This is a genomic window from Ottowia sp. oral taxon 894, assembly GCF_001262075.1.
Lineage (GTDB): Bacteria > Pseudomonadota > Gammaproteobacteria > Burkholderiales > Burkholderiaceae_C > Ottowia > Ottowia massiliensis.
Genome location: NZ_CP012073.1, coordinates 281703 through 395997, shown reverse-complemented (window position 1 = coordinate 395997; position 114295 = coordinate 281703). Strand labels below are relative to the sequence as shown.

The 114295-nt window shown below is 64.0% G+C and carries 97 protein-coding genes, 4 tRNA genes, 3 pseudogenes and 1 riboswitch (2 of these 105 only partly in view); of the genes and pseudogenes, 51 read left to right on the top strand and 53 right to left on the bottom strand.

Annotated elements, in window-relative coordinates; translation table 11 throughout:
• The 8 genes from rpsB to ADJ79_RS13790 form a co-directional block, all read left to right on the top strand.
• On the top strand, positions 1-411 hold the 3' portion of the coding sequence (gene rpsB / locus ADJ79_RS01645; protein ID WP_050714504.1) for a 30S ribosomal protein S2. 342 nt of this gene lie to the left of the window's left edge; only the last 411 of its 753 coding nucleotides appear in the window; its start codon lies off the left edge, out of view; its stop codon occupies positions 409-411.
• Between the two features lie 117 nt (positions 412-528).
• Positions 529-1419 carry a translation elongation factor Ts gene (gene tsf, locus ADJ79_RS01640; RefSeq protein ID WP_050714503.1) on the top strand — a complete coding sequence of 297 codons (891 nt, stop codon included), beginning with the start codon at positions 529-531 and terminating at the stop codon, positions 1417-1419.
• Positions 1420-1526: 107 nt separating this feature from the next.
• A complete protein-coding gene (pyrH, locus tag ADJ79_RS01635; protein ID WP_050714502.1) occupies positions 1527-2249 on the top strand; it encodes a UMP kinase in 723 nt (240 codons plus the stop codon).
• 11 nt (positions 2250-2260) lie between these two features.
• Positions 2261-2821, top strand: a complete 561-nt coding sequence (gene frr, locus ADJ79_RS01630; protein WP_050714501.1) for a ribosome recycling factor — start codon at positions 2261-2263, stop codon at positions 2819-2821.
• A gap of 117 nt (positions 2822-2938) precedes the next feature.
• Positions 2939-3676 carry a polyprenyl diphosphate synthase gene (gene uppS / locus ADJ79_RS01625; protein ID WP_050714500.1) on the top strand — a complete coding sequence of 246 codons (738 nt, stop codon included), beginning with the start codon at positions 2939-2941 and terminating at the stop codon, positions 3674-3676.
• Positions 3670-4515, top strand: coding sequence for a phosphatidate cytidylyltransferase (locus ADJ79_RS01620; protein WP_050714499.1), 846 nt, complete (start codon positions 3670-3672; stop codon positions 4513-4515). Before uppS ends, ADJ79_RS01620 begins: the two co-directional genes overlap by 7 nt.
• Positions 4516-4521: 6 nt before the next feature.
• Complete coding sequence (locus tag ADJ79_RS01615; protein ID WP_050714498.1) at positions 4522-5712, top strand: 1-deoxy-D-xylulose-5-phosphate reductoisomerase; 1191 nt, start codon at positions 4522-4524, stop codon at positions 5710-5712.
• Between the two features lie 204 nt (positions 5713-5916).
• The gene (locus tag ADJ79_RS13790; RefSeq protein WP_156303954.1) at positions 5917-6213 is read left to right on the top strand and encodes a hypothetical protein; all 297 of its coding nucleotides are present in this window, start codon (positions 5917-5919) and stop codon (positions 6211-6213) included.
• On the opposite strand, the gene ADJ79_RS14910 is transcribed toward ADJ79_RS13790, so the two are convergent.
• On the bottom strand, positions 6204-6362 hold the full coding sequence (locus ADJ79_RS14910; RefSeq protein ID WP_172674002.1) for a hypothetical protein: 159 nt from the start codon (positions 6360-6362) through the stop codon (positions 6204-6206). The genes ADJ79_RS13790 and ADJ79_RS14910 overlap by 10 nt on opposite strands.
• A gap of 50 nt (positions 6363-6412) precedes the next feature.
• Entirely contained in the window at positions 6413-6667 is a 255-nt protein-coding gene (locus ADJ79_RS01605; protein WP_233199920.1) for a GlsB/YeaQ/YmgE family stress response membrane protein, read from the bottom strand.
• Positions 6668-7055: 388 nt separating this feature from the next.
• Between ADJ79_RS01605 and ADJ79_RS01600 the strand changes: the two genes are divergently transcribed.
• The 8 genes from ADJ79_RS01600 to ADJ79_RS01570 all read left to right on the top strand — a co-directional run bounded on the left by ADJ79_RS01600 (position 7056) and on the right by ADJ79_RS01570 (position 17368).
• The gene (locus ADJ79_RS01600) at positions 7056-9092 is read left to right on the top strand and encodes a M3 family metallopeptidase (protein ID WP_050714496.1); all 2037 of its coding nucleotides are present in this window, start codon (positions 7056-7058) and stop codon (positions 9090-9092) included.
• 61 nt (positions 9093-9153) lie between these two features.
• A complete protein-coding gene (locus ADJ79_RS01595) occupies positions 9154-9777 on the top strand; it encodes a DUF4124 domain-containing protein (protein WP_253273845.1) in 624 nt (207 codons plus the stop codon).
• A 381-nt stretch (positions 9778-10158) separates the two neighbouring features.
• Positions 10159-10386: an SWIB/MDM2 domain-containing protein gene (locus tag ADJ79_RS01590; RefSeq protein WP_233199922.1), complete on the top strand. Its 228-nt coding sequence runs from the start codon at positions 10159-10161 to the stop codon at positions 10384-10386.
• Between the two features lie 148 nt (positions 10387-10534).
• Positions 10535-11983, top strand: coding sequence for a sodium:solute symporter family protein (locus ADJ79_RS01585; protein WP_050714493.1), 1449 nt, complete (start codon positions 10535-10537; stop codon positions 11981-11983).
• 310 nt (positions 11984-12293) lie between these two features.
• Entirely contained in the window at positions 12294-13469 is a 1176-nt protein-coding gene (locus tag ADJ79_RS01580) for an efflux RND transporter periplasmic adaptor subunit (RefSeq protein ID WP_050714492.1), read from the top strand.
• A gap of 372 nt (positions 13470-13841) precedes the next feature.
• Entirely contained in the window at positions 13842-13991 is a 150-nt protein-coding gene (locus tag ADJ79_RS13785) for a hypothetical protein (RefSeq protein ID WP_172674001.1), read from the top strand.
• Positions 13978-17217, top strand: coding sequence for an efflux RND transporter permease subunit (locus ADJ79_RS01575; RefSeq protein ID WP_050714491.1), 3240 nt, complete (start codon positions 13978-13980; stop codon positions 17215-17217). The genes ADJ79_RS13785 and ADJ79_RS01575 overlap by 14 nt, the downstream gene beginning before the upstream one ends.
• Before the next feature lie 64 nt (positions 17218-17281).
• A tRNA-Leu gene (locus tag ADJ79_RS01570) sits at positions 17282-17368 on the top strand.
• 169 nt (positions 17369-17537) lie between these two features.
• Here ADJ79_RS01570 and ADJ79_RS01565 read toward each other — a convergent pair.
• The 3 genes from ADJ79_RS01565 to ADJ79_RS01560 form a co-directional block, all read right to left on the bottom strand.
• Positions 17538-20024 carry an adenosylcobalamin-dependent ribonucleoside-diphosphate reductase gene (locus ADJ79_RS01565; protein ID WP_050714490.1) on the bottom strand — a complete coding sequence of 829 codons (2487 nt, stop codon included), beginning with the start codon at positions 20022-20024 and terminating at the stop codon, positions 17538-17540.
• The gene (locus ADJ79_RS13780) at positions 20021-20563 is read right to left on the bottom strand and encodes a hypothetical protein (RefSeq protein WP_172674000.1); all 543 of its coding nucleotides are present in this window, start codon (positions 20561-20563) and stop codon (positions 20021-20023) included. Before ADJ79_RS13780 ends, ADJ79_RS01565 begins: the two co-directional genes overlap by 4 nt.
• A gap of 314 nt (positions 20564-20877) precedes the next feature.
• Positions 20878-21651, bottom strand: a complete 774-nt coding sequence (locus ADJ79_RS01560; protein WP_050714489.1) for a ferredoxin--NADP reductase — start codon at positions 21649-21651, stop codon at positions 20878-20880.
• A 247-nt stretch (positions 21652-21898) separates the two neighbouring features.
• Between ADJ79_RS01560 and ADJ79_RS01555 the strand changes: the two genes are divergently transcribed.
• A complete protein-coding gene (locus tag ADJ79_RS01555; RefSeq protein WP_050714488.1) occupies positions 21899-22330 on the top strand; it encodes a hypothetical protein in 432 nt (143 codons plus the stop codon).
• 9 nt (positions 22331-22339) lie between these two features.
• Here ADJ79_RS01555 and ADJ79_RS01550 read toward each other — a convergent pair whose 3' ends face one another.
• From ADJ79_RS01550 to ADJ79_RS01530, 5 genes are all read right to left on the bottom strand, one after another.
• Entirely contained in the window at positions 22340-23236 is an 897-nt protein-coding gene (locus ADJ79_RS01550; RefSeq protein ID WP_082202800.1) for a restriction endonuclease, read from the bottom strand.
• Positions 23237-23289: 53 nt separating this feature from the next.
• Positions 23290-23365 (bottom strand) — tRNA-Lys (locus ADJ79_RS01545).
• An 87-nt stretch (positions 23366-23452) separates the two neighbouring features.
• Positions 23453-24253 (bottom strand): DUF4198 domain-containing protein, encoded by an 801-nt coding sequence (locus ADJ79_RS01540; RefSeq protein WP_050714486.1) that lies wholly within the window; start codon positions 24251-24253, stop codon positions 23453-23455.
• A gap of 150 nt (positions 24254-24403) precedes the next feature.
• Complete coding sequence (locus tag ADJ79_RS01535; RefSeq protein WP_371256881.1) at positions 24404-24940, bottom strand: DUF2271 domain-containing protein; 537 nt, start codon at positions 24938-24940, stop codon at positions 24404-24406.
• 114 nt (positions 24941-25054) lie between these two features.
• Positions 25055-25711: a PepSY-associated TM helix domain-containing protein gene (locus ADJ79_RS01530; RefSeq protein ID WP_050714484.1), complete on the bottom strand. Its 657-nt coding sequence runs from the start codon at positions 25709-25711 to the stop codon at positions 25055-25057.
• Positions 25712-26130: 419 nt separating this feature from the next.
• Here ADJ79_RS01530 and ADJ79_RS01525 point away from each other — a divergent pair, with 419 nt between their 5' ends.
• On the top strand, positions 26131-26952 hold the full coding sequence (locus ADJ79_RS01525; RefSeq protein WP_050714483.1) for a pyruvate, water dikinase regulatory protein: 822 nt from the start codon (positions 26131-26133) through the stop codon (positions 26950-26952).
• Positions 26953-27187: 235 nt separating this feature from the next.
• On the opposite strand, the gene ADJ79_RS01520 is transcribed toward ADJ79_RS01525, so the two are convergent.
• From ADJ79_RS01520 to ADJ79_RS01480, 10 genes are all read right to left on the bottom strand, one after another.
• Positions 27188-28303, bottom strand: coding sequence for a ribonucleotide-diphosphate reductase subunit beta (locus tag ADJ79_RS01520; RefSeq protein ID WP_050714482.1), 1116 nt, complete (start codon positions 28301-28303; stop codon positions 27188-27190).
• A 136-nt stretch (positions 28304-28439) separates the two neighbouring features.
• Entirely contained in the window at positions 28440-30797 is a 2358-nt protein-coding gene (locus ADJ79_RS01515) for a ribonucleoside-diphosphate reductase subunit alpha (RefSeq protein ID WP_172673999.1), read from the bottom strand.
• Between the two features lie 416 nt (positions 30798-31213).
• Positions 31214-31408: riboswitch (cobalamin riboswitch) on the bottom strand.
• Between the two features lie 65 nt (positions 31409-31473).
• Positions 31474-32265 (bottom strand): acyl-ACP--UDP-N-acetylglucosamine O-acyltransferase, encoded by a 792-nt coding sequence (gene lpxA / locus ADJ79_RS01510; RefSeq protein WP_050716332.1) that lies wholly within the window; start codon positions 32263-32265, stop codon positions 31474-31476.
• A gap of 44 nt (positions 32266-32309) precedes the next feature.
• Positions 32310-32753: a 3-hydroxyacyl-ACP dehydratase FabZ gene (gene fabZ / locus ADJ79_RS01505; protein WP_050714481.1), complete on the bottom strand. Its 444-nt coding sequence runs from the start codon at positions 32751-32753 to the stop codon at positions 32310-32312.
• A gap of 59 nt (positions 32754-32812) precedes the next feature.
• The gene (gene lpxD, locus ADJ79_RS01500) at positions 32813-33817 is read right to left on the bottom strand and encodes a UDP-3-O-(3-hydroxymyristoyl)glucosamine N-acyltransferase (protein WP_050714480.1); all 1005 of its coding nucleotides are present in this window, start codon (positions 33815-33817) and stop codon (positions 32813-32815) included.
• Between the two features lie 35 nt (positions 33818-33852).
• A complete protein-coding gene (locus ADJ79_RS01495) occupies positions 33853-34380 on the bottom strand; it encodes an OmpH family outer membrane protein (RefSeq protein WP_050714479.1) in 528 nt (175 codons plus the stop codon).
• 33 nt (positions 34381-34413) lie between these two features.
• Positions 34414-36711: an outer membrane protein assembly factor BamA gene (gene bamA, locus ADJ79_RS01490; protein ID WP_050714478.1), complete on the bottom strand. Its 2298-nt coding sequence runs from the start codon at positions 36709-36711 to the stop codon at positions 34414-34416.
• A gap of 16 nt (positions 36712-36727) precedes the next feature.
• On the bottom strand, positions 36728-38113 hold the full coding sequence (gene rseP / locus ADJ79_RS01485; RefSeq protein ID WP_050714477.1) for an RIP metalloprotease RseP: 1386 nt from the start codon (positions 38111-38113) through the stop codon (positions 36728-36730).
• A gap of 33 nt (positions 38114-38146) precedes the next feature.
• Positions 38147-38296 carry a hypothetical protein gene (locus ADJ79_RS13775; protein ID WP_156303951.1) on the bottom strand — a complete coding sequence of 50 codons (150 nt, stop codon included), beginning with the start codon at positions 38294-38296 and terminating at the stop codon, positions 38147-38149.
• 782 nt (positions 38297-39078) lie between these two features.
• On the bottom strand, positions 39079-39393 hold the full coding sequence (locus ADJ79_RS01480) for a helix-turn-helix domain-containing protein (RefSeq protein WP_082202797.1): 315 nt from the start codon (positions 39391-39393) through the stop codon (positions 39079-39081).
• A gap of 117 nt (positions 39394-39510) precedes the next feature.
• Between ADJ79_RS01480 and ADJ79_RS01475 the strand changes: the two genes are divergently transcribed.
• Genes ADJ79_RS01475 through ADJ79_RS01465 form a run of 4 tightly spaced genes read left to right on the top strand, consistent with a single transcriptional unit; the run spans position 39511 to position 41692 of the window.
• The gene (locus ADJ79_RS01475; protein WP_050714475.1) at positions 39511-40629 is read left to right on the top strand and encodes a YafY family protein; all 1119 of its coding nucleotides are present in this window, start codon (positions 39511-39513) and stop codon (positions 40627-40629) included.
• A complete protein-coding gene (locus ADJ79_RS13770; protein ID WP_156303950.1) occupies positions 40626-40784 on the top strand; it encodes a hypothetical protein in 159 nt (52 codons plus the stop codon). Before ADJ79_RS01475 ends, ADJ79_RS13770 begins: the two co-directional genes overlap by 4 nt.
• Positions 40785-40800: 16 nt before the next feature.
• Complete coding sequence (locus ADJ79_RS01470; protein WP_050714474.1) at positions 40801-40992, top strand: hypothetical protein; 192 nt, start codon at positions 40801-40803, stop codon at positions 40990-40992.
• 55 nt (positions 40993-41047) lie between these two features.
• Positions 41048-41692, top strand: coding sequence for a hypothetical protein (locus tag ADJ79_RS01465; protein ID WP_050714473.1), 645 nt, complete (start codon positions 41048-41050; stop codon positions 41690-41692).
• 158 nt (positions 41693-41850) lie between these two features.
• Here ADJ79_RS01465 and ADJ79_RS01460 read toward each other — a convergent pair whose 3' ends face one another.
• The 4 genes from ADJ79_RS01460 to ADJ79_RS01445 form a co-directional block, all read right to left on the bottom strand.
• A complete protein-coding gene (locus tag ADJ79_RS01460; protein ID WP_050714472.1) occupies positions 41851-42567 on the bottom strand; it encodes a TIGR02117 family protein in 717 nt (238 codons plus the stop codon).
• A gap of 187 nt (positions 42568-42754) precedes the next feature.
• Entirely contained in the window at positions 42755-43936 is a 1182-nt protein-coding gene (gene dapE, locus ADJ79_RS01455) for a succinyl-diaminopimelate desuccinylase (RefSeq protein WP_050716331.1), read from the bottom strand.
• 385 nt (positions 43937-44321) lie between these two features.
• Positions 44322-46961 carry a DNA translocase FtsK gene (locus ADJ79_RS15610; protein WP_050714471.1) on the bottom strand — a complete coding sequence of 880 codons (2640 nt, stop codon included), beginning with the start codon at positions 46959-46961 and terminating at the stop codon, positions 44322-44324.
• A 172-nt stretch (positions 46962-47133) separates the two neighbouring features.
• Positions 47134-47598 carry a lysozyme inhibitor LprI family protein gene (locus ADJ79_RS01445; RefSeq protein ID WP_050714470.1) on the bottom strand — a complete coding sequence of 155 codons (465 nt, stop codon included), beginning with the start codon at positions 47596-47598 and terminating at the stop codon, positions 47134-47136.
• Here ADJ79_RS01445 and ADJ79_RS13765 point away from each other — a divergent pair.
• From ADJ79_RS13765 to ADJ79_RS01435, 3 genes are all read left to right on the top strand, one after another.
• Complete coding sequence (locus ADJ79_RS13765) at positions 47590-47970, top strand: hypothetical protein (RefSeq protein ID WP_172673998.1); 381 nt, start codon at positions 47590-47592, stop codon at positions 47968-47970. The genes ADJ79_RS01445 and ADJ79_RS13765 overlap by 9 nt on opposite strands.
• Before the next feature lie 207 nt (positions 47971-48177).
• Positions 48178-52233, top strand: coding sequence for a phosphoribosylformylglycinamidine synthase (purL, locus tag ADJ79_RS01440; protein ID WP_050714469.1), 4056 nt, complete (start codon positions 48178-48180; stop codon positions 52231-52233).
• Positions 52234-52292: 59 nt separating this feature from the next.
• Positions 52293-53657, top strand: a complete 1365-nt coding sequence (locus ADJ79_RS01435; RefSeq protein WP_050714468.1) for a sodium-dependent transporter — start codon at positions 52293-52295, stop codon at positions 53655-53657.
• A 203-nt stretch (positions 53658-53860) separates the two neighbouring features.
• Here the strand turns inward: ADJ79_RS01435 and ADJ79_RS01430 are convergent, their stop codons facing one another.
• Entirely contained in the window at positions 53861-54196 is a 336-nt protein-coding gene (locus ADJ79_RS01430) for a hypothetical protein (protein ID WP_156303948.1), read from the bottom strand.
• Between the two features lie 380 nt (positions 54197-54576).
• Here ADJ79_RS01430 and poxB point away from each other — a divergent pair, with 380 nt between their 5' ends.
• Positions 54577-56298, top strand: a complete 1722-nt coding sequence (gene poxB, locus ADJ79_RS01425; protein ID WP_050714466.1) for a ubiquinone-dependent pyruvate dehydrogenase — start codon at positions 54577-54579, stop codon at positions 56296-56298.
• 386 nt (positions 56299-56684) lie between these two features.
• On the opposite strand, the gene ADJ79_RS01420 is transcribed toward poxB, so the two are convergent.
• Together ADJ79_RS01420 and ADJ79_RS01415 are read right to left on the bottom strand one after the other, a co-directional pair.
• Complete coding sequence (locus ADJ79_RS01420; RefSeq protein ID WP_050714465.1) at positions 56685-57377, bottom strand: hypothetical protein; 693 nt, start codon at positions 57375-57377, stop codon at positions 56685-56687.
• On the bottom strand, positions 57374-58633 hold the full coding sequence (locus tag ADJ79_RS01415) for a pesticin C-terminus-like muramidase (protein WP_050714464.1): 1260 nt from the start codon (positions 58631-58633) through the stop codon (positions 57374-57376). Before ADJ79_RS01415 ends, ADJ79_RS01420 begins: the two co-directional genes overlap by 4 nt.
• Positions 58634-58964: 331 nt before the next feature.
• Between ADJ79_RS01415 and ubiD the strand changes: the two genes are divergently transcribed.
• From ubiD to ADJ79_RS01390, 5 genes are all read left to right on the top strand, one after another.
• Positions 58965-60461, top strand: a complete 1497-nt coding sequence (ubiD, locus tag ADJ79_RS01410; protein WP_050714463.1) for a 4-hydroxy-3-polyprenylbenzoate decarboxylase — start codon at positions 58965-58967, stop codon at positions 60459-60461.
• Positions 60462-60731: 270 nt separating this feature from the next.
• Entirely contained in the window at positions 60732-63857 is a 3126-nt protein-coding gene (locus tag ADJ79_RS01405) for a DUF2339 domain-containing protein (RefSeq protein ID WP_082202792.1), read from the top strand.
• A gap of 104 nt (positions 63858-63961) precedes the next feature.
• Entirely contained in the window at positions 63962-64834 is an 873-nt protein-coding gene (locus ADJ79_RS01400) for a helix-turn-helix transcriptional regulator (RefSeq protein WP_050714461.1), read from the top strand.
• Between the two features lie 278 nt (positions 64835-65112).
• Entirely contained in the window at positions 65113-67347 is a 2235-nt protein-coding gene (locus tag ADJ79_RS01395; RefSeq protein ID WP_050714460.1) for a TonB-dependent siderophore receptor, read from the top strand.
• A gap of 5 nt (positions 67348-67352) precedes the next feature.
• On the top strand, positions 67353-67829 hold the full coding sequence (locus tag ADJ79_RS01390) for a hypothetical protein (RefSeq protein ID WP_156303947.1): 477 nt from the start codon (positions 67353-67355) through the stop codon (positions 67827-67829).
• A 453-nt stretch (positions 67830-68282) separates the two neighbouring features.
• Here the strand turns inward: ADJ79_RS01390 and ADJ79_RS01385 are convergent, their stop codons facing one another.
• The 5 genes from ADJ79_RS01385 to ADJ79_RS01355 form a co-directional block, all read right to left on the bottom strand.
• Complete coding sequence (locus tag ADJ79_RS01385; protein ID WP_082202791.1) at positions 68283-69026, bottom strand: ankyrin repeat domain-containing protein; 744 nt, start codon at positions 69024-69026, stop codon at positions 68283-68285.
• Between the two features lie 231 nt (positions 69027-69257).
• Positions 69258-70850: an Mbeg1-like protein gene (locus ADJ79_RS12905; RefSeq protein WP_082202789.1), complete on the bottom strand. Its 1593-nt coding sequence runs from the start codon at positions 70848-70850 to the stop codon at positions 69258-69260.
• Positions 70851-71104: 254 nt separating this feature from the next.
• Positions 71105-71395 carry a transposase gene (locus ADJ79_RS01365; protein ID WP_050714454.1) on the bottom strand — a complete coding sequence of 97 codons (291 nt, stop codon included), beginning with the start codon at positions 71393-71395 and terminating at the stop codon, positions 71105-71107.
• A gap of 17 nt (positions 71396-71412) precedes the next feature.
• Entirely contained in the window at positions 71413-71760 is a 348-nt protein-coding gene (locus ADJ79_RS01360) for an IS5 family transposase (protein ID WP_050714453.1), read from the bottom strand.
• A gap of 262 nt (positions 71761-72022) precedes the next feature.
• Entirely contained in the window at positions 72023-72688 is a 666-nt protein-coding gene (locus ADJ79_RS01355; RefSeq protein WP_050714452.1) for a Crp/Fnr family transcriptional regulator, read from the bottom strand.
• Positions 72689-73017: 329 nt separating this feature from the next.
• Between ADJ79_RS01355 and trxB the strand changes: the two genes are divergently transcribed.
• The 4 genes from trxB (at position 73018) to ADJ79_RS01335 (ending at position 74701) form a co-directional block, all read left to right on the top strand.
• Positions 73018-73968: a thioredoxin-disulfide reductase gene (gene trxB / locus ADJ79_RS01350; RefSeq protein ID WP_050716330.1), complete on the top strand. Its 951-nt coding sequence runs from the start codon at positions 73018-73020 to the stop codon at positions 73966-73968.
• A gap of 189 nt (positions 73969-74157) precedes the next feature.
• A complete protein-coding gene (rpmB, locus tag ADJ79_RS01345; protein ID WP_050714451.1) occupies positions 74158-74391 on the top strand; it encodes a 50S ribosomal protein L28 in 234 nt (77 codons plus the stop codon).
• A 31-nt stretch (positions 74392-74422) separates the two neighbouring features.
• Positions 74423-74593: a 50S ribosomal protein L33 gene (gene rpmG / locus ADJ79_RS01340; RefSeq protein ID WP_050714450.1), complete on the top strand. Its 171-nt coding sequence runs from the start codon at positions 74423-74425 to the stop codon at positions 74591-74593.
• Positions 74594-74613: 20 nt separating this feature from the next.
• Positions 74614-74701: transfer RNA gene (locus ADJ79_RS01335), tRNA-Ser, on the top strand.
• 227 nt (positions 74702-74928) lie between these two features.
• Here the strand turns inward: ADJ79_RS01335 and ADJ79_RS01330 are convergent.
• A tRNA-Ala gene (locus ADJ79_RS01330) sits at positions 74929-75004 on the bottom strand.
• A gap of 117 nt (positions 75005-75121) precedes the next feature.
• Here ADJ79_RS01330 and ADJ79_RS01325 point away from each other — a divergent pair.
• The gene (locus ADJ79_RS01325; RefSeq protein WP_050714449.1) at positions 75122-75652 is read left to right on the top strand and encodes a MaoC/PaaZ C-terminal domain-containing protein; all 531 of its coding nucleotides are present in this window, start codon (positions 75122-75124) and stop codon (positions 75650-75652) included.
• A gap of 130 nt (positions 75653-75782) precedes the next feature.
• On the opposite strand, the gene ADJ79_RS15340 is transcribed toward ADJ79_RS01325, so the two are convergent.
• Both ADJ79_RS15340 and ADJ79_RS01315 read right to left on the bottom strand, forming a co-directional pair.
• On the bottom strand, positions 75783-76034 hold the full coding sequence (locus ADJ79_RS15340; RefSeq protein ID WP_050714448.1) for a LysR substrate-binding domain-containing protein: 252 nt from the start codon (positions 76032-76034) through the stop codon (positions 75783-75785).
• On the bottom strand, positions 76031-76735 hold the full coding sequence (locus ADJ79_RS01315; protein ID WP_050714447.1) for a LysR family transcriptional regulator: 705 nt from the start codon (positions 76733-76735) through the stop codon (positions 76031-76033). The genes ADJ79_RS15340 and ADJ79_RS01315 overlap by 4 nt, the downstream gene beginning before the upstream one ends.
• Positions 76736-77003: 268 nt before the next feature.
• On the opposite strand from ADJ79_RS01315, the pseudogene ADJ79_RS01310 reads away from it, so the two are divergent.
• A pseudogene (locus ADJ79_RS01310) lies at positions 77004-78085 on the top strand (alkene reductase).
• Between the two features lie 63 nt (positions 78086-78148).
• Positions 78149-78379: a hypothetical protein gene (locus ADJ79_RS13760; RefSeq protein WP_156303945.1), complete on the top strand. Its 231-nt coding sequence runs from the start codon at positions 78149-78151 to the stop codon at positions 78377-78379.
• A gap of 38 nt (positions 78380-78417) precedes the next feature.
• Here the strand turns inward: ADJ79_RS13760 and ADJ79_RS01305 are convergent, their stop codons facing one another.
• Complete coding sequence (locus ADJ79_RS01305; protein ID WP_050714446.1) at positions 78418-78723, bottom strand: hypothetical protein; 306 nt, start codon at positions 78721-78723, stop codon at positions 78418-78420.
• 65 nt (positions 78724-78788) lie between these two features.
• Between ADJ79_RS01305 and ADJ79_RS01300 the strand changes: the two genes are divergently transcribed.
• The 7 genes and pseudogenes from ADJ79_RS01300 to ADJ79_RS12900 form a co-directional block, all read left to right on the top strand.
• Positions 78789-79595 carry an ABC transporter ATP-binding protein gene (locus tag ADJ79_RS01300; protein WP_050716329.1) on the top strand — a complete coding sequence of 269 codons (807 nt, stop codon included), beginning with the start codon at positions 78789-78791 and terminating at the stop codon, positions 79593-79595.
• On the top strand, positions 79592-80317 hold the full coding sequence (locus ADJ79_RS01295; protein ID WP_050714445.1) for an ABC transporter ATP-binding protein: 726 nt from the start codon (positions 79592-79594) through the stop codon (positions 80315-80317). Before ADJ79_RS01300 ends, ADJ79_RS01295 begins: the two co-directional genes overlap by 4 nt.
• Entirely contained in the window at positions 80314-80514 is a 201-nt protein-coding gene (locus ADJ79_RS01290) for a hypothetical protein (RefSeq protein WP_050714444.1), read from the top strand. The genes ADJ79_RS01295 and ADJ79_RS01290 overlap by 4 nt, the downstream gene beginning before the upstream one ends.
• Positions 80515-80586: 72 nt before the next feature.
• Positions 80587-81702 carry an ABC transporter substrate-binding protein gene (locus tag ADJ79_RS01285; protein WP_050714443.1) on the top strand — a complete coding sequence of 372 codons (1116 nt, stop codon included), beginning with the start codon at positions 80587-80589 and terminating at the stop codon, positions 81700-81702.
• A 364-nt stretch (positions 81703-82066) separates the two neighbouring features.
• On the top strand, positions 82067-83335 hold the full coding sequence (locus tag ADJ79_RS01280) for a tetratricopeptide repeat protein (RefSeq protein ID WP_050714442.1): 1269 nt from the start codon (positions 82067-82069) through the stop codon (positions 83333-83335).
• Between the two features lie 20 nt (positions 83336-83355).
• Positions 83356-85116 (top strand): single-stranded-DNA-specific exonuclease RecJ, encoded by a 1761-nt coding sequence (gene recJ / locus ADJ79_RS01275; RefSeq protein ID WP_050716328.1) that lies wholly within the window; start codon positions 83356-83358, stop codon positions 85114-85116.
• A 224-nt stretch (positions 85117-85340) separates the two neighbouring features.
• Positions 85341-85739: pseudogene (locus ADJ79_RS12900) on the top strand (transposase); the annotation flags it as partial.
• An 11-nt stretch (positions 85740-85750) separates the two neighbouring features.
• Here the strand turns inward: ADJ79_RS12900 and ADJ79_RS01265 are convergent.
• From ADJ79_RS01265 to ADJ79_RS13755, 4 genes are all read right to left on the bottom strand, one after another.
• A complete protein-coding gene (locus ADJ79_RS01265; RefSeq protein ID WP_050714440.1) occupies positions 85751-86266 on the bottom strand; it encodes a hypothetical protein in 516 nt (171 codons plus the stop codon).
• A complete protein-coding gene (locus tag ADJ79_RS01260; RefSeq protein ID WP_050714439.1) occupies positions 86263-86691 on the bottom strand; it encodes a hypothetical protein in 429 nt (142 codons plus the stop codon). The genes ADJ79_RS01265 and ADJ79_RS01260 overlap by 4 nt, the downstream gene beginning before the upstream one ends.
• A gap of 187 nt (positions 86692-86878) precedes the next feature.
• Positions 86879-88360, bottom strand: a complete 1482-nt coding sequence (gene safA / locus ADJ79_RS12895) for a SafA/ExsA family spore coat assembly protein (RefSeq protein ID WP_082202769.1) — start codon at positions 88358-88360, stop codon at positions 86879-86881.
• Between the two features lie 863 nt (positions 88361-89223).
• The gene (locus ADJ79_RS13755) at positions 89224-89385 is read right to left on the bottom strand and encodes a hypothetical protein (RefSeq protein WP_156303944.1); all 162 of its coding nucleotides are present in this window, start codon (positions 89383-89385) and stop codon (positions 89224-89226) included.
• A 110-nt stretch (positions 89386-89495) separates the two neighbouring features.
• Between ADJ79_RS13755 and orn the strand changes: the two genes are divergently transcribed.
• A complete protein-coding gene (gene orn, locus ADJ79_RS01250; protein ID WP_050714438.1) occupies positions 89496-90077 on the top strand; it encodes an oligoribonuclease in 582 nt (193 codons plus the stop codon).
• A gap of 646 nt (positions 90078-90723) precedes the next feature.
• Positions 90724-91012, top strand: a pseudogene (locus tag ADJ79_RS15655) (IS5/IS1182 family transposase); the annotation flags it as partial.
• 137 nt (positions 91013-91149) lie between these two features.
• Here ADJ79_RS15655 and ADJ79_RS01240 read toward each other — a convergent pair.
• The 7 genes from ADJ79_RS01240 to ptsP all read right to left on the bottom strand — a co-directional run bounded on the left by ADJ79_RS01240 (position 91150) and on the right by ptsP (position 99400).
• A complete protein-coding gene (locus ADJ79_RS01240; RefSeq protein WP_050714436.1) occupies positions 91150-91464 on the bottom strand; it encodes a hypothetical protein in 315 nt (104 codons plus the stop codon).
• A gap of 192 nt (positions 91465-91656) precedes the next feature.
• Positions 91657-93456, bottom strand: coding sequence for a fructose-specific PTS transporter subunit EIIC (locus tag ADJ79_RS01235; RefSeq protein ID WP_050714435.1), 1800 nt, complete (start codon positions 93454-93456; stop codon positions 91657-91659).
• Positions 93457-93479: 23 nt separating this feature from the next.
• Positions 93480-93938, bottom strand: a complete 459-nt coding sequence (locus tag ADJ79_RS01230; protein WP_050714434.1) for an SMI1/KNR4 family protein — start codon at positions 93936-93938, stop codon at positions 93480-93482.
• Between the two features lie 207 nt (positions 93939-94145).
• Positions 94146-95141, bottom strand: coding sequence for a 1-phosphofructokinase (pfkB, locus tag ADJ79_RS01225; protein WP_253273844.1), 996 nt, complete (start codon positions 95139-95141; stop codon positions 94146-94148).
• Between the two features lie 7 nt (positions 95142-95148).
• Positions 95149-95325 (bottom strand): hypothetical protein, encoded by a 177-nt coding sequence (locus ADJ79_RS13745; protein ID WP_156303941.1) that lies wholly within the window; start codon positions 95323-95325, stop codon positions 95149-95151.
• Positions 95326-95351: 26 nt separating this feature from the next.
• A complete protein-coding gene (locus ADJ79_RS01220; RefSeq protein ID WP_050714433.1) occupies positions 95352-96782 on the bottom strand; it encodes a phospholipid carrier-dependent glycosyltransferase in 1431 nt (476 codons plus the stop codon).
• 56 nt (positions 96783-96838) lie between these two features.
• Positions 96839-99400 (bottom strand): phosphoenolpyruvate--protein phosphotransferase, encoded by a 2562-nt coding sequence (gene ptsP / locus ADJ79_RS01215; protein WP_050714432.1) that lies wholly within the window; start codon positions 99398-99400, stop codon positions 96839-96841.
• A 386-nt stretch (positions 99401-99786) separates the two neighbouring features.
• On the opposite strand from ptsP, the gene ADJ79_RS01210 reads away from it, so the two are divergent.
• From ADJ79_RS01210 to purH, 4 genes are all read left to right on the top strand, one after another.
• Positions 99787-105789, top strand: a complete 6003-nt coding sequence (locus ADJ79_RS01210; RefSeq protein ID WP_050714431.1) for an alpha-2-macroglobulin — start codon at positions 99787-99789, stop codon at positions 105787-105789.
• A gap of 783 nt (positions 105790-106572) precedes the next feature.
• A complete protein-coding gene (gene dusB / locus ADJ79_RS01200) occupies positions 106573-107598 on the top strand; it encodes a tRNA dihydrouridine synthase DusB (protein WP_050714429.1) in 1026 nt (341 codons plus the stop codon).
• A gap of 74 nt (positions 107599-107672) precedes the next feature.
• Positions 107673-107906 carry a helix-turn-helix domain-containing protein gene (locus ADJ79_RS01195; RefSeq protein WP_050714428.1) on the top strand — a complete coding sequence of 78 codons (234 nt, stop codon included), beginning with the start codon at positions 107673-107675 and terminating at the stop codon, positions 107904-107906.
• A 255-nt stretch (positions 107907-108161) separates the two neighbouring features.
• Positions 108162-109799, top strand: a complete 1638-nt coding sequence (gene purH, locus ADJ79_RS01190) for a bifunctional phosphoribosylaminoimidazolecarboxamide formyltransferase/IMP cyclohydrolase (protein WP_050714427.1) — start codon at positions 108162-108164, stop codon at positions 109797-109799.
• Between the two features lie 478 nt (positions 109800-110277).
• On the opposite strand, the gene ADJ79_RS01185 is transcribed toward purH, so the two are convergent.
• The 6 genes from ADJ79_RS01185 to ADJ79_RS01160 form a co-directional block, all read right to left on the bottom strand.
• A complete protein-coding gene (locus tag ADJ79_RS01185) occupies positions 110278-111054 on the bottom strand; it encodes an arginyltransferase (RefSeq protein ID WP_050714426.1) in 777 nt (258 codons plus the stop codon).
• Positions 111042-111860: a leucyl/phenylalanyl-tRNA--protein transferase gene (aat, locus tag ADJ79_RS01180; RefSeq protein WP_050714425.1), complete on the bottom strand. Its 819-nt coding sequence runs from the start codon at positions 111858-111860 to the stop codon at positions 111042-111044. The genes ADJ79_RS01185 and aat overlap by 13 nt, the downstream gene beginning before the upstream one ends.
• A complete protein-coding gene (locus ADJ79_RS01175; protein WP_253273843.1) occupies positions 111857-112438 on the bottom strand; it encodes an NUDIX domain-containing protein in 582 nt (193 codons plus the stop codon). Before ADJ79_RS01175 ends, aat begins: the two co-directional genes overlap by 4 nt.
• Positions 112439-112602: 164 nt before the next feature.
• Positions 112603-113421, bottom strand: a complete 819-nt coding sequence (locus ADJ79_RS01170) for a ScpA family protein (RefSeq protein ID WP_050716326.1) — start codon at positions 113419-113421, stop codon at positions 112603-112605.
• A gap of 170 nt (positions 113422-113591) precedes the next feature.
• Entirely contained in the window at positions 113592-113828 is a 237-nt protein-coding gene (locus tag ADJ79_RS01165) for a DUF3460 family protein (RefSeq protein ID WP_050714423.1), read from the bottom strand.
• Between the two features lie 35 nt (positions 113829-113863).
• Positions 113864-114295, bottom strand: the 3' portion of a protein-coding gene (locus ADJ79_RS01160; RefSeq protein WP_050716325.1) for an RnfABCDGE type electron transport complex subunit B. Its footprint extends 267 nt past the window's final position; only the last 432 of its 699 coding nucleotides appear in the window; its start codon lies off the right edge, out of view; the stop codon is at positions 113864-113866.

The window sequence follows — 114295 nt, the reverse complement described above, 5'->3', positions numbered from 1 at the left end:
GACATGCAGGCGCAGCAGGAAGCGGGGCTGGACAACATGAGCAAGAAAGAGCAGCTCCTGTTCGCCCGCGAGCTGGAAAAGCTGGAGCGCGACATTGGCGGCATTCAGGACATGACCGCGCTGCCTGACGCCATCTTCGTGATTGACGTGGGCTACCACAAGATTGCCGTGGCCGAAGCGCGCAAGCTGGGCATTCCGCTCATTGGCGTGGTGGACTCCAACCACAGCCCGGAAGGCATCGATTACGTCATCCCCGGCAACGACGACTCGGCCAAGGCCGTGACGCTGTACGCGCGCGGCATCGCCGACGCCATTCTGGAAGGCAAGGCCAACGCCGTGGACGAAGTGCTGAAAGCCGTGGCTGACAACGGCGACGAATTCGTTGAAGTGAAAGACGAAGCCGCTGCCTGATGAAGCCGCGCCCGCCTGCGCTTTTGCGTGACGCGAAGCGCCTGGGCGCTTGCAAAGGGGCTTGGCAGCCCCTTTTTTGTGAATTGAATCTGAACGAATCAACGGAGAAATCAAGAAATGGCTGCAATTACCGCAAAAATGGTGGCTGACCTGCGCGCCAAGACCGACGCGCCCATGATGGAATGCAAGAAGGCGCTGACCGAAGCGGACGGCGACATGGCCAAAGCCGAAGAGCTGCTGCGCGTCAAGCTCGGCACCAAGGCTGGCAAGGCGGCCAGCCGCATCACGGCGGAAGGCGTGGTGGCCGCTTTCATCGGAAACGGCGTGGGCGCGATGGTCGAAGTCAATTGCGAAACCGATTTCGTGACCAAGAACGACAGCTTTGCGGCCATGGCTAACGCCGCTGCCCGGCTGACTGCCGAGAAAAACCCCGCTGACGTGGCCGCGCTGGGTGCGCTGCCCTATGAGCAAGACGGCTTTGGTCCCACGCTGGAAGATGTGCGCGTGGGCCTGATCGGCAAGATTGGCGAAAACATGAGCTTCCGCCGCCTGGTGCGCAAGGCGGGCGGCAAAGTCACCAGCTACGTGCACGGCACGCGCATTGGCGTGCTGGTGGAATACGAAGGCGACGAAGTGGCCGCGCGCGACGTGGCCATGCACGTGGCCGCCATGAAGCCCGTGGCGCTGACCAGCGCCGACGTGCCCGCCGAACTGATCGAGCGCGAGCGCAGCGTGGCCCTGGCCAAGGCGCAGGAATCGGGCAAGCCTGCCGACATCGCCGCCAAGATGGTGGAAGGCTCGGTGCAGAAGTACCTCAAGGAAGTGGCGCTGTTCAGCCAGCCTTTCGTCAAGAACGACAAGCAGACGGTCGAGCAGATGCTCAAAGAGAAAAACACCAAGGTGACGGGTTTCACCCTGTATGTGGTGGGCGAAGGCATCGAGAAAAAGCAAGACGACTTCGCCGCCGAAGTGGCCGCGCAAGTGGCTGCTGCGCAAGGCAAGAGCTGAGCCGGCCTGGCCGGGTGGCTGCCTTGGCAGGCGGGCCGCCCGGGCCTGAACACACTGCCTGCCGCCCATGCGTTCCGCCCACAACAAGCACACGAGAGAGCCTCTTCATGCCACACGACACCCCTGCCCACAAGCGCATTCTGATCAAGCTTTCCGGCGAGGCGCTGATGGGAGACGACGCCTTTGGCATCAACCAGGCCGTCATCGGGCGCATCGTGGGAGAGATTGCCGAAGTCGCGCGCATGGGCGTGCAAGTGGCGGTGGTGATTGGCGGCGGCAACATCTTTCGCGGCATGGCTGGCGGCGCCGTGGGCATGGATCGCGCCACGGCCGATTACATGGGCATGCTGGCCACCGTGATGAACGCGCTGGCGCTGGCCGACGCCATGAACAAAACCGGGCTGACGGCGCGCGTGATGAGCGCCATCAGCATTGATCAGGTGGTGGAGCCTTACGTGCGCCCCAAGGCGCTCCAGTATCTGGAAGAAGGCAAGGCCGTGGTGTTCGCCGCTGGCACGGGCAATCCCTTTTTCACCACTGACACGGCGGCGGCCCTGCGCGGCGCCGAAATCGGCGCGGAGCTGGTGCTCAAGGCCACCAAGGTGGATGGCGTTTATTCCGCCGATCCCCGCAAAGATGCCCAGGCCACGCGCTACGCGCGCCTGAGCTTTGACGAGGCCATGACGAAAAACCTGGGCATCATGGATGCCACGGCTTTCGCCTTGTGCCGCGACCAGAAACTGCCGATCAAGGTGTTTTCCATCTTCAAGCCGGGCGCCCTCAAGGCCGTGGTCATGGGCGCGGATGAAGGAACCCTCGTTCACGTCTGAAGGAGCCGAACATGACGATTGCAGACATCAAGAAAAACCTCCAGGCCAAGATGGACCAGTCCATCGCCGCCTTCAAGAACAACCTCACGAAAATCCGCACGGGCCGCGCCAATCCGGCCTTGCTGGACACCATTCATGTGGAGTACTACGGCAGCCACGTGCCCTTGTCGCAGGTGGCCAACGTCTCGCTGCTGGACTCGCGCACCATCAGCGTGCAGCCGTGGGAAAAGAACATGGCCGCAAAAATCGAAAAGGCCATCCGCGAAAGCGACCTGGGCCTGAACCCCGCCAGCATGGGCGATCTGATCCGCGTGCCCATGCCGCCCATGAGCGAAGAGCGCCGCAAGGAAATGACCAAGCTGGTGCGCCATGAAGGCGAAAGCGCCAAGATCGCCATCCGCAACCTCCGGCGCGATGCCAATGAAGCCGTGAAAAAGCTCGTCAAGGACAAGGAAGCCTCCGAAGACGACCAAAAGCGCGCCGAGGCCGACATCCAGAAGCTCACCGACAAGCACATTGCCGAGATTGACGCGCTGGTGGCCGAAAAGGAAAAAGACGTGATGGCTGTTTGAGCGGGCTGGGCAGGCTTTGCGCGCCTGCTCTTTCCCGTCTGGCCCCGTTTCCGTCATCTCTCGACGCTTATTGCCGCTTGCCAGCGCGCTGCCCGCCCGTTTGGCTTTCCGCCACCCATGCCTTTCTTGCCGCCTTCCGCCCATCCGCTGCCCAGGCACATTGCCATCATCATGGACGGCAATGGCCGCTGGGCGCGGCAGCGCCTGTTGCCGCGCATCATGGGGCATCGCCAGGGCGTCGCTTCGCTGCGCCGCTGCGTGCAGGCGTGCGCGGCGCGCGGCGTGCAGGCGCTGACGGTGTTTGCGTTTTCTTCTGAAAACTGGCGCCGCCCGCCCGATGAAGTCAGCGGCCTGATGGGCCTGATGGGCAAGTCGCTCGCCAGCGAAGTGCCCGCCTTGCAGGAAGCGGGCGTGCGGCTGCGCTTTATCGGGCAGCTGAACGCGCTGGCCGAGGGCCTGCAAGCCGCGCTGGCGCAGGCCGAGGCGCAAACCGCCAGCGGCCAGCGCATGGCACTCAATGTGTGCCTGAACTACGGCGGCCGCTGGGACATCGTGCAGGCCGCAGCCCGGCTGGCCGCGCGCGGCGAAACCATCACCGAAGAAGCGCTGGGGCAGGCGCTCTCGCTGGCCTGCTCGTCTGACCCCGACTTGCTCATCCGCACCGGCGGCGAGCAGCGCATCAGCAACTTCCTGCTCTGGCAGTGCGCCTACAGCGAGCTTTTCTTCAGCGACCGGCTCTGGCCGGACTTTGACGAAGCCGCGCTGGACGAGGCCCTGGCCGCCTACGCCGCGCGCGAGCGGCGCTTTGGCAAAACCTCCGAGCAAGTGCAGCCACAGGACGGGCAGGCATGCTGAAGCAGCGCGTCATCACCGCCTTGGTGCTGCTGGCCGTATTTCTGCCCGCCCTTTTCGCGCCCGTGGCCGCGCCTTTTCTGGCGCTGACGCTGGCGCTGATTGCCGCTGCGGCCTGGGAATGGGCGCGGCTCAACGGCCTGGCTGGCGCGCCGGCCCTTGCCACGGGGCTGCTGTGCGCGGCGCTTTGCGCCGGGCTGTGGCTGGGCGGCGCGGTGGCGCGCCCCCTTCCCGCCTTGTGGCTGGGCGTGGGCGCGCTGTGGATCGCCGGCGGCGCGTGGCTGCTGCGCCGTGGCGTGGCGGGCTGGCCGCGCGTGCCGCTGATTGCGCGCTGGTGCGCAGGGCTGGCAGTGCTGACGGCCGCCTGGCTGGCCATGGCGCAAGCGCACGGCATGGGCGTGAACTTTCTGCTTTCCGTGCTGGCGCTCGTTTGGACGGCCGATATTGGCGCCTATTTCGCTGGCCGCGCCTTGAGCGGGCGCCTCACGCACGGCGCGAAGCTGGCCCGCAACATCAGCCCCGGCAAAAGCTGGGAAGGCGTGTGGGGCGGCATGGCGGGCGTGCTGCTGCTGGCCGCTGGCTGGGCGTGGCTGGATGACGCGGCCCGCCCCAGCCTGTTTGCCCGCCTGCACCAGGCCGGGCCGCTGTGGCTGGCGCTGGGTGTGCTGCTGCTGGCGGGCATGAGCGTGGTGGGCGATCTGGCCGAGTCCCTGGTCAAGCGCAGCGCCGGCATGAAAGACTCCAGCGGCCTGCTGCCCGGCCACGGCGGCGTGCTCGACCGCATAGACGCCCTGCTGCCCACGCTGCCCCTGGCGCTGGCGCTGGCCGGGCTGATGGACTGACATCCCATGAAAAAACAACGCCTGGCCGTGCTTGGCTCCACAGGCTCCATTGGCGCCAGCACGCTGGATGTGGCCGCGCGCCACCCTGACCGCATTGAAGTCGTCGCGCTCACGGCCGCCACGCAGGTGGACAAGCTGCTGGCGCAGTGCGAGCGCTTCCGCCCCCGCGTGGCAGCCATGGCCAGCGCCCCCCATGCCGCGCAACTGGCCGAAAAAATCAGGCAAAAAGGGCTTGAAACCCGCGTGGATACCGCACCGGCAGCCATTGAAAACATCGCGTCCAGCGCAGAGGTGGACACCGTCATGGCCGCCATCGTCGGCGCGGCGGGCCTGGCGCCCTGCCTGGCCGCCGCCCGCGCGGGCAAGCGCCTGCTGCTGGCCAACAAAGAGGCGCTGGTCGTCGGCGGCAGCCTGTTCATGCGCGCCGTGCGCGAAGGCGGCGCCACGCTGCTGCCCATCGACAGCGAGCACTCCGCCATCTTCCAGTCCTTGCCCGAAGACCCCGCCACCTGGGGCCAGCGTGTCGAGCGCATCATCCTCACCGCTTCAGGCGGCCCCTTTCGCACCTGGGAACCGGCCCGGCTGCGCAGCGTCACGCCCGAACAGGCTTGCGCCCATCCCAACTGGCGCATGGGCCGCAAAATTTCCGTGGACTCGGCCACCATGGTGAACAAGGCGCTGGAAATCATCGAAGCGCACTGGCTCTTTGGCATGCCGCCTGAAAAACTTTCCGCCCTCATTCACCCGCAAAGCGTCATCCACTCCATGGTTCAGTATCTGGACGGCTCCATCGTCGCCCAGCTGGGCACGCCCGACATGCGCGTGCCCATCGCCTACGGCCTGGCCTGGCCGCAGCGCATGGCATCCGGCTCGCCCGCGCTGGACTTTGGCGCCTTGCAGGGCCTGACCTTTGAAGACATGCAAAGCCACGGCCACCCCGCGCGCTTTCCGTCCCTGGCCCTTGTCTGGCAAGTGCTGCGCGCGCCTGAAGGCGCCTGCGCCATCTTCAACGCCGCCAATGAAGTGGCCGTTGAAGCCTTCTTGCAAGGCCGCATCCGCTTTGACCAGATTCACGCCGTCATCCAGTCCACGCTGGAAGCCGCCGCTTGCCACCCCGCGCCCGATCTGCCCGCCCTGCTCGCGCTGGACGCCAGCGCGCGCCGCACGGCGCAGGAAGCGGCGCGCAAGCTGGCCTGAAAGCCTGTCAGCTCTTCGTCCGCCCGATGGGCAGGCGCCGAAGCGGCTACATCGAAACACAGGGCGGCTGGCGGGCGAAGGGGGCTTCTGGTTCATCTTTCGCTTGCCAGGGACTAACAAAAACAGGAGCGAATTCAAGGGGGTCAAAATACCGACTGGCGCATTTTTGACTAGGACATCATGCTATGAATTAAGGAGCTAAAAATGCCGTCCAATCAGCATAGTTTTATCGTTCATGCCGCGCTCATTTTTCAACCAACCCAATTCGTTTTTTGCCGTTTGCAGCCAAGCCATGAGCAGCTGATGGAGCAGGAAACGGCAGCACCAGTCCAAGGGCAAACGGGCATGCAGCCTGGGCGCGGATTGGGTTTGCCGCGATTCAGACAAGGCAGGCAGGCTTTTCCAAGGCAGGCAGGCTTTTCGTCAAAGCGGCATGACCATGAAAAAAGCGCCTTCAATGAGGCGCTTTTTTCATGGCTGGCAAAAGCCGTTCAACCTTGATGCGGGCGCTTGCCAGCGTTTTTCTTGCTGCGCGTGTGAGCGCCGCGCTCCAGGCTTTTGCGCTGGCCGCCGCCCAAGCGGGGCGCAGGCGCGCCAGGCAACGGCTTGGTGGCTTTGCGATCGGCTTCGGTAACGAGTTTGTTGCCCATGATGTGAAGTTCCTTTCAAGTAACGGCGGGATTGGAAAAACCGGATATTGTCACTGCTTTTTGGCTATTTGGTTATAGATGAACAAGGCGATGAGCGCGCCAATGATGGAAGCGCCCCAGCCCATGCGCGAGCCTGCCGGGTACAGCCCCAGCGCACCGCCGCCATAGCTGGCCAGTACAGACCCGGCCATGCCCAGCAGCGCCGTCGCGAAAAAACCCATGCTCTGATTGCCCGGCATGAGCGCCCGCGCTATCAGCCCCACGATAAAACCCACGATTACGGCAACGATGAGATCCCACAGCATCCGGCTTGTCCTTTGCAAACGATGGAAAGGACTGACTGTAGCGGCGAATCTGCCGCAAATCCGGCGCGCTTGCACAAACCCGGCCGCCGCAGGCGCATGGCTGGCATGCCATGAAGGGATATTTCCGGCCAGCGGTGTTTTCAGGTCTTTCATATTCATACAAGCTCATGCAGGCGAATATCATGACCGCCCAGGCCTGTATGGCGTTCGCAGGAGCCGGGCGGCTTTTGTTTCCATGCCGTTCAGTGCACGCTTTTTCTGAATGCACGTCTGGATATACGCTCAGTCACAGCCTGGCGGCAGATTGGATTGATTCACGTCCTTTCCACCCATTGCCTTGTTTGCCGCCGCTTGATTTTTTTATTCCCTCGCCCCATTTGCCCGCGCCATGACTGCTGAAAACCCCCTGTTCAATCTTTCCCCTCTTCCACGCTTTGATTTGATTCGTCCCGAGCATGTGGCCCCGGCCATTGACGCGCTGCTGGCCAAGGCGCGCGCTGCGCTGGAGGAGGTGACGGCGCCTGGCTTTGCCGCCAGCTGGCAGGCGCTTTCGGCCACGCTGGATGTGGCGACCGAGCGGCTGTCTCTGGCCTGGGGCGTGGTCAGCCACCTGAACGCCGTGGCTGACACGCCCCAGCTGCGCGCCGCCTATAACGCGGCTTTGCCCAAAATTGCCGAGTTCTACACGCGCCTGGGCTGCGACGAGCGCCTGTATGCCAAATACAAGGCTATCGACGCCAGCGCGCTCAATGACGAGCAACGCCAGGCGCTGAAAAATGCCTTGCGCGGTTTTGTGCTGGGCGGCGCGGAGTTGCACGGCGAGGCCAAGAAGCGCTTTGCTGAAATTCAGGAGCGCAGCGCCGAGCTGACGCAGAAATTCAGCGAAAACGCGCTGGACGCCACCGACGCTTTCGCGTATTACGCCAGCGCCGAAGAAATGGCCGGTGTGCCTGACGATGTGAAAGCCGCCACGCGCGCCGCCGCCGAAGCCGAGGGGCAAAGCGGCTACAAGCTCACACTCAAGCTGCCCTGCTATCTGCCGGTGATGCAGTTTGCTGTCAGCTCCGCACTGCGCGAGCGCCTGTATCGCGCCTATGCCACGCGCGCTTCCGACCAGGCCGAGGGCGATGCCCGCCGTTTTGACAACACGGCCATCATGCAGGAGATATTGGCGCTGCGGCATGAAGAAGCGCAGCTGCTGGGCTACCCGGACTTTGGCGCTGTCTCGCTGGTGCCCAAGATGGCTGAATCGCCCGAAGAAGTGGTGCGTTTTTTGCGCGAGCTGGCAGCCAAGGCGCGCCCCTACGCCGAACGCGATGTGCAGGACTTGCGCGACTACGCCCGCAAGGAGCTGGGGCTGGACGATCCGCAACCCTGGGACTGGACTTACCTGAGCGAGCGCCTGCGCGAGGCGCGTTACGCCTTCAGTGAGCAGCAAGTCAAGTCTTATTTCACGCTGCCCAAGGTGCTGGCGGGGCTGTTTCGCATTGCCGAGACGCTGTTTGAAATCAGCATCCGCCCCGATCAGGCGCCCGTGTGGCACAGCGGCGTGAGTTTCTACCGCATCGAGCGCAATGGTCAATTGCTGGGCCAGTTCTATCTGGACCCTGCCGCGCGCCCCGGCAAGCGCGGCGGCGCGTGGATGGATGACGCGCGCTCGCGCTGGCTGCGCCCCGACACCGGCCGGCTGCAAACGCCCGTGGCCTATCTTGTGTGCAACTTCGCCGAAGGCGTGGACGGCAAGCCCGCCTTGCTCACGCATGATGACGCGACCACGCTCTTTCACGAATTCGGTCACGGCCTGCACCACATGCTCACGCAGGTGGACGAGCGCGATGTTTCCGGCATCAGCGGCGTGGAGTGGGACGCGGTGGAGCTGCCCAGCCAGTTCATGGAGAACTTCTGCTGGGAATGGAACGTGCTGCAACACATGACCGCCCACGTGGACACGGGCGAGCCGCTGCCGCGCGAGCTGTTCGACAAGATGCTGGCCGCGCGCAACTTCCAAAGCGGCATGCAAACCCTGAGGCAAATCGAATTCGCCCTGTTCGACATGCTGCTGCACACCGCCAGGGAGCCGGTGAAAGACGTGCAGGCCCTTTTGCTGGCCGTGCGGCAGGAAGTGGCCGTGCTGCACCCGCCGGCCTGGGGCCGCATGGCGCACACCTTCAGCCACATCTTCGCGGGCGGCTACGCGGCCGGTTACTACAGCTACAAGTGGGCTGAAGTGCTGGCCGCCGACGCATACGCTGCTTTTGAGGAAACCGTCACGCCTGACGGCCAGCACAGCCTGGAAACCGGACGAAAATACCGCCAGGCCATTCTGGAGGCTGGCGGCAGCCGCCCCGCCATGGAGTCATTCAAAGCTTTCCGGGGCCGTGAACCCAGCCTGGATGCGCTCCTGCGCCACCAAGGCATGGCCTAAAGTGTGCCACTCACTAGGAGAAAACAGACCAATGAAATCCGCTCGCTCACTGCTTCTGCCCGTGGCTGCCCTGACTCTGCTTGCAGGCGCCGCGCAAGCGCAGGTTTATCGCGTGGTCGGCCCTGATGGGCGCGTCACCTTTTCAGACAAACCACCCGTCAATGCCAGCCAGCCCGTTACGGCCCAGCGCAGCGGCGGCAGCCCCGTGCCCGCCACAGCTCCCAACGGTCTGCCATACGAGCTGAACCAGGTGGCGCAGAAATACCCTGTCACTCTCTACACAAGCACAGACTGCGCTCCTTGCGACGAGGGCCGCAGCTACCTGAACCAGCGCGGCATTCCCTACGCCGAAAAAACCATCGCCACCAACAACGACATTGCTGCGCTGAAAAAGCTCACGGGCGGCGATACGACTTTGCCCGCCCTCACCATTGGCGGCCAGCGCCTGGCGGGCTATTCAGATGTGCAGTGGGGCCAGTATCTGGACGCGGCTGGCTACCCCAAAACCTCCCAGCTGCCATCCAGCTACAAGCGCCCTGCACCGGCCGCGCTGTCACCCATCAAGATCGCGCCCGCAACGCCTCAAAAAACGGAAGACAGCGCACCAGATGCCAGCGGCTACCAGCCGCCCAGCGTCACTCCTCCTGGCCCATCGGCTGACAATCCGGCGGGCATTCGTTTCTGAGAACCTGTTCAGAGCGCCCGAGACCCCGTTTGAAGCCGCCTCCGGGCGGCTTTTTCTTGTGCTTTTGCCTGCAATTGGCGGCTCCAAATCCTGAAACGACTGTTGCGGCGTGAATGAAAAGGGGAACGCAAAGTCAATACAGGCGTGCCAGTTTGTAAGAAAACGGGGTACGGAAGCTCGAAAAGGCGTTTCACGCGCTTGCGCAGCTCTGCTTATCCAGTAGCATCGCGGCCAGCCGCCTTGGGGCGCTGCGCATCAGGGCTGCTTTTTTTTGTTCTGGACATTTATTTCCAAGGATCAACCATCATGGCAACTGCAAAAAAAGCAACTGCTAAGGCCCCTGCGGCCGCCAAGAAGGCTCCCGCCGCCAACAGCGGCTTCATGAAGCCCCTGACCCCCAGCCCGCAGCTGGCCGCCATCATCGGCAGCAAGCCCATGCCCCGCACCGAGGTGACGAAAAAAGTGTGGGAATACATCAAGGCGCACAAGCTGCAAGACGCCGCCAACAAGCGCAACATCAACGCGGATGCCAAGCTCAAGGAAATCTTCAAGAAGCCCCAGGTTTCCATGTTCGAGATGACCAAGCTCATCAGTGGCCACCTGTCTTGACTGACCGGCTTCAACGGTCACTGTCAGACCGGCCTGCGGGCCGGTTTTTTCTTGCCTGTTTTTTCATTTGCGAACCTCTGAAAAAAGACGGGGTTCACTGGTAATAATCGCGCCTTTTTTCAACCACCTGACCCTGAAAGGCTGCACGATGCTCGTGGGCTTTATCGTCCTGTATTTACTGGCTTCAATTGGCGTGGGGCTGTATGCGGCGCGGCGCGTGCACAACACGGCCGATTACGCGGTGGCCGGGCGCAGCCTGCCCATAGCCGTGGTCATCGCCACGACTTTTGCGACCTGGTTCGGCTCCGAAACCGTCATGGGCGCGCCCGCGCAGTTCATGGCCAACGGGCTGGGCGGCGTGGTGGAAGAGCCTATTGGCTCCAGCCTGTGCCTGGTGCTGGTGGGCCTGTTTTTCGCGCGCAAGCTGTATGAGCTGAACATCATCACCATTGGCGACTACTACCGCCAGCGCTACGGGCGCGTGGTGGAGGTGGTGTGCTCGCTGATGGTCATCTTCAGCTACCTGGGCTGGGTGGGCGCGCAGATCACGGCGTTGGGGCTGGTGTTCAACATGCTCAGCCACGGCTCGATTTCACTGACCTGGGGCATGGCGCTGGGCACGGCGGTGGTGCTGCTGTACACGCTGTACGGCGGCATGTGGTCGGTGGCGCTGACGGACTTTGTGCAGATGATCGTCATCGTGCTGGGCCTGATGGCCATTGCCTGGTACGCCGCCGGCCTGGCAGGCGGCGCGCAGCGCGTGCTCGAGTTCACGGCCAGCGAGGGCAAATTCCGTTTCTTCCCCACGGGCGGCGCCAAGGAGTGGCTGTTTTTCGTGGCAGCGGCCATCACGATGATGCTCGGCTCCATTCCGCAGCAGGACGTGTTCCAGCGCGTGATGTCATCCAACAGCGTGCAGACGGCGCGGCGCGGCCCCATCGCGGGCGGCCTTCTGTATCTCGTGTTCGCCTTCGTGCCCATGTTCATCGTGATGGCGGGCCTGCTGGTGGTGCCCAACGCCGCCCAGGTGCTGGCCGACGATCCGCAAAAGCTGCTGCCCACGCTGGTGATGAGCCACATGCCCATCACTTTGCAAGTGGCCTTTTTCGGCGCGCTGCTGTCGGCCATCATGTCCACGGCCTCGGCCACGCTGCTGGCGCCTTCCACCACCTTTGTGGAAAACATCTTGCGCAACCTGCGCCCCGGCATGAGCGACGCGCACACGCTCAAGGCCATGCGCGCCAGCGTGCTGATCTTCACCATCTGCGTGCTCACCTACGCCATCACGATGGAAGGCTCGTCCATCTATGACCTGGTTTCGGGCGCCTACCAGATTCCGCTGGTGGGCGCGTTCGTGCCGCTGGTGTTTGGCATCTACTGGCGGCGCGCTTCCACGCAAGGGGCCATGCTGGCGGTGGCGATGGGGCTGGGCGTGTGGCTGCTGTTTGTGGCCAGCCCCATGCTCCGGGCCGCTTTTCCGCAGCAGCTCGCGGGCTTGCTGGCCGCTGTCATCGGCATGGTGTTCGGCTCGCTCGCCCCGCAATGGCTGCCCAACCAGAAGGAATACGCGCCGCAGTATCGCGGCAGCCCCGCGTGAAAACCTGTTCATGGTCTGGCCCTGGCCATGAGGGGCGAAAGTGCAAACCGGGGCAGCAAACCGCAGACGGGTCTCGTGAGCCAGTGAAGATTTGCAACATCCACGCCCGGGTCCGCACTGGCTCTGGCAGGGCGCTTGCAAGGCGTGCGGCGCCTTGCTGCCGCCTGAAGCCGCAAGGCGCGCTCCGGCATTTCTAAAATGCCGCCATCCGCCTGAAACGGCCCCGCTGCTGGGGCCGTTTTGCATTGGCATTTGAGCTGGGCGCGCATTTTTAGCGCGCCGACGGCTTCACTTTTCAAGGAGCGTCTCCATGCAACGCCACTGCTTTGCCACCGCCGCCGCCCTGGCCGCCGCCTTGGCGCTGGCCGCCTGCGGCAAGCATCCCGCCGCGCCCGCGCCTGTGCGCGCCGTCAAGCTGATGACCGTGGCCGCCGCCCCGGCTGCCAGCCAGCCCGAATATGCGGGCGAAGTGCGGGCCGAAGTGGAATCGCGCCTGGGTTTTCGCGTGGCGGGCAAGATCATCGAACGCGCCGTGGAGCCAGGCCAGCATGTGAAAAAAGGCCAGCTTCTGGCCCGGCTGGATGCGCGCGACTACCAGCTTGCCGCCGATGCGGCGCGCGCCCAGACGGCCGCCGCGCAGGCCCAGCGCGATCTGGCCGCCACGGATCTGGAGCGCTTTTCCGCCCTGCGCGACAAAGGCTTCATCAGCAGCGCGGAGCTGGACCGGCGCGCCACGGCGCTGCAATCGGCTGAATCGGCGCTCAAGCAGGCGCGCGCGCAGCTGGCCGCCCAGGGCAATCAGGCGGGCTACACCCATTTGCTGGCCGATGCCGATGGCGTTGTCACCGGCGTGGATGCCGAAGCGGGCCAGGTGGTGGCCGCAGGCGCGCCCGTCGTGCGCCTGGCGCGCGACGGCGCGCGCGACATTGCCTTTGCCGTGCCTGAAGGCCAGGCGCAGCGCCTGGCGGCTGGGCAAAACGCCACCGTGCGCCTGTGGGCCAGCGATGAGAAGCTGCCCGCCCGCATCCGCGAGATCGCCGCCAGCCCCGACCCTGCCACCCGCACCTATACCGTCAAGGCCGCCCTGCAAGGCCAGGCCGCTGCCAGCGCCCCGCTGGGCGCCACCGCCTACGTCATGCCGGAAAGCGCCGCCCAGGCGGGCGCCGCCGCCCTGAGCCTGCCGGGCAGCGCCCTATGGCAGGCCGCTGACGGCCAATCCGCCGTCTGGCGCTATGACCCGGCCAGCAGCGCCGTTGAGCAGCTGAATGTGCAAGTGGGCGGCGTACAAGGCGATAGCGTGCTGATTAGCGGCGGCCTGCAAGAGGGCATGCAAATCGTCACCAGCGGCGTGCACGCCCTCCAGCCGGGCCAGAAGGTCAGCATCTACAAGCCCCGGGCCGCCGCCGAAGCCGCTGAAGCTGCCGAAACGGCGCAAGCCCAAGACGCGCCGCCATCCGGCAGCCCGGACAGCGCCACCGCTCCATGACACGGCTCAGCAACACCGCCCGGCAACGCCGCTCAGGCACGCCAGATCATGCGCCTGCTTCAGAAACAGGAGCGAATTCATGCGATTGAAAACGCCGCTCGCGCAATTTCCACTAGGACCTCATGCTATGAATAGAGGAGCGAAAACAAGCCCTCTTCTTCTCAGAACCTGTTCAAAGTCTGGCCGCAAGGGGCGAAAGTGCGGTTCGAAATGGGCTGCAAGGCGCAGACTGCTTTTGTGGCCCGGCAAGGATTTGCAACGCCGCACAGCGCCTTGAGACCGCCATGTCCGCACTGGCCGCAGCCACGGGCAGACTTTGGACAACCTTTCAAACGCGCACCGCGCCGTCATTGAACGTCATTGAAAAATGGATTGCGTCACAAAAAACGCCATGAAGAAAAAGAAAGCCTTGCCGGGCGGCTGGAGCTTGAAATGAATCATCCGGGCGGGCATGCCCATCCGGCGGCTCATGACGCCGCCGCCGCAATTGAAAAGAAGAGGAATATTGATGCAGGCCAGTGAGGTGAATGCGGGCGGCAGCCGTTTCAATCTTTCGCGCTGGGCGCTGGCGCACGCGCCGCTGGTGCGCTATCTGATGGTGGCGTTCATGCTGCTGGGCGCGGCCGCCTACTTTCAGCTGGGGCAGGATGAAGACCCGCCCTTTACCTTCCGCGCGATGGTGGTGCGCGCCTGGTGGCCGGGCGCCAGCGCGCAGCAATTGGCCGAGCAGGTGACCGACAAGCTCGAGCGTGCTTTGCAGGAAGTGCCTTATGCCGACAAAATCGTCAGCTATTCCAAGCCGGGCGAAACCACCATTACCTTCCAGCTCAAGGAATATTCGCCCGCGCGTGACGTGCCGCAAATCTGGTACACGGTGCGCAAGAAAATAGGCGACATGCGCGCCACGCTGCCCCAGGGCGTGATCGGCCCGTATTTCAATGATGATTTTGGCGATGTCTATGGCGTGATTTACGCGCTTCAATCCGGCGGCGGATTTTCGCAGGCTGAAATGAAAACCATCGCCGATGATGTGCGCCGGGAGCTTTTGCGCGTGAAAGACGTGGCAAAAGTGGAGATTTTCGGCGCGCAAGACGAAAAGATTTATATCGAGGTTTCGCAAAAGCGCCTGGCCGAGCTGGGGCTGGACATGAACGCCGTGCTGGCGCAGCTGGGGCAGCAAAACGCCGTGGTTTCAGCCGGCAGCGTGGAAACGGCGCTGGAAGTGGCGCCCGTGCGCGTGAGCGGCGCTTTCGGCTCGGTGCAGGCGCTGCGCGACATGCCCATTCGCGGCCCTTCGGGGCGGCAGCTGCGCCTGCAAGACATCGCCCAGGTGCGGCGCGGCTATGTGGAGCCGCCGCAGGTGAAGGTGCGCCACGATGGCAACGAAGTGATTGCGCTGGGCGTGTCGATGGCCAAGGGCGGCGACATCATCGCCCTGGGCAAGGCGCTGAAAGAGGCGGCGGCCCGCATCGAAAGCACGCTGCCCGCCGGCATGACGCTCCAGCAGGTGCAGGACCAGCCCGCCGTGGTGGCCGGCTCGGTCAATGAATTCGTGCGGGTGTTGGTGGAGGCCGTGGCCGTGGTGCTGGGCGTGAGCTTTCTCTCGCTGGGCCTGCACAAGCGCCCCGGCGGCCCCCATCCCTTGCGGCGGCGCTGGGTGCTGGACTCGCGCCCCGGCCTGGTGGTGGGCATCACCATTCCGGCGGTGCTGGCCATCACTTTTCTGCTCATGTATTACTGGGGCATCGGGCTGCACAAGGTGTCGCTCGGCTCGCTCATCATCGCGCTGGGGCTGCTGGTGGACGACGCCATCATTGCCGTTGAAATGATGGTGCGCAAAATGGAAGAAGGTTATGACCGCCTGCGCGCCGCCACATTTGCCTACGAATTGACGGCCATGCCCATGCTCACGGGCACGCTGATTACCGCCACGGGTTTTCTGCCCATCGGCATTGCCAAATCAACGGTGGGCGAATACACCTTTGCCATATTTGCCGTGACGGTGATTGCGCTATTGGCCAGCTGGGTGGCTTCGGTGATTTTCGTTCCGCTTTTGGGCACGTGGCTTTTGAAAACGCCGCCGCACGTGGCGCATGCGCGGGAAAATGCCATTGAAAACCGCCGCGAAAACACTCTTGAAAATAGCCATGAAAATGCGGCTGAAAATACCGGCGAGCTGCACGACAATTTCAACACGCCTTTTTACATGGCCTTTCGCCGCCTGGTGGCCTGGTGCGTGCGGCGGCGCTGGCTGACCATTGGCGCCACGGCGCTGGTGTTTGCGCTGGGCATGGCGGGCATGGGGCGGGTGCAGCAGCAGTTTTTCCCCGACTCCACGCGCCCCGAAATCCTGGTGTCGCTCTGGCTGCCCGAAGGCGCCAGCTTCGCGGCCACTGAAGACGTGGCCACGCGCGTGGAAAAGCGCATCCGGCAAGCGCCGGGCGCTGCCAGCGTGAGCGTGTGGATTGGCTCGGGCGTGCCGCGCTTTTACCTGCCGCTGAACCAAATCATGCCGCAGAGCAACGTGGCGCAGCTCATCGTGCTGTCGCAGGACATGGCCGCGCGCAATCACCTGCTCGGCAGCCTGCCCGCCCTGCTGGCGCAGGAATTTCCGGAAGCGCGCGCGCGCGTCAAGCTCCTGTCCAGCGGGCCGCCCGTGGATTACCCGGTGCAGTTCCGCGTGATCGGGCCTGATCCGCAGCAGCTGCGCGCCTACGCCAACGAAGTCAAGGCCGCCCTGCGCGCCAACGCGCACATGCGCGACGTGAACGACAACTGGAACGAGTCCATCAAAACGCTGCGCCTGCAAATTGACCAGGCCAAGGCGCGCGCGCTGGGCGTATCCAGCCAGTCCATCGCGCAAGCGCTGCACGTCATGCAAAACGGCGCGGCCGTGGGCCAGTACCGCGAGGGCGACAAGCTCATCGATATCACCTTGCGCCAGCCCGCCAGCGAACGCGGCGCGCTCGACAGCCTGGCCGGCGCTTACGTGGCCACCGCCAGCGGCAAAGCCATTCCGCTGGCGCAAATCGCCACGCCCGTGCTGGCCTGGGAGCCGGGCGTGATGTGGCGCGACAAGCGCGAATACGCCATCACCGTGCAAGGCGACGTGGCCCGGGGCATGGAAGGCGCCACCGTCACGGCGCAACTGATGCCCGCCCTGCGCGAGCTGCAAGCGCGCTGGGCCAGCCAAACGCCCGGCTACCGCCTGGAAGTGGCCGGCGCCACCGAAGAAAGCAGCAAAGGCTCCGCCTCCATCGCCGCCGGCGTGCCCGTCATGCTGTTCATCACCTTCACGCTGCTCATGCTCCAGCTGCAATCGTTCAGCCGCGCCATGCTGGTCTTTCTGACCGGCCCGCTGGGCATCGCGGGCGTGGCCGCCGCCCTGCTGGCGCTGAACCGGCCATTCGGCTTCGTGGCCCTGCTGGGCGTCATCGCCCTCATGGGCATGATTCAGCGCAACTCGGTCATCCTCATCGACCAGATCGAACTCAACCGCCGCCACGGCATGAGCGCCAGCCACGCCATCGTGGAAGCCGCCGTGGGCCGCCTGCGCCCCATCGCGCTGACGGCCGCCGCTGCCGTGCTGGCCATGATTCCCCTCTCGCGCAGCGTGTTCTGGGGGCCGATGGCCGTGGCCATCATGGGCGGCCTCATCGTCGCCACGGCGCTGACCCTGCTGGCCCTGCCCGCCATGTACGCGGCGTGGTTCCGCGTGAAGGCTGAACCAGAGGGCGCAAGCCCGTAGAATCCGCCTCTTTCGCAGCGGGCTGCATGGCAATTCACGGCAAGCTTCGCGGCGGCCCCAAACCGCGCGGGTGGCGAAATTGGTAGACGCACCAGGTTTAGGTCCTGACGCCCGCAAGGGCGTGCCGGTTCGAGTCCGGCTCCGCGCACCACGGCAAAAAGCCCTTGGGTCAGTTGTGGCCCAAGGGCTTTTTTTTGCCCGCTCGCTTCAAAAAAGATAGCTGCCAATCCAGTCTGCGCCAGGACTTGCGGGCGATGGGAGCCATGCACAAAAAAGTCCGGCGCGGGCCGGACTTGGTTGCGGGAGCGCGGGAGCGGGAGTCAGCCGCAGCTGCCGACGAAGCCGCACTGGGTGCAGTAGTCGCAGCCGTCTTTGCGGATCATGGCGCGGGCGCCGCATTCGGTGCATTTCTTGCCGGCCATCATGCCGGGGGTGATGGCGTGGGCGCCGTCGCTTTGCGGCGCGTCCTTGGCGGCCTGCAAGGTTTCTGCGGCGGGCAAATCGCCTTCGGCAAAGAGCGAGCCTTGGGCGCGGCGGGCGATGAGGTCTTCAATGGCATAGCCGATGGCGGCCACTTCGCTGTCGTGCCAGCGGGGCACGCGGGTGCCGTCGGCCTTCTGGTAGGTGCCCAGGCGCACGGGGCCACGGTCCCAGGTGACTTTGCGCAAATCTTCCAGCGCGCGATCCAGAAAGCCGCCGCGCGCGGCCAGGCTGAGCGAGCGCATGGTGGCGGTGATCCATTGCTGCGATTCGCCGTTTTGGCCCACGGGCATGAAAAATTCGATGGCGCGCTCCACGGTGCCTTTGCCGTCGGCCGTGGGCATGGGCAGGAAGGTGACGATGAGGTAGAGGCGCTGCGGGCCTTCGCTGGTCCAGTAGTCGATTTTTTCGGCCACGGCGGGAAGCCCGCCGGTGGGGCGTTTTTCAATGACGGTGCGCATGGGGTCGTCCGCATGGCCGTGGCGCGGGCTGGCGGGCGCGGCGTTTTCCTGTTTGGGCGCTTCGGCTGGGGCGGCTTCAAGCACGGAGCCGACGATGGCGTTGGGCCGGTAGGTGGCCAGGCCCTTCAGGCGGGCCTTCCAGGCTTTGGCGTAGAGGTCCTTGAAGTCGTCATACGGGTAGTCGGCCGGGACATTGACGGTTTTGGAGATGGAGGTGTCTATGAAGGGCTGCACGGCCTGCATCATGGCGATGTGCTCTTCGGCGGTCATGGCCAGGGCATTGACGAAGTAGTCGGGCAGGTGGCTGACGTCGCCGCCTTGCGCCTTGTAGAGGCGCCAGGCGTGGTCTTCCACCTGGTATTCGCTGCGGGAGCCGTCGGCTTCGCGCTTTTTGCGGGTGTAGGTCCAGGAAAAGGGCGGCTCGATGCCGTTGGAAGCGTTGTCGGCAAAGGCCAGGCTGACGGTGCCGGTGGGGGCGATGGACAGCAGGTGGCTGTTGCGGATGCCGTGCTTGCGGATGGCGTCCTGAATGTCTTGCGGCAGGCGGCTGGCGAAGGTGCCCTGGCCCAGGTACTGGGTGGCGTCAAAGCGGGGGAAAGCGCCTTTTTCCTTGGCCAATTCGATGGAGGCGCGGTAGGCGGCGTTTCGCATGGCTTCGGCGATGCGGGCGGCCATTTGGCGGCCTTCGTCGCGGTCATAGCGCAGGCGCAGCATGGCCAGCGTGTTGCCCAGGCCCGTGAAGCCCACGCCAATGCGGCGCTTGGCGGCGGCTTCGGCGCGCTGCTGCTCCAGCGGCCAGAAGGTGACATCCAGCACGTTGTCCAGCGCGCGCACCTGGGTGGCGACGACTTTTTCAAAGGCGTCGAAGTCAAACACCGGCTCGCCGCCTGCGCCAAAGGCGTGGCGCACGAAGCGGGTGAGGATGATGGGGCCCAGGTCGCAGCAGCCGTAGGGCGGCAGGGGCTGCTCGCCGCAGGGGTTGGTGGCCTCGATGGTTTCGCAGTAGTTGAGGTTGTTGTCGCGGCGGATGGCGTCGATGAACAAGATGCCCGGCTCGGCGAAGTCGTAGGCGGACTTCATGATGGTGTCCCACAGCTGGCGGGCGGGCAGGCGCTTGTAAACCCACAGGCCGTCTTGCCGCTGGTAGCTGCCGGATTCGCGCAGGGCGGCTCCGGGGCGCGCCTTGTGCACCAGCTCCCAGTCGGCGTTTTTCTCCAGCGCCTGCATGAAGGCGTCGGTCACACCGACGGAAACGTTGAAATTGTTCCAGCGGCCGGGCGTGCGCTTGGCGGTGATGAAGTCGAGCACGTCCGGGTGGTCGATGCGCAGCACGCCCATTTGCGCGCCACGGCGGCTGCCCGCGCTCTCCACGGTGGCGCAGCTTTGGTCAAACACGTTGATGTAGCTGCACGGGCCGGAAGCGATGGAAGCGGTGCCCTTGACCTCGGCCCCGCTGGGGCGGATGCGCGAGAAGTCATAGCCCACGCCGCCGCCGCGCCGCATGGTTTCGGCCGCTTCGCGCAGGGCTTCGTAAATGCCGGGGTAGCCATCGTCGGCCACGCCCTGGATGGCGTCGCCCACGGGCTGCACGAAGCAGTTGATGAGCGTGGCCTGAATGTCGGTGCCCGCCGCACTCATGATGCGCCCCGCGCCAATGGCGCCCGCCTTGAGGTTGGCCAGGAATTTGGCTTCCCATTCGGCGCGCAGAGCGGGTTTTTCGGCGGAAGCCAAGGCGCGCGCCACGCGAGCGAAGAGCTGGTCTTCGGTTTTTTCCTCTTTCTTGAGGTATTTCTCGGCCAGCACGTCCTGGCTGATGGGCTGCACGGGCAATTCCAGCCGGCTGGCGGCGATGTCTTCATGTTTCATGGGCGGGCAAGGAGCGAAAGAAAAAACAATCCTCTGCGCATGTGCCGCAGAGGGGAAAACCGGGGAGAGACGGCTGCACAGGCGTGAGACGCCGGAGGCTGGCGGAGATGGCGGAAAACAAGCCGGAAAACAGATGGCCAGCGCTGGAAAAAACGGGGCGGATTGTGGCATTCCCGGATGCGTTTCGGGGCGCATGAAAGCGGGCTAAATATTCCCCATCCACAGGTTTGCTGCGGTTTCTGTAGCAGCTTTTCCAGCATTGAAAAGGCCCGTGCGGCGAGCGATTTCAAAGATGGCAATGTGTATCCAACGGAAAGGCGGATGCGGGCATCCGGCAGCGCTTCGCCAGCCGGGCGAGGGCGTGCGGACAGCGGGCGGCACTGAAGAAAAGAAGCTTGTATTCGCTCTTGCTTCAATAGCAAACCATCGCCGCCAAATAAGCGGGAAACCGCTTTTAAATGGGGCTGGATTTGCTCCTGTTTCTGATATGGCTCCACGGAATCAGCCAAGCAGGAACCCTGAAATTCGTGCCGGAGCATGGCCGCTCGATACCGTCCTTTGGTTTTCGCAGGCCAAGCCAGCTTACGAAAAGCTGATTTGGCCGCGAAAGGTTTCGGAACGGAGGGCAAGATGCAGGCCGCGCACGCAGGCGGAGAAGCGGCACGGGCGGCGCCATCGCGCGGCAAGGCGCTATTTTGCTCCTTTATCCATAGCGTCATGTCCTAGGAGGGACTGCGCGAAACGGTATTTTCAGCCGCTTGAATTCGCTCTCTTTTTCGATGCCGTCTGCCCGCGCGGTGCGTCGCACAGGCACAGACGCGCGGGCCATGAGCCGCAGTCTTTAAGCGGGCTTTTACTGCTCCACAAAAGCACGCTCGACCACGTAGTCGCCCGGCTGGGTGGTGTTGCCCTCTTTGAAGCCGCGCTTTTCAAGCACGGCCTTGAGGGACTTGAGCATTTCCGGGCTGCCGCAAAGCATCACGCGGTCTTCGGCGGGGTTGAGTTCGGGCAGGCCCAAGTCGCGCGCCATCTGGCCGCTTTCAATCAGATCGGGAATGCGCCCTTGCGTCTGGAACGGCTCGCGCGTGACGGTGGGGTAGTACTTGAGCTGGCCGCGCACCATCTCGCCCAGGATTTCATGCTGCGGCAGCTCGTGCGTGATGTAGTCGCGGTAGGCCAGCTCGGCCACCAGGCGGCAGCCGTGCACCAGCACGATTTGCTCGTAGCGCTCGTAGGCATCAGGGTCGCGGATGATGCTCATGAAAGGCGCCAGCCCCGTGCCCGTCCCAAACAGATACAGGCGCTTGCCCGGCAGCAAATAGTCCGTCAGCAGCGTGCCGGTGGGCTTGTGGCCGACGATCACCGTATCGCCCGGCTGAATGTGCTGCAAGCGGCTGGTCAGCGGGCCATCGGGCACCTTGATGCTCAGAAACTCCAGCGTTTCCTCATAGTTGGGGCTGACGATGGAGTAGGCGCGCAAAAGCGGCTTGCCATCCACGCGCAGGCCAATCATCGTGAAATGGCCGTTGGAAAAGCGCAGGCCCGGGCTGCGCGTGGTGGTGAAGGAAAAGAGGCGGTCGGTCCAGTGGTGGACGGTGAGGACTTTTTCGTCGTTGAAAGCAGCCATTTCGTTGAGTCAGTCAGAAGGCGGACAAACAAAAAAGGCGGGCCAGAGAGGCTGGCCCGCTGCCGTCTGCTGCATCTCGCAATCCATCCGCAGCAGTGGCGGGCATTTTCGCATGCGCCTCACGGCCGCCGCGCAGACCGGCGCGCCTGCCAGCCGCCAAACCGCCAATTGCTGACGCACCGCAAAAACCGCGCGGGCGGGCTGCGCACAATGGCGCGCTTTTCAATGGCCGAGAAAGGAATCGCGCATGCGCCGCCGCTCTTTTTGCCGCCTGCTGGCGGCCGCCCCGATCGCCTGCCTGCCCGCGCTGGCGGCCGCCCAGCAAGCGCAAGGTGAACTCATCGACATCGTCCTGGAAATCTCCGATGGCGGCCGGCCGCTTTTCGCGCCCCAGCTGCAAGCCCGCTCCGGCCGCAAGCTCAGCTTCAAGAAAGAAGCGGACGATCGCGTGGAACGCCTGGACCTGATGGCCGAATGCGACGCCGCCCGCCCCGGCCGCGTCAGGCTGCAAGGCGAGCTGTCCTTCAGGGAGATCGACTCGCTGGACTGGCGCGCCAGGGGCCGCTTCGAGATGGACTTGCAGATGAACCAGCCCGCCACAACGGCCGTGCGCGATGCTCAAGCCGGGCGCACCTTGCAAATCAAGGCCACGGTCCGCCCCGGCAAGCCGCCGGCCTGATGGCGGCTTTCATGCCGCAGCAGCGGCGTTTTCTTTGCCAATAAAGATGGGTTGGCTTTTGCCGCATTTGCATTGCCATGAAAAAACGTTGCCGGTTTTTTTCCGCGCCATTTTGTGACCACAACTGGCGCAAGTCGGCTTCCAGTATTCGCCTTGCAATGCCACGTCCAGCAATTGCTGCTGCTGTTGCGGCGTTTGCGCCTGAATCATGGCCAGCAGGCGCCCGCCGTCCAGCGCGCTGATGCCATTGGCGCGGGCAAATTGCCGTGCCTTATCTGAAAACCGGGATGTCGTAGCATAAATACCGCGCTTGATATGACAGGCCGCCATCACGCCCAAAAATTCGCGCACTTCTTTTATGCCCACTTGTGTGCTTTTCCAATGCTTGCATTGCACGGGCACCGTCAATCGGGTGGCGGGAGAATGCAGCCAGATATCCACGCCATCATCCGGCCCAAAAGGTTTGGAGCGCGTTTCAAAGCCCTTTAGTACGAATAGTTTTTCGCAAACGGCTTCAAACCGGCGCCATTCGATTTGTGCAAAAACTTCGGCGCTCCATTGAGAAGGGCGCGGGCCGGGCGGCGCGTCTTCATCCGTTTCTCCTGCGGACGGGGCGGATGATTGATTAAGCTGGGGCCGATGTTCTTTTTGCACGGATGCCGCTCTTTTGCTTAGCAAGACATGCAGAAACACCAAGGCCGCGCCTGCCCCTAGTATTTGCCATCCCGCAAACAAAAACAGTTTCCGCGCGCTGGCCAAAACGCCAGAGCCACCCAGCATGAATGCCATGAGCAGCAAAATAGTCCCCATGACCGCCAATGAAAAACCCGCCGGGAAAAGAGACTGGCGGCGTCGATAATGGGAACGGCGCGGACGACCTTGGCGCATGGCGAAAATGGCGGGCAATAAAAAACCCGCTGTTCAAACGAATCAGCGGGTTGCTTCAAAAATGGGCCAGATGGTGGGTCGTGTAGGGTTCGAACCTACGACCGACGGATTAAGAGTCCGCTGCTCTACCAGCTGAGCTAACGACCCTGGCCGTTTTTCCTTGCCTGGGCAAGAAAGCGGCGAATTGTAGCACAGCCTATTTCATAGGCTCACCGGCTGGCGCCGCCCGTGCGCTCAGGGCAGCACTTCCACCGTGGCCACGTAGGCCAGGCGGCGCTTTTTGGCTTTGGGAAAGGTGGTTTTGGCGTCGTCGGCGTCCACGTCAATCCAGTACATGCCCGCTTGCGGGAAGGTGAGGGTGAACTGGCCCTTGGCGTCGGTGGTGGTTTTGATTTCTTCCAGCTTGTCGCGGTAGCGGGTGCCGCCGCGCACGGCCTTGATTTCAAGCCCGGCGGCGGGCTGGCCGTCCAGGTGCATGGCAAAGGTGGCCGGCTCGCCCGGGGCCAGGTCGTTGGGGTGGGTCACGGGCGCCAGCTCCAGGCCCTTGCCGCTGGGCGTGATGGCGCTGGGCTTGCCGACGGTGACGAAGGTTTCCACGCGCAGGCTGGATTCAAAGACTTCCAGGTCTTTGGCGTCGGCGGGCACTTCGGCGGCAAATTTTTCGGGCGTGCCGCGCCAGCGCCTGGGCTTGCCTTCGCCGTCTTTGTAAATGGCCGTGAGGCCGCCTGCATTGACGATGGCCACGCGATACGTGCCGCGCTGGGCGGGCTTGAAGTCGAAAACGCTGCGCAAATTGCCGGTGAAGGGCTTGTCCGGCTCCACGCGGCTGCCGTCGGGGGCGGTGATGGCAAGGTGGTCGAGCTTGAGCGGGAAATGGTTGAAATAAAACAGGTCGTTGGCCACGGCGGCATCCACCGTGACCCATTCGGGCTTGGAGAGGCTGGTGGCAGAAGGCAGCAGCCAGACGTTGTGCGCCTGCGCGGCGGTCAGGCCCAGGGCGAGCAGGGCGGCGGCAATGCGGGGAGCGAGTTTCATGACGCAAGTCCTTTGCGGAGGTTGAGAGAAGATGAACAGGTTCAAAAAGAGAAGCGAATCCAGAAGGCTGAAAACGGCCTTCGCGCAGATTCCACTAGGACATCATGCTATGGATTCAGGAGCGTATTCAGGCTTTCCGCAAGCCTGCGGTCAGGGCTTGAGCGTGACGCGCACCGCGCCTAGCTCGCTGCTGCCTTGCGCCTGCGCCTGGGCGGCGGCTTTTGGGGGCCAGTCAAACGGCACGCTGAGCACTTCGCGGCCGCCGACTTCGCGGGCCGCTTCCACCATCAGCTTGTAGCTGCCGGCGGGCAGATTGGGCAGGGGGCCGCTGCCGGCGGTGAAAGAAAGCGTTTGCACGCCAGAGGGACGCGTGGCGCCGCTGACGCCATCGACGGGCATGTCCAGATTGCGGCCCGCGCGGCGCCACCACTGGCGCATGTCCTTGAGCCATTTCGTGCCCTTGCTGTCGCCGTCGGCCACGCGCACGTCGTACCAGACGGCCAGCGTGGCGGGCGTACCGGGCACATCGGCCTTGGCGTCGGCAGGCTCCACCCAGATGGCCACGTAAGGGCGGTGGTATTCGGCCACGTTCAGGCGCGGAATTTCCACGCTCACGTCCAGCCCGGCGGCCAGCGCGGGCGCGGCCAGCGCGCTGCCCAGGGCCAGGGCGCAGAGGGGTTTTTTCATGTGCATTGCTCCTTTTCTTCAGGTTCAGGGGGAAGTGGATGAAAAGCGGAGGGCGGCGGCCTTCAGGGGCCATCGGGCCAAAGCGGTCAATCCAAGGCGCTCCATCAAAAACGCTCAATGCGCCATCCAGATGGCCAGCAGCGCGGGAATGAGCACACCCAGCGCGGTGATGGGCCAGGTCATGGGCCGGCTGGCCGCGTGCATCTTCATGATGAGCAGGCCCGTGGCTGAAAACACCAGCGCCGCAATGGCGAACAAGTCGATGAACCAGCGCCAGGCCGCGCCCGTGTGGCGGCCCTTGTGCAGATCGTTCAGCCAGGCAATCCAGCCCCGGTCGGTCTGCTCGTACTCCAGATCGCCCGTTTCCAGGTCGATGCGCAGCCAGGCGTCGCCGCCGGGGCGCGGCAGGGAAACGTAGGCTTCGCCCGCGTCCCACTCCGCTTTGCGGCCCTGCACGCTCACGCCCAGCTCGCGGCGTATCCAGGCCTGCACATCAGCGGGCAGGGGCGCGGGCGTTTTGGCGTCTTGCGGATCGGCGGCCCGCGCGGCTTGCAGCAAATCGGCAGGCACGCTGGCGCGGCGCGTGCTCACCTTGGGCGCCGATTCAATCTGCCCTGCGTGGTTGAGCGTGATGCCCGTCACGGAAAACAGCGCCATGCCCAGCAGGCACAGCGCCGCGCTCACCCAGTGCCACACCGTAAAAAGCCGCAGCCAGCGGGCGCGGCGGCGCGCGGCTTGCAAATCAGGCGGAGCGGATGAGGACGGCGGCATGAACGCGATGAAGACAAAGGCGCCAGGGCGAAGAAGCGCCAGAACAAAGAAAAGCCGGAAGCAAGGCCGGAAGAAATGGCCGGAAGCAGCCAGGCCGGCGGGCCGCGCATTCTAGGGATGAAAGCCATTTGCATTGCTGAAACCCCGCCGCCCTTGTGCCCATCAAGCGCCGGGCTTCTGCCAGCCGCGCCCCTGGGCCCTTTGCGGCGGCGCGGGCAGGCAAAAGGGCCATCCGGGCCACATTCCCAACGCTGAGGCAGCCCGTATTTCGCTTCTCTATTGATAGCGATACGTCCTAGTGAAAACAGCGCAAAAGCCTTTTTTCACCCTTTTGATTTGCTCCTGTTTTTCAGTACATCCAGCCGCCTGCCGCCCGATACACTGCCCGGCGTCTGCCCTCCTCTTGCAAAAAAACCGCCATGACCGCCCGCACCGTGTTCTTTCTTTCAGACGGCACCGGCATCACCGCCGAAGCCTTTGGCAACGCCATCCTCGCGCAGTTCGACATCGCCGTGCGCCGCGTGCGCCTGCCCTTCGTCGATACGCCCGACAAGGCGCACCAGGCCATCCGCCAAATCAACCATGCCTGCGAAACCGAAGGCCAGCGCCCGCTCGTCTTTTCCACGCTGGTCGATCGCGAAGTGCTCGAAGTCGTGAAAACCGGCTGCAAAGGCATGTGGATGGACACCTTCGCCACCTTCGTGCAGCCGCTGGAACAGGAGCTGGGCGTCAAAAGCCTGCACCGCGTGGGCCGCTTTGCCGACGTGAGCCAATCGCGCGAGTACCACGACCGCATCGAAGCCATCAACTTCAGCCTCGCGCACGACGACGGCCAAAGCGACCGCGACCTGCAAAGCGCCGATGTCATCCTGGTCGGCGTCAGCCGCAGCGGCAAAACGCCCACCAGCCTGTACCTGGCCATGCAGCACGGCCTGAAAGCCGCCAACTACCCGCTCATCCCCGAAGACTTCGAGCGCCGCCAGCTTCCCCCCGCCTTGCTGGCCTGGCGGCACAAGCTCTTTGGCCTGAGCATCAACCCGCAGCGCCTGGCCGAAATCCGCAGCGAACGCCGCCCCGGCTCGCGCTACGCCTCGCTGGAAAACTGCCGCATGGAAGTCAGCGAAGCCGAAGCCATGATGCGCCGCAGCGGCATCCGCTGGCTGTCCACCACCACCAAAAGCATTGAAGAAATCGCCACCACCATCTTGCAGGAGCTGCACCCGCAGCGGCTGGGATACTGAGCGCCCACCCCGCCCCGCCCCGCGCCCGGCCTGAAAAGCCGGATGCGCGGCCTTTGATCCGCCCCTGAACCTGCCCGGAGTCTGCTCATGAAGGGCTGCGGATCGGGAAGGGCAGGGGCCTTGAAGCCTTGCGGCCCGCCAAGGCTTTGCAAAGCAGCAGAGCGCCCGGATCCGCGCTTTTCGCGCCCGCAGACCGCACCCGCAGACGGACCTTGGACAGGCTCCTGGCCTTTTTTCACAGCCCGTCCGTGTCATACACCCGCCCCGTGTGGCGCGGGATGATGCTGCCGATGAGGTAGGCGCTGTTGCGGCCCGCCTCTTCCTGCGGGGCGGCCTGGATGGCGTTCACGTTCATCCATTCCTCCACGAAGGGCAGCGGGTTGGCCGCCACGCGGGGAAAGGGGCTGCCCAGGCCCAGGGTTTCATAGACGGGCTGGGCGTTGAAGATGACCGAATCCTGAAGCTTCTTGACGGTGATGCCGGGCAGCTCGCGGTCCTGGCTGCCGAGAAACTGCGACCAGTCCAGCTCGGCCTGCGTGATTTCGGTGACGATGGCCTGCGCTTTCTCGCGGTTTTGCGCCAGCCAGGCTTGGCCGCGCGCGGTATTCAGCTCGATGCGAATCACCATCTGGTCCAGCCGCTGGTGCACTTCAAACTCGTCCTGGCAGATTTTCTGGATGGCTTTGGCAATGGGCACGAACATGCCGATTTCACCAAAGGCAAAGGTCACGATGAATGAGGAAATGAACTGAATGCGCTCCAGGCAATACAGCGCCACATAAAAAGCCATGACGGCGGCATATGCCTCTTCGCCGCTGGCCTGGCCCAGCGCATAGCGGTGCGATACCGTGTAAACCTCGCCAAAAACCTGCGCCATTTTCTCCAGCCGGTGAAAGCTTTCGGTAATGGAGAGAATTTCGTTGAATACTTCGTCCGGGTTGTCGAAGCTGTTGCGCACGATTTCGGAATAAGTGAGGCCGTGCAGGTATTCATTGGCGCCAATGGCCAGCGTCACGCCCCAGAGTTCCGAATTGGTAATGAAAGGCGCCAGTATGGGCACGATGCTTTTGCTGGCCACCGTGTCGGCTTCCCACTGGTAGGCCAGGTTGTAAATCATGGCGTCATACATGCCGCGCGAGCAGGTTTTGAATTCGCTGTTGCACGAGGCGTAGTCGAATTCATTTTCGTCCCAGCGCAGCGAGAGCATTTTCTTGTACATGGCGAAAAGCTCCGGATAAGGGCGGTTGATGGAATCGAGCAGGCCGCCGGGCTGGCCGAGAAAAAGATCGGTGCTTTTGTAGTCGCTCTTGTGAATGTTGAAGATGGATTCGGGAATACTGGGCTGGGTCATGGCAATGCCTGTGAAATGGAAGGATAAAGGCGGCAGCGCATTGAAAAGAGGAGCAGATTCAGGCCCGTTGAAAATGCGGTTGCCGCAGTGTTCGCGAGGAGATAATGCTATGAAACAAGGAGCGAAATCAAGCCCTTTACAGGCTGCATGCTCCGCTGGCGCAGCCGCGCTCGTCAGGGGCCATTTCAAAATCGCCATCCGGGTTTTCTAGCGCTGGCGCCAATACGGGCGCCAAACCGGAAAGGCGGCTTTTTTCGGCCATGCGGCTTTCCACCGTGGCGCTTTTGCCTTGGTCGCTGGTGAGCGAATTCTGGTAATAGCGGCCTTTCATGCCGTAGCGGCACATGGCCAGGTGCTCTTCCATGATTTCGTCGGTGTAAACCACGGGGTCGCTGGCGCGGTCGCGCCAGAAATCGGCGCTGATGCCCTGGTCGGTGAATTTCTGGAAAATGGCGTAGATTTTGATCATGTCCAGCGTGGGGATATTCCACGCCAGCTCGTAGCGGTCTTTCAGCAAATCGGAATCGGTGGCGACCCAGTCAATCACGTTGCTGTTGTCCGATTTTTTCAGCGTGATTTCGCGTATGGGATAAATGCTGTTGGGCACGCCAGCGGCCTTGGAGCTGGATTCGGTGGGCATGTGCGCCACGAGAACCGAATGGCGGATGCCGCCCTGCGCCACGATTTGCCGGCGCAGCGCTTCCCAGTCGTAGCTGTAGCGGGGGGCTGCGATTTCATCCACGGTTTTCTTGTAGGTATCAATCGGCAGCCAGCCTTCGGGCCAGCGGGTTTTGTGCATCCAGGGCGCATTGCCTTTTTCGCGGGCCAGTTGCAGGCTGGCCTTGAGCGCAAAGTAATAGTGCCGCTCGGCCAGCCAGTGGCAGTGATCGCGCCCCGCTTGCGTGGTGTATTTCAGGTTTTTGCGCGCCAGCTCGGTGGCCACGCCCATCATGCCCACGCCGGCGCTGCGGCGCGCCTTGGCCGTCATCGCCACATGCGCAAAGGGGTAGTCGGACATGTCAATGCATTTGTCGATCATTTTCAGCGCGTAATAGGCGGCGGAGGCGTATTGCTCGTCGCTGTGAATATTGCAGACGACCAGTGCGGAGAGCGCGCAGATGGCGATTTCGCCGGATTCGGGTTTGTCTTCGTCCGAATAAAGGTCGGTCATGCGCCAGTATTCTTTGGTGGGCAGCGCGATTTCGTTGCAGAGGTTGCTGCTGTGAATGGGGTCTTTGAAAGGCGTGTGGCGGTTGGCTTCGTCGATCCACAATTCATAATGCGTGCCGCATTCATAAGCCTGCTGGCGGGCGAGCACGACGAAATCACGGGCGCTGATGGTTTTTTTGGGGAAATCGGGATTTTTCTCGTAGGCTTCATAAAGCGCTTCGAAATGGTCCTGGTCGCCCGAAAACATGGCGCGCCACAAATCAGGCGCCGAATATTCGGTAAAGAGAAAAACCTCTTCATTGCGCGCCGCTTTTTTGGTGAAAAGGCGGTTGTACATGACGCCGAAATGCAGCTCCCGGATTTTCTTGTCTTCGGTGGACATGGGGTTTTGCAACAGGGCGATGGTGGTGTTTTCAGGGTCAAACGCCGAGTAGTAGCTGGTGCAGGCGCCGCCGCGCCCGGCTTGCTGGTTGGCTTTGGTGGCAAAGGCCAGCGCGCGGTAATACGGCAGTTTGCCCTGATGCGAAATGACGCCGCCGCGCACCGGATCGCCCAGCGTGCGCGTGGAAATCATGCCGCCGATGCCGGCGCTCATGCCCGTCATTTCATACGCAATATGGTCGCCAATGGCCAGCGAATGCAGGCTGTCGCCCGCCTTGTAAACGCAGCAGGAAGCGTAGCCATTGAGCCGCGTGCCCAGGTTGATGTAATTGGGGCTGGGGGCGTTGATGCGGTTGTATGAAAAATGGTTGTACCAATTGACGATGTGCTTGAGGCGCTCTTCGCGCGGCTCGTCTTCAGCCAGCGCCATGGCCATGCGCATGTAGATGAACTGGGGCGATTCATATTCCTGCCGCGTGACGCGGTTCATGAGCGCGTATTTCTTGCGCAATTGCAGGATTTGTGAATAGGCATATTCAAAATCGCGCGCGTGATCGATGAATTTTTCGATTTGCGCGTATTCGTCTTCGCTGTAGTCCAGCTCGCGCATCAGGCCCGCTGCGGCCAGTTTTTGCTGCACGGCGCGAATGGTGGGCATGTGCGTGCTGCTGCCGTAGATTTCCTTGCGCGTGACGGCGGCGTACAGCCGCCCGGCCATGAGGCTGTAGGGCCAGCTTTTTTTCTGCACGCAGATTTTGATGAGCTGCCTTTGCAGGTCCTGGCTGGTGGTTTTGTCGCCAAAGTGGCTCATCGCCTCCATGACGACGGAGGACCAGTCCACCCGCTCGCCCAGCTGCTCGCTGGCCCAGATGGACCAGCTGTTGACTTTGGCGGGTATGAAGGGTTCTTCGCGCCCGTCGCGCTTGATGATGGTTTTGAGCAATGCGCTCTCCCCGTGAATGGATTTGCACAAAGCCGGGGCGAGGCAGAGCTGGCGCGGACAGGGTTGGGGCCAAAGCAGGCGCGTTGGGCCAGGAGCGAAACCCGTCCGGCCCGCCGCACACCCGCAGCCGCCGACAGCCATGCCAGGCAGGCCGGTATCCGGGCTTGCGGATTGCCAGATGCCCCTTCATGAGGGCGCTGGCGCAAGGCCGCCGGGCCTTCCCGCCCCATGAAGGGGCAGTGACCGCCTTTGCGCATGGCGCGCGCGGGCTTCAGAACCTGTTCACCACCTGTCCGTGAGCGCGAAGGCGCAAGCCGGGCGCGGCCCGGAGCTGGCGCGTTTTACTTCGCTTTTGAGAGCAAATTCAGGGCCATGAAAACGCCTTTATCGCACATTCCTACGGGACCTCGCACTATTGAATCAATAGCAAAAAGGGCCAGTGGCTTTCAGGGCGGTTCGACGGCCTGGTTCTCTCACGGACAGGCATTGAACGGGTTCTTGGCAGCGTTGCTGATCCGCTGACCGTTGCGGGGGCAGCGCAGGCTTGGTTCACCTGCTTCCCGTTTAACTCCGTGGCATGGCCGTGGAGCACCTGTCAGGCAGAACGCCAGCCATCTGGAAGATGGCTGGCGAGCGGCGCGGATTGTGGCACGGGCGAAAGCGCCGCGCGGCGGCTTCAGCGCACGATGCCACGGCTGGCGCTGGCGAGGAAGCCGAGCATGAGGCGGGCGTCTGCGGCCATATCGGCATCGCCGCTGGCGGACTGCGCCTGAATGGCCTGCCGGGCGGCATCCAGCGGCAGGCCCTGGCGGTAAATCAGGCGGTACATGTGCTTGATGGCAGCGATGCGCTCTGGCGAGAAGCCCCGGCGGCGCAGGCCCTCGGCGTTGATGCCCTGGGCGGCGGCGGGATTGCCGGATGCGGTGATGAAGGGCGGCAGGTCTTGCGAGAGACGGGTTTGAAAACCCGCCATGGCGTGCGCGCCCACACGCACGTACTGATGCACGCCGGTGATGCCGCCGATGACGGCCCAATCGCCAATATGCACGTGGCCCGCAAGCTGGACGGCGTTGGCCAGGATGGTGTGGCTGCCAAGCTGGCAGTCATGGGCGATGTGGACGTAGGCCATGATCCAGTTGTCATCGCCCAGGCGGGTGACGCCGGCGTCTTGCACGGTGCCGGTGTTGATGGTGACGAACTCGCGGATGGTGTTGCCCGCGCCGATTTCCAGACGGGTGGGTTCGCCTGCGTATTTCTTGTCTTGCGGCGCTGCGCCAATGCTGGCGAACTGGAAGATGCGGTTGCCGGGGCCAATGCTGGTGCGGCCTTCAATGACGCAGTGCGCGCCAATGCGGCTGCCCGCGCCAATGCGCACATGGGGGCCAATGACGGCATAGGGGCCGACGACGACATCTGCCGCCAGCTCAGCCGCAGGGTCAATGAGGGCGGTGGGATGAATGGCTGCCACGGCGCGCGCTTGGCAAAGGCGTGAAAAGGCCGGAAAAAAGAGGTTCAGCGCACGCGGCGCATGGTGCACATGATGGAGGCTTCCACAACCAGCTCGTCGCCCACGGTGGCTTTGCAATGGAATTTGTAGATGCCGCCGCGCACGCGGTCAAATGTGGTGTGCAAGGTGAGCTGGTCGCCCGGTTCAACGGGACGCTTGAAGCGCACGCCATCCGCGCCCACAAAGTAGAAAAGCGTGTCGTCATCCAGTGAAATGCCTTCGACCATGAAGCCCAGCAGCGCCGAGGCCTGCGCCAGGGCTTCGACCATGAGCACGCCCGGCATCACGGGACGCGAAGGAAAGTGGCCGGTGAAAAAGGGTTCGTTGATGGTGACGTTCTTGAGCGCGCGCAGGGATTTGTTTTCAAGATCGACATCAAGGATGCGGTCAACCAGCAGGAACGGATAGCGGTGCGGCAGCTTTTCAAGGATGTAGTGGATGTCCATGATGTCGTTGAATCTTTTTGGTGATGGGGCAAAAAGCCCGGCCGCCGCGCTGCGGCGGCCCTTCAGCCGGAAAGCCGGGCATTGTCGCCGTTTTCCGCCAACTTTTTCTCAAGTTGTCTGACACGTTCGCGCAGAGCATGAAGATGCTTGAGCGAGGCGGCATTCTTTTCCCATGCCGCGTTGTCGTCGATGGGGAAAAAGCCGGTGTATTGGCCCGGCTTGGTAATGGAGCGCGCCACCATGGAGGCAGCGGAAATGTGGACGTGATCGGCGATATCAAGATGCCCCAGGATCATGCCCGCCCCCCCCACCGTGCAATGCGCGCCGATGCGGGCGCTGCCCGCCACGCCCACGCAGCCGGCCATGGCCGTATGAGCGCCAATGTGCGTGTTGTGACCAATCTGGATGAGGTTGTCGAGCTTGACGCCGTCTTCAATGACGGTGTCGTCCAGCGCGCCACGGTCAATACAGGTGTTGGCGCCGATTTCGACGTCATTGCCAATGCGGACGCCGCCCAGCTGTTCAATCTTGACCCATTGGCCTTGATGCGGCGCGAAGCCAAAACCGTCACCGCCAATCACCGCTCCGCTTTCAATCAGACAGCGCTCGCCAATCGTGCAGCCCGATGCCACCGTGACGCGCTCGCGCAAGACAGTGTGCGCGCCAATCCGCGCGCCGCTGCCCACAAAGCATAGAGCGCCCACACGGGCGGTCGGATGAACTTGCGCACCTTCCTCCACCACAGCGCTGGGGTGAATGCCTGCCGGCTCTGGCGGCAAGTGCGTACGCTTCCAGAGCTGGGTCAGGCGGGCGAAATAGAGATAAGGGTCTGAGGCAACGATGCAGTCGCCTCGCGCGCCTGCCGCCTCTTGCATGGCAGGCGCGACGATGACGCACCCGGCCTGCGTTTGTGCCAGCAAGCCTGCCAGCTTCGGATTCGGCACCAAAAAGCTGATGTCGGCAGGCGTGGCTGTTTCCAATGAAGCCAAACGCGCCACTTCGCGCTCTGGACTTCCTCGCAACTCGCCACCAAGGGCCTCAACAATGGCGGCGAGAGAAAGGCTCACAGCGCTCGAAGTGTGCGATCGTTCAGCAAAAGCACTTATTTGGATGCATTAAGGGCCTTGATGACCTTGTCAGTAATATCCAGTTGGGGATTCAGATAGACGGCTTCTTGCAGAATCACGTCATATTTTTCAGCTTCGGCCACTTGTTTGACCACGCGATTGGCGCGATCAAGCACGGCTTGCAGCTCTTCATTGCGGCGGGCATTGAGGTCTTCCTGGAATTCACGCGATTTGCGCTGGAATTCGCGGTCTTGCTCCAGCAACTGGCGCTGGCGCTGGCTGCGCTGGCTTTCGGACAGGGTGGGCGCGTCACGCTCAAATTTTTCAGAAGCAGCGCGCAGCGCATTGCCTGCGTCGTTCAGCTCTTTCTCGCGGCGTGAGAACTCCTGCTCCAGTTTGGCCTGAGCGGCCTTGGCTGGCTCGGCTTCGCGCAGCATGCGGTCAGAATTGACGAAGCCAATGCGCGCGCCTTGCGCAAAGGCTGGCGCAGCCAGAACAATGCTGACGGACAGAAGCGAAGCGCGCAGAAGATGGCGGGCGAGAGTGGTGGTCTTGGTGGTCATATCTTGAGGAGGTGACAAAAACGATTTCGGATTTCAGAAGGAAGTGCCAATCTGGAACTGGAATTTTTCAATTCTATCGCCCGCTTTTTTGCGGACAGGCACAGCAAAGGCAAAGCGCAGCGGCCCCATGGGCGATATCCAGCTGACGCCCACGCCTGCGGAGGCCCGGAAGGCATCGCGCTCGATTTTTTCGTGCTCTCCCAGCAGCGCGCCTACGTCCACAAAGCCGAACAGGCGCAAAGTGCGGTCATTGCCCGCGCCCGGAAACGGGGTGATGAATTCGGTGTTGAGCGTGATTTTGCGCGCGCCGCCAATGAAGGAGCCGGTGACGTCACGCGGACCGAGGGTGGCCTGCTCGAAGCCCCGCACGGAACCCAGGCCGCCTGAATAGAAATTCTTGAACACCGGAAACGGCTGCCCGGAAAGGCCCTTGCCCCAGCCCAGCTCGCCATTGAAGGCCAGCGTGTATTGCTTGGAAAGCGGCACGTATTGCTGGTACTGGTAGTTGGTTTTGACGTAGCGCGCATCGCCCAGCAGGCCCAGTTCGCCGAACAGGCGCTGGTAGCGGCCCTCATTGGGCGCCAAGGCGCTGTCGCGCGTGTCGCGCGACCAGCCCACCGTGAACGGAAAGGAAGTGCTCTTGTAGCCAAAGCGTTCGGCATACGCCAAGTAGGCCGCCGGGATGTTGGTGCCCGTGCGGATTTCAGTGCGCTCCGCATTGACGCCCAGGTAAACCGTGTCCTGCTCCGTGACCGGCACGCCGAACTTGAGGCCCGCGCCCATCGTGATCAAACGATAGTTGCCGCCCTGATCCTGATAAGGCTTGGCGCTGCGGTAGTACGCCTCAACGGTGCGCGAAACGCCATCAGACGTGAAGTACGGATCGGTCGTGCTCACCACCACCGTGCGGTTGTACTTGCCCGTGTTCAGTTGCAAATCCAGTTGATTGCCGGAGCCAAAAGCGTTGTCTTGCGACAGGCCGAAAGTAAAAGACAGCTTTTCGGCCGATGAATAACCCGCGCCGATCTGTATGCTGCCCGTGGGTTTTTCCTTCACGGTCACAACCAGATCCACCTGATCCGGCGCGTCAGGCACTTCGGCGGTGGTCACGCCCACGTCAGTGAAAAAGCCCAGGCGGTCCACGCGGTCGCGCGAGAGGCGGATTTTTTCGCCGTCGTACCAGGAAGACTCGAACTGGCGGAACTCGCGGCGAATCACTTCGTCGCGCGTCTTGGTGTTGCCTTCGATATTGATGCGGCGCACGTAGGCGCGGCGGCCCGGCGCAGCCTTGATGACGAAAGCCACGCGGTGATTGCCGGAATCAACTTCGGTATCCGCATTCACCGTGGCGAAGGCATAGCCGTAGTTGCCGAACTGTTCGGTAAATGCCTTGGTCGTGGCCGTCACTTCGTCAGCGTTGTACGGCTCGCCCGGCTTGATGGTGACGAGCGACTTGAATTCGTCTTCGCGGTCCAGGTAGTTGCCCTCCAGCCGCACGCCGGAGACAACGAAGCGCTCGCCCTCGGTGATGTTGATGGTGATGGACATGGACTCCTTGTCAGGCGACATGGCCACTTGCGTGCTGTCAATCTTGAAGTCCAGGTAGCCGCGCGTCAGGTAGTAGCTGCGCAACGCCTCCAGGTCGGCATTGAGCTTGGCGCGCGAATACTGGTTGCTCTTGGTGTACCAACTCAGCCAGCCGCCTGTATCCAGGTCGAACAAGTCTTTGAGCTTGCTTTCGCTGAAAACACGGTTGCCGACGATATGGATGTCCTTGATGCGCGCGGGCTGCCCTTCGGTAATGTTGAAGGCCAGGTTCACCTGATTGCGCGCCACGGGCGTGACGGTGGTCTGCACTTCAGCGCCATACAGGCTGCGGTTGATGTACTGGCGCTTGATTTCCTGCTCGGCGCGGTCAATCAGCGCCTTGTCATAGGGGCGGCCTGCGGTCATGCCCGCGTCGCGCAGGGCGTTTTGCAGAACCTCCTTGGTGAACTCGCGGTTGCCCGCGAAATCGATTTGCGCCACCGTCGGGCGCTCCTGCACGATGACCACCAGCACATCGCCTTGCACATCCAGCCGCACGTCGTTGAACAGGCCCAGCGCATACAGCGCGCGGATGGCCGCCGATCCGGTTTCATCCGTGTAGGTGTCACCCACGCGCAAGGGCAAGGAGCCAAACACCGTGCCCGGCTCCACACGCTGCAAGCCTTCCACGCGGATGTCGCGCACGGTAAAAGGGTTGATGGCCCACGCCATTTGCGATGCCAGAGCGGCCGCCACCAGCGTAGAGAGAGTGCGCAAACGCGCGCGATGCAACAGGGTTGTCATGCAAGAAACTGGTAATTCAGAGAGAAGGCAGTCCCAGCCAGCCTTGGCTGGCAATATCGTTGTACAGGGCCAGCAGCATCATGGCGAAAAGCAAAGCAGCGCCTCCTTTTTGCAGGCGCTGCATCCATGCATCTGTAACCGGCCGCCCTGTTACAGCCTCCCAAAGATAATACATGAGGTGTCCTCCATCCAGAACGGGCAGCGGCAGCAGATTGAGCACGCCCAGGCTCACGCTGACAAAGGCCAGCAGCCCCAGAAAGTAGACAGGCCCCAGCCGCGCGGCCTGCCCCGCGTATCTGGCAATCGCCACAGGCCCGCTGATGTTGCGCAGTGAAATCTGCCCCATCACCATGCGGCCCATCAGCCGCAGCGTGAGCGCGGAGGTTTCCCACACTTTGGCCACGCCCTTGACCGCCGCCTGCACCGGCCCATACCGCACCAGCGTCATTTCAGGCGCGGCCCCCACCATTGCGCCGATGCGTCCAATGGGCTGCCCTTGTTCCTGCGCCGGCTCGGGCTGCACGCTCAGGCTCAGGCGCTGGCCGTGGCGGTCAATCAGCCACTCCTGGGCAGGCGGCGCGCCACGGGCGCCGCTTTCGCGAATCAGCTCGCGCAGCTGCTGCCCATCCGTGACCGGCACATGGCCCATTCGCAAAACCCGGTCGCCTTCCTTCAAGCCGGCTTTTTCAGCCGCGCCGCCTGGCAGCACGCTGCCTATCAGAGGCTGGCGCAAGGGCGAGGCGATGCCGATTTCGCGAAACATCTGCGCGTCAGGCTCGCGGCGCGCCAGTTGCGACAGGGGCAGCAGCACGTCCTTTTCAGCGCCATCGCGGCTGATTTGCAGCGTCACGTCCACGCCATCCACCGCGCCCTGCGTCAGCAGCCAGCGCACGGTTTCAAACGAGACCACCTCTTGCGCGCCGCCGCCAGCCAGGGTGATGCGCCGCACCTCATCGCCCGCCTGCAAACCGGCCTTTTGCGCCAATGAACCAGCGGCAGGCGGCGCCAGCAGCGCGCGCGGCTCGTCAATGCCAACCCAGCCAATCAGCGTGTAAAGCGCCGCTGCCAGCGCCAGATTGGCCACCGGCCCGGCCGCGACGATGAGCGCCCTCGCGCGCAGCGGCTGCGTGTTGAAAGCGCGATGGCGCTCCTGCGGCGCCACTTCGCCTTCGCGCTCGTCGAGCATCTTCACGTAGCCGCCAAAGGGAATGGCGGCAATCACAAATTCGGTGTCCTGCCCGGGGCGCGGCTTTTTCGGCTTCCAGCTCCAGAGCGTTTTGCCAAAGCCTATGGAAAAGCGCAGCACCTTCACTCCGCAAGCCACGGCCATGCGGTAGTGCCCCCATTCATGCACGGCAATGAGAACGCAGATGACAACGAGAAAAGACAGAAGAGTCAGCATGGAGGGAGCAAGTAGGGAACGCGCGAAACAATTTCAAGGCGGCACCGCTGCCAGACTGGCCGCGAAGAAAACGAATTGGAACAGCAAGGCATGAACAAGAAGCAGGTGGTGCAATTCAGCTACTGTTTCAATAGCATTAAGTCCTAGTACAAATTGCGCCAGGCGGCATTTGAACGCATTCAAATCCGCTCCTCTTTTTAAGGCTTGATACCGGCCAGCTTGTGCCGGGGAGCGTAGCCGTGAGCAGGCGCGTTGGCTGGGCCGCTGCTGGGCGGCGGCTTCGTTTGCGCAGGCCGCTGAGCGCCAGGTGGCTTTCAAACTCGCGCGGCGGTCCGGTGAAAGGGTCGGCAAAGGCCAGGCGGCGCGCCAGCAGTTGCAGGGGGCGCAAGGCGGGCCATGCGCGTTTCGCTGCTGGGAGTGCCTTCAGCCTCCGTGCATGGTGAAAAAGTGCTCATGGCGCAGCAGACGGCTGCGGCGCGTGGACGGCGGAGCAGGGCGGTTAGGCAGGCCGGGAGCGTCTGCGCGATGGACTCGCATGTGCGGCTGACTTGCCGCTGGCTGAGAACCTGTTCAGAAAAGCTGCTGGCAGGCGGCGCGGGAAGCTGCACGGCGAAGGCCACTAGCCCGGTGGTATTGCAGTCAATGCAGTGAATGGGGCTTGACACGGGCAGGCCCAGCTTGCGGCGAAGGCGAACCAGCAGGCTCTGCCGGACGAAGGGGGCCGCTGGGCGTGACGGGCATGAAATGAGGCTTGCCGGCCACGATGAGCCATTCGTCCTGGCAAATGACAGCTTCTTCGGCAGGCAGGGCGGCTCGCCTGCTGGCGCGTGCCGCCAGTAGTGCAGCTGCTGGCCGGGGCGGCGGGCGGCTCAGGGCGCGGATGACAGGCGCGGGGTTTGGGCGCGGCGCAGACCGCCGGCTTGCCGCCCGGCCCCTTCCGCGCCAGCGCCGCGCGGCTTTCACCTTCAGTCCCGCGCCTTCAGCAGCGCCATGCGGCGCTCCACGTCATCCAGCACATCGGCCGCGCGCACATCCAGCGCCAGGCACAGGCGCAGCAGCATGCGCACGCTGGGGCTGTTGCGGCCTAGCTCGATCAGCGAAAGGTAGTTGCGGTCCATGTCAGCGCGCAAAGCCAGATCGGACTGGCTCCAGCCCCGCTCTGTCCGCAGCTTGCGCAGCGCCTGCCCCAGCGCCTGATCGACCCCATCCGCCATGCGCATGAGCGTGCGGCCAGGCATGCCGCCGGAGCCGCACGTATCCGGCACAATCAAAAGATACATGCGCTAACATATTCACGAAATTCAAGCTATCTCCCTTCTGCATATGCGACACAACTTGTCGCAACCTCTTCCTAAACTGCCCGGCATCGCAACTTCAATCCCTCTCGCAACACCGCCATGCCCCGCGCCAAACCCAAGCCTGCCGCCGCACCCGCTGCGTCAGCGGTATCGCCCGCCGCGCCCGCACCCGCCGCTGCCCGCCCCAAGGGCGAAAAACTGGCCCAGCGCCTCTCGCACATCATTGCCCTGCTGCACCAGGGCGACATCCTTGACAAACAGCAACTCGCCCAGCAATTCGGCGTGGACGTGCGCACCATCGAGCGCGATTTGTTCGAGCGCCTCAAAGGCATCGCCGAGCGCACGCCCGAAGGCGAATGGCGCATTGCCTCTGCCCGGCGCAGCACCATCCCCGCGCGCTACCTGAGCGAATACAGCCAGCTGGCAGGCGCCGCCGCCCTGTTCCCCGACGCCAGCCTGCTCTGGCTGATCGGGCAAATCGAAACCCGCCCCGCCGACCGGGGCCTGCACGTGCAGCCCGTGCCGGAAGAAGACTTGCGCGGGCAAAGCCGCACCTTTGAGCAGCTGCAAACAGCCGTGCAACAGCACCGCCCCTGCCAATTCACCTACAAGGGCAAGCCGCGCCAGACGCACCCTTACCGCCTGATTCACAAAAACGGCATCTGGTACCTGGCCGCCGCCGAGCTGAACGCACAAACAGGCGCGCAGACAGCCGCGCAGCAGCTCAAAAACTTCAGCGTTGCCCGCATCGAAGCGCTGCGCGTGGACGAGCACGCGCGCTTCGCCCCGCAGCCCGAGCACCTTGCCTACCTAGAGCGGCAGCCCGACATCTGGTTTACCCGGCAGCCTGTGGAAGCCACCTTGCGCGTGGCCGCCGCCGTCGCGCACTACTTCACTCGGCGCGATTTGCTGCCCGGCCAAATCATCCGCGCCGACGCCGACGGCAGCCTGCTGGTTACCGCCACCATCCACCACCCGCAGCAGCTGCTGCCCATCGTGCGCTATTGGATGCCCCACGTGCGCATCCTCGAACCCCAAGAATGGGAAGAGCAACTCATCCTCAGCGTGCAGGAAACCCTGCGGCAATGGCTGCCCGAAACCCGCACTAAAACCCGTTCTGAAACGCCGTCAAAAACACGAGCCGGAAAAAAAGCCGGGGAAAAAGCCGGAAAAGCCGCTGAAAAACAAACCGCAAAGCCAGCCAAGGAGCAGCCATGAATTTTCTGACCGCCCTGATTCTTGCCGTGGCCCTGTTGCTGCTTTGGCGCTTTGTCATTCTGGGCATTTTCATTTTCATGCTGGCCTGCACCATCTGGGGCATTTTCATGGCGCTCAAAACCGCGCTGCGGATATTGAATCATTCCCAACAGTAAATGCAAGGAGAAAACCATGCCCATCAAACCCCCGCCCACCACCTGGCATTGCCCGAAATGCCAATGGCGCAAAACCGTCAGCCCCAAAAGCGACGCCCTGCAAGCCGGCGTGGAATGGTTCGACCATTGCCCTCAATGCGGCTGCCGCGAGCTTGAATCGCGCGAAGCCACAGCGCTGGAAAGAATCGCCGCCAGCCTGAAACTGTAAGCCGCAGGCGTTCAGGCATTTTCATCAACCAACCTTTTCAAAGGAAAAACAAGCCATGAGCCATGAAACCCCCCGCCCCGAAGAATCAGGCGATAGCGGCGCCCTGCATTCTGCCCTCAATTCCGCTTTTGATTACGTCATTGAAAACCGGTCTGATTATTACAGGAAAAACCCCAGCAACCTTCCGCAGCTCGATAGCGTCTCCGGTCTGATATCAAGTTACACCCGGAATAATGCAGCCATTTCGGGCGGCGCGAGCCTGATTCCCGGCCCCTGGGGCATGGCTGCCGTTATTCCCGAGCTGACGCTGGTGATTCGCAACCAGATTCAGATGGTTTATGACATTGGCGTGGCCAATGGCAAGCAGGCGCAATTGACCAAGGAGTTGCTGATGGGCATTTTTCTCACCGCCATGGGCAGCAGCGCCGGAAGTCTTTTGACCATTCACGGCGGGAAAATACTGGTCAAGCGCGCATCCTTGCGGGTTATCCAGAATATTATTGCCATGCTGGGCGGCAGGGTGACGCAGCAGGCCATTAAATCAAGCATCGGCAAATGGCTTCCTGTTGTGGGAGCGGGCGCCATGGCGGCCTGGACGGGTTACATGACCAAAAATATTGGCGAGAAGGCCAATGAACTTTTCAAGCTTGAAATCGAGGATGACCCGCAAACCCTTGATATCGAACTGAAGCCTGAATGAGGAAACAGGCATGGATAGGCCCGCAGGCCGCCGGGCGATGCGGCCTGGAGATTCCATCATCAGCCTGATGGCATATCTGATGGCGGGTTTTCCCGGTATTTCGGAACAGGTACTGCTTTAAGGGGCCTGAACGGCTTTTTTGCTCGTTCTTGCGGCATTCATCGGTTTACCGTGGCGGCATCCGCCCGCGCCGCCTGCCACGCTTGCAGCAGCGGCTGGGCGAAGGGGGTCCAGGCCACGGCGGGCAGGCCGGCCTGGCGCAGGCGGGCGTTGGTCCAGGTGTTGCAGGTGCTCAAAAGGCTATAGCGGCCGTGGGCTTCGTAGAAGGCGTCGGTTTCGCCATAGGCGCTGGCGGGGATGGGGCGGGCCAGGCCATTGGGGGCGGTCTGGAAGTAGGGGCGGATGCCTTGCGCCAGTTTCAGATATTCGGCGGGGGTGATTGGCAGGGCCGGGCTGTGCGCGGTGGCGGGCGGGGCGTGCGGCAGGTAGGTGATATGCAAGGTGGCGCGGCCCAGGCCGCTGATGGCCTTGAGCGCGGTGCTGGCGCGCGCTTGCGCCCAGGTGGGGGTTTCCAGATAGAAGGCGCGTTCGCCCCAGCCGATGGCGATGTGGGTGGCGGCCAAAGAGGCGCTTTGCGGGCCGAGCAGGCTGCGCCAGTCCAACCATTCGTTGCTCAAAGGCATGACGATGTCGGTGTGCAGGCCGTTGCTGAGAAGGTAGATAGTGATACGGCTTTCAGCCACAGGCGGGCGGGCGGTGTTCAGGCGCACGCAGCCCAGCGCGGCGGCGGCCAGCAAATACAGCAGCGCCAGCGCGAAGAGGGTGCAGGCGGCGCGAAGGAGCAGGCGGGCGGGGCGCGGCAGGCGGTGGTTCATGAGCGGCAGGCGGGCGCGCTGGCGAGGGCGGCGCGGCTCGTGGCGCTGGGCCGGGGTTTATCAGAAAGAGGAGCAAATTCAGGGGTTCCAAACGCCGTCTTGCGCAGGTTTGACTAGGACATCTTGCTATCAATCAAGGAGCGGAAAATAGCAAAGATGGCAAGGCGGCGGCAGGCCCTGTCTGGGGCTAACTCTGCGCCGGGGCGGGCTGGCAGGCCAGGCGCTCCAGCATGCGGCGGTAGATGTTTTTGAGCGGCTCCAGGTCGGCCAGGGCGATGTGCTCGTCGATTTGGTGGATGGTGGCGTTGGGCGGGCCGAGTTCGATGACCTGGGGGCAGATGCGGGCGATGAAGCGGCCGTCGCTGGTGCCGCCGCTGGTGGATAGCTCGGTTTGCAGGCCGGTTTCGGCGTGGATGGCGGCGCGGGCGGCATCGACCAGCGGGCCGGGGCGGGTGAGGAAAGGCTGGCCGTTAAGCGTCCATTCAATGGAGAAGTCCAGCCCGTGCTTGTGCAGCACGGCTTGCAGGCGCTGCTGAAGGCTCTCGGGCGTGGATTCGGTGCAGAAGCGGAAGTTGAAGTCCATGACGGCTTCGCCGGGGATGACGTTGGTGGCGCCCGTGCCGGCGTGCAGGTTGCTCACTTGCCAGGTGGTGGGGGGAAAGCTGTCGTTGCCTGCGTCCCACTGCGTGGCGGCCAGTTCGGCCAGGGCGGGGGCCAGCTCGTGCAGGGGGTTGCGGGCCAGGTGGGGGTAGGCGACGTGGCCTTGCACGCCGCGCACGGTCAGGCGCCCCGAGAGGGAGCCACGGCGGCCGTTTTTGATCATGTCGCCCGTGCGTTGCACGGCGGTGGGTTCGCCCACGATGCACCAGTCGAGCCGCTCGCCGCGCGCCTGAAGCTGGCGGCAGGCGGCCACGGTGCCGTCGGTGGCGGGGCCTTCTTCGTCGCTGGTGAGCAGCAGGGCCACGTTCAGCGGCGCTTGCGGCTGTGCCCGGAAAAATTCTTCGGCGGCGACGATGAAGGCGGCGATGGAGCTTTTCATGTCGCTCGCGCCCCGGGCGTAGAGCTTGCCGCCGCGCACTTGCGGCTCGAAAGGCGGGCTGCTCCAGCGCCCGGGCGGGCCGGGGGGCACCACGTCGGTGTGGCCCGCAAAAACCAGCGTGCCTGCGGGCTGGGCGGCGGCGCGCCTGGCCCAGAGGTTGCGCACGCGCGCGCTGGCGGGGCCGCTGCTCATGTCTTCGCAGACAAAGCCCAGCGGTTCGATGCGCTGGCGGATGAGGTCCATGCAGCCCGCGTCATCGGGCGTGACGGAGGGGCGCGCGAGCAGGGCCTGGGCCAGCAGCAGGGTGGGTGAGGAGGGCAGGGCGGTCATGGCGGGGTTGTGGCGCGAGTGGCTTGGCAAGGGGTGGAGGAAAGAGCGGGGAAAGGGCGGAGGAAAGAGCGGGGAAAAGGGCGGAGAAAAGGGCGGAGAAAAGGGCAGGGAGCGCTGGCGGCGGCCCGGCGCTGAAGACCCGCCTGCAAGCCGTCCGCAGGTGTTGGAGCGCGCGGCGGGGTTATCAACAAGAGGAGCAAATTGAAAGGGGCTGAAAAGGCATTCCGCGCTGTTTCCACTAGGACATCATGCTATGAATAGAAGAGCGAAATGAAGTGGCGTATTGGGCTTTTTCGCCCGCTGCTTGAGCTTTGCCGGGCTGTTCCGCTTTTTGGGCTGCCCGCAGCCGGGCCATGAGCGGGGGGCTGGCGCGGCGCGGGCGGCCTCAGTCGCGCGGGGGCACGAGGATGGTGCGGTTGTTGCGCTCGTCCATGGGGCTGACCAGGCCTGCCGCTTCCATGGAGTCAAGCAGGCGGGCGGAGCGGCCATAGCCGATGCGCAGGGCGCGTTGCAGGGCGGAGATGGTGGCCTTGCGCTGGGTGAGGACGAATTCGACGGCGCGGTCGTACATGGCGTCTTGCTCGTCGCCGCCGCCAAAGCCTTCGCCGCTGTAGGAGGCGCTGCCGCCGCTGTCTTCGCCATCGGCCACGCCGCCTTCGAGCACGCCTTCGATGTAGTTCGGCTCGCCCTGGGATTTGAGGTATTCGACGACGCGGTGCACTTCGTCGTCGCTGACGAAGGCGCCGTGCACGCGCTGGGGCAGGCCCACGCCGGCGGGCAGGTAGAGCATGTCGCCCATGCCGAGCAGGGTTTCGGCGCCCATCTGGTCCAGGATGGTGCGGCTGTCGATCTTGCTGCTGACCTGAAAGGCGATGCGCGTGGGGATGTTGGCCTTGATGAGGCCGGTGATGACGTCCACGCTGGGGCGCTGGGTGGCCAGGATGAGGTGAATGCCGGCGGCGCGCGCCTTTTGCGCCAGGCGGGCGATGAGTTCTTCAATTTTCTTGCCCACGACCATCATGAGGTCGGCCAGCTCGTCAATGACGACGACGATGTGGGGCAGGCGCTCCAGCGGCTCCGGGTCGTCGGGGGTGAGGCTGAAGGGGTTGTAGATGAACTGGCCCTGCGCGCGGGCGTCGTCGATTTTTTTGTTGAAGCTGGCCAGGTTGCGCACGCCGGCCTTGCTCATGAGCTTGTAGCGGCGCTCCATTTCGGCCACGCACCAGTTCAGGCCGTGGGCGGCCTGCTTCATGTCGGTGACCACGGGGCAGAGTAGATGCGGAATGCCTTCATAGACGCTCATTTCCAGCATCTTGGGATCGACCATGAGCAGGCGCACGTCTTTCGGTTCGGCCTTGTAGAGCAGGCTGAGGATCATGGCGTTGATGCCGACGGACTTGCCCGAGCCGGTGGTGCCGGCGACCAGCACGTGGGGCATCTTTGCCAGATCGGCCACGACGGGGTTGCCGATGATGTCTTTGCCCAGGCCGACGGTCAGCAGGCTTTTGGCTTCGTGATAGACCTGCGAGCCGAGGATTTCGGAGAGGTGGATGGTCTGCCGCTTGGCGTTGGGCAGCTCCAGGGCCATGTAGTTCTTGCCGGGAATGGTTTCAACGACGCGGATGGAAACGAGGCTGAGGCTGCGGGCCAGGTCCTTGGCGAGATTGACGACTTGCGCGCCCTTGACGCCGGTGGCCGGTTCAATCTCGTAGCGGGTGATGACGGGGCCGGGCGAGGCGTGCACCACGTGCACCTGCACGCCAAAGTCCTTGAGCTTTTTCTCGATCAGGCGGCTGGTCATCTCCAGCGCGTCGGCGCCCATGTTCTCGCTTTGCACGGGGGCGACGTCAAGCAGGCTCACCTGCGGCAGGGGGCTGTCGGGAATGTCGGCGAACAGGGGTTTCTGGCGCTCTTTGGCCACGCGCTCGCTGGGCTGCAAGGGAGCGGGCGCCGTGATGGCAGGCCCCGCCGGGCGGACGGCGAAGGCATCGGCCAGGGCAGGGCCTGGCGGCTCGTCGGGATCGAAGGGCGGAAGATCGTCCAGCGTGGGTTCGTGCCGGGCGGCAAAGGCGGCAAAAGTGTCGCGCTCAGGCGTGGCTTCGCGGGACTCGCGCGCAGGGCGCGGCTCCACGGTTTCAACCGGCCCGGCGGCGTCGCGCAAGATGGCGCTTTCAGCGGGCGCGGCGGCAGAGGCCGGAGCGGGCGTGGCGGCGGGCAGTTCAATGACCTGCGGCTCCACGCGCCGCGCGGCGGGCGCTTGCGCGGCCGGGGGCGGCGCGTCGGCGGCGGGGGGAACGTCGGCGGTCTTGTGCAAATCGTGCCGCTGGCGGGCGGCGCGGTAGCCCACGTAGCCGTCTTGCAGCCGGGCAAGGTGGGAGCCAAAGGCGCGGCCCAGGGCGCAGACCAGCGCGCCCACCCGCTCGGCCATGCGGCCCCATGAAAAGTCCAACGCCAAGGCCGCGCCCACCATGACGCCCGCCATGCCCAGCAAAGTGGAGCCGACAGGCCCCAGCCATTGCGTGGCCAGCGGCCCGCCCAGCGCGCCCAGCGCGCCGCCCGCCTTGCCGGGCAGCAGGCCATCCCACTGATAAAGGCGCATCCACTCCAGGCACGAGCTGGCCAGCAGCAGCAGCCCCAGCCCCAGCCAAAAGCCCACGCGGCGCGGCAGCAAGCGCTGCCAAAAGCCGCGCGCCGGCGCGGGCTGGGGCGCGCCGCGCATCCATGCCGCCACGCCGCTCAGCCAGGCGCGCAAGCCAGCAGCCACGCACCACCAGGCGGAAAAGCCCAGCAGCACGTAAGACAGATCAGCCAGCCACGCGCCCAGCTTGCCGCCCGCGTTGCGCACCGGGCCGCCCGCGCCGGAAGTGGACCAGGCGGCATCTTGCGGCGAGTAGGTTGTGAGCGCGAGAACGGCAAACGCCAGCGCCACCGCGCCCGCCAGCAGCAGCAGCTCTTGCGAGACGCGCGCCAGCGTGGCCGGCGGCCTGCCCGCAGGGGAATCCAGGGTTTTGAGGGAATAAGCCATGTTCAAAAAAACAGTATCGGGCAAGCTTACCGCAGCCTGCCAGGGCCGCATGGCAAACCGCCTTCAGCAGCGCTGCCGACACTTGCCGGACCTCTGGCCAAGCGGAAATAAACGCAAAGCGGACAAGCGCAAAACCTGGCCGCGCCTGTGGTTCCAGGCAATAAGCAAGTCTTCAGGGCTTGTTCGCGTTTTCCAGAAACTCCGTGCGCAGCCAGCGCGCGCGGTCTTCGGTCATGCGCGCTTTGGCATAGGCGTATTCCATGAAATAGACCGATCCATATTTCGCCTGCGGGTTTTCATTGAGCGCCAGCGAAAAAAGCGCCTTCAAATCCGCATCGCGCTGCTTGAGCCACAGCTGTTGCGCTGCCTGAAGCTGCCGCAGCCGCACTTTGTCGTCACGGTTCGCTTCCCGGATGCGCCCGTAAATCTCATTGAGTTCCGCATCCGCCCGCTCCAGTGTCTGCACGGCACAGGCATTGAGTTCGGCTTGCGTGCCTTCCGGGTTGCACGAGCCGCCCGCCGCCCACAGGGGCGTAGCCAGCAGGGCGGATGCGGCCAGGCCCAGGCAGGCCAGCAGGCGGCCTGCTCTGGCCCCTGCTTTTGATATTGCGCGGGTTGCACAGGCGAAATGGGGCATGGCTTGATTCCTTTCAGAAGATCGAAAAAGCATGGTTATAAGGCAACGGCGCAGAGCAGCCTGAAATCAGAAGCCGTCATGTTCTGCGATTGCGCCAGGCAAAGGATTTCAGACGCTTCTTTTTTAATTCGGCCGCATATTGCTCCATTCGCGCCGGTATTTTCTGTATTCATTCAGGTAACCTGCTTGAATGCTGAATGGATTCAGCGTTTTCAGCCTTTGCTGGCGTGCACCGCAATCGAAAATCCGGCGGCTGTTTTCAGGGGCAGGGCGGCGCAAGGGGCGCTTGCCCGTGCTGCAAGGGGCATCAGAATTATCAAAACAGGAGCGAATGCAGAGGGTGGAAAAGCCGTTTTGCGCACATTCTTCTAAGACATCATGCTATGGATAGAGGAGCGAATACAGTCTGCTTTGCCCGCTTGTCTCCGCTCGCTTGCTTCGCTCTTGCGTGCCGTTTGCGGCCAGGACGTGGGCGGGTTTTCGCTTGCGGGCATGGGGCGGGGCGCGCCAGGCAGGCCGTGGCCAGCAAGCCCGCTGCCTAGAATTCCCGCTTTTTTTCATCTCTGCGCCCTTCTCCCCATGACCGAGCACATTCATTTTTTCGAGGGCGGCAATGCCCTGAGCGAGTTCCGCGCGCGGCAGTTGCTGCCGCGCTTGCAGGCGGTGGCAAAAGGGGTGGCGGGCGTGCAGGCGCGGTTTGTTCATGTGGCGGCGTTTGACGCAGCGCCCGGCGAGCCTGTGCTGGAGCGGCTGCGGGCGCTGCTGACGTATGGCGAGCCGGCAGCGGATGGGGCGGATGCTGCGGGCGCGGAAATCGTTGTCTCGCCCCGGCTGGGCACGGTGTCGCCGTGGGCGAGCAAGGCCACGGACATTGCGCGCAACTGCGGCTTGCCGGTGCGGCGCATCGAGCGGGTGACGCAGTGGCGCTTGCGCGGCGCGCTGGCCGACAGCGAGCGCGAGGCAGCGGCGGCGCTGCTGCATGACCGCATGACCGAGAGCGTGCTGCCCGGCGTGCAGGCGGCGCGCGCGCTGTTCGAGAGCCTGCCGCCGGAGCCGATGGCGCATGTGGATGTGCTGGCGGGCGGGCGCGCGGCGCTGGAGCGGGCCAATGACCAATGGGGGCTGGCGCTGAGCGGCGATGAAATGGATTACCTGGCCGAAGCTTTCGTCAAGCTGGGGCGCAATCCCACGGATGTGGAGCTGATGATGTTCGCGCAGGCCAACAGCGAGCATTGCCGCCACAAGATTTTCAATGCCGAGTTCGTGATTGACGGCGTGGCGCAGCCGCAGAGCCTGTTCGCCATGATTCGCCACACGCACCAGCAGCAGCCCGCGCATACGGTGGTGGCCTACAGCGACAACGCGGCGGTGATGGCCGGGCACGAAGTGCAGGCGTTCGGGCCGGTGGTTGCGGCTCTGGATGCCTGCTCGGGCGCGAATTCAGGCATGAAACCGGCCCCAAGTCCTGGTGGAATGGGCGCGGGCAGCTATCAAAAGAGAAGCGAGCTGCGGCATGTGCTGATGAAGGTGGAAACGCACAACCACCCCACGGCCATCAGCCCTTTCGCGGGCGCGGCCACGGGCGCGGGCGGCGAAATTCGCGATGAAGGGGCCACGGGCCGGGGCGCAACGCCGAAGGCGGGCCTGACGGGCTTTTCCGTCAGCAAGCTCTGGGGCGGCCTGGCCGATGCGCCGGGCGGCAAGCCGGAGCACATGGCCAGCCCCTTGCAGGTGATGACGGAAGGGCCGCTGGGCGGCGCGGCGTTCAACAACGAGTTTGGCCGCCCCAATCTGGCGGGCTACTTTCGCGAATACGAGCAGTGGATAGGCGGCGTGCAGCGCGGCTATCACAAGCCCATCATGCTGGCTGGCGGCGTGGGCAGCATTGACGCGCGGCTGACGCGCAAGACCGAATTTGCCCCCGGCGCGCTGCTGGTGCAGCTGGGCGGGCCGGGCATGCGCATCGGCATGGGCGGCGGCGCGGCCAGTTCGCTGGCGGGCGGGGCCAACGCGGCGCATCTGGACTTTGACTCGGTGCAGCGCGGCAACCCCGAAATGCAGCGCCGCGCGCAGGAAGTGATCAGCGCCTGTCAGTCGCTGGGCGAGGCCAATCCCATTCTGGCCATTCACGACGTGGGCGCAGGCGGCCTCTCCAACGCTTTCCCCGAGCTGGTGAACGATGCAGGCCGTGGCGCGCGCTTTGACTTGCGCGCCGTGCCGCTGGAAGAAAGCGGCCTGGCGCCCAAAGAGATTTGGTGCAACGAGAGCCAGGAGCGCTACGTGCTGGCCATTGCGCCCGAGTCGCTGCCGCTTTTTGAGCAAATCTGCCAGCGCGAGCGCGCGCCCTTTGCCGTGGTGGGCCAGGCCACGCAGGAGCGCCAGTTGCAGGTGACGGATGCCGGCGCGCAAAGCCCTGTGGACATGCCGCTTGATGTGCTGCTGGGCAAGCCCCCGCGCATGAAGCGCGACGTGCGCAGCGTGCCGCGCACGAGCGCCGCGCTGGACGTAACGGGCGTGACGCTGCAAAACGCCGTCATCCAGGTGCTGGCGCACCCCACGGTGGCGAGCAAGCGCTTTCTCATCACCATTGGCGACCGCACGGTAGGCGGCCTCACGCACCGCGACCAGATGGTGGGGCCGTGGCAAGTGCCCGTGGCCGACTGCGCCGTGACGCTGGCCGACTTGGACGGCTTTGCGGGCGAGGCCATGAGCGTGGGCGAGCGCACGCCGCTGGCTGCGCTCAACGCCCCCGCCTCAGGCCGCATGGCCGTGGCCGAGGCCCTCACCAACTTGCTGGCCGCGCCCATAGAGCTGCCGCGCGTGAAGCTGAGCGCCAACTGGATGGCCGCCTGCGGCGAGCCGGGCGAAGACGCGGCGCTGTACGCCACCGTCAAAGCCGTGGGGCTGGAGCTGTGCCCGGCGCTGGGCGTTTCCATTCCCGTGGGCAAAGACAGCCTGTCCATGCGCGCGCAGTGGACGGATGCCGGCGGCGCGGCGCACAAGGTGGTCTCGCCCGTCAGCCTGGTCATCAGCGCCTTTGCCAGCGTGGATGACGTGCGCGGCACGCTCACCCCGCAGCTGAACCGCGACGAGGCCGACACGACGCTTGTTCTCATCGACCTGGGCCGGGGCCAAAGCCGCATGGGCGGCTCCATCCTGGCGCAAACGCTGGCGCAAGGCGGCGGCGACGTGCCCGACCTGGACGACGCGCAAGACCTGGTGCGCCTGGCCGCCGCCATCAACGAACTGCGCGCCAGCGGCCAGATACTGGCCTACCACGACCGCAGCGACGGCGGGCTGCTGGCCGCCGTGTGCGAAATGGCCTTTGCCGGCCAGGTGGGCGTGGCCCTGAACGTGGACATGCTCGTGACCGAAGGCGACGGCATTGCCGACAGCCGCATGGACGCGGGCGACGCCAAAAACTGGGCACAGCAAATCAGCGCCCGCCGCGAAGAACTCACCTTGCGCGCCCTTTTCAATGAAGAACTGGGCGTGGTGCTGCAAGTGCGCACCGCCGGGCGCGACGCCGTCATGCAGACCTTGCGCGCGCACGGCCTGAGCCGCCACAGCCATTTCATCGGCAAAACCCGCCCCGACAGCGCCCCGCTGGACGTGGGCAAAGGCCGCATCAGCATCTGGCGCGACACGAAAGAAGTCTTCTCCGCCAGCCTGCGCGACTTGCAGCAGGTATGGGACAGCGTGAGCTGGAAGATCGCCCGCGAGCGCGACAACCCCGAATGCGCCGACGCCGAGCACGCCGCCGCTGGCGCGCCCGGCGACGGCGGCCTGCACGTGCACTTGAGCGAAGGTTTGGACAAAGCCCTGGCGCAAGCGATGCAGCCAGCGCCTGCCGCCCCCGCCTTGGCGCTGGCCCGCCCCAAAGTCGCCATCTTGCGCGAGCAGGGCGTGAACAGCCACCGCGAAATGGCTTGGGTGTTTGACGCCGCCGGCTTTGAAGCCGTGGACGTGCACATGAGCGATTTGCACGCGGGCCGCGCGCGGCTGGACGATTTCAGGGGCCTGGTCGCTTGCGGCGGCTTCAGCTATGGCGACACCCTGGGCGCGGGCATCGGCTGGGCGCGCTCCATCACCTTCAGCCCCGCGCTGGCCGGGCAGTTCCGCGCCTTCTTTGGCCGCAGCGACACCTTCGGCCTGGGCGTGTGCAACGGCTGCCAGATGTTCGCCGAGCTGGCCGGCATCATCCCCGGCGCTGAAAACTGGCCGCGCTTTACCACCAATCGCAGCGAGCGTTTTGAAGCACGCCTGAGCCTGGTGGAAGTGCTGGCCTCGCCCAGCCTGTTTTTCGCGGGCATGGCGGGCAGCCGCCTGCCCATCGTCGTCTCCCACGGCGAGGGCTTTGCCAACTTCAGCGCGCGCGGCAACGCCGCCCAGGCCATCGCCGCCATGCGCTACGTGGACCACGCAGGCCAGCCCACCGAAACCTACCCCTGCAACCCCAACGGCAGCCCCGGCGGGCTGACCGCCGTGACCACGCCCGACGGGCGCTTCACGGCCATGATGCCGCACCCCGAGCGCGTAAGCCGCAACATCCAGATGAGCTGGACGCCCCTGGACCCATCCGCCCCCAGCCCCTGGATGCAGATGTGGCGCAACGCCCGCAAATGGGTGGGCTGACCCTGCCTTTGGCCTGCCGCATCCGCACCGATTCAAAAACCTTTTTCCGCTGAAACCCCATGAGCACCGAAAAAAAAGAACGCCAAACCTGGTCCAACCGCCTCACCTACGTGCTGACCGTGGCGGGCGCCACCGTCGGCTTTGGCGCCACCTGGCGCTTTCCCTACCTTGTGGGGCAAAACGGCGGCGGCGCTTATGTGCTGGTGTTTTGCCTGGCCATGTTTCTCATCGGCATTCCCATGATCCTGGTGGAAAACGTCATTGGCCGCCGCCTGCACGTCAATTCGGTGGATTCATTTGGCGGCCAGGCGCAAGGCAAAAACATACCTGCCGGCTGGAAAATCATTGGCTACCTGGGCCTGCTGGGCGCATTCGGCATCATGGCCTATTACATGGTGCTGGGCGGCTGGGTAATTTCCTACATCGTCCATCTTGCCAGCGGCGCGCTGGACATTTCAGCGCCCATTACCCGGGAAACCGCGAAAAATTTCTTTGAAAGCAGCGTGACGAACAGCCCGTGGGAAATCATGGCCTACACCTTCGCCTTCGTCATGGTGAATTACTACATACTCGCCAAGGGTATTATCGAAGGCATTGAAAAATCAGTGAAATACCTGATGCCGCTGCTGTTTCTGTTTCTCATCGGCATGGTGATTCGCAACATCACCCTGCCGGGCGCGATGGAAGGCATTGTTTTTTATCTCAAGCCTGATTTCAGCAAAATCACGCCCCAATTGTTCATTTATGTGCTGGGGCAGGTCTTTTTCGCGCTGAGCCTGGGCTTTGGCGTGCTGATCACGCTCTCCAGCTACCTGAACAAGGAAGAAAACCTTATTCACACGGCCGTGCTTACCGGCATCGTCAATACCGCCATCGCCGTGCTGGCCGGGTTCATGATTTTTCCTTCGCTGTTTTCCTTTGGCATTGCGCCCGATTCCGGCCCCACGCTGGTGTTTCAGAGCCTGCCCATCGTTTTTTCCCATTTGTGGGCGGGCAAATTCTTCGCCATCATCTTCTTTGGCCTGCTGCTGATTGCGGCGCTGACCACTTCCATCACCATTTATGAAGTGCTCGTGACCGTGCTGCACGAAAAATTCGGAATGAGCCGCATCTGGGCCATTACCCTGACGATGGGCGGCATTTTCATTTTTGGCAACGTGCCCACCATACTGGGCGATAACCTCTGGAAAGACGTCTCCATTTTCGGCAAAAGCATTTTCGATGCCTTTGATTTTGTCAGCGGCAATATCCTGTTCATGCTCACCGCGCTGGGCTGCGCCATTTTCGTGGGTTTCGTGCTCAAGGACGAGGCCAAAAAAGAGCTGTCGCCCACGCCCGATTCCCTGTTCACGAAAATCTGGTTCAACTACGTCAAATACGTGGTGCCCGTCATCATCGTGGTCATCTTTGCCAGCTTGCTCTGAGCCTGCCTGGGAACGGTTTTGCAGCCGCCACACCCCGAAAGTCATGGTCTATTTCGCTGCTTTTTTGATAGCATAGAGTCCCGTAAAACTGTGCGACAAAGGCATTTTTATGGGGCTTGAATTTGCTCTCGAAAAAAGAGCAACACACGCCAGGCTGAAGCTGCGGCTGGCTTGCGCATCCGCATGACCAAGCAAGGGCACTTTCAACCGCCTCCCTTTTTCACAAGCCATAAAATAATGCTTCTCATGATTGCCAGTGGCCAACAGATGAATGTGACATCAAATAGCAGAATCGCCGTCTTGTAATTCAGGTTTTTATTCAGCAAGAGGCAAACTCCTGTCATCGGCAGCACTCCGCCAATAAATGGCACCATCGAGCCTGTGATGCCATAAACATAGTAACGGAATAGCACCTTGATGTTATCCAGGCAAATGATGGCGCCAATTATAAAAATCATGACAGGGCCAATGGTATTCATATTGATCATCAGATTTCCCAAAAAATATATACCCCGTTTGTCCTGAATAGAGATGCTCATTTTCAGGCTGAAATTCCTGCTCTCGTGCTGATGCCGCCCCAATTTCCACATCAAGGTATTGGCCGGACAGGGTTTGAACAGGCCCGGAGTCTGGCCGCAAACCGGTTTTGCAGCCGCTCACACCGCGCGAATCATGGCTTGTTTCGCTACTTTTCCAATAGCTTCAGGTCCCGTAAGGCTCCGTAAGGCTATGTGGTAGAGGCGTTTTCGGGCCTCAAATTTGCCCCCGAAAACAGGGCGCAATACGCCCAATCCGGGCTGCGCCTGGACGGGCGCGGGCATGCCACCACTGCCAGTGCAGCAACTGGGCTGATGGATTGACACGGCGCAGGGCGCTTTTTACCCTGCCGGATCTATTTTCTTGACTGGAGAACTTTCCCATGAGCCTCACCATTGCCGATTTGCTGGTTCAGACCCTTGCCAACGCGGGCATCAAGCGCGTGTGGGGGGTAACGGGCGACAGCCTCAACGGCATCAACGACAGCCTGCGCCGGGACGGGCGCATTGAGTGGATGCACGTGCGCCACGAAGAAGCGGCGGCTTTTGCCGCTGGCGCCGAAGCGGCTCTGACGGGGCAGCTGGCCGTGTGCGCGGGCAGCTGCGGGCCGGGCAACCTGCATTTGATCAACGGGCTGTTTGACTGCCAGCGCAACCATGTGCCGGTGCTGGCGATTGCCTCGCACATTCCGTCATCCGAAATCGGGCTGGGCTACTTTCAGGAAACGCATCCGCAAGAGCTGTTTCGTGAATGCAGCGTGTTTGCGGAGCTGGTGACCAACCCCGCGCAAATGCCCGAAGTGCTGCACCGCGCGCTGAATGCCGCCGTGGGCCAGCAGGGCGTGGCCGTGCTGGTGCTGCCGGGCGACGTGAGCCTGCTGCCCGCGCCTGCGCCGCACACGCACTGGGCGCCGCCGCGCCTGCCGCGCCTGGCGCCCGCCGAGGCGGACGTGGACGAGCTGGCCCGCCGCCTGCAAGATGCCAAGGCGCTCACCATCCTGGCCGGCAGCGGCTGCGCGGGCGCGCATGACGAGCTGGTGGCGCTGGCAAGCAAACTGAAAGCGCCCATCGTCCACACCTTGCGCGGCAAGGAATTCGTGGAGTGGGACAACCCTTGCGACGTGGGCATGACGGGGCTGATCGGCTTTTCATCTGGCTACCACGCGCTACTCAACAGCAGCGCGGTGCTGATGCTGGGCGCCGACTTTCCCTACCGCGCCTTCTACCCGAAGGACGCCGCCATCTTTCAAGTGGACCGCAACCCGCAGGCGCTGGGCCGCCGCGCCCCGCTGGCGCTGGGGCTGGCCGCTGACGTGGGCGAAACCTTGCGCGCGCTGCTGCCGCGCATCGCTGAAAAAAGCGACCGCCGCTTTCTGGACAACGCTCTGCGCCACTACGCCAAGGCGCGCGAGGCGCTGGACGATCTGGCTCAGCCATCGGCCGCCGGCCGCCCCGTGCACCCGCAATACCTGGCCCGCCTCATCAGCGAAACGGCGGCCGACGACGCCGTGTTTACCGCCGACGTGGGCACGCCCGTCGTCTGGGCCGCGCGCTACCTGAAGATGAATGGCCGCCGCCGCCTGCTCGGCTCTTTCAACCACGGCTCCATGGCCAACGCCCTGCTGCAAGCCATGGGCGCGCAAGCCGCCAGCTTGCAACGGCAGGTGATCTCGCTGTCTGGCGACGGCGGCTTCACCATGATGATGGGCGAGCTGCTCTCGCTGGCGCAACTGCGCCTGCCCGTGAAAGTGGTGGTGCTCAACAACGGCACGCTCGGCTTCGTGGCCATGGAAATGAAGGCCGCCGGCTACCTGGACTACGCCACCGACCTGCAAAACCCCGACTTCGCCGCCATGGCGCAAGCCATCGGCATCAAAAGCTGGCGCGTGCAAGACTCAGCCGCACTGCCCGAAACGCTGCGCGAAGCCTTCGCCCACCCCGGCCCCGTGCTGGTGGACGTGCACACGGCCAAGCAAGAACTGGCCATGCCCCCCGTCATCAAGGCCGAACAGGCCAAGGGCTTCAGCCTGTTCATGCTGCGCGCCATCCTCAGCGGACGAGGCGACGAAATCAAGGAACTCGTTAAAACCAACCTGCTGCGCTGACACCGTCTGACACTGCCCAAAAGGCAGGCGCCCAGCGGCGGCCTGGCTTTGCGCCGCGTTGCCGTCACAAGAACGGCACGTAAAGCGGATACAGGATTTCCTCTTCGCGCCGTATGCGGTCTTGCAGCACCTTGCCCACCTGTTCCAGGTCGGCCAGAAAAAAGCTGGCCAGTGCGGAATCTTCGCCCAGGCGGGCGTAAGTGCGTCAGTTCATGATCTGGCCGTGAGGGGCAGAAGTGCGGATTGAGGTGGATTGCAAGACCCATCATCCGCCTAAGTCTGCGTTTTTCGCAACCACAGACAGATTGCAAACAGGTTCTGGGGCCGATGGCGGGCATTTATGGCAAGACCTGCATGCTTGGCCGTCGCGCTGCCGCGCGAGCCATTCAATTATTCGCCCTTTGACGGGCAGGCGATTTGTTTCGGGGCGGCTTTGGATCATCCGGAATGCGCTTGAATATCTGAAGCGTGGTAATCATCCGCTCGGAGGCATCTGCGTCGTCTGGCACGTTGGGATCGTACTGGGGAGCATGATTGACCAGAGTGTCTTTATCGATAGCGAACATGAGATAGCCACCAGATTTATCAAAGAAAGTCATTCCATATCGGATGATATCCTTTCGTTCCGCCTTTGAATTTCGTGATTTCAATATGGGAGCCAGGTCTTCCATTTCATCGTCAAGAGGGAGACTGCTTCTAGCGCCCATTTCTTGCTTTATTGGCTCAAAGGGGATATAGGTGCCGTTGTTCTGGCAATCATATTTCCATCGTTCCTGCCGGCACATGGCCATTGGAAAAGGGGGGTAGATGGTCATAATTAATTGATTCTGTCCCTGGAAAACATCGTATCCTTCCTCTTCCATTACGCCTAAATCGGCGAAATAGATTTTCTGGTGCGGGAAAAATAACTCTTGCGAAAATTCCTTGGCATCTATATTCACTTCCGGGATGCTTTGAATCAGCACATAAGTGCCTTCAATAGACGGATGGGAAGACTCCTCGCATCGGGCAGGTGCAGCCATGATCAGGGCGCTGGCGATGGCCAGCGCCCATGAGGCTGGATGTTTCCAGCGCATCATTTACGATGCCTCCGGCCTGGATGCGCTGAAGGAGTGGGGGTTTGCGGCTGCGCGGGCGTTTGATCTGCGGAAGCTGGCGTAGCCTTTTCATCGTCCTGTTTGACCTTGTACTCCTCGGCATTAATGGTATTGAACCAGGCCTGCAAATCGGCATGCTCCAAAGGAATACGATTTTTGTGTGAATCGTCCCTGTAATGCTTCGTGTTCAATTTATCAAGGGCGTTTTGTACCAGACCCTGTGCCAGAAATTCAGCAATTTCTCTGGAAGCGCCTTTCTTGATGTTGCCATCCTGATAATGCCTTGAAAACAAAATGGTTTGTTCCGCCGAAGAAAGCTCCTTGAATGTGCGGTGCTTTTTGATATCTTTTACGATGTCGCCATATTCTGCGATGGTATTTTTCAAATGATCGTCTTTCATTTCGGCATCCAGCAAGTCCGCCTCCTCTTTGGTCACAGTCAACGGATGCGCCAGCAGGTATTCCCCCGCTTCCGCCCGCTTGAGGTGCATATAGGGTTCCAGTTTGTCAATCAATTCCTGTGATACGCCAAAGGCTTTCAGACGTTCTTTATAAGCAACAGGCTTTTGCTGCCCCAAATCCACGCCTGTGCCGATTGTCACGCCCGACTGGCTGGAACCATTCAGTATCTTGGTGCCATCCTCCTTGGTAATGAAATTGCCTTTTTTGTCTTCCTGAAAATTCAGCAAAACCGTGATGGCCCCATTCTTGCTGATGCTCTTGATAATGGGCCACCAGGGCACATAACCGCGCAGGGCCTGGCCGCCTTCGTAGTTGGATATTTGCTCGAAGTTGATGCTGGCGCCGTGTTTCTTGTTGATTTTCTGGGCCATTTCATCGCTCATGGTGGATTGGCTGTTCGGATTGGGGCCGACCTTGTGGGTGGAAAGCCTGAGGTAATTTTTTGGCGTTTCCTCAGGTTTTTCCTTGAGCGCCTTGTCATAGGCGGCGCCAGCCAGGGCCTCCTTGTCGCCTTTGAGCGTGACGATGCCTTTGCTGAAGGTGGCGCCTTCCAGTTTCTTGGTGTTTTTGCCTATCTGGTAGAGCACTTGTGACCAGTCCTGCGGGTTCAGTTGTTGCCGGAGGTTTTCGTTGTGCTTGCAGGCCTGTTGCTGGGCGGGCGTGAGGTCTGCGCCTGCGGCCTGGCCTGCGGCGTGGGGGCTGGCGCTGTGCTGGCCGCAGGGGTTGAGCGCCATTTCAGTCAGGGAGCTGCCGCCGGATGCGGGCGGCTGCGGCACGGGGCTGCTGGCCGCAGGCTGCGCGGGGGCAGGCGGAGCGGCTGGCGCGTCTGCTGCGGGCGGAAGGACAGGCGCGGCAGGAAGGTGCGGTATGGCGTTGGACAGGGTGCGGACTTCTTGGGAGTGGTTGAGATGGGCGGCATCGTGCGCCTTGGCATACGTAAAAACAAGCTGGTGTGATTACTGGGTGATGGCCGCCCGCATGGTTGAAATAGGGGTTTTCACTGCCGTGAACCGTCAGGCAGCGCCAGCGTGCCGAACAAGCGCCCCTGCGCTCCATGCCGGGCGTATCCAGGCGCACAATTCCCGCCCGTTTTTCTCTGCTTGTTTCATGCACTACCAAGACCTGCGCTCCTTCATGGCCCTGCTGGAAGCCGATGGCGATTTGCGCCGCATTGCCCAGCCGGTTTCGCCGCATCTGGAAATGACGGCGCTGTGCGACCGCGTGCTGCGCGCGGGCGGCCCGGCGCTGTTATTTGAAAAGCCAGGCAGCGTGCAGCGCGAATACGCCATGCCCGTGCTGGGCAACCTGTTTGGCACGCCGCAGCGCGTGGCGCGGGCGATGGGGCTGGCGGATGTGAGCGAAGTGCGCGCGCTGGGCGAGGCGCTGGCCGCGCTGAAGGAGCCGGAGCCGCCGCGCGGCATGAAAGAGCTGTGGGGCAAGCGCGCGCTGATCAAAACGCTGTGGCACATGGCCCCGGCCGCCGTGCGGCAGCCGCCGTGCCAGCAAGTGGTGTGGGAGGGCGATGAGGTCGATCTGGCCCGCCTGCCCGTGCAGCACTGCTGGCCGGGCGATGTGGCGCCGCTCATCACCTGGGGCCTGACCATCACGCGCGGGCCGGCCAAGGCGCGGCAGAACCTGGGCATCTACCGCCAGCAGGTCATTGGCCGCAATGAAGTCATCATGCGCTGGCTGGCGCACCGTGGCGGCGCGCTGGACTTTGCCGAGCACCGCGTGCAGCGGCCCGGCCAGCCTTTTGCGGTGGCCGTGGCCATTGGGGCCGATCCGGCCACGCTGCTGGGCGCTGTCACGCCCGTGCCGGACGCCATGTCGGAATACCAGTTCGCGGGCCTGCTGCGCGGCGCGCGCACCGAAGTGGCCCCCGCGCTGGGCGTGCCGCTGCAAGTGCCTGCGCACGCAGAAATCGTGCTGGAAGGCCACATCCAGCCCGACGCCAGCCACCCCAGCGGCTGGCGCCACGCCACCGAGGGGCCGTATGGCGACCACACCGGCTACTACAACGAAACGGCCGAATTCCCCGTGCTCACCATCGACCGCGTCACCTTGCGGCAGGGCGCCATCTACCACTCCACCTACACCGGCAAGCCGATGGACGAGCCGGCCGTGCTGGGCCTGGCGCTCAATGAGCTGTTCGTGCCCCTGCTGCAAAAGGCGTTTCCCGAAATCCTGGACTTTTACCTGCCGCCCGAAGGGTGCAGCTACCGCCTGGCCGTGGTGCGCATCCGCAAGGCTTACGCAGGCCACGCGCGGCGCGTGATGATGGGCGTGTGGAGCCACCTGCGGCAGTTTCTCTACACCAAATTCATCGTGGTGGTCGATGAAGACGTGAACGCGCGCGACTGGAAAGACGTGATCTGGGCCATCACCACCCGCATGGACCCCGCGCGCGACACCCTGCTGATGGAAAACACGCCCATCGACTACCTGGACTTTGCCTCCCCCGTGGCGGGCCTGGGCAGCAAGATGGGGCTGGACGCCACCAGCAAATGGCCCGGCGAAACGCAGCGCGAATGGGGCCGCGTGATCCGCATGGACGAAGACGTGACGCAGCGCATGAACGCGCTGGCCGACACGCTGGGGCTTTGAGCGCCCGCCGCCCTGTTTATCAAAAAGAGGAGCAAATTCAAGGGGGGCAAAAAGCCGCTTCGCGCAGTTTCTACTAGGACATCATGCTATGAATAGATGAGTTGATTCATGGCCTTTTCACTCATTCAGTGAGACTGCGCACGATTTGCCGCGCTGCAAACCTTTTGCGGGTGCGAAAAGCGCGCAACGCTGGCCGGGGGAGGCTGGAAGCGGCGGAGGCGGGCGGTAAAGTCTGCGCCCGCAGGCGGCGGGCCTGGCAAGGAGCAACGAATGGTGATTTGGGGACTGCTGTGGGGGATGTTTCTGGGGGCGTTGCTGGCGCGTGGCGGCGGCGATAGCAGAACCTTCATTCTGGGGGGGCTGATGCTGGGCGCGCTGATGGGCTGGACGTTGCAGCTTGTGGTGCGTGCCCTGGTGCGCAAGGAATGGGCGGCGCTGCATGAGCGTGATCGCCGGGTGCGGCGGGCCGCGAGAGGGGCGGAGGGCGAAATGGCCGCGCCTGCCGTGCCTTCCGTGCCCGCCGCGCCCGCTGCATCTTCAGCGGCGCCTGCCGCGTTTGACGCCACGGCCATGCCGCCGGGGGCCGAGCCGCTTGCGCCAGCGGCTGCGGCGGACTGGCCCGCGCATATGCCGCCACTACCGCCGGAGCTGCCGGAGCCGCCAGCGCCGCCGGATTTCCGCGATTCCTTCTTTGACACACCGCCCGTGCTGGCCGCGCCGCTTTCGGAACCCGTTGCGCCCGCGCCGGAATCTGCCCAGCCCGCCCCATCCGCCCGCGCCCAGGCCGTTCATGCGCAGCGCCCCGCCGTGGCGCAGCGCGTGCGGGCGCCGCACGGCGTTCTTCAAGAGGGCGACGGCGACGATTGGATCGCCCGCGCCGCAGGCTGGCTGCTGGGCGGCAATGCCATCGTGCGCATCGGGCTGGTGATTTTGTTCATCGGCCTGTCGTTTCTGGTGCGCTACGCGGCGCAGGCGGGGCTGCTGCCGCTGCCGCTGCGGCTGCTGGCGGTGGCGGCCACGGGGGCGGCGCTGCTGGCGGTGGGCTGGCGGCAGCGCTTGCGCAAACCGGGGTTTGGCCTGTCGCTTCAGGGCGCGGGCGTGGCGGTGCTGTATCTGACGGTGTTTGCCGCCTTCCGGCTGGGGGTGATGGCCTCGCAGGTGGGCGCTTTCGCGCTCATGGTGCTGGTGTGCGCGGGCGGCTGCGCGCTGGCGCTGGGGCAAAACGCGCGGGCGCTGGCGTTTCTGGCGTTTGCGGGCGGCTTTGCCACGCCGCTGCTGCTTTCAACAGGGCAGGGCAGCCACGTGGCGCTGTTTGGCTACTACACGCTGCTGGGGCTGGGCATTGCGGCCATTGCGGCGCGGCGCGCCTGGCGCGAGCTGAACTGGCTGGGGGCGGTATCGACTTTCGGCATTGCCACGGTTTGGGGCGTGCTGCGCTACACGCCGCCAGAGTGGGGCACGGCGCAGCCCTTTTTGCTGGCGTTCATGGTGATTTACGTGGCCGTGGCGCTGCTGTATGCCCGCCTGCGCGCCGCGCAAGAGACGCCGCCGGGCCGCGCCGTGGTGGATGCCGCGCTGGTTTTTGGCGTGCCGCTGGCCGGCTTTGCCTTGCAGGCGGGCATGGTGCGGCATCTGGAATACGGCGCGGCCTGGTCGGCGCTGGGCTTTGGCGTGGCGTATTGGGTGCTATGGGGCTGGCTGGCCAGCATGGGTGAGGCGGCGCGCTGGCGCTGGCATTTGATGGCCACATGCTTCATGGCGCTGGGCGTGGGCTTTGTCACGCTGGCCGCGCCGCTGGCGCTGGATGCGCGGGCTACGGGCTTGGCCTGGGCGCTGGAGGGCGCGGCCGCTTTCTGGGTGGGTGTGCGCCAGTCGCGCTGGCTCTCGCGCGCCTTCGGGCTGGCTTTGCAGGCGGTGGCGGCGCTGGCGCTGCTGTCCGGGCTGGATGGGCCGCCTGAAGGCGCATGGCCGCTGGCGCATCCGGCCTTCATGCACGTGGCCACGCTGGCGCTGGCGGCGCTGCTGTGCGCCTGGCTGCTGCGCGCGCCGCTGGATGAAGGCGAGCCGCCGCACGGCAGCCGCTGGGAGCGCGCGTGGAAGGAGCTGGAGGCGCAGCTGGGCCTGCCGCTGCTGCTGTATGGCTTTGCGCTGTGGTGCCTGGCCTGGTATCAGGAATGGAGCCGCGTGCCCGCAGCGGGCCTGCCGCCCGTGTTTTCAGACGGCGTGGCCTTGCAGCTGACGGTGCTGTCGGGCCTGCTTTCGGCCGCGCTGGCGCTGTGGGCCGCCGCGCGCTGGCGCTGGGCGGATGCCGTCTGGCCCAGCCGCCTGGCGCTGCCCGCGCTGTGGCTGGCCTTGCTGGCGCTGTGGGGCATGGACGAGCGCGCGCTGGACGGCCTTGGCCCCGTACTCTGGCCGCTGGCGCTGGCGCTGCAATGGCTGTTCATGTGGATGGGCGAAAAGCTGGCGGGCGAATTTGCGCGGCGCGATGAGCGGCCGGGGCGCGAAGGGCATGCGGGGCGCGGGGCGGCGCCCATCCGCGTGCCTGCCTTGCGCCACCCGGCCAGCGTGTGGCTGGCGCTGCTGGTGCTGGGCGATGCCATGCGGGACGCACTGCACCGCCTGAACCCGCCCGGCGACTGGCGCGTCGCGCTTGCGCTGGCCGCCTGCGCCGCTGTGCTGTGGGCGCTGACGGCCTGGGCCAGCCGCCCGCCGCGCCAGTGGCCGCTGCGCCCGCATGCCGGGGCTTATTTGTGGACGGCCGCGCGCCCCCTGGCCGTGCTGGCCGTGCTGCAAGCGCTGTTCGTGGCCTGCACCGCAGCGGGCAACGCGCCGCCGCTGCCCTATGCGCCCCTGCTCAATCCGGTGGATGCCAGCGTGCTGGCCGCGCTGGGCAGCGTGCTGCTGTGGCGGCGCGCCGTGCTGGCCGCGCACCCGCGCATTGAAGGCGCGCGCCAGTGGCTGACCGCGCCGCTTTTCTGGGCCGCGCTGGGCGGCAGCGCCTTCATTGCCGCCAACACGCTGTGGCTGCGCGTGGCGCACCACTGGTTTGGCGTGCGCTGGTCGTCGCAGGCGCTGGGCGGCAGCTTTGTCGTGCAGGCGGGCTACTCGCTGTGGTGGACGCTGCTGGCGCTGGCCCTGATGGTGACCGCGCACCGCCGCCGCCAGCGCGTGCTGTGGATGAGCGGCGCGGGCCTGCTGGGCCTGGTGGTGCTCAAGCTCTTTGCGGTGGACCTGGCCAACAGCGGCGGCGGCGAGCGCATCTTTGCCTTCATCGGCGTGGGCGCGCTCATGCTCGTGGTGGGCTACCTGGCCCCGCTGCCGCCGCGCAAAGAAGGCCAAGCGCCAGCCAGCCAGGCGGCGGAAGAAGGCGCAGAAGAAGGCATGGAAGAAGGCTGAAACGGCAGGCTGATTTCGCTATTTGATTCGTAGCATGAGGTCCTAGTCAAACGTGCGCAAGCGCCCTTTTCTGGCCCCCTGAATTCGCTCCTCTTTTTAAAGCCATGCCCCCTGCCGCCACGCCCGCCCGCTTTGTGGAACACCGCAGCGAGCGGCTGCACTTGCTGGTGCGCGGCGCCGACCATCCGCCGCTGGCGCTGGGCGCGCACCCGGCGGCGCGCCAGGTGCAGGCGGGCCTTTACGTCACCGTGCTGGCGCGCGGCGGCCTGCGGCTGCACTGCGGCGACTGCGTGAGCGAGCCGCGCGCGCTGGGCATGCAAGTGCTGGCCGTGCGCGAGCCGCTGCCCTGGAGCGCGCAAGCCAGCGCCTGCGCCATACGCGTGGTCGGCGTGAGCATGCTGCGGCCCGACTTGCGCGCGCGGCAACTGGAAAGCTGGTTTGACAGCCTGTTCGCCCGCCACGAGCCGCTGCGCCAGGTGCAAGTGGCCGCCGACGCGCGCAGCCTGCAATTGGCCGGCGACATCCTGGACAGCGACCCGCGCCAGCCGCTGCAACTGCTGCGGCTGGAAGCGGCCGCGCAAGCCATCTTCGTGCAAGGCATCGCGGCGCTCACCGGCACGCGCGCCCCCTCGCGCCGCGAACGCCTGCTGCGCCTGGCCGCAGCGCTGCAAGCCGACCTGGCCCGCGCCTGGACGCTGGCCGATATGGCCGCCGAGGCCGGCATGAGCGCGCGCGCCCTGAGCGAAAGCTTCGGCCGCGAATTCGGCGCATCGCCCTTTGTCTGGCTGCGCCAGCAACGCCTGCTGCAAGGGCGGCACCTGGTATTGGACGAGGGCCTGCCCGTGGCGCTGGCCGCCGAGCGGCTGGGCTTCAGCAGCGCAGCACACTTTTGCACGGCCTTCAGAGCGCAATTCGGCGAAACGCCAGGCCGCCTGCGCCAGCGCCTGGCGCAGCAGGCAGGGCAGGGCGGGGCTTGAGAGCCTGTTCAGAGCCTGGCCGTGAGTGCGGCCAGTGCCCCGGTTTCACTTCAAGAACAAGAGCAAATGGAAGGCTCCGAAAATGCCTCTGCCGCACGGTTTGACGGGCTTGACTGCTCTCGAAACAGAAGCGAAATAAGCGATGGCTTGCGGCGTGCGGGCGGCTGGGAAAACCTGCCGCCAAATGAAAATGATTCGCCGTTTTCTGCAAGCGCCGGGCCGTGTGCGTGCGCAGACTTTTCCTTTGTTGCAGCTGGATTCAATGGAGGAGAAACACCATGCACGCACCTGCCATTCAGGGCCGGGTTTTGCTTTTGTCTTGCGCGGCGGCGCTGGCCTGGCCTGCTGCGTTTGCTGCAGATGCGGCAGCGCCAGCGGGCGGGGGCGCGTCTGACAGGCATGACACGCTGGATGCCGTCATCGTGCGCGAGCGCCCGGGCGGCGCTGAATACGACGACGGCCCCAATGGCCGCCTGCCCCGGCAGGCCGCCAGCGCCACCAAAACGCGCACGCCTTTGCTGGAGACGCCCCAGTCCGTTTCCGTGCTCACGCAGGCCGATTTGCAGGCCAGCGGCGCGGTCACGCTGGGGCAGGCGCTGGCCTACAGCCCGGGCCTGCACGCCATGCCTGGCGGCGGCAACGATTCCAGCCGGTACGACTTTTTCAGCTTGCGCGGGCAAACCTATAACGGCGCGCTGTTTCTGGATGGCATGCGCGCTTCGTTCGGCGTGGGCAATTTGAGCCTGCCGCAGTTCGATCCCTGGCTGCTGGAGCGCGTGGAAGTGCTGCGCGGCCCTGGCTCCATGCTCTACGGGCAAAGCCTGCCGGGCGGGCTGGTCAATGCCTTGTCCAAACGCCCGCAGGCGAAGGCGCACCGGCAGGCCAGCGTGACGCTGGGCAACTGGCAGCGGCGCGAGCTGCGGCTGGATGCGGGCGGCGCGGCAGGAGACGGCAGCGGGCGCTTCACCTGGCGGCTGGCCGCGCTGGGGCGGGCGCAGAACAACCAGATCGATCACGTTTCATCGCGCCGCCTGGCGCTGGCGCCTTCGCTGCGCTGGCAGATCGGGCCGCAAACGGCGCTGACGCTGCTGGCCAGCTACCAGAGAGACCCGCGCGGCGGCTACTACGGCGGCCTGCCCGCGCAAGGCGTGCTGTCACCCTTGCCGGATGGCGGTTACGTGCCGCGCCGCTTTTTTGTGGGCGATCCGGCTTTCAGCCACTTCAGCCGCACGCAAACCACGCTGGGTTACGACTTCGAGCACGCGCTGGGCGCGGGCTGGACGCTGCGGCACGCGCTGCGCCGCATTGCCTCGCAAGCGGCCGTGCAGGGGCTGGCCGCTGCCGCCCTGGTTCCGCCTGACACGCTGGCGCGCACGGCTTTGCATGCCGGCTCGCGCACGCAGGCGCTGATGGCCGACACCGCCATCGAAGGCCAGGCGCGCACCGGCCCCGTGGCGCACCGCCTGCTGCTGGGGCTGGATCACATGCAAAGCCGCCTGACGCAGCAAATGGGCTTCAGCTTTGCGGGTGTGCCGCCCATTCGCATCCGCAACCCCGTGTACGGGCTGGCCGTGGCCGCGCCCGCATCGCCCGCCACGGCCCATTTATGGGCCGAAACGCTGGATCACGCCCGCCAGACGGGCGTTTATGTGCAAGACCAAATGCGCCACGGCCCTCTCGCCCTCACCCTGGGCGGGCGCTACGACACGGCCCGCACCCGCAGCCAGCGCGCCAGCCAGCTCATGGGGCGGGCCGCCAGCGCCGCGATTGGCCAGCAAGACGATGCCTTCACGGGGCGCGCCGCGCTTTCGTGGCACATCACGCCGCAGTGGGTGGCCTACGCCAGCCATGCCACATCTTTTTTGCCGCAGGCGGGGCTGATGGCCGACGGCCAGGGCTACCGCCCCCTGCGCGCGCGCCAGTGGGAAGCGGGGCTGAAATACGCCTCTGAAGACGGGCGGCTGCAACTGGCCGCCGCCGCTTTCAGCATCCAGCAGAAAAACGCCCTGACGCCCGATGCCGACCCCATGCACATGTGCATGAGCGCCACCGGCCCCGGCCCGTGCATGACGCAGTCGGGCCGGCAGCGCACGCGCGGGCTGGAGCTGGAAGGGCGCGCCGCGCTGGCGCAAGCCACGCATATCCATGCCAGCCTGACCTGGCTGGCGCCCCAAATCACTGCCAGCAACGGCGCTGATCTGGGCAAGCGCCCTGTCAATATGCCGCGCGCCACGGCTGCGCTGTGGGCCGAGCGCGCCTTCACGCCCCGGCTGCGGCTGGGCCTGGGCGTGCGCCACACCGGCAGCGCCTGGGCCGATGCGGCCAACACCTTGCGCGTGCCTGGCCACACCCTGCTGGATGCCGCCGCGCACTACGCCATCAGCCCGCACCTGACGCTTTCCGTGCGCGCCGCCAATCTGGCCAACCGCCGCTTTGCCGCCTGCTCCAGCGCCAGCTACTGCAACTGGGGCCAGGCCCGCGCCATCAGCGCCGAACTCGACTACCAATGGTGAACCGCATGAACTCGAATCCGGATGCCTGCATGAACGCGCAAGCGCCTGAACCGCCCGGCTTTCCCGCGCCGGGCGTGGACGGCTTTCAGGCCGACTTTTCCCTGTGGCCCGTTCTGCTGGCGCGCCTGCCCGGGCGCCAGCCGGGGCAGCCGGGGCTGGAGCGCGCCCGCCAGTGGCTGGACACGCTGGAAGCCGCCTTGCAACGCCAGCAACCCTTTGCCGTGGTGTGCGACATGAACGCCTACATCAGCCACAAAGGCGAATCGCCCGAAGAAAAGAAAGCCGCCGCGCTCTGGATGAAACGCCACCTGGCGGCCTTTCACCAGTATTGCCGGGGCAACGTTTACGTGATTGGCGACGAGGCCGCCCGCGCCGCCTTGCTGGCATCAGGCCGCCAGCAGGCCGGCGCCAGCCCCGTTCGCATTGCCGCCGCCGCCACCTTGCCCGAAGCCGTGGCGCTGGCCCGCCAGATGCTGGCTTAAGGCCTGTGGGGGGCATCGGGAAAGCTTGTTTTCAGCTCCCGAATCCATAGCGTGATGTCCTAGTGAAATGGGCGCTGGCGCCGTTTTGGCGCCCTATAAATCAGCTCCTGTTTTTGATGGCCTGGCAGACGAACCAGAGGGTGACAGCTTCAAAGCGGACGTGCTTCGCTGGCTTGCTTGGACATCCTTCAAAGAGCCTGCCGGGCAGCGGGCAAGGTTCGGCGGGGCCTTGGGTTCGCGCTTGGCCCGTTTTTCAATGAATGTGAAAAGGAAATGGGGCAATGGCGGAAATGGCGCGCCGCATCTTCCTGCAAGCCTTGCCGCACATGCCGCACAAGGCGGGCGGATTGGATGCCCTTAATGGCCATCGCCACGCTTGAACCGGGCTGCCCGCAAGCCGAAGCCGCCATCCAGCCCTGCGTTGGGCGGAAGCATCCGCCGTTCGCGCATTTGTTATTTGCGCCGCTCTTCCACGGCAATGCCGTGGTCGTGTAGCCAGGCGCGCACTTTTTTCTCTACTTCAGGGTCGCGCGGCCCTGTGAAGAAATAGCGCTGGAAGGTATTGCCAGCCGCGTTGACTGCGCGCGGATCCACTCCCAGCTCCAGCAGACGCGGAATATCGGCAAAGCTGCCAATCATTGCGGCATGGTGCAGTAGCGTGCGGCCATCCTTCGTGCGTGCATGTACATCGGCTTTTGCATCTAGCAGCAGTTGCACGTTGGCCTGAGTGCTGGGCCCCAAAGCCGGGAACAGGAGTGTTTCGCCCAATCGGTTTTTTACTTCGGTAGGGAATCCTCGCTCTAGTAGCGCGGCCAGCCAGCGGCTGTCAGCCAGCTTGGCGGCCAGGTGCATGGAGGTGTCGCGCGCGTCGCCCAGCCAGGTGGGATCCGTTCCCAGCTCCAGCAGGCTGTCAAAGGCGCGGCGGTTGCCTTCCACCATGGCAACGTCCAGCGGCGTCATTTTTCTGGCATTGCGGCTGTTGAGGCTCGCACCTTCGGCCAGCAGCTGACGCGCTTGCGTCAAATCACCTTTGGCTGCCGCCTGATATAGCGCTGCATCCTTTGGAGTCGCGAATTTTTCATTGCTCATATCTGAACCTTGCTGACCGCAGGCCGAGGCAGCCATAAAGGCCAGCGTGGACAGAAGCATCCATCGTCTGCGCATCATGTTACGTAGGAAATAAAGGGAGAAAGCCATGGTAGCGATTAAAAGAAAAGCGCCTGCGCGGGCTGCCAAGCGTCTTCTTTCTAATCAAATCTCAGAACCTGTTCAGCGGTTGTGAGAGGCGAAAAAGCGGCTCGGGAGGAGCTGCCAGGCGCAAACCACAAACGGGCTTCGTGTTTCCACGAGGATTTACAACGCAACAGGGCACCCGAGGCCGCTTCGCATCAACGGATAAATCGTGAACGGGTTCTCAGACCTGGCCTATCAAAACCAGCCTGCAATCGTTTTGCCGATACCGGCAAGGGCATTGCCCACCTTTTGCACGCCATGGCTGATGGCGCTGCCGATCTTCTGTGCGCCTTGCGTCACCTTGTCGCCCAGCCATTGCGCGCCCTGAGCCAGCTTGCCACTGGCCCATTTCACACCGTCGGCGGCTTTGCCAGCGACCCATTTGATGCCATCGCCCGCCTTGTCAATCAGCACGGCAGCCTCGCGGCTTACGCCGTCAATCAATGCATTGGCACGCTCGCCCACTGATTCAACGAATGAGGCTGCTTGGCCGAACGGCTTTTCAAGGCCGAGTGCTTTGCCTGTATCGCGCAGCACGTTGCCAAAAAACGAGGCTCCTTCGCGGACCGCATCGCCCACGAAATCGCCGCCTTCTCTTACAACGCCAGCGCCTGCATCCAGAATGCCATCAGCCACTTCACCCGTTGCCTGGATGCTTCCAGACAGCACATGCCCCTTGGCGATTTCATTTTGGAAGATGGCGCCGACGGCCTGGCTCCTCTCATTAAATATCTTGCCCGCATTGAAACCAGCTTCAAAAGCGTTACTCCCCGCCGATGTCAGCAAGTTGAATCCGGCTTCTCCGAGATGCTCTGTCGCAGAAAGAGGAAGCGGCTTGCCTGCTGGGTGATAAGGGGCGCCTTCGCGCATGGCTTCGACATAAGCCTGGCCATCGCCTCTGCCTCCATGCAACTCCACGGAATTCAATACAGGGATTTTGGAAGCGCCTTTTGGAGCTTCCAAGCGCCATTCATGCCCTACGGCGTCGGGTGCGAGCATCACCCCTTGCTGAATTCCCGTCAGCAATTCGCCTTCTATGTTGTAGCGGCGAATCTGGCCGTTGTTGGCCAATTCCTCACGAAGGGCATTGGGAGTCTTGCTCGGATCAAGACTGCGCAAGGTGTTGTCGCTCAAGCCAGCTGCATTGAAAGTCACGCCAGGCGCGCCCGTTGCCACCATGGCGGCTGACGCCAAACCTCCACCCAGAGAATGCCCCGTGAAAATTACGTTGCCTTCGCCAAAAGCGTCAATGGCGGTCCACGCCAGAAGTCTCGCCTGTTCATATTGTTTGGTTTTCAAGTTTGAGGCTTGACCAAAATTGGCTTTACTGTCCCAGCCTGGACCTTTTTCGCCAAACCAATTATCCGTGCCACGAAATGCAACGACATACTGCCCTTTGTCATTCTGATAGATGGCGGCATCAAAACCACTCTGCTCATCACGCAGCATGTCAGGCGTAAGGTTAGAAATGTAAACATTATTGTTATTGCCATCCACAAAATGATCACCTGCTGGACGCAGGCGCTGCCACCCAGCATTTCTCAACTCCCTTTCGGATTGCGTATGAGTCAGCTTCGTTTTTTCTGATTCGTACGCATCATTGGCCATCATGGATAGTTGTAAATCCAGATCTTTTTGTGGCGCTATGCCCCTGGCGCTGTCGGCAAACGTGCCGTCGCCTATCGGATAGCCCCGGCTGTTGTCCACTTTGGCGGAAGCTGCCTGGGTGGGGCTGCAAAAATGCGCTTGGGAACAGGAATGGCCAGGGCCGTATGCGCCTACTCTCATGGTCTGAACTCCGGTGAACGTGTTGGAACAGCATGCAGCGTAAAAACACGCTCAGTTCTTGTCTAGCTAGGATGGTTCCTAGCTGGTAAGCACCCTAGCTAGGGTATCTACTGGATGGCTGTGCTCTGTCCCTGCATGTGCCGATCAAAAAAACCGGGAGTGCCAACCTGAACCTGCTCTTCGAGTTGGCTATTTTTCGTAGTGAACGGGATGCGATAGCAGCAATTCGAAAAGCACTCAACCCTCACCCCGTGCTAGGGCCTGTTGAGAATTACCGAGATTGAATCACAGCCGAAGCCAGATAGATCACCGCCTTGAAGCTGGCGTCGATCGGGCCTTTGCGAGATCACGATTGGCACGCCTTGCGCTTGTAATGGCTCTATCAGCCATTGGACACCAAACGCCTTGTCCGCCAGCAGCGCCTCAAACTTTTGGTTCCGGATCATCTCTTCGACTCCTTTGCTGTCATGCCGCTGGCCTGGCATCAGAGCGAACTTGACCAGATTGCCCAGCGCATCGCACAAGGCCAGTATCTTGGTGCTCACGCCCCCGCGCCAGTGCCCTATGGCCTGGCTTTGAGTCCCCCTTTTGCGCCCTGGCCGTGACGGCGCACTTTCACGATCGTGGCATCGACCATGGCGTATTCCATATCCGGCTGGCCGCTGACAGCATCAAAGAGTTTTTGCCAGATACCGGCCTTGACCCAGTCACGAAAGCGTTTGAAAACGGTGTTGCATTTGCCGAATTCTTCAGGCAAATCGCGCCAGGGGCTGCCTGTGCGCACGATCCACAGCACGGCCTCTACAAGCAAACGCTTGTCCGTGCCTCTTGGCCCTGCATCGCCAGGCTTGCCCAGGCAGTGCGGGGCCATCAGTGCCCACTGCTTGTCGCTCAATACTCTTCTTTCCATGGCGGGATTGCAGCATAAGAGGGGATTCTCAACAGGCCCTAGTGCCCGTGTAGCTGCCATCCACAAAAGGGGGGCCTTGAGACACGCAAAGCGCAAGAGCAGCCTCACCAGTGACGCCTTGGCACCTGCACGGTCCTGAATGCCAGCCGAGTGCACCACCATGGCCAGCAGCAGCCCCATCATGTTTACAGCTATGTGGCGCTTGTGCCCTTTGATTCTTTTGTCTGCGCCACATTCGAGCTGCCCCTTTTGAGACGGCCTTTCAGAGCCTGTCGCGCGAGACGATGAGGATGGTGCCGTCTTTTTGCTGCCGGATGAAGTTGCTTTCTTCCAGGCCCCGGATCACGCGGCTGACCATCTCGCGCGAGGCGCCCACCATGCGGGCCAGGTCCTGGCGCGATATCTTTTCCTGCACGACCAGCTCGCCGTGCCCCTGGTCCACGGCGAAGTCCAGCAAGGCATGGGCCACGCGGCCATATACGTCCATCAGCGCCAGCGATCCGATCTGGCGGTCTGCCTGCCGCAGCCGCTGCACCAGCCCGTACATGATGGCGTAGGCGATGGATGAGCCATCGGGCAGGCACTGCATGAATGCGTCGCGGCTGAGCGTGAGCGTGTCGGTCTGTATGTCAGCCCGCACGGTGGCCGAGTGCGGGGCATTGTCGATCATGCTCATTTCGCCAATGTGGTCGCCCGGATGCAGGGAGGCCAGAATGACCTCGCGATTGCCACGGGTCATGATCACGCGGGCGCGGCCATTCAGCAAAATGAACAGCGTGTCCGTTCTTTGCCCCTGTTCGACGATGGTTTGCCCGCGTTTGAAACGGCGCTTGACCACCGCCTCTGCCACTTGCGCGGCCTGCTCGTCTGACAACGTTGAAAACAAAGGGACCCGGCGAACCAAATCCAGATTGGAGAGCATGGACATGACTTCAATTCCTTGATTTTTTTGATGAACCCCTCTGGCGGGCTGGCGAATGGCGGCCAGGCAATCTTTTGGAACCTGTTCAAAGTCTGTCCGTGGGCGCGAAAAGCGCGGGGCCGGGCGCTCTTGGGCTTCGCAAATCCTCGCCGGGATGTCACGCCCGCCTGTGCCTTGCAGCCCATTCTGAACCGCACTTGCCTCTTGCGACCGGATTTCGAACCAGTTCTTAAAATCCGCCTATTCCCGCAAATGTTTCGATTGACGGGTTTTTGCTACTATTTTTGCACATCCTTTTTGCACTCCGGTGCGTGAAACCACCTGCCGCCATCTCCATGAAAACCCGACACATCCGCCTTCTCATTCTTGGCTCCGGCCCTGCCGGCTATACCGCCGCCATCTATGCCGCCCGCGCCAATCTCCAGCCCGTGCTCATTACCGGCATGGCCCAGGGCGGGCAGCTTATGAACACCACTGAAGTGGACAACTGGCCCGCTGATGTGGCTGGTGTGCAGGGGCCTGATTTGATGCAGCGCCTGCAAGCGCATGCCGAGCGCTTTCGCACCGAACTGGTGATGGACCATATCCACACGGCCGATTTGTCCGCCCGGCCCTTCACCCTGACGGGCGACAACGCGGTTTACACGTGCGACGCCCTCATCATCGCCACCGGCGCCACGGCCAAATACCTGGGTCTGCCTTCTGAAGAGGCCTACATGGGGCGCGGCGTGAGCGCCTGCGCCACTTGCGACGGCTTTTTCTATCGCGGCAAACCCGTCTGCGTGATTGGCGGCGGCAACACCGCAGTGGAAGAAGCCCTGTATCTCAGCAACATCGCCAGCAAGGTCTATCTGGTGCACCGCAGAGACAGCTTTCGCGCCGAACCCATCATGGTGGATCACCTCCATGAAAAAGTGCGCGAAGGAAAAATCGAGCTGAAGCTCAACGCCGCCCTGGACGAAGTGCTGGGCGACGCGATGGGCGTGACGGGCGTGCGCCTGAAAGACACGGGCAGCGGCCAGACGCAGGAGCTGGCCGTGCATGGCTGCTTCATCGCCATTGGCCACGCGCCCAACACCGGCATCTTCCAGGGGCAGCTTGAGCTGGAAAACGGCTACATCGTCACCCAGTGCGGACGCCACGGCTTTGCCACGCAAACCAGCGTGCCTGGCGTCTTCGCCGCAGGCGATGTGCAGGACTTCATTTATCGCCAGGCCATTACCAGCGCTGGCACAGGCTGCATGGCGGCGCTGGACGCCCAGCGCTTTCTGGAGCAGCAGGGCTGAGAGCTGCTGGCGAATGGCGTGGATGCACCGCTATAATCCGCCGCTTTGCCAAATCAACCCAAGGCAAAAAAGAAGGGATACCGCCACCCTTTCCTGGCGAGGTCAAGCACGGGGCGAGTTGCAGCCAGCCAGCGGCTGGGAGTTGCGCGGCGTCCAGCCCCGGCTGTTATTAAAACGGAGCAATCCAATATGGCACGCAAGTGCGAAGTCACGGGCAAGAAGCCCATGGTTGGCAACAACGTTTCCCATGCCAACAACAAAACCAAGCGCCGGTTCCTGCCGAACCTGCAATACCGCCGTTTCTGGGTTGAAAGCGAAAACCGCTGGGTGCGCCTTCGCGTCACCAGCGCTGCGCTGCGCCTGATTGACAAAAAAGGCATTGACGCCGTGCTCGCTGACATGCGCGCTCGCGGCCAGGCCTGATCCCGTTTTCTGAACAAACAAAGGAAATATCATGGCTTCCAAAGGCGGACGCGAAAAAATCAAGCTGGAATCCACGGCTGGCACCGGCCACTTCTACACCACCAGCAAGAACAAGAAAACCATGCCGGAGAAAATGTCGATCACCAAGTTCGACCCCAAGGCCCGCAAGCATGTGGAATACAAGGAAGTGAAGCTTAAATAAGCGCGTTTCTTCACCGGGAAGGAGGTGTGGCAGAGTGGTCGATTGCACCGGTCTTGAAAACCGGCAACGGGCAACCGTTCGTGAGTTCGAATCTCACCGCCTCCGCCAGCCCAATAAAAAAGCAGCCGTGAAGGCTGCTTTTTTATTGGCTGCTTTTGCCTGGCGCCTTTGAAATTCAGGCGGACAGACAAATGGCAAGCGGCGCTTGTCCAATTGAGTTGCCCGCCGTAAACCAGCCTGCCACCCGCGCCGGGGCTGGATGGCAAGCCTTCGGTTTTTTCATTGGACGGCCCAAGAAAAAAAAGCCAACCAGAAATGGTTGGCTTTTTGATATGTGGTGGAGAGGAGGAGGATCGAACTCCCGACCTCCGCATTGCGAACGCGGCGCTCTCCCAGCTGAGCTACCCCCCCATGCATTGCAGGGCGCGATTATATGCGCATTGGTGCGTTCGTGCAATAAGGGAAGCCGAGCTATGCAAGGAGAGCATTGGCGTGCAAAATACAGAGCAGGAGGCTGTTGTTGACACCATGAAACCTGAAACACAAAGCAATGCATCCGCCCACGAGTGGATTGAAAACGTGACCTTTGACGAACTGCGCGTCGGCCAATCGGCCCGAATGACGCGGCAAGTGACAGGACAGGATATTTTGGCTTTCGCCGCCGTATCGGGCGACGTGAATCCGGCGCATTTGGATGTCGCGTATGCCCGTGACACCCTTTTCCATGGCGTGATTGCGCATGGCATGCTGGGCGGGGCGCTTATTTCGGCTGTGCTGGGCACCCAATTGCCTGGGCCTGGAACGATTTACCTGGAGCAAAGCTTGCAATTTATGCGCCCGGTTCACATCGGTGACGAGCTGACGGCCAGCGTCACGGTGGCTTCTTTGGAGGCAGCCAAAAAGCGCGTCACTCTCGACTGCGAGGTAACCAATCAGAAAGGTGAGCGCGTGATCAGTGGCAAAGCGTATGTCATGGCTCCTGTCGCCAAAGTCCGCCAGCCGCGTCCCTCGCTGGTTTTGCCGCATATAGAACCGCCCGCCGCGTTCACTGTGGCCTGAGAGATAGATCACTAAGCAGAATTACAGCCGCCTTTCCTTCCGTGAGCTGAATGGCATTCAATGCCATGCTTTATGGAAGGAAGGGCGGCTGTGTTGTTTTCTGAAGCTCATGCAAAATCAGGCGGCTTTTTTAAACAGCTAATCCGGCCAGCTTTTCTTTCAGAAAGTCGATGAACGCCTGCGCCCTGGCGGGCAGCAGTTTGTTGGCGGTGAATGCGTAAACCGGCACGGCGCGTGTCTGCCAGCCTGGCAGCAGCGCTTGCAGACGGCCTTGCGCCGCATATGGAGCGGCCAGCGCGTCGGGCAGCGCTGCGATGCCAAAACCGTGCAGCGCCAGGCGCAAGTTCAATCCCAGGCTGTTGGAAGCAATGCGGCCATTCACGCGGATGCTGCGTGATTGCGGGGCGTGTTGCCGTCAATCGTTGTGCCATTGGCCGAATCGCCGTCTGCCTGGGCGGCCATTTCATGCGCGTGGCGCAACTCCCACACATCATCAAAACCTGGTGGAAAGCGAAGGCACTGGTGCCGGGCCAGATCGGCAGGCTCCAGCGGCTCGCCGTGCCGCGCCACATAGGCAGGCGCGGCATACAGCCCGCCTGAAAACATGACCAGCAGGCGCTGCACCAGCCCTGAATCCGGCTGCTTGCCTGCGCGAATGGCCACGTCAAACCTCTCGCTGATCAGATTGACCTTGCGCGGCGTCACATCAAAAGAGAGCTGAATGAGCGGAAACCGTTCGCAGAACTCCCCAAGATACGGCGCAATGAATTCATGCACGAAGTTCACAGGCACGGAAAGGCGCAGCAGCCCTTGCGGCTCGCACAGCAGACGGCCCAGCTGCTCATGCAACAGCCCAGCTTCGCTCACAAGCGCGTCGGCCCGGTTGAAATACAGGCGGCCCGCCGCCCTCAGCTCCACCTTGCGCGTGCTGCGCTTGAGCAGCGGCAAGCCCATGCGCTGCTCCAGCCGGCTGATGCGCGCCGACAGCGTGGACTTGGGCATCTCCAGCGACTGCGCCGCCTGCGTGAAGCTGCCAGCCCGCGCCACGGCCACAAAAAGCGCCATGTCATCCAGTATCAGCATGATTGTTCCGTTGAATGAACAGTATTTTCCATTTTATTGCGCATTATTTCTGCGAAAGGGAAATATACTGTCAGTCCCTTCATATATTTGCATAAAGGATTCCGAAATGAGCGCATTCGGCGCCCGGAATGCCGTTTTGCTGCTGATTGGTTACCGGGCCGGCGCCATGAGCTGGACAGGCTCCATTTGGCGAAATGAAGAAAATGCGCTGATGTCAATCAGCTAATTGCGGAGTTGAATTCGCCAAACCATTTTCAGGAGAAAACGCATGAAACTGCTTGAATCATTCCGGATGGGGTCATTGATGCTGAAAAACCGCATGGTCATGGCCGCCATGACGCGCAGCCGCGCTGATATTCACGGCGTGGTTGGCTCCATGACGGCGGAGTATTATGCCCAGCGCGCCAGCGCGGGCCTGATTTTGTCGGAAGCCATCAATATTTCCGCCAACGCATTGGGCAGCCCGCTCACGCCGGCCTGTTTGAAGAAAAACAGATTGCCGCCTGGCGCAAAGTCACGCAGGCCGTGCATGAAAAAGGCGGAATCATTTTCGCCCAGCTCTGGCACACTGGCCGCGTGGGCCATTCCGTGGATCGCGGCGGCCAATTGCCCGTGGCGCCTTCGGCCATCAAAATTGAAGGCGCGCAGCATTTCACCTCGCAAGGCATGAAGGAATATGAAACGCCGCGCGAACTGGCGCTGCCGGAAATTCGCCAGATCATTGCCAACTACGCCCAGGCGGCCCAAAATGCCGTGGCCGCCGGATTTGACGGCGTGGAGCTGCATGCCGCCAATGGCTATTTGCCGCAGCAGTTCTTGTCTGATTCCGCCAACCACCGCGCGGATGAATATGGCGGCAGCATCGCCAATAAAGCGCGTTTCACGCTGGAAGTCATGCGCGCGCTGATTGCCGCCGTGGGCGGCGGCAAAGTCGGCATCAAAATCAGCCCGTTGCACCCTTACGCGGGCATTGCGTTCGATGATCCCTTGGCAACTTACACTTATTTGATCAACGAGCTGAACCAGCTTGATTTTACTTTTGTGGAGTTGATGAAACGCAGCCCCATGTTCCCGCTGCTGCCGCATTATCCGCAAGGCGATGAGATTGAGATATTCGGCAAACTCGTTTCACATACACTTGTGGCAGGCACGGCTTACACTCGTGAAAGCGGCGAAGCCGAGTTGCAAAAAGGCATTGCCAGCTTGATCGCCTATGGTTCGCTTTTCCTGGCCAATCCCGATCTGCCGCGCCGTTTTGAGCAAAACGCCGCGCTCAATGCCCCGGACCGCCCCACCCTGTTTGGCGGCGGCGAGCATGGCTATATTGACTATCCATTTCTTCCCGCCTGATCCGCCGGGCGCTCAAGCCGGGCGTCAAAAATAAAACCGCCTGTGATACGCAGGCGGTTTTTCATGCGCTTCAGTTTTCAGGAACGGGTTTTTGAAAATGCGGCGCCTGCGCTGAATTTATCGCCCGGAAAAGGCTGTGCCAGCGCAATGTGCTTGATGGCGGGCGGAAACGCAGGCATTCCGGCGAGCGCGCAGGCCCAGGCGCTTGCAGGAAGGCCCCGGGGCAGGGTTGGCATGATAAAAAAGGAGCAAATTCAAAGCCATGAAAACGGGTGGTTGCGCACGTTCCACTAGGACCTCATGCTATGAATAGAGGAGCTAAATAGGGGCCTTCAGCCTGCTTCACCCACTGGCTGCGTTTTGCGCCATCCCGATTCGCCCTGCGCGTTCTTCAGGTTCCGGGAAAAGGGCGCGCCGGAGGCGGTATATTCGCTATTGGAAAATGAATAGGTGGCGGAAGAGTTCATGCGCGAAAACGGCGGACGCGGCCAGGAAAATTTGATGCGGCATGGATGGAAAGCCGGATTGGAATGAGTGCGCAGGCCGTTTCGCCCGAGGCGAAAATAGCATTTGCAAGCCGCCTTTGTGATTTGAAGCCATGATTTGACGGCGCTGCGCGCATAGCCTTTATCTGCCATTCACGTTGATAATGAATGACGATGCCAGCGCGCGAGATTTTGATGCTGAAAACCGGAATTTATCCATGTCATTACCCGCCCTAGCCCTGCAAGACGTGCGCAAGCGCTTTGGCGCCAGCGAAATCATTGGCGGCGTGAGCCTGGCGGTGCAGCCGGGCGAGCGCGTGGCGGTGATTGGGCCCAATGGTGCGGGCAAGTCCACGCTGTTTGATCTGATCAGCGGGCGCACGCGCCCTGATGGCGGGCAAATTTGGCTGCACGGGGCGCGCGTAGATGGCAAACGGCCTTTTGAGATCAACCGCATGGGCCTGTCGCGCAGTTTTCAGATCTCGCGCGTGTTTGGCGGCCTGAGCGTGCAAGACAACCTGCGTTGCGCCGCACTGTGGGCGCTGGGCTACCGCTACAGCCTGCTGCGCTGGCTGGGCCGCTTGCGCGATGTGAACCAGCGCGCCGATGAGCTGCTGGAGCGCACGCGCCTGGCGCACCGCCGCCACGCGCTGGCGGCGCACCTGGCGTATGCGGAGCAGCGGGCGCTGGAAATCGGCATCACGCTGGCCGGCGGCGCGCGCGTGGTGTTGCTGGACGAGCCGACAGCAGGCATGAACGCGGATGAGACGGCGCATTTCATCGGCCTCATCCGCGAGCTGACGGCCGGGCGCACGCTGCTGATGGTGGAGCACGACATGGGCGTGGTTTTCAGCCTGGCAGACCGCATCGCCGTGCTGGCGCAAGGGCGCTTGCTGGCGTTTGACACGCCCGAGGCCGTGCGCGCCGATGCGCGCGTGAAAGCGGTTTACCTGGGCAGCGAAGCCGGTTCGGCGGATGCACCGGCTTCGCTTCAGGCCGCCGCCCATGCGGGAGGGCGGGCATGACGCTGCTTGTGCGCGACTTGCGCGCCTGCTACGGCAAAAGCGAAGTGCTGCACGGCGTGCGGCTGGAAGTGGCGCCGGGCGAAATCGTGGCGCTGCTGGGGCGCAATGGCGCGGGGCGTTCCACTTGCGCCAAGGCCATCATGGGGCTGCTGCCCGCCAGCGGAAGCGTGAGCTGGCGCGGCCAGCCGCTGCTGGGGCGGCCCGCGCATGAAATCGCCCGCCTGGGGCTGGGTTATGTGCCCGAAAGCCGCGATGTCTTTCCGCGCCTGACCGTGCGCCAGAACCTGCTGCTGGGCGAAAAACAGGGCGCGAATCAGGGAGCGAATCAGGGGGCGGCCGGGCGCGCGCCCTGGCGCATGCAAGACATGTTCGAGCTGTTTGCGCCGCTCAAGGCGCGCGAGCGCACCGAAGCGGGTGTGCTCTCCGGCGGCGAGCAGCAAATGCTCACGCTCTGCCGCACGCTCATGGGCAACCCCGATTTGCTGCTGGTGGATGAACCCACGGAAGGGCTGTCGCCCCTGATGGCCCAGCAGGTGGGCCGCTGCCTGCAAATGCTGCAAGCGCGGGGCCTGGGCATCTTGCTCATCGAGCAAAAGCTCTCCATCGCGCTGCGCATTGCCACCCGTGCGCTGGTGATGGGGCAGGGCCGCATCGTCTTTGAAGGCACGCCGCAGGCGCTGCGCGCTGACGAAAAAACCTGGCGCGAGTGGCTTCAGATATGACGGGCGGCGCGCTCGAGCAGCTGCTTGGGCGCTTGCTTGATTCGATGGCGCGCTTTTCAGCTTTCACCGGGCTGCCTGCGCTTGCAAAAGCGCAAGGCGAAACGCGCCTGCCGCACGCGAACGCCTGCTTCATGCGGCTGTTTATTTCGCATTCCGCAAACATCAGCTTGGCGCGGCTATGGCGTGGGCCAATGTAACTAGGCGATACTTAACGATACGTCATGTTCGTATCAACGCATTGGCACCAACTCACTCTGGGGAAACACCGCATGGCTGCGCTGCTGAAATTCGTGATGGCCACGGCCTGCGCCGTGGCGTGGGGCGCTGTTCCGCTGGCCGCCTGCGCGCAGGAGGCGCTGGAGGTGGTTCAGATCGTGCCGCTCAGCGGCCCCCTGGCGCAGGCGGGCCGCGAAATCAACGCCATGACCCGCGCCACGCTGGATGACTACAACCGGAACGCCAAGGGCGGCGTGCGCATCGAGCTGAAATCGCTGGATGACGGCTACAGCGCCGTCAAGGCCACGCAAGCTGCTTCGTCCGCAGTGTCCAGCGCGCAAGCTTTTTTGTCGTGCTTTGGCTCCCCCAGCTGCCTGGCGCAGCAGCAAATCTGCGCCAAGGCCAAAGTGCCCCTGCTTGGCCCCGTGGCCGGTTCGTCCGCCCTGCGCGGCAAACAGGCCTGGTACACCTACGCCGTGCGCGCCCCGGCCAGCGGCGAGCTGTTGCGGCTGCTGGGCTTCATCAACGCCACCGGCCTCAAAAGCGTGGGCGTGTTCATTCAGGAAGACGGTTTTGGCATTGACTACGCCAGCGAGCTGGACAAGCTGCGCGACCGCTTTCCGGACCTGCGCTTCGTGCCCCGCCGCTTCAACGCCAGCTTGCCGGACTACCGCCGCGCCGCCGAGGAGCTGATGGCCTCCCGCCCTGACGCGCTGCTGCTGCTGGCCGACAGCCAGCAATCGGCCGCCTTGCTGGATGCCTGGCGCGCCAAGGCCGCCCTGCCGCTGGTGCTGAACCTGGCCGCGCAGGCCGACGCCCAGTACGCCGACCGCGTAAAAGGCCACATGGGCATGGCCGCCTTCGTCACCGTCACCCCCAGCCCGTGGGGCAGCCGCCTGCCCGCCCAGCAGGACTACCAGCGCATCGCCAAGGCGGCGGGCCTCAAGCCCTCTTACCTCAGCTTTGAAAGCTACCTGAACGCCCGCCTGCTGATTGAAGCCGTGAAAAACGGGCAGGTGAAAAACAAGACCGACCTCTCGCGCTGGCTGGATGCTGCCGCCAACATTGACCTGGGCACCGGCTACGGCCTGAACTACAAGGGCGAGCGCCAGGGCGCCAGCCACACCGATCTGGCCGTGCTGACGCCGGAAGGCAAATTCCGGCATTGACGCCAGCGGGTGGATTCGCGCCCGCCCAAGGCCTGCCGGGCTGGAAAAGCGCGGCAAGCAGGCCGCTGAAGCGCTGAAAACCTGTTCAGAGAGCTTGGGCGGAAAAGAGCCTGCGCCTTGGCAATGTCCGTCAGAAAACACCCAAAACAGGAGCAAATTCAAGGGGTCTTGAATGCCTTGCTGCGCAGTTTCTTCTAGGACCTCATGCTATGGATAGAGGAGCTAAATCAGGCCAGGCTTTGCGTGAGCCTGGCCCTGCGCATGGACTGTTTTTCTGCCCATTTCCCCGCCCATCGCTCCCCGCCAGCGCTCGCGGGCAGGCTGGCCAGAGCGGCGGCTTCGCCCGCCTTGCCACAATCGCCGCATGGCACAGCAAGAAACCCGCACTTTCCGCAAACACTGGCTCTACACCGCCACGGCTCCCGGCGGGCGGCGCGCGCAGGGCGTGGTGCAGGCCAGCGACGCGCGGCAGGCGCTGGAAGTGATCGGGCGCGAATTTCCGCAGCTGGGCAACGTGCGCATCCTGAACATGGCCAGCGACTTGCTGCCGCTGGAAGAAGCGGCGCGGCAGCGCTTTGGCGTGCCGCCCGATGAAGTCACGCCGCAGCAATGGGCAGACCTGGCGGCCAGCCTGGTGGCGGAGATGGAGCAGCAAGGTTTGAGCCTCGCCCAGGGCTTGCGCCAGACGGCGGCGCGGCATCGCCCCCTGCTGCTGGGGCTGGGCGTGGCGCTGGCGCTGGCGCTGTACCGCCAGTGGCCCTGGTGGGTGGCGCTGCTGGCGGCGCTGGGCATGGCGGCGCCGTTTGCCGCCTGCGCGCTGGCGTGGCGTCATGTCTTGCAGCACCGGCAGGGGCTGTGCGCCGCGCTGGCGGGCGACGCGATGGGCTTGCGGGAGAGCCTTCAGGCGCTCACGGATGCGGCGCTGAGCCGGCCGTGGGCGCCCGGCCTGCGTGAAATGGCCTGGGAGCTGGCTTTTTACAGCGCTTGCATGACCGCGCGCTATCAGGGCGTGGCCGCTGCGCGCGCCGAGCTGCTGGCGCACCCTTGCCGCCCGGAGGCTGGGGCCGGCGGGGCCGATGCGGCCAGCTGTCAGCCGCTGGGCATTTTTGAATACCTGCTGCCCGCGCGCGCGGGCGATTTCGCCACGGCCGCCGCTGTGCTGGAGGGCATGCTGGCTGCCGCGCCGGACCGGCCCGAATGGCTGATGGACCTGGCCATCACGCGCGAGCGCCTGGGGCAGTTTGACGAAGCCCGGCGGCTGCTGGCGCGGGTGAATACGCAAGAGCTGCCCCCTTTCATCGCCATGTACGAGCAGGGCATACGCGGCCTGCTGGCGCTCGATGACGCGCGGCATGCCGACTTCGGCCAGGCCGTGGCGCTGCTGACCGCCGCCTGCCGCACCGCGCTGGAGTGGACGCAGCGCAACCCCGTGTTCTGGTGGTCTGCCATTTCTTTTGCCTGCGAGCTGTCGCTGGCGCTGGCGCGCAATGGCCAGCCACGGGCCGCGCGCCGGGCGCTGGCCACCGTGCGGCGGCTGGCGCCGCAGTGCGTGGATGCGCGCCGGCTGGAAATCATCCGCGCTGAAGTGGAGCCAGCCTTGCCGCCTGCACCTGCCGCCGGAGCCGCCGCATGAGCGCCGCCGTCCAGGCTGGCGTGCAGCTGCGCGCGCGCGACGTGCCCCCCCGCGCCGCCTGGGCGCTGGAGCAGGCGGGCGTGCACCCGCTGCTGGCGCGCCTGCTGGCCGCGCGCGGCGTGCGCCATGCGGCCGAGCTGGACCCGGCCCTCTCGCGCCTGCTGCCGCCCGTCGGCCCTGAAAGCGGCGGCAGTCCTGAAAGCGGCGGCGGCCTCAAAGGCGCGCCCGAAGCCGCCCGCCTGCTGGCCGACGCCATGGCCGCGCGCAAGCGCATTTGCTTTGTGGCCGATTACGACTGCGACGGCGCCACCGCCTGCGCCGTGGGCGTGCGCGGCCTGCGCATGCTGGGCGCGGCGCACGTGGACTACTTGGTGCCCGACCGCGTGTGCGACGGCTACGGCCTCACGCCCCCCATCGCGCGCCGCGTGGCCGAACGCGGGGCCGACGTGCTGCTCACCGTGGACAACGGCATTGCCAGCGTGGAAGGCGTGCAGGCCGCGCGGGAGCTGGGCCTGCAAGTGCTCGTCACCGACCACCACCTGCCCGGCCCTGCGCTGCCGGCGGCCCACGTCATCGTCAATCCCAACCAGCCCGGCTGCGGCTTTGCCAGCAAAAGCATGGCGGGCGTGGGCGTCATGTTTTACGTGCTGCTGGCCTTGCGCGCCGAGCTGCGCGCGCGCGGCGCCTTCACCGCCGCCAGCCAGCCCCGGCTGGACGCGCTGCTGCCCCTCATCGCCCTGGGCACCGTGGCCGATGTGGTGCGGCTGGACGAAAACAACCGCCGCCTCGTCGCCCAGGGCCTGCGCCGCATTCGCGCCGGACACATGCAGCCGGGCCTGGCCGCGCTGTTTGAGGCATCGGGCCGCCCGTGGGCCAAAGCCAGCGCCGCCGATTTCGGCTTTGCCCTGGGGCCGCGCATCAACGCCGCCGGCCGCCTGGCCGACATGACGATTGGCATCGAGCTGCTGCTCACCGACGACGCAGCCCGCGCCCGGGAGCTGGCCGCGCGGCTGGACGCCATCAACCGCGAGCGCCGCGAAATCGAAAACGGCATGCGCGAGCAGGCCCTGCTGCACGTGGAAAACCTGTTTGACGGCGAGGCCGCCCTGCCGGCGGCCCTGAGCGTGCATGACGACAGCTTTCACGAAGGCGTGGTCGGCATCGTCGCCTCGCGCCTGAAAGACAAATGGCGCCGCCCCGCCTTCGTTTTTGCCGCCAGCGGCGCGCCCGGCAAAGCAGGCGAACTCAAGGGATCGGGCCGCTCCATCCCCGGCTTTCACCTGCGCGACGCGCTCGATCTGGTGGCCAAGCGCAGCCCCGGCACGCTGCTCAAGTTTGGCGGCCACGCCATGGCGGCGGGCTGCACCATCGCGCGCGACCAGTTCGACGCCTTTCGCCGCGCCTTCGAGCAAGTGGCCGCCGAAGAGCTGGACGCCGACGCCCTCAGCTGCTGCATGGAAACCGACGGCCCCCTGCCTGCCCAATACCGCTGCCCGGACGTGGCCGAAGCCCTTCAGGCCGAAGTCTGGGGCCAGGGCTTTCCCGCGCCGCTTTTCTGCGACGAAGTGCAAGTCATCAGCCAGCGCCTGGTCGGCGGCGAAAAGCACCTGTCGCTCAAACTGCGCCACGCGGGCGAGGCGGTGGACGCCATCTGGTTCAACCACACCGGCCCCCTGCCCGAGCGCCCGCGCCTGGCCTACCGGCTGGATGTGGACGAATGGCAGGGCCAGCGCCGCGTGCGCTTCATCGTGGAAGCCGCCGAGGGCGAAAGCCTGGAATAGCCGCGCCCCGCACGGAGCAGACGGCCTCGTTTCGCGCCCTTATTCGGAGCATGAGGTCCCAGAGACTGTTCTCAAAGAGAGAATTTGCGGCAAACGATCGTCATGTATCCAAGTGACATGACCGGTGAACAGACCGTCGATAGCGCGCACTACCCAAGGTCTCCCCGCCCTGGAAACAGGTCTACAGCACCTCTGCCCGCTGGTGCGGCTGCGTCAGCAAGCGCCAAGCCCAGCGCGGATATGACGCAGGCAAAAGAGTCAAGGGGCGCAAGCGCCACATAGCCGTAGACACAATGGAGCGGCTGCTGGCCGTAGTGGTGCACTCAGCAGGCATTCAGAGCCGAGTGGGTGTCAGGGCTTTGCTGGCGAGGCCGTTCTTGCGCTTTGAGTGCCTCAAGACTGTTTTTGTGGATGGCGGCTACTCGGGCCGTCTGATCAATTGGGCGCTGAGCTTGTTTGGCTGGAACATGCAGGAGATCAAGCCAAATTCCGCGCCCACCGGGGCTGGGACCCTTGCGAGACCAGGCGTCTCCGCAGTCAGAAGCAAAGCGGAGACAGCATGGATGTCAAAAAAGCGGATGGGTGCAAATGCATTCCGCATGCGCACCCATCCGCTTTTTTGAAGAACCAAGTGTCAGCGTCCGCCCGCCGTACCAGGCGCGCCGCCTTCTGGGCAAGATGCCTGCGTGTACACACCCCAGGCGAGGCGCTCGCCCTTGGCCAGCTGCTTGTCGCTGGCAAACACAGCCACTTCCAGATCACACGCCTGCTTGGCGCTGCGCTGCACGCGCAAATGGCTGACAGGCGTGCCGTCAAGCTGGCAGGCTGGCTGGCCTACCAGCTTCAGCAGATGGCCCGTGCCATCTGCTTGTTCTTGTACTTGCATGGCATGGGCCGCCGCGCCACAAGGCAGCCAGATCAGGCTTTGCGTCTGCAAGGTCAGATTGCCTGCTGACTCCAGCGCGCGGCTCACCGGCTCCCACTCGCCTTGAAGGGCGGCGGGCAGACTTTCAGCGGCTGCAGGCGCGGTTTGCACAGGCGCGGCTTGGGGCGGGCTGGCGTCCGCATCTGCCGCCGCCCAGGTTCCCTGCGCCAGCGCTGCGGCCAGCAAGCCCATGACGGCAGGCCACAGCAGGCGGCGCGCTTTCATTTGAAAAGCCCTTCGGGCGCGTGGTGCCGCCCAGCCCAGTCTTCCCAGGCCACATCGCTGGGGCCAACGGCAATGTCAATCAGCTTCCAAGCCTGGCCGTCGCGGCGCAGCAGCGCCACGCATAAATCGGACATGGCGCCCGCTTGAGCCGCTTTATGCAGGGCGGTGCCCGCATAGTCAAAGCGCTTGCCTGCGGCATCGCGCAGGTGGGCCTGCATGAAGGCCCAGTCGCCGTCGTAGCGAATGTTTTCTGGCGCCAGCTTCAGCTGCTCCGCATCCAGCTTGAGTGATTGTGCGGCCGCCTGAATGGCGATGGCGGTGATGGCATCGTCATCCGCTTTGTGCACGCTGGGAGCGCCCGCTCCTGCGGCAGGCATGATGGACAAGACCAGCGGCAAGGCCAGCCACTTCACGGGAAATTTCATGTTTTCACTCCGGTTGTTTGAAACTGGGCATTTCAGCATTGCCAACGAATGGCGCTGCAACAGAACGTTGAATGCGCCCTGAGGCGCGCTGCCTCCCTACGAAAAACCCCTGCCCACTGAACCATGGGCAGGGGTCGTTGCGGGCCACGCCAGAAAGCGGCGCGACGCCGCTCTGCTTTGCTGCCGATCAATTCGGCGGCGTCAGGATGGCGGAGAGGTGGTTGTGCCACCAGTTGCTGGTGTCGTAAGTAATGCGCTGGCTGCCATCGGCGTTGCGGTTGTTGGAGCCAATCAGCGTGACCTTGCCGTTTTCATTCGACGCCACGATTTCCGTGTGCGAAACGCCATTGCGTTCCATGATGACCACGTCGCCCGGCTTGGCGTTGGCCAGCGACACCGGCTGCCAGCCCTTGCGGCGCAGCGTGACATCCAGTTGACGCACGGCGTCGGTGTGCTCGCCCGCCGACAGCAGGCCGTTCTTTTGCAAGACCGCCGAGACGAAATTGGCACAGCAAATGTTACTGGGCACATTGGGATTCATCGGCAGCGCGCCGCTGCGTTTGAGTTCGGAAGCGTTGCGGCCTTCAAAGCTCTTGGCGATGGCTGCCGTGTTGGCGCCTTTCCCGTTGCCTGCCGGCGTGGGCGTGGAAGTGCCTTGCGCACCGCCAGTCCCGCCGGCTCCCCCCGCTCCGCCTGTGCCTTGCGCGCCGGAAGGCAGGTTGATCTTTTGATTGGGATAAATCAGGTCAGGGTTGGCGATTTGCGGATTGGCCGCAATCAGGCTCTTGAGCGAAACGCCATGCGCGCGTGCGATATCCCACAAGGTATCGCCTTTCTTCACGGTATAGGAGCCGCCTGCGGCCTTGGCGGGCTGGCCGCCGCCCGTGCTGGGCGTCGCAGGAGAAGGCTGCTGGCTTTGTGCGCCGCCCGTGCCTGTTGGCTTTTGATTGCCAAACATCTGCGCTTCTTCATTGCGCCGGCGCGTCAGGCCGGGCAGCACGCGCCCGCCACCATGGTTGTACTTGCCAAATTCGGCTTGCGCTCCGGCGTAGTCGCCTGCGTTGAGCTTTTCCAGAATGGTCGATTTCTGGAGCGTGCCCGCGCCGCAGTTGAAGGTAAAGCTCACCAGCGCGTCGAACTGGCCTTGTGTCAGCGGCACCTTCACGGCCTTGCGCACGGCGTTCTCGGCCGTGCCCAAGTCCTTGCGCAGCAGCTCGGTCGCCTGTGCTTCGCTAATGGTCTGGCCTTCACGCACATCACTGCCTGTATGGCCGTAGCCGATGGTCAAAATGCCCACCGGGTCGCGATAAGCCGTAGTGCGCAGGCCCTCGTATTTCTTGACCATATCCAGCCCTGCCTGGCTCATGCTCATGCCAGAAGGCTGTGAGCCACCCGCGCCAGAAGCTGCTGCTGTCTGCTGCGTGCCTGCGGTCTGGTTTGCTGCGCCGCCGCCAGCAGCGCCTGCGCCGCCCGGCAAATTAATGGTGTCGCCAGCAAAAATCAAATCAGGATTGCTGATCTGCGGATTGGCCGCCAAAAGCGCCTGAAGCGAAACGCCATTGCGCGCGGCAATGGCCGAAAGCGTATCGCCCTGCTGGACTGAAACGGAGCCTCCGGCAGCGCTTGTGCGCGCAGCATTGGCATGGGAAGAAAAATTGACAGCGGTCATGTTGAGTCCTTTCCTTTGACCAGGGTTGCTACCTGTGCCACATATCCCAAAAGGCTGGCAGACGCATTCATTGTCGGCATCTGTATTTGAAAAAGATAGCTGGGGCGATTACCCTGGGAAAAGCATTTAGAAAACGTGTCGTCAGGTAACGAGGCAATCCTTTCGAATATTTATTTTTTCTGTTTATCTACATGTGCCTGCGATGACGGTCAGCATTCTTATTTCGATAATTTCTATTTCGGAAAAATGCATATAGAAACACGAGCCAGGACGCTTGCGTAGAACGAATCCCCTTTCATTGGGAGAAGTCACACAAATAGCAATATAAATGTAAAATATAATTTACGTGAATGTAAAAGTGCTCTGATGGTAAAAATATTTTTCATTTTATCCGCGTCATGCAATATTAATTTGCAATTTTTCTTGACGGCCTGCATTAAAGGTGTTCCATGAAAAGCTGTTTCGTCTCATGCCTGAACCCGTTCGCGGCCCTGCCTCAGGTGCGTAAAAACGGGTCAGGTCGGAATGCGAAGCACAGGTGGTTAGTCGTAGCGTTTTCAACGCGATGTCCCCTTCAAGCTTGAGGCAACAAGCGGGAGGTTGTGTTTGTCAGCAGAGTAAGGGCGATGGAAGTTGTCGCGCTGCATCCCACGGCGCCAGCTCATCAATGCAGTGGTCTGAAGCGCAATAGCGATATGCATAGGCCCACTGTCTGAACAAAGTCTGGATGAGCCGCTCGGCTATTGCCATGGGTTCTGGGCGTGTAGGGCTTGGTGCGAAAGCGCTTGTGATCCTCAGGCGCTGCAGCAGCCTGGTAAAGCGCCGTGACTGGCAAGCTGTGCCATTGCCAGCTCATCACCGGCTCAACGCATGCCTCCAGGCTTGTCGTAGTGCAGCGCTGCCAGCAGGTGCTGACAGGCGTTCCTGGCCATCTCACGGAAGGCGCCGGGCTGAAGCTCACGGAAACACACGCTTTGTGGATGTCCATTCAGGAAGTCCTGACGTGGATGGTTTGGATTGTTCATGTGTGCCAATGTGGCGGAAGGAAGCGGTCGTGCGGGGAGCGGGGCAGGAATGAAGCAGATTTCGGGCGCGCAGGCCGCCGCGCCTTGCCAAAAGAAGAAAATCCGCGCCCATGACTGAAAACCACACTGCCAACCCAACGCCCGCCCTGGCTTTTTCAGACCAGAACCTCGTCTGGCTGGACTGCGAAATGAGCGGTCTGGACCCCGAACGCGAGCGCCTGCTGGAAATCGCCATCGTCATCACCGACCCGCAGCTGCAAACCCGCGTGGAAGGCCCCGTGCTGGTCATCCACCAAAGCGACGAGCTGCTGGCCGGCATGGACGCCTGGAACCGGGGCACGCATGGCCGCAGCGGGCTGACGGACAAAGTCCGCGCCTCCACCCTCACCGAAGGCGAAGCCGAGCAGCAGCTCATCGCCTTCATCTCGCGCTACGTCTCCAAGGGCGTGGCGCCCATGTGCGGCAACACCATTGGGCAAGACAGGCGCTTTCTCGTCAAATACATGCCCCGGCTGGAATCGTTTTTCCACTACCGCAATATTGACGTGAGCACCCTCAAGGAACTGGCCCGCCGCTGGAAGCCCGAGGTTGCAGACGCCTTCCAAAAACGCCAGGCCCACACCGCGCTGGCCGACGTGCATGAATCCATCGACGAGCTGCTGCATTACCGCGAACATTTCATTCGCATTTGAAAACCCGTTCACAGGCGCTTTTTCCCGGAAAGCGCTTTTTTGTTTGAAAGCGGATTCCGGCGGCGTATTTCAGCGCGGATTTGGGCTTTTGTTCTCTTGCGGCCTTTCATTCTTTGCCGGGGCATTCCGCTCCGCAGCCTTCGCGGCCTGGCCCAAAGCATGGTCCCGACAGGAAGTATCAAAAGCAGGAGCAAATTGAACAGGGCTAAAAACGGTTCCTGCGCACGTTTCACTAGGACATCATGCTCCTTTTTAAGGAGCGGAATCAGCCCTTTTTTTCACATGGAAGGTGGAGCCAAATGCAGCCAGGTTTTCCCAAGCTGATGACCGCAATACATGATGCGCAGAGCGCGCTTGTTTCAAGCCACAAAAAAGGCCGTCCAAGCAGGTCTCGGACGGCCTTTATTCTGGTTGCCTATTTGAAATCAGCATCCGTCAGCAACTTGCTGCCTTGTATTTCTTTCACGTTGTGCGTGCCAGCCCGCATCATGTTGATCGTCATTTCTTTTTTGAACTGCACCATGACCGAATTGACGCGTTTGCGCACAGCAACCTCACCGTCGGCCTGCCCGTTCAGTCCGTGCCTGCGCTGGGCGGCTGGGGCCTGCTGGCTGCCGCACTCGGCTTCATGGGCGTGCGCTGGGGGCGCTGCAAAAGTAGCTTGAGCCGGGAGCAAAGCCTGCTGTGCGGTGTTGCTTACGCGGGCCAGCCATTTGTTGCAAGGCGTCAAAGACATCTCGGGCAGGCGCGTGATGGTTCGCAAAGAGAAGCGAATTTCACGCTTTCAAGGTGATGCCCAAACGCTGGGTGGTTGAGCACAGCCTTGTCTGGCTGGAGAAAAGCCGGAGGCTTTGGATGAGCGGTGAGCGGCTGCTTCGCGCCAGCTTGCCGTTCGTTTATTTGGCATCCTGGCTCTCTTGAACAAAAGATTTTGAACAGGTTCTGGGAATAAGCGGCGGACGGGCCTTGCGGCTTTCAATGCGTTTGGCGTGGCAGTGGCATCAAGCCGTTTGGAAAACTCGCCAGGCATCTGAAACCTGATTTTGAACCGCTTGTTTTCCCTGCGGGCGCTTCAGGAAAATATCTTATCCACCGCAATGAGAAACTTTTCAAGGACTTCATTCCAGGACTGGCCTTTCAATTTGTCTGGATCAAACATTTCGTCCATTACGAAAATAAGCGCATCATTGATCCAGTCAGGCGGATTGCCTTGGCTCTGGGGAAACGTTGGCTGGAGCCGGTAGGTCTCCAGCCTGTAAACCTTGCCGAAAAAGATTTTTTCGCCCCTTTCTTGCAGGATTTCCAAACGAAATCGAAAAGCTTCCCCGTCGCCCGCTTCGAACGGTTCCAAATCAAAAACTTTCACCTGTTCGCAAATCTTTTTCATGATTATTGGGCATGGTTTTTGAATCAGCGATGGCGGCGCGGGCGGCGGCAAAGGACAAGGCAAAGGCTGTTCAACATCAAAAAAAGGAGCGAATTTCAGCCGGCGTAATGCCGTGATGTCCTGGTGCAGTCAGGAAACCTTGCTATGAATGCAGGAGCGAAAAAATCGCTGGCGGGGCAGGGCAGGGCGCTTTCAGGCTGTTTGCGCGGGTTTCTTGAGCGCGCCCAGCAGCACGGCGCTCAAGACTGTTCCGGCGGCAATCGCCGCCAGATACAGGCCCAGATGGGTGACGGCATTGGGGATGGGCAGCACGAAGGCGCCGCCGTGGGGCACGCGCAATTCGCACCCGGCGAGCATGGAAACCGCGCCAGTGAGGGCCGAGCCTGCGGCCAGGGCGGGAATGACGCGCAGCGGGTCTTTGGCGGCAAAGGGAATGGCGCCTTCGGTGATGAAGGCCAGGCCCATGACGGCGGCGGCTTTGGCGCCGTCGCGCTCTTCGGCGCTGAAGCGGCTTTTGAACAGCCAGGCGGCCAGGGCGATGGCCAGCGGCGGCGTCATGCCGGCGGCCATGACGGCGGCCATGGGCGAATAGACCTCGCTGGCGATCAGGCCGGTGCCGAAGGTGTAGGCGGCCTTGTTGATGGGGCCGCCCATGTCGATGGCCATCATGCCGCCCAGCAGCAGGCCCAGCAGCAAGGCGCTGCTGCCTTGCAGGCCCTTGAGCCACTGGGTGAGCGCGGCCAGCAGCGCGGCCACGGGCTGGCCGATCACGTAATACATGAGCAAGCCGGTGATGAGCGTGCCCAGCAGCGGGAGGATGAGCACGGGCTTGAGGCCGTCCAGGTTGCGGCCCAGCCGGATTTTTTCGTTCAGCCACTTGACGGCGTAGCCCGCGATGAAGCCGGAGGCCAGGCCGCCCAGAAAGCCCGCGCCGATGCTGTTTGCAATCATCCCGCCGGCCATGCCGGGCGTGATGCCGGGGCGGTCGGCCACGGAGTAGGCGATGTAGCCCGAGAGCACGGGAATCATGAGCGCGAAGGTGGCGCTTTTGCCAATGGAAAACAGCGTCCAGCCCAGCGTGCCCTGGTGCGCGTCGTCATACACGTAAATGCCGCCCAGCGCGAAGCCCAGCGCAATGAGCAGCCCGCCGGTCACCACAAAAGGCAGCATGAAGGACACGCCCGTCATCAGGTGCTTGTAGGCCCCGGTGCGCTCTTTTTTGGCGGCGGGGGCGGCTTCTTTTGGGGCGGATGGGGCCGCGCCGTGCGGCTGCGCTTCGGCCAGCGCCTGGCGGATCAGGCCTTGGCCGTTTTTGATGGCCGCCTTGGTGCCGCTGGCAAAAAGGCGCTTGCCTGCAAAGCGGCTGGCGTCCACTTGCGTGTCGGCAGCGATGATGACCAGATCAGCCGCCGCAATGTCGTCAGGCGAAAGGGTGTTTTGCGCGCCAACCGAGCCTTGCGTTTCCACCTTCATCTGGCAGCCCAGCGCGGCGGCGGCGGCCTTCAGCCCTTCTTCGGCCATGAAGGTGTGGGCTATGCCCGTGGGGCAGGAGGTGACGGCAACCACTTTGAGCGCCTGCCAGTTTTCTGCGCCTGGCCGTTCAGCCTCTTTGGGGCCGCCTGCCCCCGTGGCCTCCGTGACATCAGCGCGGGCCGCCATCAAACCGGGCGAACCGGCGGGCGAACCGGCGCCTGCTTGCTGCAAGCACTGGCGCAGCACGCCCGCCGCATCGGCCAGCACGGCGGCCAGCGTGGCCACGTGCGCGGCCTTGCCCGCCAGCCGCTGCGCGGGCGCTTCGCCCACGCACAGCACCAGCGGCGCGGCGGCCAGTTCTTCGGGCGCAAGAGGGTCTTGCGCGCCGCTTTCCAGCAGGGTTTCGATGCGCAAGGGCAGCTGCATGGCGCGGGCGGCCTCGCGCAGCGCCTCGCGCGCCAGCAGCGAATGCGTGGCGCGGGCGGGCGTGTTGATGATGACCAGCAGGGAGGAAGGCATGGCTTGCGGCTCCGGCAAGGTGATTACAGGTTGAAATGAGACATCAAATCGCGGCGCAAATCTTCATAGCACGCCGCCAGCCAGGGCACAAAGCCATCGGCCAGCGCAAAGGCGCTGCCATCGCGCATGCACCACACCACCGGCGGCTCCGCCTGGGCGGCAGACACATCAAAGGCCAGCGCGTCGCCCCCGTCCTGCCAAAAGGGCAGCAGGCCCAGCGCCAGATGGCCGCGCTCTTGCGCCTGGCGCAGCAGGCTCTCCAGGCTCAAATGCGGCTCTGGCGCATTGGCCCAGCGAAAACCCTCGCCCACGGCCCGCATTTGCGCCGCATGCAGGGTTTGAAATTCAATGAAGCTGGGCGGAAAAACCACGCTGAATTCTTTTTCCAGCCGTTCAAAATCCGCCCGCGTGGGCAAGCCCCAGTCGGGCGAAAAATCGCCGCAGAAATCGGGGTAGAGGGATTGGAGGTCGGTGAGGGTCATGAATCAGGCCAATTCAGTTGAATAAATCATGCTTTCGATATTCTTATGGCATGAAAGCATGAGGCATAAATCATGATAATCAAATCTCATCATGAAAATCGTGTTCTCTGGCATATTATTTTGCAAAACAGGGAAGCAGACGCTGGCAGATTATCAGATTGCCTTGCTTCCATGAATCGGTTTTCAGGGCCGCGTGCATGCGCTGATTCATGGCCGGGCCGTTTCAATCATTTCGGATATTTCCACTTCATTTTCAAGCGCGGATATTGTGTGGCGTTCCATTGAATCCGCTCCAGCCAGGCCCAGTTTCGCCGTCGCAAACGCCACGCCATACCGGAGCGCCTCTTGCCAGCCCAGCCCCGCGTGGCGGGCGGCCAGCAGGCCGGCCACTTGCGCGTCGCCCGCGCCGACGGTGCTGAGAACCTGTTCAGAGCCGGGCCGCAGTTGCACGGGCAAGGGTGCGGCCAGCCAGGCGCCTTCGGGGCTGCTCATGAAAGCGCCTTGCTCGCCCAGGGAGACGACGACGGTTTCCACGCCCTGGGCGTGCAGGCCGCGCGCGGCTTCGCGTAAATCGGTGCAAGTGGGCAGCGGGCGGCCCAGCAGGGTTTCCAGCTCGTGGCGGTTGGGTTTGATGAGGGCCAGCGGCACGCCGCAGGCCAGGGCCTGCTTCAGCGCCGCGCCGCTGGTGTCCAGCGCAATGCGCGCGCCGCGCTCGTGCAAAAGTTTCAGCAGCGGCGCGTAGCCTTCGGTTTGCAGGCCGGGCGGCAGGCTGCCGGCGGCCAGCGTCCACTGGCCGGGTTGTGCGCGCTGGCGCACGTCTTGCAGCAGGGCCTGCCAGGCGGCGGCGGGCACGGCGGGGCCGGGCAGGTTGATGTCGGTGGTGTCGCCCGTGTCGGCCGCCACGATCTTGATGTTGGTGCGCGTGCTGCCGGGCACGCGCTGGCAGGCGTCTGCGATGCCTTTGCGGGCAAACAGCGCCTCGAACGCCGCCGCGTTGTCTTGCCCCAGCAGCCCGAGCGCCACGACGGGCGCGCCCCAGTCGGCCAGGCAGCTGGCCACGTTGATGCCTTTGCCGCCCGCGTTGCGGCGCGCTTGCGTGGCCACGTTCACCGCGCCGGGGCGCAGGCTGGGCAGGCTCACGGTTTCGTCAATGGCAGGGTGGGGCGTGATGGTGAGGATGGGCAGGGGCATGGCGTTTTTCATGGCGTTTTCATGGCGTTTCCGGCAAGTCATTCATTTTTGAAGCGCGTGAATTCAAGGATGAATTCGCTCCTGCTTCAATAGCAGACTCTCCGCGTGGAATATGCGACATATGGCTTTTTTGCAGTACCTGAATTCGCTCCTTTTTTTGAGGCGATTCCGCCAGCTTCCGGCGGATGGCAGGCATGGCGGGCATGGCGGGGCAGGGCCGTTTCATTTCCATGAATCAAACAGCATCAGCGCATTGAATGTGGATGCCTGTATGGGTAGGCCATATACCACGGGCGCAAGCCACAAAAAGCCCAGCAGGCCCGCTGCTGCAAAAAGCCATGCCCAGCGCCGCGAAAGGCCCGCGCAGGTGGCCAGCCGGGCGCTCATGACATAACTGACGGCCAGCGCCGGAAAATAGTGGTAAATGAACATGGGCCGGTGAATGAAGAAAAACGGCGCGAAATTCACCAGATACGCCAGCGCCAGCAAATAATCGCTTTGCGCGGGCGGGGCTGCCGGTTTGCCCATATTCGCGCCGCGCCAGGGCGAGGGCAGCAGGGCGGCCAGAAAATACAGCGCTCCCAAAGCCAGCGGCCACCAAATGGCGATATTGGCCGCCATGTAAATGCGCTCCGGCGGCTGGTTCTGGCTGCTCCACACGAAAATGCCGCGCCAGCCCCACGGCCAGGTGTACCAGGGGCTGGCATACGGGTGCCCTGAAACCTGGCTGGAATACGAAGCCATGGCGCGGTGCAGCTCCAGCGTGGCATAAGGGGTGAAAAGCCGGTCACTGCCTGCCGGATTTTCACGCCGCTCTTTCAGCCGCTGCTGCATGGGGGCAGACATATACGCATCGCCCGGCCCCGCCTTGGGCAGCAGCGCAAAATGCAGCGCATATCCGCCGCCTTGCACCAGCAATATCACGGCCGTAATAACCAAAAACGCGCCTGTTTTCGCGCGCCATTGCCGCCGGATGTTTTGCCAGATTGACCCGATGGCCGGAAAACCTTCCAGCGCCAGCGCGGCGAAAACCGGCGCGACAAAGCCCAGCCCCGTCCACTTCACGCCGCAGGCCAGCCCCAGCGCCAGCGCGCCCAGCAGCAAATGGCGCTTTTTGCCCTGCCGCCGCCAGGCCGCCATGCCGCACCAGCCCGCCAGGCCGAAAGTCAATAGCGGAATATCGTTGAGGATGAAGCGCGATTCCACCATCAGCACGGTGTCAAACGCCGCCAGCCAGCCTGCGCACAAGGCCCAGCGCCGCGCCGCGCCAAAATCCAGCGCCAGCCGCGCCACCAGAAGCGGCAATACCGTGCCGCACAGCGCCGGAAACAAGCGCATCCATAAATAAAACCCGCCCGGATAATGCAGGCCGTGCGGATGAAACGAAAACCCTTGCGGCACGCCCGCCAGCGCGCCCAGCGCCGCGTAAATGAGCTTCATGTGCGGCGGGTGAATATCAAAGTAATATTCCCCGCTGAAATAATACGAAGCAAAGCGCCCCACCAGGCTTTCGTCAAAAGCCACTTCGGCAGGCTCGGCCAGCCGCCATAAATGCAGCAGGGCGGAAACGGCCAGCAAAAGCAGCCAGGGCCAGCCTTGCCGCCAATGCTGGCGGATGGGCTGCCCTATTTCTGTTTTCAGACTGAATGGCATTTTTAAAATCTGGCGCGGCCGCTGGGCGAATGTGAAACGTGTGTTTTTTGCGCGCCTTAGCGCTTGACCTGCTTGGGCGCTTGCAGCCTGGCGGCCAGGGCGCGGACGCTGTCGGCGTCGGCGCTGTCAAGGGCCAGCTGGGCCAGCTCGGCCAGCAGGGCGCTGTCGCAGGCGCGCAAGGCAGCCTTGACGGGGGCAATGTCGCGCTGGCTCATGGAGAGTTCGCGCACGCCCAGGCCCGTGAGGATGGCCGCGCCGAGCGGGTCGCCCGCCAGGCCGCCGCACACGCCCACCCAGCAGGGGCGCCCGGCTTGCGTGGCGGCTTGCGCGCCTTGCACGGTGTGCTGAATCATGCGCAGCACGGCGGGGTGCAGGGTGTCGGCTTCGCGGGCCAGTTCGGGGTGCTGGCGGTCGATGGCGAGCACGTATTGCGTGAGGTCGTTGGTGCCGATGGAAAAGAAGTCGGCATGCAGCGCCAGTTGCCCGGCCATGACGGCCGCTGCGGGCACTTCCACCATGATGCCGATGGGCACGGCGGGCGCGTTCAGCTGCTGGCGGATGCGTTCGCATTCGGCGCGCAGCGCGCGCAGCTCGGCCAGGCTGGTGATCATGGGAAACATGATGGAAAGCGGCCCGGTTTTGGCGGCGCGGTAGATGGCGCGCAGCTGCGGCTCCAGCAAATCCGGGCGGCGCAGCATGAGGCGGCTGCCGCGTATGCCCAGGAAGGGGTTTTCTTCGTGCGGCAGGTTGAGGTAGGGCACTTGCTTGTCGCCGCCGATATCGAGCGTGCGGATGATGAGGGGGCGGCCCGCCAGCTCGCGCACCATGCCGCAGTAGGTTTCGCACTGCTCGTCTTCGCCGGGGGCGCTGTCGCGCTCCAGATAGAGAAATTCGGTGCGCATCAGGCCCACGCCTTCGGCGCCGGCGGCCAGCGCGGCGGGCACTTGTTCGGGGCGATTGACGTTGGCGGCCACTTCCACGCGCACGCCGTCTTGCGTGGCGGCCGGTTGCAGGGCCAGCCGGGCGATTTCGCGGGCGCGCGCCTGCTGTGCGTCGCGCCACTGGCGGGCGCTTTGCAAATCGGCCTCATCCAGCCCCCAATACAGGCGCGCGCCGTCGCCGTCCAGCACCACGGTTTGGCCGTCGGGCACATCGAGCAGGGCGCCGCCAGCGGCCACCACGGCGGGCAGGCCCAGCGTGCGGGCAATGATGGCGGTGTGCGAGGAAGGGCCGCCCTGCGCGGTGCACAGGCCCGCCACCTGGCGCAAATCGAGCGCGGCGGTGTCTGACGGGGTGAGGTCGGCAGCGGCGATGACGAGGTTTTCGCCGCCCTGCTCCTGCCCGCCGGGCGGATTCAGCTGCTCCAGCTCTGGCGCGAGCTTGCGCAGCACGCGCAGGCCCGCATCGCGCAAATCGGCCGCGCGCGCGGCCAGCAGCGGGCTGCCCACGCTGGCCAGCTGGCCGGCGGCGGCTTGCACGGCTTCGTGCCAGCTCCAGGCCGCGCCGTGGCCTTGCGCCATGCGCTGGCAGGTTTGGGCGATGAGGCCGGTGTCGCCCAGCAGCTCGGCCTGCGCGCGGAAGATGCCGCCTTCGGCCTTGCCAATGCGCGCGGCGGTGTCTTGCGCCAGTTGCAGCAGCTCGGCGCGGGTGGCGGCCAAGGCTTCATCCAGCGCGTCAGCGCCTTCGGCCAGCGGGGCCGGGCGGTCGGGCACGGCGATGTCGGCGGCGCGGCGCACGCGCAGCGTGCCAATGGCCAGGCCCGGGCTGGCGCTGATGCCTTGCAGCGACGGCGGCCGGCCCGCAGGCTGCCAGGCGCTGCGGCTGGCCGCTTGCGCCTTGGCCTGGCGGGCTTTTTCGGCCTCGGCCTCTTCGGCGGCGGTCAGCCGGTTCATCACGCCTTGCAGCGCGGCCAGGGCGGCGGCGGCATCGCTGCCTTGCGCGGAAACATGAAGGGTCTGCCCGTGGGCGATGCCCAGTTGCAGCAGGGCCATGAGGTTTTTGGCATCGCCCGCCTCCTGCCCGTTTCGCACGCGCACGCTGGCGGCAAAGCGCCGGGCTGTTTCCACCCACTGCTGGGCGGGGCGCGCGTGCAGGCCGTTGGGATAGGGCATGCGCCAGTCAAAGCCTTGCGCGTAGTCGCCGGCCGGGGCTTGGGTAGCGGCGTCAGCGGCGGCGGCAGGTGCCGCAGGCAGCTCCAGCGCGCGCAGGATGTCGCCCGCATCTGCCGTGCAGGCCAGCTTTTGCAGCGTGGCCTCGTCTTGCAGCAGGCGCGTCAGGCGCCGCAGCAGCGCCAGGTGCTCGTCAGACTGCGCGGCAATGGCGAAGATGAGCGTGGCGCGCTGCCCCGCGTTCCACTCCACGCCGCCGGGCACTTGCAGCACGGCGATGCCGGTGCGCTCAATCAGGTGCCGGTCGGCAATCTGTCCGTGCGGAATGGCCACGCCGCTGCCCAGATAGGTGTTGGCCGTCTGCTCGCGCGCCAGCAGGCTTTGCACATAGGCCGGGGCGATGCAGCCGGCGGCCACCAGCAACTGCCCCGCCTGCCGGATGGCGGCGGTCTTGTCGGTGGGCGCGGCGCCCAGTTGAACCAGTTCGGGGCGGATGAGGGCTTCGGGCATGGCGTTTTTCCTGAATGTGCTTCTGAATCTGAAGTTCTTCTGAGCGGCGCGTGTGATGGCCGCGCAGTCTAGCCGCAGGGCAGGGCGCTGGAGACATCAAAAAAAGGAGCGAATTCAGATATATCTGAATGCCGCCCAGCGCAATTTCTACTAGGACGTCATGCTATGGATAGAGGAGCGAAACAGAGGGCGGAATGGCGCGCTCCGCTTCTTGCCCTTGCGCAGGCCTGGCCCCGCTTTTTTGCCTGCGCGGCCAGCGCTGGCTGCGGGCGCTGAAGGCGGATGAACCACGCTGTGGGCATGGGCAGAACCCAAGTGGGCGCGAGGCGTTGGGCACAATGCGGATTTGTCGCTTTCCCGGGTCTTTTTTCACACTTTGGGCTGCCATGAAACGTTCTGTCTGGTTCCGTCTTTCCCTTCTTTGTTCTGCTCTGGCGCTGGCGGGGCAGGCCCATGCGCTGGCCGTGGCCAGCGTTTCGCCGCAGGGCGAGGTGTCGCGGGTGCGGCAGGTGGTGGTCAAGTTCAAGGCGGACGCGGTGGCGTTTGGCGATGCCAAGCTGGCCGCGCCGTTCACGCTGGCTTGCAATGACGCCCAGGCGCAAAAGGGCGAAGGGCGCTGGACGGGCGCGCGCGAGTGGGTGTACGACTTTGAAGACGATCTGCCGCCGGGCACGCGCTGCACGCTCAAGGCGGCGGCGGGCTTCAAGGCAGCCGACGGCTCGGCGCTGGAGGGCAAGAGCAGCTACGCCTTTCACACGGGCGGCCCGATCGTTCAGGACGTGCTCCCCGGCACCTGGCGCAAGGTGGATGAAGACCAGCATTTCGTGCTGGCGCTCAACGGCGCAGCCACGCCGGAGAGCGTGCAGGCCCACGTGTGGTGCAGCGCTGAAGGCGTGGGCGAGCGCGTGCCGGTGAAGCTCATCACGGGCGCGGACCGTGCGGCGCTGCTCAAGGAGCTGGACTGGAGCCAGCGTGATGAAAAGAAGCCGGGCACGGTTTTTGTGATGCAGTGCCAGCGGCGGCTCACGCCGGAAACGAAGGTGGAGCTGGTGTACGGCAAGGGCGTGGCCACGCCCAGCGGCATACCCAACACGGTGGAGCGCCGCTTTGAATACGAGGTGCGCCCGCTGTTTCAGGCCAGCATGAGCTGCGAGCGCGAGAACGCGCAGGCCGCGTGCATGCCCCTGCGGCCGGTGACGCTGGATTTTTCGGCCAGCGCGCCGCGCCGCCTGCTCCAGCAGGCGCGGCTGACTTCGGACAAAGGCGAAATTGCGCCCGAGTTCAACGAAAAAGGCGATCCGGATGATTTGCTGGACAGCCTGAAATTTCCTGCCCCGCTGGCCGAAAGCGCCACCTACACGCTCACGCTGCCTGCCGATTTGAAAGACGACAGCGGCCGCCCGCTGGCCAACGCGGCGAGCTTTCCGCTGACGGTGCGCACTTCGCCCATGCCGCCGCTGGCCAAGTTCGCGGCGGGCACGTTCGGCATCGTCGAGCGATTTGCCGAAGGGCCGAACGGCACGCCCCTTCTGCCGGTGACGCTGCGGCGCGTGGAGCCGCAGCTGGGCGTGCAGTCCATGCAAATCAGCCGCGCGCGCTTTGAGAGCGACGCGGACATCATTGAATGGATGCGCCGGGTAGAGGAGTTTGACGACGCCTCCATCGAGCGCAAAAAGGCCGCGCAAGTGGTGCGGGGCACGCTGCCGCCGCCGCTGAAGGATTCGCCATATTCGGAGAACTATGTGGAAACGCGGGCCATCTCGCTGCTGGAAGGCCGCGCGGACGCGCAAACGCAGCCGCTGCCCGGCGCGCAAGAGGGCGACACGCGACCCTTCGAGGTGGTAGGCATTCCGCTGACCCCCGGCTTTCACGTGCTGGAAATCGCCTCGCGCCAGCTGGGCCAGGCCCTGCTGAACGAAGGCTACGGGCCGCAGCGCACCATGTATGTGCGCACCTCTGCGCTGGTGACCAACCTGGCCGTGCATTTCAAGTGGAGTCCGGAAGGCTCGCTGGCCTGGGTGACTACGCTCGATCACGGCCAGCCCGTGGCGGGCGCGCAGGTGAATGTGTCGGACTGCTACGGCAAGCCCGTGGCGCGGGCCGTGACCGACGCGCAGGGCCTGGCGCGCCTGCCGGAAGTCACCCGATCCAGCCCCTGCGCGCATGAATGGCGCGTGCCCGAAAGCACGCGCGGCTACTTCATCAGCGCGCGCAGCGGCGAAGGTAGCGGGCAGGACATGGCTTTTGTCTGGAGCAACTGGAACCGGGGCATTGAACCCTGGCGCTTCAACGCGCCCACGGGCCGCGACGGCGGCGCGTCCGCCGAAGTGGCGCACACCGTGCTGGACCGCACGCTCGTGCGCGCGGGCGAAACGGTGTCGATGAAGCACTACCTGCGCCAGTCCGTCAGCCCCGAAAAAGGCACGCTGGCGCTGCCGCCCGCCAACAGCATGCCGCGCACGCTGACCATCACCCACGTGGGCAGCGGGCAGGAATACACGCAGGAGCTGAACTGGCGCGACACCCCCACGGGCGGCCGCAGCGCCGCCAGCCAGTTCGCCGTGCCCAAAAACGCCAAGCTGGGCGTGTACCGCATCACGCTTGGCGCAGGCGGCGGCGATGACGACGGCAGCGGCGGCCATTCCGCCGGCTCCTTCCGCGTGGAAGAGTTCCGCCTGCCCGTGTATCGCGGCAGCGTGGCCGTGGCCGACGAAAACGCCCTGATCGCCACCGCAGACGTGCCCGTGCAGGTGCAAGTGAGCTACGTGGCTGGCGGCGCGGCGGCGCACCTGCCCGTGCAGGTGTCGGCGGCCGTCAAGGACATTGCGCCGCACTTTGGCGACTACGACAGCTTCAGCTTCACCCCGCCCGACGGGCGCCGCAGCAGCGAAACCCGCGTCGACGATGACGGCGATGACGGCGATGCGCCCAGCTCCGCCAGCCAGAAGCTCGTGGCCGACAAGCAGCCGCTCACGCTGGACGCGCAAGGCGCGGGGCGCCTGGTGCTCGCCAAGCTGCCCGCCTCCAGCCGCCCGCGCGAGCTGCTGCTGGAAGCCACCTATGCCGACCCCAATGGCGAAACCCAGACCCTGAGCCAGACGCAAACCCTGTGGCCCGCCGCCGTGGTGGCCGGCCTGCGCGCCGACAGCTGGGTTTCCGTGGACAAAAACCTGAAATTGCAGGCGCTGGCGCTCGATCTGCAAGGCAAGCCCAAGGCGGGCGCGGCCATGACCGTGCGCGCCGTGGCGCACACCACCACCACCACGCGCAAGCGGCTGGTCGGCGGCTTCTATGCCTACGACCACCACCACGAAACGCATGACCTGGGCGCGCTGTGCAGCGGCAAGACCGACGCGCGCGGCCTGCTGCACTGCGATGTGAAGCTGGCGCAGCCCGGCCGCATCGAACTGGTGGCCAGCGCGGCTGACGAAGCGGGCCGCAAGGCCGAGGCCGCGCAAAGCGTGTGGGTCACACGCCAGGGCGAACTGTGGTTTGACGGCGAAAACAACGACCGCATGGACGTGCTGCCCGAGCAAAAACGCTACAACGCGGGTGACACCGCGCGCTTTCAGGTGCGCATGCCCTTCCGCAAGGCCACCGCGCTGGTGGCCGTGGAGCGCGAAGGCATCGTGCAGACGCAAGTGGTGCAGCTCAGCGGCGACGACCCCACCATCAGCCTGAAAGTCGGTGAAAACTGGGGGCCTAACGTCTACGTGAGCGTGCTGGCGCTGCGCGGGCGGCTGTATGAAGTGCCCTGGTACAGCTTTTTCACCTGGGGCTTCAAAAGCCCCATCCAGTGGTGGAGAGCCTTCCGCAACAAAGACGGCGACTTCGCCCCGCCCACCGCGCTGGTGGACCTGAGCAAGCCCACCTACCGCTTCGGCATGGCCGAAATCCGCGTGGGCGAGCAAAACTACCGCATGCACGTGGGCGTGGAAGCCGACAAGACGGTTTACGCCCCGCGCGGCACGGCCCGCGTGCGCATTGAGGCCAAGCTGCCCGGCGGCCAGCCCGCCGCCCAGGCCCGGGTGGCCGTGGCCGCCGTGGACAAGGCGCTGCTTGAACTCATGCCCAACACCAGCTGGAACCTGCTGGAAGCCATGCTCCGGCGCCGCTCCTGGGACGTGGAAACGGCCACCGCGCAAATGGAAATCGTGGGCCGCCGCCACTACGGCCGCAAGGCCGCGCCCCCCGGCGGCGACGGCGCGGGCGGCGCGCCCGTGCGCGAGCTGCTCGACACCCTGCTTTTGTGGAAGCCTGACGTGGAGCTGGACGCCAACGGCCAGGCCATCGTGGACGTGCCGCTCAATGACGCGCTCACCACCTTCCAGATCGTGGCCGTGGCCGACAGCGGCGCCAACCGCTTTGGCACCGGCAAAACCAGCGTGCGCGTCACGCAAGATTTGCAAATCATCAGCGGCCTGCCGCCCCTGGTGCGCGGCGGCGATGCGTACGAAGCCGCCTTCACCCTGCGCAACACCACGGACAAGCCCATGAAAGTGCAGGTGCGGGCCGAAGCCGCCCCGCTGCAAACCGAAGCGCAAACGCTGGAAATACCCGCTGGCCAGGCGAGCGAAGCCCGCTGGCAAGTCACTGCTCCGCCGCACATGGGCGTGCCCGGCGCGCAGGAAATCACCTGGAAAATCAGCGCCAAAGATGAAAACGGCAGCGCCGGCGACGCCCTGAAAGTCAGCCAGCGCGTCGTGCCCGCCGTGCCCGTGACGGTGCAGCAGGCCACCCTCGTGCAGCTTGAAAAACCCTACACCTTGCCCGTGGCCCCGCCCGCCGACGCCCTGCCGGGCCGTGGCGGGCTGCGCCTGGCCCTGCAACCGAAGCTGGCCGATGGCCTGCCCGCCATCAACGACTGGTTTGCCGCCTACCCCTACTCCTGCCTGGAGCAGCAGACCAGCAAGGCCATTGGCATGCGCGATGAAGCGCAGTGGCGCAGCGTGGCAGCGCAAATGCCCTCCTACATGGACGGCGACGGCCTGCTCTACTACTTCCCGCCGCGCAGCGGCCAGGAAGACAAAGGCAGCCCCATCCTCACCGCGTGGATGCTGGCCGCCACCCATGAAGCCAGCCGCATCGAGCCGCAATACGCCCTGCCCGAAGACGTGCGCCAGCCCATGCTGGACGGCCTGGCCGCCTTCGTCGAAGGCCGCATCACGCGCCGCTACTGGTCGCCCCGCAAAGACCTGGACGTGCTCAAGCTCGCCGCCATCGAAGCCCTCTCGCGCTACGGCGCTGCACGGGCCGCCATGCTGGAGAGCATCACCATCGCCCCCAACCAGTGGCCCACCAGCGCCGTCATTGACTGGGTGAACGTGCTGCGCCGCGTCAAGGGCATTCCGGCCCAGCCGCAAAAGCTGGAAGAAGCCATGCAAATCCTGCGCTCGCGCCTGTCATGGCAAGGCTCGCGCCTGATCTTCAGCGCCGAAAAAGACGACGACTGGTGGTGGTTCATGGCCGGCGGCGACGTGAACACCGCCCGCCTGCTGCTCACCGTGCTGGACGACCCCGAATGGCATGACGACATGGGCCGCCTCATCAACGGCTTCATCCAGCGCCAGCAAAGCGGCGCCTGGCACACCACCACCGCCAACCTCTGGGGCAGCTTCGCCATCGAGCAATTCGCCCGTGCGCGCGAATCCGCCCCCGTCAGCGGCATCACCCGCGCCAGCCTCGGCGGCGAAAAAGCCCAGGTGGACTGGAGCGAAGTGCGCCCCGCGCCCAAGGAAGAAGGCGTGGACCACGCCAACTCCCGCCTGAGCTACTCCGGCGCGCCCGCCAGCCCCGGCCTTTACGTGAACAACACCATGCAGCTGCCCTGGCCGCAAAAAACGGGCCAGCCAGCAGGCAAGAGCGAGCTGGCCGTCACCCACGAAGGCAGCGGCAGCCCCTGGCTCACCCTGCAATCGCTGGCCGCCGTGCCCCTGAAAGCCCCCTTCGCGGCGGGCTACCAGATCAAGCGCAGCGTCACCCCCCTTGAACAGGCCGACAAGAGCCTGCCGGCGGGCCACTACTCGCGCGGCGACATCCTGCGCGTCACGCTGGAAGTCAATGCCAGCGCCGACATGACCTGGGTCGCCATCACCGACCCCGTGCCCGGCGGCGCCACCATCCTCGGCAGCGGCCTGGGGCGCGACTCGGCCATTGCCTCCAGCGGCGAAAAATCCGAAGGCTGGGGCTGGCTCGCCTACGAAGAGCGCAGCTTCGAGGCCTTCCGCGCCTACTACGAATACCTGCCCAAAGGCAAGCTGAAGATGGAATACACCGTGCGCCTGAACAACCCCGGCGTCTTCAACCTGCCCCCCACCCGCGTCGAAGCCCTCTACGCCCCCGAAATGTTCGGCGAAGCGCCCAACGCGCCGGTGCAGGTGCGGCAGTAGCGGGCATCAGCGCCGCCTGAATGGAAAAATGGCGAAAAGCGGGTTACGGACCAGTCTGCAACCCGCTTTTTTCACTTTGTCGGGCTGTTTGCCGATTTGATGGGCGTGGCGCTTTTTGTTTTGTTCAATGAGGCACGGCCGCCCCATCGGCCCAAGCCGTCATCGACAGCCTTTCACCCCGATTGCGAGAAGTGACATGCGCCAGTGGCTGAACCAGCACGGCGAGCGCCCTTTGCTCTGGCTGGCGGCGGCTTTTGTGCTTGCCGTGGTTTTGCGCAGGGTCTTTTTTCACTCAGAAACGGCGCATTGGGGGCGCAAGCGGCTTTTGCCATCGATCACGCCTATCAGGCCGTTTGCGGCTTCTGGCTGTGGCGGTGTGCCGGGCGCCATCGCTGGCTCTGGCTGGCATTGGGCGCTGCGGCGGGGCTGCCCGCCGTTTGGCTGTTTTTCGTGCTGGAGCGGGCCAGGCGTGAGCGGGGGCATGCATGACGGAAGCAGTGTCATCAAGCTCATCTATTCATAGCAATAGGTCCTAGTGGAATAAGCGCAGGGCGGCATTTCAGACCCTTCATATTTGCTTCTGTTTTTGATGCGGCCAGGCAGGAGCAGGGCGGCCCGCAGCCTTTCTTGGCGTTCCTGGCTGCGCGCCTGCTGGCAGGGGTTGTTCAAGAGCGGGCGTAAACAGGTTCTCACCGGATGCCTTTTTTTGCGGCAGCTAGAATCCCGCGCTTGCTCTTTGTTGCCATGACAACTTTTTCACACTTTTCGCCATTGCCGACGGCCATGCGCATTGGGCCGCACGCGCTGCCCAATGCCGTGTTCGTGGCGCCGATGGCGGGGGTGACCGACCGGCCTTTCCGCCAGCTTTGCCGCCGCTTCGGGGCGGGCTACGCGGTGGCGGAGATGGTGGCGGCGCGGCCTGATTTGCGCGGCACGGCCAAGAGCCGCCTGCGCGGCCGCCATGAGGGCGAGCCTGGCCCCTTTGCGGTGCAAATCGTGGGGGCTGATGCGGCGGCCATGGCCGAGAGCGCGGCCTGGAACGTGGCGCGCGGCGCGCAGGTGATTGACATCAACATGGGCTGCCCGGCACGCAAGGTGTGCAGCCAGTGGTCGGGCAGCGCACTGATGCAGAACGAGGCGCTGGCGCTGCGCATCATCGAGGCCGTGGTGGCCGCTTGCGCGCCGCAGGGCGTGCCGGTCACGCTGAAGATGCGCACGGGCTGGAGCGCGGCGCAGCGCAACGCCGTTTCGCTGGCGCGCGCCGCCGAGGGCGCGGGCGTGCAGATGATCACGGTGCATGGCCGCACGCGCGAGCAGGGCTACGCGGGCGAGGCGGAGTACGAAACCATTGCCGCCGTCAAGGCCGCCGTGCGCGTGCCGGTGGTGGCCAATGGCGACATTGATTCGCCCGAAAAGGCCGCCGCCGTGCTCGCTGCCACGCGGGCCGACGCGGTGATGCTGGGGCGCGCCGCCTGGCGCGCGCCCTGGCTGCTGCGGCAGGTGGCGCACTACCTGGCCACGGGCCGCCAGCTGGCCGCGCCGCTCACGCTGGAAGTGCGCAGCGCGCTGCTGGATCACCTGCACGCGCACTACGCGCTATATGGCGAGGCGGCGGGCGCGCGTTCGGCGCGCAAGCATTTGCAGCGCATGCTGGGCGGCCTGCCGGGGGGCGATGCCTTTGTGCAGTCGCTCATGCCCGAGGCCAGCGCCTTGCGGCAGTGGCAGGCGGTGGCCGACTTTCTGATGCTGCTGGCCGAGCGCCACGAGCGCCTGCCAGGCGAAGCGCCCATCAGGAGCCAGGTGGCCTGAGGGCGGCAGGCCGCAGCGGGCTGGCTGGCCGCTGCGGCGCTTTTTTCATTTTTTCTGTCATTTCCATCACACCCATGAGCCAAACCCATCTTGATGCCTGCGTGCGCGAGAGCCTGGAAGCCTATTTCCATGACTTGCATGGCGTGGAGCCGCACAACATGTATGACATGCTGATCAAAAGCGTGGAATCGCCCCTGCTGGAAGTGGTCATGCGCCGCGCCAACAACAACCAAAGCCGCGCCGCCCAGTGGCTGGGGCTGAACCGCAACACGCTGCGCAAAAAGCTGCTGGAGCACAAGCTGCTTTGAGGCGGCCCGCCCGCGCTGCCTGCCGGGGCCGGGCCTGCCTGCGCGAGGCTGTTCGCGCGCTCGTCCGCGCATTCGCTGGCGCATTCATCAGGCGATTCATCAGGCGGTCTAGAAAGGCTTTTTTTGCTCCTCGATTCATAGCATGAGGTCCTACTGGAATCTGCGCAAACGCCGTTTTTCGCCCCTTTTATTTGCTCTCTTTTCTGAACCCGCCCAATACCTGGCCGCCCTTCGTTTTCATCCCACCCCACTGCCATGAACACCACTGCCCGAAACGCCCTGATTTCCGTATCCGACAAAACCGGCATTGCCGAATTCGCCGCAGCGCTGGCCGCGCTGGGCTTTCGCCTGCTGTCCACCGGCGGCACCGCCAAGCTGCTCAAAGACGCAGGCCTGCCCGTGACCGAAGTGGCCGAAGTCACGCGCTTTCCCGAAATGCTCGATGGCCGCGTGAAAACCCTGCACCCCGCCATACACGGCGGCCTGCTGGCCCGGCGCGACACCCCCGCGCACATGGCCGCGCTGCAAGCGCACGGCATTGGCGCAATTGACCTGGCCGTCATCAACCTCTACCCCTTCGAAGCCACCGTGGCCCGCCCCGGCTGCACGCTGGCCGAGGCCATTGAAAACATCGACATCGGCGGCCCCGCCATGGTGCGCAGCGCCGCCAAGAACTGGCAAGACGTGGCCGTGCTCACCCACGCCAGCCAATACGCCGCCGTGCTGCAAGAGCTGCGCGCCAGCGGCGGCCAGCTCAGCGCCAAAACGCGCTTTGCCCTCTCCGTGGCCGCCTTCAACCGCGTGGCCCAGTACGACGCAGCCATCAGCGAATGGCTCTCCAGCGTGGACTTTGACGCCAGCCAGGGCCAGGGCGAAAGCGGCTCTGCCCCATTTGCCCAAAGCGCCCCCGTCCGCGCCCCCTTCCCCGCACAGGCCAACCCCGTCTTCATCAAACTGCAAGACCTGCGCTACGGCGAAAACCCGCACCAGCAGGCCGCCTTCTACCGCGACCTGCACCCCGCCCCCGGCACGCTCGCCACCGCGCGCCAGCTTCAGGGCAAAGAGCTGTCCTACAACAACATCGCCGACGCCGACGCCGCCTGGGAATGCGTGCGCCAGTTCACGCAAGCGGCCTGCGTCATCGTCAAACACGCCAACCCCTGCGGCGTGGCCGTGGCCCCCAGCGCGGGCCAGGCGTACGCCAAAGCCCTGCAAACCGACCCCACCAGCGCCTTCGGCGGCATCATCGCCTTCAACCGCCCGCTGGACGGCCCCGCCGCCGAACACGTGGCCCGGCAATTCGTCGAAGTGCTCATGGCCCCCGCCTTCACGCCCGAAGCCCTGGCCGTCTTCGCCGCCAAACCCAACGTGCGCCTGCTGCAAATCGAACTGCCCGCCGATACGGCCCATGCAGCCCCTGCCGCCCGCGCGCTGGAATACAAGCGCGTCGGCTCCGGCCTGCTCATCCAGACGGCCGACCAGCACCGGCTGCAAGAAACCGACCTTCAAGTCGTCACCGAAAAACGCCCCACGCCGCAGCAAATGCAAGACCTGCTCTTTGCCTGGCAAGTGGCCCAATACGTCAAAAGCAACGCCATCGTCTTCTGCAAAGATGGCATGACCGTCGGCGTCGGCGCAGGCCAGATGAGCCGCCTGGACTCGGCCCGCATCGCCAGCATCAAGGCGCAAAACGCCGGCCTGAGCCTGACCGGCGCGGCAGCCGCCAGCGACGCCTTCTTCCCGTTCCGCGACGGCCTGGACGTGCTGGCCGACGCCGGCGCGGCCTGCGTCATCCAGCCCGGCGGCTCTATCCGCGACGCCGAAGTCATCGCCGCCGCCAACGAACGCGGCATCGCCATGGTCTTCACCGGCGTGCGCCACTTCAGGCACTGAAAGCGGGCTTCAAATCCGCCCGTGGGGCGAAAAGCGTGGACTCGGGCGGCCTGCGGCGTTGCAAGCGTGGCGACTCTCTGCCGGGCAGTCGAACGGACAACGGCCCGGCCGATGCGCGGCAGCCCCTCAGAGGCTGTTCAAAGTCTGGCCGTGAGGGGCCTCTCAAGACCAGGCGCGCGGCCAGATGCGCCTTCTGCCGTTCGCCAGCGCCGGGGCTGTTTACTAAAAACAGGAGCGGATTCAGGGGGTATGAAAATGGCACTCGCGCCCATTCCACTAGGACGTCGTGCTATTGACATGAGAGCAAAAAAACCGCCTGCCGCCCTGCATGCTCCGGCCTTTTGTCACTCATGAGCGGACTGCGGCAGATTGGAGGCAGGAGCGGGCCAGGATGGGAAACGGGGCGGCCGGCCTTCTGCCACGGCGGCGTTATCAGTCGCCAAAGCAAAGCGGAAGGCCCGCATTCCCTGGCGCAGGGCTAGCCCGCTGCCGCCGCAGGCGCTTGCTGCCAGCGCCCCTGCGTCAGGATTTCGCAAGGGCGAAACTGCGTTTTGTAGGCCATCTTGCGGTTCTGGGCGATCCAGTAGCCCAGATACACGTAAGGCAGGCCCAGCGTGTGGGCCTGGGCGATTTGCCAGAGCACGCCATAGGTGCCATAGCTGGCGTGGGGCGTGTCAGGCTCGTAGAAGGTATAGACGGCTGAAAGCCCGTCCTTGAGCACATCCACCACCGACACCATGCGCAGCGCTCCAGTCTGCGGCCCATCCGGCTCGCCCTCGCCCGGCTCGCCGCCCTCGCGAAACTCCACCAGCCGCGTGTTCACGTGGCTGTGCAGCAGAAATTGCGTGTATTGCTGCGCGTCATCCACATCCATGCCGCCGCCCGTGTGGCGGCTGGCCTGGTAGCGCCGGTACAGCGCGTAGTGCTCCGGCACGAAGCCCGGCTGCAGCACCCGCGCGCGCAAGCTGGCGTGCCGCTGCTGGGCGCGGCGCTGGCTGCGGCTGGGCGAAAAATCAGCCACGCGCACGCGCAAGGGCTTGCAGGCCTGGCACTGGTCGCAGTGCGGGCGGTAGGCGAACAGGCCGCTGCGGCGAAAGCCCAGCTGCACCAGCTCCGAATAAGCCTCGCCCTGCACCAGATGGCTGGGTGTGGCCACTTGCGAGCGCGCCATTTGATTGGGCAGGTAGCCGCACGGATACGGCGCGGTGACGTAAAAGCGGATGGCCTGAAACGGCAGCTCTTTCAGGTGCGCCACGGCGTCTCCCTGCCATCGTCTTTGCCGCTGTTTGCACTGTTCAGACCCAGCGCGCTCCAGCATGAGGGCGAAAAGCGCCAGGCGGGGCCGGGCTGCGCCGCCAAAAGCGCCACTTGCGCCGCGAAGTCCGCGCGCGGCATGGGCGCAGCGCCTAGCGAGGCCAAATGCCGCGTGTTTTGCTGGCAGTCAATCAGCGGCAGCGCGTGGGTGCGGCAAAAGGCCACCAGCGCCGCGAGCGCGATCTTGGAGCCGTCCGTGACCCGGGTGAACATGGATTCGCCAAACACCGCCCGCCCCAGCGCCACCAGATACAGCCCCGCCAGCAGGCGGCCTTCGGCCCACACCTCCACGCTGTGCGCCAGCTGCTGCGCGTGCAACTCTTCGTAGGCGGCCACCATTTGCGGCGTGATCCATGTGCCCGACTGCCCCGGGCGCGGCACGGTCGCACAGGCGCGGATGACCCGGCCGAAGGCGCTGTCAAACCGCACTTCGCACGCTGGCGCGGCCAGAAATCGCTTGAGGGCCTGCTTCAGCGAGCGGTGCAGCCGGAAGCGCTCCACGGCCAGCGCCATGCGCGGCTGCGGACTCCACCACAGCAGCGGCTCGCCCGGCGCGAACCACGGAAAAATGGCCGCCGCGTAAGCGCGCCGCAGCGTCGCCGCATCCAGCGCGCCGCCCACTGCCAGCAGCCCCGGCGCGGGCGAGTCGGCGGGCCAGGCCGCTTCCAGCGGCGGAAACGCATCGCCCGGCTTGAGCGCCGCCAGCGGCGGCAAGCCGCGCGCGCCTTCAGCGCCCGGCCCGCTCATGACGGCAGCTCCTGCTCATGCACACCCAAGCGGCCCGCGCGCCAGTCGTCAAAAAAATGCTGCAACGTCAGCCGCACCGTCTCAAAGGCCAGCTGCGGCCAGGGCACCTGGCTTTCGGCAAACAGGCGCGTTTGCCGCGTTTCATGCCCGAAGCCGCCGGGCAGGCCCTGCCGCAGGCATTCCTCCAGCAGCGGGGCCAGGTAAAACACATGCACCTGCCCCACTCGCGGCACGCTGATCACGGAAAACAGCGCCCCCGGGCGCACATGCCGCCCTGCCTCCAGCGCGGCTTCCTCGCTGGTTTCACGCAGTGCGCCGCCGCGCAGCGTCTCGCCCAGCTCCATGAACCCCGCCGGCAGCGTCCACAGCCCTTTGCGCGGCTCTATATCGCGCTGGCACAGCAGCACGCGCCCATCGGGCGCGAAAGGCAGCGTGCCCACCACCAGCAGCGGGTTCTGGTAATGCACCAGACCGCAGGCCGTGCACACATCGCGCTGGCGCGTGTCGCCATCATCCGGCAGACGCCTGGCGGTCGGCGCGCCACAGCGGCGGCAGTAATGAATGGCAGAAGCGGGCATGAGCCGCATTGTGCCTTTGCGCCCCGGTCTGACATGCCGCTCTGGAACCAGGGCTGAGAGGCTGTTCAGAGTCTGCCTGGTGTGGCTCAGCGAAGATTTGCAACGCAGCAGGTCGCCCGGATCCGCGCTTTTCACAATCACGAATGGACTTCGTGAGCAGGTTTTCAGGCGGGCGTGAATGCCAGGCGCACGTAAATGGGCGCGTAGGCTTCGGCTTGCGTGATTTCCACCAGCGCCTCCTTGGCCAGTTCCAGCAAGGCGATGAAGGTGACCACAAGCACGGGAGCGCCGCGCGTGAGGTCAAACAGTTCTTCAAACGGGGCAAAGCGCCGGCCTTGCAGCTTTTTGAGCACCAGGCTCATGTGCTCGCGCACGCTGAGTTCTTCGCGGGTGATGCGGTGGCTTTGCACCAGACGCGCGCGGCGCAGGATGGCGCGCCAGGCCTGCTGCAAGTCAGCCGGGTCCACCTGCGCGAAGTCCGGATCCAGCGCCTGCTCCACGTGGATTTGGGCGGTGATGAAGTCGCGCTGCGCCACCTCGCCCAGCCGCGCGGCGGCGAGCTTGATGCGCTCGTATTCAAGCAGGCGGCGCACCAGCGCGGCGCGCGGGTCTTCAGGCTCTTGGTCATCTGCCGTTTTCACGGGCGGCAACAGCATGCGCGACTTGATTTCAATCAGCGTGGCAGCCATGAGCAGGTATTCGGCCGCCAGCTCCAGATTGCGGTTGCGGATTTCTTCCACGTAGCCCAGGTATTGCCGCGTGACGGCGGCCATCGGGATGTCAAGAATGTTGAAGTTCTGCCGCCGTATGAGGTAGAGCAGCAGGTCAAGCGGGCCTTCAAAGGCTTCGAGAAAGACTTCCAGCGCGTCTGGCGGGATGTACAGGTCTTGCGGCAGCGCGAGCAGCGGCTCGCCATAAAGGCGCGCCACGGCCAGGCTGGCGTCTGCCTCCGGCGGGGCGGGCCGCGCGTGCGTTTCAGGCAAGGTGTTGGCAGGCTGCACGGCGGCGGTTGTTGCTGCGGTTTTGATAGCGGCTCGCGCCCATTCCACGGGGGCCAGCGGGCTTTTTCAATATGAAAGGAGCGGCGCGAGCTGGCATGGCGTCAGGGCCTCCGGCTTGAGAACAGCCAGGGGCGCGCGAATTGCCCGCTATTTCAGCCTTGCCTGCTTTTGCCGAAATTGCCCATCGGGTAGTACACGTAGCTGGGCTGGGCCACGCGGCCCGCGCGCATATCGGCCTGCTGCTGGCGGTCAATCTCCTTGTCCCACAACAAGGCGCGGCCCTGTTGCTGGGCGGCATCCAGCCAGGGGCGCTGGGCCTTGAGTTCGTTCAGGAACTGCGTGGCGTCTGACGTGTAGTGCGGGCGGCGGAAGAAGTTGGCGATCGGCATGTTTCAGGCGTTTCGGAACGTGGGAAAAGAAAGGATTATTTCAGGGCCGCAGCGGCAGCGGCGGCCCGGGCGCGCGCCATGGCCGCTTCAATGATGGCGCGGCGGGCATCGGGCGATGCGGTTGAAGGCGATGGAGACAAGGGCGATGCGGACGCGGGCGATGCTGGCGGCGAAACAGCCAACTTCTCAGGCGACTGGGCCTGGAGCCGGCTGGCCTGCGCCTGTGCGCCGCGCTGGCGGCGCGCCTGCGTGGCGGCGTATTCGGCGCGCGCCTTCGCCGCCTGTGCGGGCGACCAGGCCTGCCAGCCCGTGAGCGGGGCCGTTACGTCTTGCATGGCAATGCAGTCCACCGGGCAGGCGCTCACGCACAGGCCGCAGCCGGTGCAGTCGGCCTCGATCACGGTGTGCATGCGTTTGCTGCCGCCCACGATGCAGTCCACCGGGCAGGCTTTCACGCACAGCGTGCA

Coding starts and splice junctions, on each gene's coding strand:
- uppS (WP_050714500.1), top strand. CDS start 2,939: ATGCCTTTCTTGCCGCCTTCCGCCCATCCGCTGCCCAGGCACATTGCC.
- bamA (WP_050714478.1), bottom strand. CDS start 36,711: ATGACAACCCTGTTGCATCGCGCGCGTTTGCGCACTCTCTCTACGCTG.
- ADJ79_RS01585 (WP_050714493.1), top strand. CDS start 10,535: ATGCTCGTGGGCTTTATCGTCCTGTATTTACTGGCTTCAATTGGCGTG.
- ADJ79_RS13770 (WP_156303950.1), top strand. CDS start 40,626: ATGAATTTTCTGACCGCCCTGATTCTTGCCGTGGCCCTGTTGCTGCTT.
- ADJ79_RS01560 (WP_050714489.1), bottom strand. CDS start 21,651: ATGGCTGCTTTCAACGACGAAAAAGTCCTCACCGTCCACCACTGGACC.
- ADJ79_RS01495 (WP_050714479.1), bottom strand. CDS start 34,380: ATGACCACCAAGACCACCACTCTCGCCCGCCATCTTCTGCGCGCTTCG.
- ADJ79_RS01465 (WP_050714473.1), top strand. CDS start 41,048: ATGAGCCATGAAACCCCCCGCCCCGAAGAATCAGGCGATAGCGGCGCC.
- purH (WP_050714427.1), top strand. CDS start 108,162: ATGAACACCACTGCCCGAAACGCCCTGATTTCCGTATCCGACAAAACC.
- ADJ79_RS01355 (WP_050714452.1), bottom strand. CDS start 72,688: ATGTCCATGCTCTCCAATCTGGATTTGGTTCGCCGGGTCCCTTTGTTT.
- ADJ79_RS13755 (WP_156303944.1), bottom strand. CDS start 89,385: ATGAACAATCCAAACCATCCACGTCAGGACTTCCTGAATGGACATCCA.
- ADJ79_RS01305 (WP_050714446.1), bottom strand. CDS start 78,723: ATGGCAGATAAAGGCTATGCGCGCAGCGCCGTCAAATCATGGCTTCAA.
- ADJ79_RS01220 (WP_050714433.1), bottom strand. CDS start 96,782: ATGCCATTCAGTCTGAAAACAGAAATAGGGCAGCCCATCCGCCAGCAT.
- ADJ79_RS13780 (WP_172674000.1), bottom strand. CDS start 20,563: ATGCTCCGGCACGAATTTCAGGGTTCCTGCTTGGCTGATTCCGTGGAG.
- dusB (WP_050714429.1), top strand. CDS start 106,573: ATGCGCATTGGGCCGCACGCGCTGCCCAATGCCGTGTTCGTGGCGCCG.
- ADJ79_RS14910 (WP_172674002.1), bottom strand. CDS start 6,362: ATGGGCAACAAACTCGTTACCGAAGCCGATCGCAAAGCCACCAAGCCG.
- ADJ79_RS13765 (WP_172673998.1), top strand. CDS start 47,590: ATGGGGCATGGCTTGATTCCTTTCAGAAGATCGAAAAAGCATGGTTAT.
- ADJ79_RS01360 (WP_050714453.1), bottom strand. CDS start 71,760: ATGGAAAGAAGAGTATTGAGCGACAAGCAGTGGGCACTGATGGCCCCG.
- ADJ79_RS01520 (WP_050714482.1), bottom strand. CDS start 28,303: ATGACCCAGCCCAGTATTCCCGAATCCATCTTCAACATTCACAAGAGC.
- ADJ79_RS01525 (WP_050714483.1), top strand. CDS start 26,131: ATGACCGCCCGCACCGTGTTCTTTCTTTCAGACGGCACCGGCATCACC.
- ADJ79_RS01605 (WP_233199920.1), bottom strand. CDS start 6,667: ATGCTGTGGGATCTCATCGTTGCCGTAATCGTGGGTTTTATCGTGGGG.
- ADJ79_RS01280 (WP_050714442.1), top strand. CDS start 82,067: ATGGCACAGCAAGAAACCCGCACTTTCCGCAAACACTGGCTCTACACC.
- ADJ79_RS01590 (WP_233199922.1), top strand. CDS start 10,159: ATGAAGCCCCTGACCCCCAGCCCGCAGCTGGCCGCCATCATCGGCAGC.
- ADJ79_RS01230 (WP_050714434.1), bottom strand. CDS start 93,938: ATGACCCTCACCGACCTCCAATCCCTCTACCCCGATTTCTGCGGCGAT.
- orn (WP_050714438.1), top strand. CDS start 89,496: ATGACTGAAAACCACACTGCCAACCCAACGCCCGCCCTGGCTTTTTCA.
- pfkB (WP_253273844.1), bottom strand. CDS start 95,141: ATGAAAAACGCCATGCCCCTGCCCATCCTCACCATCACGCCCCACCCT.
- ADJ79_RS01265 (WP_050714440.1), bottom strand. CDS start 86,266: ATGAAAGCGCGCCGCCTGCTGTGGCCTGCCGTCATGGGCTTGCTGGCC.
- ADJ79_RS01240 (WP_050714436.1), bottom strand. CDS start 91,464: ATGAAAAAGATTTGCGAACAGGTGAAAGTTTTTGATTTGGAACCGTTC.
- tsf (WP_050714503.1), top strand. CDS start 529: ATGGCTGCAATTACCGCAAAAATGGTGGCTGACCTGCGCGCCAAGACC.
- rpmG (WP_050714450.1), top strand. CDS start 74,423: ATGGCTTCCAAAGGCGGACGCGAAAAAATCAAGCTGGAATCCACGGCT.
- ADJ79_RS01435 (WP_050714468.1), top strand. CDS start 52,293: ATGAGCACCGAAAAAAAAGAACGCCAAACCTGGTCCAACCGCCTCACC.
- ADJ79_RS01535 (WP_371256881.1), bottom strand. CDS start 24,940: ATGAAAAAACCCCTCTGCGCCCTGGCCCTGGGCAGCGCGCTGGCCGCG.
- ADJ79_RS01315 (WP_050714447.1), bottom strand. CDS start 76,735: ATGCTGATACTGGATGACATGGCGCTTTTTGTGGCCGTGGCGCGGGCT.
- ADJ79_RS01195 (WP_050714428.1), top strand. CDS start 107,673: ATGAGCCAAACCCATCTTGATGCCTGCGTGCGCGAGAGCCTGGAAGCC.
- ADJ79_RS01580 (WP_050714492.1), top strand. CDS start 12,294: ATGCAACGCCACTGCTTTGCCACCGCCGCCGCCCTGGCCGCCGCCTTG.
- aat (WP_050714425.1), bottom strand. CDS start 111,860: ATGAGCGGGCCGGGCGCTGAAGGCGCGCGCGGCTTGCCGCCGCTGGCG.
- ADJ79_RS01540 (WP_050714486.1), bottom strand. CDS start 24,253: ATGAAACTCGCTCCCCGCATTGCCGCCGCCCTGCTCGCCCTGGGCCTG.
- ADJ79_RS01405 (WP_082202792.1), top strand. CDS start 60,732: ATGGTGATTTGGGGACTGCTGTGGGGGATGTTTCTGGGGGCGTTGCTG.
- frr (WP_050714501.1), top strand. CDS start 2,261: ATGACGATTGCAGACATCAAGAAAAACCTCCAGGCCAAGATGGACCAG.
- safA (WP_082202769.1), bottom strand. CDS start 88,360: ATGACCGCTGTCAATTTTTCTTCCCATGCCAATGCTGCGCGCACAAGC.
- ADJ79_RS01235 (WP_050714435.1), bottom strand. CDS start 93,456: ATGCCTTCCTCCCTGCTGGTCATCATCAACACGCCCGCCCGCGCCACG.
- ADJ79_RS01600 (WP_050714496.1), top strand. CDS start 7,056: ATGACTGCTGAAAACCCCCTGTTCAATCTTTCCCCTCTTCCACGCTTT.
- ADJ79_RS01260 (WP_050714439.1), bottom strand. CDS start 86,691: ATGAAATTTCCCGTGAAGTGGCTGGCCTTGCCGCTGGTCTTGTCCATC.
- ADJ79_RS01390 (WP_156303947.1), top strand. CDS start 67,353: ATGAACTCGAATCCGGATGCCTGCATGAACGCGCAAGCGCCTGAACCG.
- ubiD (WP_050714463.1), top strand. CDS start 58,965: ATGCACTACCAAGACCTGCGCTCCTTCATGGCCCTGCTGGAAGCCGAT.
- ADJ79_RS13790 (WP_156303954.1), top strand. CDS start 5,917: ATGCCGTCCAATCAGCATAGTTTTATCGTTCATGCCGCGCTCATTTTT.
- ADJ79_RS01575 (WP_050714491.1), top strand. CDS start 13,978: ATGCAGGCCAGTGAGGTGAATGCGGGCGGCAGCCGTTTCAATCTTTCG.
- poxB (WP_050714466.1), top strand. CDS start 54,577: ATGAGCCTCACCATTGCCGATTTGCTGGTTCAGACCCTTGCCAACGCG.
- ADJ79_RS01555 (WP_050714488.1), top strand. CDS start 21,899: ATGCGCCGCCGCTCTTTTTGCCGCCTGCTGGCGGCCGCCCCGATCGCC.
- ADJ79_RS01210 (WP_050714431.1), top strand. CDS start 99,787: ATGAAACGTTCTGTCTGGTTCCGTCTTTCCCTTCTTTGTTCTGCTCTG.
- ADJ79_RS01615 (WP_050714498.1), top strand. CDS start 4,522: ATGAAAAAACAACGCCTGGCCGTGCTTGGCTCCACAGGCTCCATTGGC.
- rseP (WP_050714477.1), bottom strand. CDS start 38,113: ATGCTGACTCTTCTGTCTTTTCTCGTTGTCATCTGCGTTCTCATTGCC.
- ADJ79_RS01565 (WP_050714490.1), bottom strand. CDS start 20,024: ATGAAACATGAAGACATCGCCGCCAGCCGGCTGGAATTGCCCGTGCAG.
- ADJ79_RS01300 (WP_050716329.1), top strand. CDS start 78,789: ATGTCATTACCCGCCCTAGCCCTGCAAGACGTGCGCAAGCGCTTTGGC.
- ADJ79_RS13745 (WP_156303941.1), bottom strand. CDS start 95,325: ATGCCTGCCATCCGCCGGAAGCTGGCGGAATCGCCTCAAAAAAAGGAG.
- ADJ79_RS01295 (WP_050714445.1), top strand. CDS start 79,592: ATGACGCTGCTTGTGCGCGACTTGCGCGCCTGCTACGGCAAAAGCGAA.
- ADJ79_RS15610 (WP_050714471.1), bottom strand. CDS start 46,961: ATGGCTTATTCCCTCAAAACCCTGGATTCCCCTGCGGGCAGGCCGCCG.
- ADJ79_RS01395 (WP_050714460.1), top strand. CDS start 65,113: ATGCACGCACCTGCCATTCAGGGCCGGGTTTTGCTTTTGTCTTGCGCG.
- rpmB (WP_050714451.1), top strand. CDS start 74,158: ATGGCACGCAAGTGCGAAGTCACGGGCAAGAAGCCCATGGTTGGCAAC.
- ptsP (WP_050714432.1), bottom strand. CDS start 99,400: ATGCCCGAAGCCCTCATCCGCCCCGAACTGGTTCAACTGGGCGCCGCG.
- ADJ79_RS01385 (WP_082202791.1), bottom strand. CDS start 69,026: ATGGCTTTCTCCCTTTATTTCCTACGTAACATGATGCGCAGACGATGG.
- ADJ79_RS01175 (WP_253273843.1), bottom strand. CDS start 112,438: ATGCCCGCTTCTGCCATTCATTACTGCCGCCGCTGTGGCGCGCCGACC.
- ADJ79_RS01445 (WP_050714470.1), bottom strand. CDS start 47,598: ATGCCCCATTTCGCCTGTGCAACCCGCGCAATATCAAAAGCAGGGGCC.
- ADJ79_RS01290 (WP_050714444.1), top strand. CDS start 80,314: ATGACGGGCGGCGCGCTCGAGCAGCTGCTTGGGCGCTTGCTTGATTCG.
- dapE (WP_050716331.1), bottom strand. CDS start 43,936: ATGACCGCCCTGCCCTCCTCACCCACCCTGCTGCTGGCCCAGGCCCTG.
- ADJ79_RS01165 (WP_050714423.1), bottom strand. CDS start 113,828: ATGCCGATCGCCAACTTCTTCCGCCGCCCGCACTACACGTCAGACGCC.
- ADJ79_RS01400 (WP_050714461.1), top strand. CDS start 63,962: ATGCCCCCTGCCGCCACGCCCGCCCGCTTTGTGGAACACCGCAGCGAG.
- ADJ79_RS01470 (WP_050714474.1), top strand. CDS start 40,801: ATGCCCATCAAACCCCCGCCCACCACCTGGCATTGCCCGAAATGCCAA.
- ADJ79_RS01325 (WP_050714449.1), top strand. CDS start 75,122: ATGAAACCTGAAACACAAAGCAATGCATCCGCCCACGAGTGGATTGAA.
- ADJ79_RS13760 (WP_156303945.1), top strand. CDS start 78,149: ATGCGCTTCAGTTTTCAGGAACGGGTTTTTGAAAATGCGGCGCCTGCG.
- ADJ79_RS01460 (WP_050714472.1), bottom strand. CDS start 42,567: ATGAACCACCGCCTGCCGCGCCCCGCCCGCCTGCTCCTTCGCGCCGCC.
- ADJ79_RS01530 (WP_050714484.1), bottom strand. CDS start 25,711: ATGCCGCCGTCCTCATCCGCTCCGCCTGATTTGCAAGCCGCGCGCCGC.
- pyrH (WP_050714502.1), top strand. CDS start 1,527: ATGCCACACGACACCCCTGCCCACAAGCGCATTCTGATCAAGCTTTCC.
- purL (WP_050714469.1), top strand. CDS start 48,178: ATGACCGAGCACATTCATTTTTTCGAGGGCGGCAATGCCCTGAGCGAG.
- ADJ79_RS01620 (WP_050714499.1), top strand. CDS start 3,670: ATGCTGAAGCAGCGCGTCATCACCGCCTTGGTGCTGCTGGCCGTATTT.
- trxB (WP_050716330.1), top strand. CDS start 73,018: ATGAAAACCCGACACATCCGCCTTCTCATTCTTGGCTCCGGCCCTGCC.
- ADJ79_RS01420 (WP_050714465.1), bottom strand. CDS start 57,377: ATGATGCGCTGGAAACATCCAGCCTCATGGGCGCTGGCCATCGCCAGC.
- ADJ79_RS01430 (WP_156303948.1), bottom strand. CDS start 54,196: ATGAGCATCTCTATTCAGGACAAACGGGGTATATATTTTTTGGGAAAT.
- ADJ79_RS01480 (WP_082202797.1), bottom strand. CDS start 39,393: ATGTATCTTTTGATTGTGCCGGATACGTGCGGCTCCGGCGGCATGCCT.
- ADJ79_RS01475 (WP_050714475.1), top strand. CDS start 39,511: ATGCCCCGCGCCAAACCCAAGCCTGCCGCCGCACCCGCTGCGTCAGCG.
- ADJ79_RS01285 (WP_050714443.1), top strand. CDS start 80,587: ATGGCTGCGCTGCTGAAATTCGTGATGGCCACGGCCTGCGCCGTGGCG.
- ADJ79_RS12905 (WP_082202789.1), bottom strand. CDS start 70,850: ATGAGAGTAGGCGCATACGGCCCTGGCCATTCCTGTTCCCAAGCGCAT.